Source organism: Marinomonas sp. 15G6-16 (assembly GCF_055809555.1).
Map to the genome: position 1 here is coordinate 2,361,777 of NZ_CM147916.1, position 115,343 is coordinate 2,477,119.

Sequence of the window (115,343 nt, forward strand, 5' to 3'; positions counted from 1 at the left end):
ACGGTTTATATTCAAGGTGATGCGAAATATCGCTCTTCTCCTGAAGACTTGCAGCATTGGTATATCCGAGGTGCTGACAATACCATGACACCTATGTCTGCTTTTGCGACAAGTGAATGGACTTACGGACCAAAAAGTTTAAGCCGATTCAATGGTTCAGCTTCCTATCAGATTGAAGGTGCTGGCGCGGATGGTGTGAGCTCGGGTGTTGCAATGGATGAAATCCAGCGTTTGTCAGATGCTATGCCTGCAGGATCGTCTGGTGCTTGGAGTGGTTTGTCTTACCAAGAGCGATTATCTAGTGGTCAAACACAGATTTTGTACACGATTTCCATTCTGGTTGTCTTCCTGTGTCTTGCTGCTTTATATGAAAGTTGGACGGTTCCGTTCTCTGTGATTTTGGTTATTCCGCTGGGTGTGATCGGTGCTGCGGCTGCAGCGCATCTTCGAGGATTGGAGAACGATATTTACTTTCAGGTAGCCTTATTGACGACGATCGGTTTGTCCTCGAAGAACGCCATTCTTATTGTTGAGTTTGCTGAAGCGGCTTACAGTAAAGGAGCGAGTGCGTGGGATGCGGCAGTGGAAGCAGCACGCTTGCGTTTGCGTCCAATCATTATGACTTCGATGGCGTTCATTGTAGGTACATTGCCTTTGGCTCTGTCTTCTGGCGCAGGTGCAAATAGCCGAATCTCAATTGGTTCTGGTATTGTGGGTGGTACTTTGACCGCTACTTTATTAGCAATCTTCTTTGTGCCTTTGTTCTTTGTCGCGGTTCGCCGTTTATTTCCTAAGCGTAAAGAGGTTGAGGGAGCAGAGGTAATAGAAACTAAACACGACTAAACCTGTTTAGTTAGATGTTAAAAAGGAGCCTAGACCTTGTCGGTCTGGCTCCTTTTTTTATGTAAGTGTCGTGGAATGGCTTGATTATACTTCGTTGATGTTTTGCTGAAGTAGCACAGCCAGTTGTTTCTTGTTAATGGGTTTACTGAAGTAAAACCCTTGGAATATTAATATACCAAGTGCTTTTAACTGTTCTAGTTGTTCTTTCTCTTCCACCCCTTCTGATACGACTTTGAGATTGAAGTTGCTGGCGAGTCCTATAATGGATTTCAGCATGATGTAAGCTTGCGGATCTGTGTTCATGTCTTGTATGAAAGATCTGTCAATTTTGATTTCATCGATAGGGAGAGATCTAAGGTAGCTTAAGGAAGAAAAGCCAGTGCCGAAGTCATCTAATGAAATGGATAGACCATATTCTTTAAGTTGATTTAGTTTCTCAGTTGCATCGTTGATATCGCGGATGAGGACGGACTCTGTCACTTCTAAAATCAATTTTGTTTGGTTGATGGCATGAGACTCTATAACCTGTATAAAGTCTTCTACGAAGGAGTCTTGCCAAATTTGTTTTGCACTTAAATTTACAGATATCTCTAGATGTTCTGTTTCTGGCGAAGACTGCCACTCTTTTAATTGCTGGCAGGCCTGCTCTAATACGAGCTTTCCAATAGGCAAAATCATATTGCTTTCTTCTGCCATTTCCATAAAAGCAGCGGGTGCGAGTATGCCTAATTCTGGGTGCTCCCAACGAACCAGAGCTTCTGCTCCGATGATTTTATGGTGAACCGAATACTTGGGTTGTAGATAGATACAGAAATCTTGATTAAGAACGGATTGGTGTAGGCTTTTTTGTAACTCGACAGTGTATTGGAGATCATCTGTCATATTATTGTCGAAAATGACTGCGGAGTTGCCACCATGAGCTTTTGCTCGATACAAGGCGATATCGGCTAGCTGCAATAACTTTTCAGTCGGTAGCTCATTAGACTTAAAGACAATTCCACCGATACTGGTTGTGATGGCGTATTTTATTTGAATGTCTTGCACATCGCTTTTTAATTCCATAGGTGCGGAAAGGTTTTGTATTAGCTGATTCGCGTAGTCTTTCGCTAGATTGGATGTCGTCGCTTGGTCTGTATTGAGGGCGGGGAAAAGAACGGCAAATTCATCGCCACCAAACCGTGATACAGTGGTGTTCGGCTGTTTGTTGACGGTTAGTCTATGTGCTATCTCCTCTAAAAGCTTATCGCCCATGTGATGGCCATAGCTGTCATTTAATAGCTTGAATCGATCTAAATCTAAAAAGAGAAGGGCACTATAATGATTGTTTTGTTGGATTGGTGTTGCTGTATTTGCTAAAGCGTTTTCAAAATAAATGCGGTTCGCAAGCCCAGTTAATTGATCATAGTAAGCAAGTTTAGAAACCATTTCTTGGTTTTGTTTCTTCGCTGTAATATCTAGGCTGAGGCCTACAATCCAAACTGGATTATTTTCTTCGTCATATTCGGTGATACTTGCTCTATCCCAAACCCAAATTATTTTTCCATCGGGATGTTTTAATCTGTATTCGAGGTTAAAGGGGATATTGTGTTGGAGGAGTTTTTCAATTTCCTTGTAAACTTTTTCTTTGTCTTCTGGGAAGACGCAGTTATCAAAGTCTTCGAATGTTTGTTGCTCTTTTCCTGTGCCACAAATAAGAGTCCATTGTTTATTGTGAAGTACCTCGTCTGTTTGAGGGTTCCACTTCCACAAACCTTCTTCAGAAATTTCTAAAGCATGCTCTAAGTTAGCGTTGTTTTTATCAGACTCTTCTTTTAATCGGGTTATTGTTGCGACTTGCGCAGTAATTTCTGAGTGCTTGTTAGACTGCTTTTTTATGATTGCGATTAAATAGCTAATGCCAATAATGGAGGTGAAAAGTGTGAGGAAGATATTCAGAAGTAAGTGGCTGTCTATTGGTAGTAGCAGATTAATAAAAATCAAAAAAGAAGAAGTTGTCGTCGCTAAAAAACATGTCGATAGAAATATTGTTTTCCAGCTTAGGCTGGTGGTATTCAGCATATAAAAAAACCTTGGTCCGTCGCGGTGTTTATAATTCCATCATAAAGGGATTTTTTTATATTGGTAGATGATTTTTGATCTTTTGTTTACTTTTTAGTGTTTGTTTGTATCTACATGGTTTGCTTAAAGTGTGTCTGTGTATGCTTTCTGGCCTGCATTGATTGTGTATAAGTGGAAAATCAGCGAAAATAGCGCCAATTATTTTAACCTCACTTTTACGTACCCTTTTTTAGGGTGCGTCTTATGCACAGTAGAAGACCATTTATCATGTCCCAAGAGTTTATCGATCAAGTCGAGCAGCGCCGCACCTTTGCGATTATTTCCCACCCTGATGCGGGTAAAACCACCATTACTGAGAAGCTTTTGTTGCTTGGTCAGTTGATTCAAACTGCAGGTTCGGTGAAAGGGCGCAAAGGCGACAAACATGCGACATCTGACTGGATGGCGATGGAGAAGCAGCGTGGTATCTCGATTACCTCTTCTGTGATGCAGTTTCCTTATAAAGACCGCATGGTGAACCTACTTGATACTCCTGGACACGAAGATTTCTCGGAAGATACGTATCGTACTTTAACCGCGGTTGACTCAGTGTTGATGGTGATTGACGGCGCAAAAGGTGTCGAGGATCGAACCATTAAGTTAATGGATGTTTGTCGTCTTCGTGATACGCCAATTCTTACCTTCATCAACAAAATGGACCGAGATATTCGTGATCCGATTGAACTGTTAGATGAAGTGGAAGATGTATTGAAAATTGCTGCCGCGCCGATTACTTGGCCGATTGGTATGAGTGATTTCTTTAAAGGGGTTTATAACCTTTACACAGATACGATTCATGTTTTTGTACGCGGTCGCGGTCACACCTTGATGGATGATATTCGTATTGAAGGCTTGGAGTCTGATGAAGCGAAAGAACTGCTTGGTGATGATTGGGAAGCTTACATGGAAGAAATCGAGCTTGTTCGTGGTGCGAGCCACGAGTTTGAACTCGATGCTTATCTAGCAGGAGAATTGACGCCTGTGTTCTTTGGTACGGCCTTGTCTAACTTTGGTGTTCGTGAAATGTTGGATGGATTTGTTGAGTGGGCGCCATCACCAGTTGCTCGTGAAACCAATTCACGTGAGGTTTCTGCATTAGAGGAAAAATTCTCAGGTTTTATCTTCAAAATTCAAGCCAATATGGATCCAAAGCACCGAGATCGTATTGCCTTTATGCGTGTGTGTTCTGGTACTTACAGTCGCGGAATGAAAATGCGCCATTGTCGCTTGGGCAAAGACATTAAGGTGACTGATGCGGTGTCTTTTACCGCTGGTGATCGAGACGGCGTTGAAGAGGCATTTTCGGGCGATATTATAGGTTTGCATAACCACGGTACAATTCAGATTGGTGACACCTTTACGGAAGGTGAAGATCTGAAATTTACGGGTATTCCTCACTTTGCTCCTGAACTTTTCCGTCGTGTACGACTGAAAGATCCGATGAAGATGAAAGCGCTTCAAAAAGGTTTACAGCAGCTTTCTGAAGAAGGTTCTACTCAATTGTTTATGCCACAACGTAACAATGAACTTATTGTTGGGGCGGTTGGTCAATTGCAATATGAAGTAGTTGCTTACCGCCTAAAAGATGAATATAAGGTGGAATGTATTTACGAAGCCGTGAATGTTAATACGGCTCGCTGGGTTGAATGTGATGATCCGAAGAAGTTCGAAGAGTTTAAGAATAAGTGTCGTGATAATTTAGCGATTGATGGTGGCGGTCATTTAACTTACTTGGCGCCAACACGAGTGAACTTAATGATGGCTGAAGAAAAATGGCCTGATGTTCGATTCCGCTCTACTCGTGAACATTGATTAATACTTGACTAAAATACTTGGTTAAGAAGATAATTCGGTCATTCAAAATAGTTATTATGGTGTCAAAATGAGTAGTGTTGAATCAGTAGATCCTATTGAGTTTACAGAGGCGGCGGCTGCGAAGTTGAAATCTTTGGTTGAGGAAGAAGAAAACGACCGTCTTAAGTTGCGTGTATATGTGACTGGTGGCGGGTGTTCTGGCTTTCAATATGGTTTTACTTTCGATGAAGAGTATCAAGAAGACGATACGGAAGTGAAACGCGATGGCGTTAGCTTGGTGGTTGATCCTCTGAGTTTTCAATACCTAGTTGGTTCGGAAGTGGACTATAAAGAAAATTTAGAAGGCTCTCGATTTACAGTGCAAAACCCAAATGCCACATCAACTTGCGGTTGTGGTGCGAGTTTCAGTATTTAGTATTTCTATCTGACTTTCTCTTGTTTAATGTGAAAAAGCCCTTTGCTTATGCAAAGGGCTTTTTCATTTTTTGGCTACCTCAATTGCTAATAAGTTAGGCCTTTGTGTAGATGTTACTGGCTTGGAGGTATCTTTCATCGCTGCTCATGGTACTGCTATCTAGTGGTTTGTAATGGGCAACAAAGAGTAGGCCGATCTCTTTGTCTCCTAATGCAACAGGCGTTAAGATGTTATTTTTTGCACGCCAAATTCTTAAACCCGAGGTGTTGGACGGGTCTTGGTTTGCAGAGATTTTGCTCTGGTTTATATGTGAATACAGAGGTGATAGTTGGTCAGGCTCGCCATCTTGATCGAGCAAAATATGATAATGAGTCAGTTGCTGCGATAAGAAATCAGGTGAATAAGGCGTGTTTAGTACTGGTAACCAACTCTCTTTTGGCATTGTATGGAATAAGCTGTGTGTTTCTGGTGAGCCATGGTGAGGAGACATTAATAATGTCATCTCAATTGGTACGCCATAAGCAGGCTTTACTGGAATATGGAAAATTAACTGTTTGGCTGGTGGCTGCTTATGTATTTCTGGTTCGATGTAGCCAGCGGTTCTTTGCGTATTTTCTGCTCTTACCGGTGGTACCTGTAAAAAAAGTTTCCAGTCTTTTGAATCTAAAGAAAGTTCTTCTGGTGAGTGTAGGTGTAGCTTTGTGCCCATTGTATGGCTCAAAACATGTTCGATAAGATTAGCAAACACACTTGCAGAGGCGGTTAGTTGAGTTTTTTCATGACTATCAAGATGTATTTCTTTAACTTGATTGCCTGCTGAACTCAAATCAACAGAGTCTTTATGGCTGATGGTAGGGCGTTTTCTTTCCCTACTGATCAGCTTTTTTCCACTCGATTGAGGGTTGGCTTTATTAATTGCCTCTATAAATAACATGGTCCGGCTCCTGTGATAGCTGTCAAAGGTATCGGCCGAAATCTAGAGGAGTTTAGAGATAGTCGTTTTTTTTGAGCAAAAAGACCATCTCTTATGCCGTAATTAACGTAGTAAGTTAGATAGCTTTGGATTTGGCTCTAGGGCTGCGCGATAAAAAAGTGCGACTTTGCCAATCGTTTGAACGGTTTCACATTTCATTATTTTGCTGATTTCAGCGATTAATGCAGTGCGTACGTCACGATCCGCAATGCTAATGCGTACTTTGATAAGCTCATGATCTTCAAGAGCGCGGTCTACTTCTGTTAATACTGTTTCAGTTAAGCCGTTGCCCGCTATCATGACGACTGGGTTAAGGGCGTGTCCGATTAGACGATATTGCTTTTTTTGGGCGTTTGTAATGCTCATAGTAAAATTTTCTCATATTAGTTGACCCTCTTTATTGGAGGCTTTAGAGGTTAAGCGATATTATAGCGGAATATAGACTGATTTAGGTATGATGAAAACGTGGCAAGATCAAAAAGTAGTAATAGTTGGATGAAGGAACATTTTGATGATCCTTATGTCAAAAAATCCCAGCAAGATGGTTATCGTTCTAGAGCAAGCTATAAGCTGATAGAAATTAACGATAAGGATAAGCTGTTTCGACCCGCAATGCGTGTGGTAGATTTAGGAGCAGCTCCAGGAGGTTGGTCTCAAATTGCAGCTAAGCTTGTGGGAGACAAGGGTACGATTATTGCGTCTGATATTTTGGAAATGGCGCCACTGCCTGGTGTGACGTTTGTTCAGGGGGATTTTACCGAGCAAGAAGTTTACGAAGCCATCTTGGCTGAAATGGGTGATGAAAAAGCAGATCTTGTAATTTCAGATATGGCCCCCAATATGAGTGGTAACAGTTCTTCAGATCAGCCGCAGGCTATGTATCTTGTAGAGCTTGCTTTGGATATGGCGGCTCAAGTGCTACGTCCAGGTGGAAACTTTTTGGTTAAAGTGTTTCAGGGTGAGGGGTTTGAAGAATACCTCAAAGCCATGCGGGCTCAATTTTCGTCTGTGGTAACACGGAAACCAGATGCATCGCGAGCGAGAAGTCGCGAAGTTTATTTATTAGGAAGACAATATAAAGGTTAATCGAACATGTTCTGATACTATTGTCAGATACATTAAAAATAACCGTTTAGAGGTGTGCTCTTGAACGACATGATGAAAAATATACTGTTGTGGTTAGTTATTGCAGCTGTACTGCTAACAGTTTTTAACAATTTTAATACTCCGGCTGAAACAAATCGAATTACTTACTCTGAATTCGTGAAAGAGGTTCAAGACGGCCGTATCGCAAAAGTAACTGTTGATGGCTATATCATCAGCGGTAACAGAACGAGCGGTGATTCGTTTGATACTGTTCGTCCTGCTGCTGCAGACCCTAAAATAATGGATGATTTGCTGAACAATAATGTTGTTGTTGAAGGGCGTTTGCCTGAGCAAACAAGCATTTGGACTCAGTTGCTTGTAGCGAGTTTTCCTATTCTGCTTATTCTTGCCATCTTTATGTTCTTTATGCGCCAAATGCAAGGCGGTGGCGGTGGTAAGGGCGGGCCAATGTCTTTTGGTAAGTCTAAAGCACGTTTATTACCAGAAGATCAGATTAAAACAACCTTTGCTGACGTTGCTGGTTGTGATGAAGCGAAAGAAGACACTGAAGAGTTGGTCGACTTTTTGAGAGAGCCAAGTAAGTTTCAGCGCTTAGGTGGTAAAATTCCACGCGGTATTTTGATGTGTGGTCCTCCAGGTACAGGTAAGACTTTGCTTGCAAAAGCGATTGCTGGTGAAGCGAAAGTGCCTTTCTTTACGATCTCTGGTTCTGATTTCGTTGAAATGTTTGTTGGTGTGGGTGCGTCTCGTGTACGTGATATGTTTGAACAAGCTAAGAAACATGCACCTTGCATTATCTTCATTGATGAGATCGATGCAGTAGGTCGTAACCGTGGTTCCGGTATGGGCGGCGGTAATGATGAGCGTGAGCAAACATTGAACCAGTTGTTGGTTGAAATGGATGGCTTTGAAGGTAACGAAGGTATTATTGTTATCGCGGCAACTAACCGCCCTGACGTATTAGATCCAGCGTTATTGCGTCCTGGCCGTTTTGATCGTCAGGTACAGGTAGGTTTGCCAGATATTCGTGGTCGTGAACAAATTCTTAAAGTGCATTTGCGTAAAGTACCTTGCGATGACGATGTTGAACCAAAAAACATTGCTCGTGGTACACCAGGTTTCTCTGGTGCTGATCTTGCTAACCTAGTAAATGAAGCTGCATTGTTTGCTGCTCGCTCTAATCGCCGTTTGGTGAATATGGAGCAACTTGAATTAGCTAAAGATAAAATCCTCATGGGCGCTGAGCGTAAAACCATGGTGATGAGCGATAAAGAAAAATTAAACACGGCATATCATGAAGCGGGTCATACTATTATTGGTTACTTGGTTCCTGAACATGATCCTGTGTATAAAGTATCTATTATTCCTCGTGGTCGTGCTCTAGGTGTTACCATGTATTTGCCTGAAGAAGATAAATACAGTGTCAGTAAGATCGGTCTGGAAAGCCAAGTGTGTAGCTTATATGGTGGACGTATTGCCGAAGAAATGATTCATGGATTTGACGGTGTTTCTACTGGTGCGTCTAATGATATTGAGCGTGCAACTAGCATTGCTCGTAACATGGTTACTAAGTGGGGCTTGTCTGAAAAGCTTGGTCCATACGCATACGAAGAAGATGAAAACAGTGGTAGCTACATTTCAGGTCCTACTGGAAGTAAAGCGAACTATTTCTCACCAGAGACTGGCAAAGTAATAGATGCTGAAGTTCAAGATATCATTACTCGTTGTTATGCTAAAGCGACTGAAATATTGCATGAAAACCGCTCTAAACTAGATGTTATGGCTGAAGCCTTAATGCAGTATGAAACAATTGATGCGAAGCAAATTAAAGAAATTATGGATGGCAAAAAGCCATCTGCGCCAGAAGGTTGGACGGATCCAGGTTCTACACCGCCAAAGGGTGATGCGTCTGCTGAACCTACAAGTGAGACGGAATCGTCTTCTGTAGATGTTTCATCGGATGATTTAGATGCAAATCCAAATCAAGCATCTAAACCTTTGGGTGAATAATTTGTATTTATTGTCTGATATGGTTATTTCATGTCGTTGATATCTTTTGGGGACAAGTCGTTAGACTTGTCCCTTCCTCATGTTATGGGGATATTAAATGTTACGCCGGACTCTTTTTCTGACGGCGGAGCGTTTAATTCCTTAGATTCCGCCTTGCGTCAAACAGAACGAATGATTCAAGACGGTGCTAGCATTATTGATGTTGGTGGTGAATCGACCCGTCCTGGTGCTGCTCCTGTTTCGGTTCAACAAGAACTTGACCGTGTTTTGCCTGTCATTGAAGCAATCAAAAAACGTTTTGATATTGTTGTGTCTGTTGATACAAGTACTGCAGACGTAATGAAAGGTGCGGCTTTGCTTAATGCTGGGCTGATTAATGATGTTAGGGCGCTTGAGCGTGAAGGTGCCTTGGAAGTGGCTGCAAGTACCAATTTGCCCGTTTGCTTGATGCACATGAAAGGTTCGCCTCAAACAATGCAGGATCAGCCAGATTATCATTCTGTTGTTTCAGACGTTACAGAGTATTTGTTGGCTAGAGTGGATGCTTGTGAGAAAGCGGGTATTGAGCGAGATCGTCTAATATTGGATGTCGGTATTGGGTTCGGTAAAACATTAGCTCATAATTTATTGCTAGTTAAACATACCGAGCATTTTAGAAAACTAGGTTTTGAAGTGCTGGTTGGTCTGTCTCGGAAAACCATGATCGGTGACGTGTTAGGTTTGCCTGTTGAAGAGCGTTTGTATGGCACTATGGGGGCAAATGCTTCCGCTTATATGAAGGGTGCCCGTATTTTTAGAGTTCATGATGTTAGGCCGCATGTAGAAATGCTGGCGCTGATGTCTCGTATTGAGAGAGAAGTTTGATGCGTAAATATTTTGGTACAGATGGAATTCGTGGAAAGGTTGGCACAACGCCCATTACGCCTGAGTTTATGCTTAAGCTTGGGTGGGCGGCTGGTCAAGTTTTTAAGGAAAATGACAAAAAAATATTGATAGGCAAAGACACTCGTATCTCAGGTTACATGTTTGAATCTGCACTTGAGTCTGGCATTGTTGCTGCTGGTGCGGATGTTCGTTTGGTTGGTCCTATGCCAACGCCTGCTATTGCTTATTTGACTCGTACTTTTCGTGCCAGTGCCGGCATTGTTATCAGCGCTTCTCATAACCCTTATTCAGATAATGGTATTAAGTTTTTCTCTGCGGAAGGTGGGAAAATCTCCGATGAGATTGAAGAGCGTATAGAGTATTTTCTAGAGCAGCCTATGGAAGTGGTGGAATCTAGCTTGATTGGTCGTGCTAGACGAATTGAGGATGCGGCTGGGCGTTATATTGAGTATTGCAAAGGTACCTTTCCAATTGGTCTGCAGTTGAGTGGATTAAAGATAATTGTCGATTGTGCTGATGGCGCTACTTATCATGTCGCACCTCGCGTTTTCTCTGAATTAGGTGCAGATGTTATTTCTATTGGTGTGAACCCTGATGGGTTGAATATCAACGAGTTTAGCGGTGCAACTAAGCCAGAGTTGTTGCGTAAGAATGTATTGGCTGAAGGTGCTGATATCGGTATTGCTCTTGATGGCGATGGAGATCGATTGATCTTGGTTGATCGTCATGGTGTGGTTCGTGATGGTGACGATATTCTTTATATTATTGCCAATCATTTGATGCAAACGGGTCGTTTTAGCGGTGGTGTTGTTGGGACCTTAATGAGTAACTTCGGTCTTGAACTGGCATTTTCTGAAACGGGTATTGGTTTTAGCCGTGCTGCGGTTGGTGATCGATACGTTAATGAAAAACTAATGCAACATGGTTGGGTGCTTGGTGGCGAACCATCGGGTCATATCGTGTGTCGTTCAATTACCACTACGGGTGATGGCATTATTGCTGCTCTTCAAGTGTTGAGAGCTATGGTTGAAGAAGGTAAGTCATTAGACGAACTTTTGACTGGCTTGGTAAAATTTCCTCAGAAATTAAAAAATATTCGTGTCGCGAAACGTTTTGTGCCTAATGAAGAGCCTGCGCTACAAAAAGCGATTGCGATTGCTAATGAACGTTTGAATGGTTTAGGGCGAGTTTTACTTCGAGCGTCAGGCACGGAACCTTTGATTCGAGTGATGGTTGAGGGTCGTGATGATGAGACAGTTAACGAGCTAGTGGATTATCTAGTGGAAGAAGTGAAGCTGGTTGTTGAATCCAAAACATCTGCATAAAGTGAATATCTTTAGTCGCTTAAATAAATACTTGAAACCAAACGGGGCTTTCCATAGAATGGGCGCCTCGAATTTAGGGGTTAGAATATGATTCGTCAGAAAATAGTAGCTGGAAACTGGAAAATGAATGGCTCAAAAGAGTCTATTAATGCTCTGGTTGATGGTTTGCTTGAGATGAAGGGTTCTAATTCTGAAGTGGTGATTGCCCCTTCTTTTCCTTATCTATCACTTGTTAACGATCTTGTTAAAACGAGCAATTTTAGTTTGGCTGCTCAGAACGTTAGTGATGAAGTAAAAGGTGCTTATACAGGGGAAGTCTCGGCTTCTATGTTAGGTGATTTCGATGTTAAGTATGTTTTGCTTGGTCATTCGGAACGCCGCACACTTTATAATGAAACAGATGATGTTGTTGCAGCTAAAGTGGCGACTGCTTTGAATGCTGAGTTGACGCCAATTTTGTGTATTGGCGAAACCTTGGAAGAGCGCGAAGCAAATCAAACATTTTCTGTGTGCGAACGTCAGATTCAAGCTGTCATTTCAAAAGTCGGAATCGAAGCTTTCGCAAAAATAGTTATTGCTTATGAGCCAATTTGGGCGATAGGCACAGGATTATCAGCAAGTGCTGAGCAAGCCCAAGAAGTGCATCAGTCAATTAGAGCCTTCTTGGCAAAGTCTTCAGAAGTTGTGTCTCAAAAGGTACAAATTCTGTATGGCGGAAGTGTTAAAGCATCAACCAGTAAGGCTTTATTTGAAATGCCTGATGTCGATGGTGCTCTTGTTGGTGGTGCATCACTTGATGCAAAAGAATTTATAGCAATAGTAAAAGCGGCAGGTTAATTAATGGAAGCACTTATTTTAGTTTTGCATGTACTGGCGGCAGTAGCGATTATTGCGTTGGTTTTACTGCAGCAAGGTAAAGGTGCAGATGCTGGCGCCTCTTTTGGTGGCGGTGCATCTCAAACAGTATTTGGTAGTCAAGGAGGCGGTAGTTTCTTCGGGAAAATGACAGCTGTATTTGCGTTGGTTTTCTTTTTGACGAGTTTTGGTTTGGCTTTTTTTGCAAGCGAACAAGCGAAAAGTGTTTCTGGTGCGCTTGATTTTGTTCCTTCTGCTCCTCAAGTGGAAGATTCAATTAGTTTGCCTGAATTGGGTGAGACACAAGCGACTTCAGATCTACCTGTAACTGAGTAATTTCAGTTTATAGGTTGCAATAAAATATCTAAATTGGATGTTTTATTGTTTATAAGTGTTTTGCGGATGTGGCGGAATTGGTAGACGCGCCACCTTGAGGGGGTGGTGAGCTATGCTCGTGGGGGTTCGAGTCCCCCCATCCGCACCAATCTTGAATTGATGTTGTATCTTGTGTATGATGTCGCGATATTGATGCAGAGTAATTTGGTTGGTTGAAGATAAACGCGATTTGTCTTCATGGTTTCCTTTATTAGGTGTCCACGCCATTTTGTTCTTGGTATTAAGTGTCAGGATTGACGACCTTCTTTGAAGGATGCTCTTTCAGTGTTACTGAATAGAGTACTAAGAACCCCTATATGGGGTTTTTTGTTATCTGTACTCTTATTGCTGTTTTATAAATGGAAATGGGCCTTGAGCCCGTTTTTTGTTTCTGCGTTTTACAAAATTGGTTTTCGGAGAAAACGATTGTCAGCAAAATATACGATTTTAGAAGAACTTATTCGACCTGTCGTTGAAGGGCTAGGGTTTGAGTTCTGGGGGATGGAATATTTATCTTTAGGTAAAGATTCTGTGCTTCGCATTTTTATTGAGACGGATGCGGAGAAGGGTATCGATGTAGAAGATTGTGCCCGTGTTAGCCGTCAAGTTAGTTCAATTCTAGATGTTGAAGACCCAATTACTGGGGAATACAACCTAGAAGTTTCATCACCAGGTTTAGATCGACCTTTATTTAGTTTGGTTCAGTACCAAGCCTATATTGGTTCTGTTGTTTCTTTGCGTTTGCGAGTGCCATTTGATGGGCGTCGTAAGTTTAAAGGCCAACTTATGGGGATCGAAAACGAAGACGTCGTCATTCGTGTAGATCAAGAAGAATATTTACTGCCTATCGATTTAATCGATAAAGCGAATGTTGTTCCACAATTTTAAAAATTAACCTTGAAGAGAGGCTAAAAGGATGAGCAAAGAAATTCTTTTGGTAGTGGAAGCCGTTTCCAACGAGAAAGATGTTCCGAAACAAGTTATTTTCGAAGCCGTTGAAATTGCTTTAGCTAGTGCTGCCAAACGCCGTTTTGAAGAAGAGGCATTAATTCGTGTCTCTATCGATCAGCGTACAGGTGATTATAAAACATATCGCCAATGGAACATTGTTGCAGATGAAGACTATTCCGCACCTGCGTATGAATTAACAATCGATGATTCTGAAGAACAAAACCTTGGCGTTGATATTGGCGGCGTTTACGAAGAAGAAGTTGAGTCTGAAACCTTTGGTCGTATCGCAGCGCAAACTGCAAAACAAGTCATCGTACAGAAAGTTCGTGAAGCTGAACGCGCTAAAATGGTTGCGTTGTATGCCGAGAAAGTTGGCAAGCTTGTACACGGTCAAGTGAAAAAAGTGACTCGTGATAGCTTGATCATCGACCTTGGTGAAAACGCAGAAGCGTCTTTACCGAAAGATCAATTGATCGCGCGTGAAAGTTTCAGAATGAACGATCGTATTCGTGCATTGTTGTTAGAAATTCGTGACGACAGTCGCGGTGCTCAGTTGGTTCTATCTCGTAACGCACCAGAATTTATGGTTGAGTTGTTCCGTCTGGAAGTGCCAGAAATCGCTGAAGAAGTGATTGAAATTCGTAGCGCTTCAAGGGATCCAGGTTTACGTGCAAAAATTGCAGTAAAAACCAATGACCGTCGTATTGATCCGATTGGTGCATGTGTTGGTATGCGTGGTGCTCGAGTTCAAGCTGTATCGAATGAAATGAACGGCGAGCGTGTTGATATCGTACTTTGGGACGATAACCCAGCACAGCTTGTTATCAACGCTATGGCGCCTGCTGAAGTGGATTCCATCGTTATTGATGAAGATGCTCATTCTATGGATGTGGCGGTTAAAAGCGATAATTTAGCGCAAGCGATTGGTCGTAACGGTCAGAATGTACGTTTGGCTTCTACCTTAACTGGTTGGGCACTGAATGTAATGACCAGTGAAGATGCAGAAGCGAAGCAGCAAGAAGAGTCACAGAAGCTGATTGATGTTTTTGTTACTGGTCTAGATATAGACGACGATTTGGCGATCCAAATGGTTGATGAGGGATTCACTTCTTTAGAAGAAGTGGCTTATGTCCCAATGGAAGAAATGTTAGACATCGACGGATTTGATGAAGATTTAGTAAACGAGCTGCGTTCACGAGCAAAAGAAGCTTTGTTGAATCAAGCGCTTCAAGCTGAAGAGCAATTAGATGGTGCTAAACCTGCTGCTGATTTGTTGGCAATGGAAGGAATGGACAATCATCTTGCTTTAGTACTTGCGTCTATCGGCGTGATTACTATGGAAGATTTAGCTGAGCAATCAGTTGATGAGTTGCTTGAAGTTGAAGGTATGACTGAAGAGCGTGCTGCGAGTCTTATTTTGACTGCCCGCGCACCTTGGTTTGCTGAATCTGAATAAAATCTGAGTACATAAGGGGGAACTTAATGACAGTTCAAACCGTAAAGATACTATCCGAGTTGGTGAATACACCAGTCGATAAGCTACTAACTCAGATGAAAGACGCTGGTCTGCCTCAAACGAGTGCAAATCAAGAAGTCTCTGAAGTTGAAAAACAAACCTTGTTGAATTTTTTAAAGCGTCAACACGGTGAAGAAGGCGATAGCAGCCAACGAATTACTCTACAGCGTAAGACAACAAGTACTTTATCTCGTGGTGACGGCGGTAAAGCAGTCAATGTTGCTGTAAAGAAAAAGCGTACTTACGTGAAGCGCGATGATTTAGATGACGAAGCTCAAAAGCAAGAAGAGCTGGCTAAGCGTCTTGCAGAAGAGCAAGCGGCAGAAGAAGCTCGTTTACGTTTAGAAGCTGAGAAAAAGTTAGAAGCAGAAAAAGCCGCAAAAGCAAAAGCTGAGGCTGAAGCTGCAGAAAAAGCGCGTCAGGCTGCTGAAGCCAGCGCGGTAAATGATGCGGAGCAAAATGCTTCCGACAAAGGAGCAGAGCCCGTGGAAACGGTTAAGCGAGAGAAAGCGCCTAAGAAAGCGTCTCAACCTGCAGCGGACAATAAAAAGTCTACTGTTGCGCCAAAAGGTAAAAAAGGTGCTACAAGACATGATAACGACAAAGAGAAAGATAAGCCTCGTGGTCGTAGTCCAGAGAACAAACGTTCTTCACGCGTTAATGTAAACGGTGACGAAGAGTTTGCTCGTCGCGGTAAATTAGGTCGTAAGAATAAGAAGCCTGTTAAACAAGAGCATGGTTTCCAAAAGCCGACTGCTAAAATTGTCCATGAAGTTGCTCTGCCTGAAAGCATCACAGTTGCTGAGCTTGCAGAGAAAATGACAGTGAAAGGCGCGGAAGTTATTAAGGTCATGTTTAAAATGGGTGCAATGGCAACCATTAACCAGACGATTGACCGTGATACAGCAACACTTGTTGTCGAAGAAATGGGTCACACAGTGACTTATATCGATGAAAACGCTGTTGAAAATGACATGATGGAAGCGATCGATTACGAAGGTGAAGCGATTAAACGCGCACCTGTTGTTACTGTAATGGGTCACGTTGACCACGGTAAAACATCCTTACTTGATTACATTCGTACAACACGCGTTGCTGCGGGTGAGTCTGGCGGTATTACCCAGCATATCGGTGCATACCATGTTGAGACACCACATGGCATGGTCAGCTTCCTAGATACACCTGGACACGCGGCGTTTACTTCTATGCGTGCTCGTGGTGCGAAAGCAACCGATATCGTTATCCTAGTTTGTGCTGCGGATGATGGTGTTATGCCTCAGACAATTGAAGCGATTCAGCATGCTCGTGCTGCTGAAGTACCTATGGTTGTGGCAATCACTAAGATCGATAAAGAAGGCGCTGACCTTGATCGCGTTAAGAATGAATTGGTTGCTCAAGAAGTTGTACCTGAAGAATGGGGCGGTGACGTTCAGTTTGTTGGTGTATCTGCTAAGTCTGGTGAAGGTATTGAAGAACTGCTAGAAGCGGTACTTCTACAGTCTGAAGTACTTGAGCTAACAGCGGTTCCTAGTGCGCCAGCGAAAGGTGTGGTTGTTGAAGCACGTCTTGATCGCGGACGCGGTTCTGTCGCAACTTTGCTTATCCAGAACGGTACCTTGAAAAAAGGCGACATCGTCTTGGCTGGTTTGCAAATGGGCCGTGTACGTGCCTTGTTGGACGAGAACGGTAAGTCAATTACTTCTGCAGGACCTTCTATTCCTGTTGAGATTCTTGGTCTTGATGGTACGCCGGATGCAGGTGAAGAATTCATCGTTGTTGCGGACGAGCGTAAAGCACGTGAAGTCGCTAACTTCCGTCAAGGTAAGTACCGCGAAGTACGCTTTGCACGCCAACATTCTGCTAAATTGGAGAACTTGTTCTCTGAAATGGGTAAAGACGAAGTTCGTACTTTGAACGTTGTTCTTAAAGCCGATGTTCGTGGTTCTCTTGAAGCATTGATCAAGTCATTAACTGATTTGAATACAGATGAAGTGCGAGTGAACATTGTTTCTAGCGGTGTGGGTGGCATTACGGAAACTGATGCAACGTTAGCCTTGGCTTCTGAAGCGGTTATCTTTGGTTTCAACGTTCGTGCCGATACATCAGCTAAGCAATTTATCGAGCGTGAAAGCATTGATCTTCGTTACTACAGCGTTATCTACAACATCATCGACGATGTTAAACAAGCGCTTTCAGGTATGTTGTCTCCTGATTTACGTGAAGATATTCAAGGTACAGCGGAAGTTCGTGACGTATTTAATTCTCCTAAGTTTGGCTTAATTGCTGGCTGTATGGTGATTGAAGGTACGGTATACCGTAACAAGCAAATCCGTGTACTACGTGATGACGTTGTTATTTACGAAGGTGAGCTAGAATCACTTCGTCGCTTTAAAGATGCGGTTAACGAAGTCGGTCGAGGCATGGAATGTGGTATCGGTGTGAAAAACTACAACGATGTCAAAGTAGGCGATAAGATCGAGGTTTTTGAAACCGTCGAAGTTGCGCGTACGCTTTAATAGGGCAAAATCATGGCAGGCGAATTTAGTCGTACTAGTCGGATTGGTGACCAGCTCCAAAAGGAGCTGGCGTCTTTAATCCAGTTTGAAGTAAAAGATCCTCGTTTGGGGTTGGTTACTGTCAACGAAGTACGTGTTGCAAAAGATTTAGGGTATGCGGATATTTATTACACCGTACTCGGTAAAGACGATCAGCCAGAAGTGTTGGCAGAAAACCAAGCCGCATTAGACAGTGCGAAAGGTTTTTTACGTCGTCGTTTGTCACAAGAAGTGAAACTTCGTGTGATGCCGCATTTGCGTTTTCATTATGATCAAAGTGTTCTTAATGGCTCGCGAATGTCGTCTCTTATTGATGAAGCGATTCGTGTTGATGAGACGAAAAGCGGTAACGGTAACGAAAGCGAGTAATAATTTCGTATGTCTAAAACAAAATGGCGTTCAGTGGACGGTATTGTCTTACTGAACAAGCCAATAGGTTTAAGCTCAAACCAAGCACTACAGCGTGTTCGACGTCTTTATCGAGCTGCTAAAGCAGGCCACACTGGAGCGCTTGATCCCTTGGCAACTGGTATGTTGCCTTTGTGTTTGGGGGAAGCTACTAAGTTTTCACAATTCCTGTTGGATGCAGATAAGCGTTATATCACCTGTATTCAATTGGGAAAAAGAACCACAACGGGTGACCGTGAAGGTGACGTTTTAACCGATGAAGCTGTTCCTGTATTAACAGAGGATGAGCTTGAATCCATATTAAATCGTTTTCGAGGTGAAATAGAGCAGATACCTCCTATGTATTCTGCTTTAAAGCATGAAGGTAAGCCTTTGTATGAATATGCTCGACAGGGCATTGTTATAGAAAGAAAGCGCCGTCGTGTCACTATTACTAATTTGACGCTTGTTTCTCGAACAGAAGATACACTGACGTTAGACATTCAATGTACTAAAGGAACTTATATTCGCACCATTGGTGAGGATATTGGCGAAGCGCTTGGTTGTGGAGCGCATTTGCATTCTTTGCATCGTGTTTCTACTGCTGGTTATTCTCCTGAAGGTATGCTCACTCTAGAAGAGTTTGAGCACATTGCTGAACAAGGTGAAGCGGAATTAGATGCCTATTTAATGACGATGGATACTGCCGTTGAGCATTTGAATAGGGTAGAATTGCAGCCTGAAGAAACAAAAGAAATGCTGTTTGGTCGAAGTGTCGAGAATCTCACATCGTTTGATGATGGGAGCTTGGTGAGACTGTACGACAAAAATACACAGCGTTTTTTAGGATTAGGCATTTTAAAGGATACAATTATTAGGCCTCATCGACTCGTAAATACCAGTGAGTTAACTAATATTTAATGTTAGACTAGCTCACTTAGGATAACTGAAAATATGCTCGGCTATCCTTTATTCTTAATAGCATATTAATTTGGAGATATAGATTATGGCATTGTCTGCAGAATCAAAAGCAGCGTTGGTTAAAGAGTTTCAAGTAGCGGAAGGTGACACTGGTTCTCCTGAAGTTCAAGTAGCATTGTTGACTAAGAACATCGAAGGTCTACAAGGTCACTTTAAAGCTCATATCCATGACCACCATTCTCGCCGCGGTCTAATTCGCATGGTAAACCAACGTCGTAAGTTGTTGGATTACCTTAAGCGTAAAGATGCAGCACGTTACACTAGTTTGATCAAAAAACTAGGTCTGCGTCGCTAAGACTGAAGAAGGGCCATAAATTATTATGGCCCTTTTTTTATTGGTCTCCCAAGGGACAGCCTGTACTTCATATGTGCTTTTCTTTGCATGCATAGCAGAGATCAAAAGAGTTCATCTGAGTACTGGCTTAAAAAGATGGTCTTTGGGAGAAAGCAATTTTTTTAATGAAAAGGAATACGTGTGAGTATTACAACTAAAACTTTCCAGTTTGGTAACGACACAGTTACCCTAGAAACAGGCCGCATTGCTCGTCAAGCAACGGGTGCTGTTCTATGTACTATTGGTGATGCACAAGTACTAGCAACTGTTGTTGGTGCTAAATCAGCAAAACCAGGTCAAGACTTTTTCCCATTGTCTGTACATTACCAAGAGCGTGCTTACGCTGTAGGTAAAATTCCAGGTGGTTTCTTGAAGCGTGAAGGTCGTCCTTCTGAAAAAGAAACGCTAACTTCTCGTCTTATCGACCGCCCAATTCGCCCATTGTTTCCAAAAGGTTTCATGAACGAAGTTCAGGTTGTTTGTACAGTAATGTCGACAAATACTGATCTAGATGCAGATATCGCGGCTATGTTGGCAACGTCTGCTGCTCTAACCATTTCTGGCATTCCATTCAATGGTCCAATTGGTGCAGCACGTGTTGGTTTTAACGATGAGTCTGGTTATATCTTAAACCCTTCTTACTCTGCATTAGACAGCTCTTTGTTAGACATGGTTGTTGCTGGTACGAAAGATGCGGTTCTTATGGTTGAATCCGAAGCACAAGAATTGACAGAAGACGAAATGTTAGGTGCTGTTCTTTTTGCACATAAAGAAATGCAAACAGCTATCTCTGCTATTGCTGAATTCGCTACAGAAGCTGGTAAGCCTCGCTGGGAATGGGAAGCTGAGCCTGCAAATGCAACTTTGGCTGAAGCATTAGAGTCTGGCTATGCAGCACAAATTGAAGAAGCTTACGGCATCAGTGAAAAAATGGCGCGTTACGCTAAATTAGGCGAAGTGCGTGATGCAGCGGTTGCTGCGTTAGTGACTGAAGAAGGTGAGTTCTCTGAAGCAGATGTAACTGGTGCTTTCTCTAAACTTGAAAAGCGCACCGTTCGTCGTCGTGTTATCGATGGTCAGCCACGTATTGATGGTCGTGACAACAAAACAGTTCGCCCAATCAATGTAGAAGTAGGCTTGCTTAGCAAAACTCACGGTTCTGCTTTGTTTACGCGTGGTGAGACTCAAGCAATCGCTACTTGTACTCTAGGTACAAGCCGTGATGCTCAAATGTCTGACGGCTTAGCTGGCGAAAGCAAAGACAGCTTCATGTTGCATTACAACTTCCCTCCTTATTCTGTAGGTGAGTGTGGTCGTATGGGTGGTGTTGGCCGTCGTGAAATTGGTCACGGTCGTCTAGCTCGTCGTGGTGTTCAAGCGGTATTGCCTTCTGAAGATGAATTCCCATACACAATTCGTGTTGTGTCTGAAATCACTGAGTCTAACGGTTCAAGCTCTATGGCTTCTGTTTGTGGCGCGTCTTTGTCTATGATGGATGCAGGCGTTCCTCTTAAAGCGCCAGTTGCAGGTATTGCAATGGGTCTTATTAAAGAAGACGACGGCTTTGCTGTATTGACTGATATCTTGGGTGACGAAGATCATCTAGGCGATATGGACTTTAAAGTGGCTGGTACTGAAGAAGGTATCACGGCGCTTCAAATGGACATTAAAATCGAAGGTATCAATGAAGAAATCATGGATATCGCTCTAAGCCAAGCAATGGATGCGCGTAAGCACATCTTGCGTGAAATGGCGGAAGTTATCGGTTACGCACGTCCTGAAGTTTCTCCAAATGCGCCTTCTATGGCGACGATCAAAATTGATCCTGAGAAAATCCGTGACGTTATCGGTAAAGGCGGCGCAACGATTCGTTCTATCACAGAACAAACAGGCGCTTCTATCGATCTTGACGACGACGGTACAGTACGCATTTATGCAGCTGATAAAGCGTCTTCAGATGCTGCCTTGTTGAAAATCCATGAAATCACAGCTGAAGCAGAAGTAGATAAGCTTTACAAAGGTAAAGTGGTTCGTCTTGCTGAGTTTGGAGCTTTCGTTAATATCTTGCCTGGTAAAGATGGTTTGGTTCACATTTCTCAGATCGCTGAAGAGCGTATCCGTGCTGTGACAGACTTCCTTTCTGAAGGCCAAGAAGTCATCGTTAAAGTTCTAGATGTTGATGCTCGTGGTCGTATCAAGCTTTCTATGAAAGACGTTACAGAAGAAGAAAAAGCATCTTACACTGAGTAATTAATAGCGTAAGTTGATGTAAAAGGGTGCTATTTATAGCACCCTTTTTTTGTGCTTCAGGAAATAAATAACTAAGATAGAGTTATCTTGTAAAAATATCTTTGATGTTGCATCACTGAATTATTGTTATTGAAGGGAAATAAAATGAAATTGAAACTTGCCAGTTTATTAGTATCAAGTATTGTGTTGGTTGCCTGCAGTAAAGATGTTGTGAATACACCTGTGGCAGTAATCCCTGATTGTGTTTTTGCGGATGGTTCGAACCAAGCTGCGCCTGATTGGGTTTGTGGCGCGCCTGTTGAAGGTGTGACCTTGTCTGCCGTTGGTTACAGCGAGAAGTCAGCTGCAGGCCCTAATTATATGAAGCAGATGGCAGCGACAGCGGCAAGAGTTGAATTGGCTCAAGTGTTGAGTGTTGATTTGCAAAATATGGTTAAGCAGTACGTGGAAACAACGGGTGCTGGCGATGCAGAAACTGTGGATCGAGTGAACAGTGTTGTGACCAAGCAAGTGACTGAGCAACAGTTGATCGGTTCTAAAGTGGTTCGCCAAATGCCAACACCATCTGGTGGTTTAGTTGTTTTAGTTGGTTTGGATCCTTCTCAGGCAGAAGGTGTAGCTGAAAGTATTTTGCGTACTTCTATGAGAAGTGAAGCGGCTTTATTTCAGAAATTAGAAGCTGAAAAGAGTTTTGATGAGTTAGCGGAAGAAATTGCGAAGCGCTATTCTAATTAATCTATTGGTTATTTAATGGATGGGGATGTACAAGCTTTGGTTTGTTCACCCCCAGATGTTTATTTAAAGCGAGCCTTCTTCATCAAAAATAGGGGTTGGCTTTTTGTTCTCATCAACGGCGACAAAGTTAAAGTGGCCTGTTACTGCTTTTGTACGCTTGTCGCTGTCTAGTTGCTCAAGGAAAATAGACACTTCTACCTTTAGGGATGTTCGTCCTACATGCACAACTCGGGCGATCAGTTCGACTAGGATCCCAGACGGAATGGGCTGTTTGAAGTCAACTTGCTCTGTTGAAATTGTCACCATAGATTTTCTAGAAAAGCGTGTTGCTGCTATATAAGCTACTTCGTCCATCCATTGTAATGCAATGCCGCCAAATAATGTGTCGTAGTGATTTGTTGTACCTGGAAAAACCATTTTGGCAACGCGAGTTTCGGAAATTTCTTCACGCTTTTGAATGAGTAGTTTGTTCATGTTAGTAAAACCTTTTCTTTCTATGATTCTGTTAGGTGGCATTATACTCATTGGAGTGAGCGGATGTGACACGCGTTTTAAAGCAGAGACTACTTTGTCTGATTATGTACAGGATTTAAACCGTTCTCAGTTTTTTTCCACAGAAATTCCAGCAATTGTAATGCCAAGTCGTTTACCACCTAAAAGATTACGTCAGCAGGACTTATCTACTTTTGATATTGGCCTGTTAGATTTCCTATCTCTTCAGCAATGTGATGTTGGTGCTGTGGCGGGGAAAAAGAACAGTATTTTAGGGAAAGTAATGCCGGATAGTCAGCGCTTCTTGTACGAGTTGGATATTATACGTGCTATTGAATCTTGTGATGTAACGGATATGGAGCTTGCTGAATCTCTCCAACAGGTAGCACAGGAAAAGCGGCTTGAATTACCTATTGCTTTTGGGAATGCCATTTTTCAAGGTGAAGAGAGTGATGCTTTTTTCAGCCTCTCCAATGGCTTTTTACCTTTAAATTACTCAACGGAACATCAGCAAGAACTATTGAATGCTTTGAATCACCTTATTGCCATAGGTGAGAATCTGGAGAGCCTTCCAGTGGTTGATGGTGACAGGTTTGAAAATGATCTAAAGGCTTTGCTGAATAGTGAATACGCAGGGCGGCTTTTGTATTCTTTATCCCGAATCACGAGTTATTTGAATCAAGTGTCTCATGAGGTAAGTGCTTTGGATCAGAAGGTTTGCGGAGCACCTATTGCATATTTGTCGCAACAATTTGAGCGCCATTATGTGGAGGTGCTACAGCCATACATGGGAAGAATAAACAGCAGCGCTTATGAGGTTTTGCCTCTACTGAATCGATTGGCTGAATTAGGGAAGGTCAATAATGAAACGCAGGGTTTTATGCGCCAGTTTTCGTTACAAGGAGCAAGCGAAAGTGTTTGGCTTGATTATCAGGAAGCGTCCCAGAAGCATGCAAAACAATGGAGTCGAGTGCTTGGTCTCTGTTCTGTTTCACTCTCATCTTAGTTTTTTATAATTAAATTTGGGTGTGGATTTGTTGCTCTAAGCTTTCTACTAGGTCGTATTGGAAAGCTTCACCTGAGGCCAATGGTTCTTGGCTTAAAGCTTTGAGTAAGGCGAGATTGGCAACTGGGTTTGAGCCAATTCGATGAGAAAATTGAATCGGTCGAGTCAAAGCGTGAGGCTGATGGGCATTTAAGGTATCAGCGGTATTCAATAATGAAGGGCCTGGCTGACTAAATAAGCTCATCATTAGTGCAAAATGAGCATTGCCTGACACCGGACTGCCCGCTTTACTATTCTGGGTGACCTGTGTTTCAACAATTTCTCTTATATTCATTTGTTAGCCTAATTGGTTTAGTTGCAATAAAGCTATCGGCATGAAGTGTTTTTTCTTGATGGGATGAGTGGATTAATTAAGAGGTGGTTTTTTGCTTATTTAATGGTAGAAACATTAAATTGTTATTTTTTTATGGAGCTTTCTATCAAATAGCTATCAGGTATGGCTCAAATTGTTCAAGCATCGTACTATAATGCATTATATATCAATTAGATTTCGAACATTTTGACTTTATTAATATGGAAAAGTAAGCCGCTTTATTTTTTGCGGTAGGGCATATAGATGCATGACATCAACGAACTGATAGAGAATGTAAGGCATAACGAAGGGATTGCGCGTAAATTCTTCGAGATAGAGCGCTGTATTCTTTCTATCGGCCGTTGTGATCAGTTTGTTTCAACCCTCACCCGTGAAGTGCAAAAGCAATTTAATGTGCCTTATGTGTGGGTAAATCTAATCAATGAAGCCCCTTTGTCTCATCTCATAGAGAGCTTGGAAAAAATGCCAGATTTACGTGATCGGGTATTGTTCACAAGACGACGCTCTATGATAGATATCATCAAGTCGAGTAATAAAACTGTTCTTGTTAATACGAATTTAAGCCAATGTCGAGACATCATCCCTAGTGTGTATCGTGACATTATTTCTTCTGTGGCTATTTCTCCTTTGACCATAGATGGTGAGTTGGTGGGGTTATTTTGCCAAGCCGACTCAGACAGTTCCCGTTACGATGCCACGACAAAAGATACATTTTTATTAGATCAGCTAGCCATTAAGATTTCTATTTGTCTGAGTAACGTAACAGCGCGAGAGAAACTTGAATATCTAGCAACTCGTGATCCTCTCACTGGGTTGTTAAATCGTCGTCAATTGGAATTGATGCTAGATCGCGAATTTACTCGTACTAAGCAACAGAAGCGTGATTTGACCGTTGTGTTTATTGATTGTGATGCTTTTAAATCCATTAATGACACATTAGGACACAACTGTGGTGATGAAGTTTTAGAATACATTGCTAAGCGATTATTGAAGTATGTTCATAAACAGGGTTTGGCTTTCCGATTTGCTGGTGATGAGTTTGTGTTTGTTATGCCGGGAAAAAGCTATGAACAGGCGATGTTGGTGGCTGAATCTATTCAAGAATATCTTCAAGCTAATCCTTTAAGGTATAAATCTAATCTGGTTCCTATTACGATCAGTTATGGCGGTGCAAGTGTTCTATCTGATGCACCAAATAACTATAAACATTTGCTGAAAGTGGCTGATGAACGCCTTTACGACTATAAAAACAATCGTAAGCGATTAGTGCCAACGAAAGTGTTTAAATTTCTGAATAAACTGCGCTGATTTTGTAATTTTATTACATTTTTAGGCGCCTGCTTTCGTATGTATGGTATTTTTCAGGTTAATTTTGTTGTAAAATTTCAAAAAAATAATTAGGGTTCGTTTATGTCCCATGCGTTAATTGCTGATTTAGGTGGAACCAATGCGCGTTTTGCTATTGTTCCCATTCACGAATATGAACCACTAGAAGTTAGAGTGCTACCTTGTAAGGATTACGATAACTTTTTTGATGCAGCGTCTGAGTATATTAATCATTGTAGTGTTGAACTAGCAGACATCGACGCCGTTGTTTTAGCCATTGCCGGCCCTGTAAATAAGCCAGTAATTCGCTTCTCTAACAATCCTTGGTATTTTACTCGATCAGAGGTTGAGTCTTATTTTGGCAAAGATAAAGCGGTAGCCTTGTTAAATGATTTCGATGCAGTTGGACATTGTTTAAAAGTTCTCTCATCTGATGATGTGGTTGAAATTGGCGAAGCGAAACCAGTTGATGCAAAAGAGCCTTGTTGGGTTGTTGGCCCTGGAACCGGGTTGGGTGTGTCATGTGTGGTGCCACAAGAAAACGGACCAAGTATTATTTTACCAGGAGAAGGCGGACATATAGATTTGTCTTCTTGTAATGAGATTGAAGACTATATTCTTACCTTTCTTCGATCTCGCCATGAGCGTGTTTCAGCTGAGCGAGTGCTATCTGGAATGGGGCTTGAAAATATTTATGAAGCGCTTGCTATGCGTGATGGAGTGGCGAAACGTTTAACCGCTCCAGAAATTGGCGAAGCCTTGGCTCAGGGAGATGACCCTATTGCCGTTGCCGCTCTTGAGCAGTTTTTTGTGTTTTTAGGGCGAGTGATTGGGAACTTTGTTCTGTCTGTAGAAGCTCGAGGTGGTGTTTATATCGCGGGTGGTATTGTTCCTCGATATGTAAATGAAATTCTAAAAAGTGGCTTCCGTAGAGCCATGCAAGATAAGGGGCGTATGAAAGAGTTTGTTTCGCCTGTTCCTACTTTTGTTGTTATGTCTGAATATCCAGGGCTGATGGGATGTGCTTGTTACGCTTCCTATCTCGTCTCGAAAGCCTAGTCTAGTTGGAGAATGAAAAATGAAGGCAAGTTTAAAAGCCTGTGACGTTGTAATTTTTGGTGGTGGTGGCGATCTTGCGATGCGCAAGTTGCTTCCTGCTTTGTTCCATTTGGATATGGATGGTTTGCTTGCTCCAACGACCCGTATTATTGGTGCGTCGAGACGAGAAGTAAGCACAGCTGAATACCAAGAGAAAGTTCGTGCTGCATTGGATGAATTTGTTCCATCGAGTGTTGGAGACGAAAAAACATGGCCTCGCTTCAAAGAGCGTTTAAGCTATGTTTCTGTTGATGCGCAGCAAGAATCTGACTTCTCTCGTCTTAATGATCACCAAGTCGGCGGTGATGATCGCGATGTCGTATTTTATTTGGCGACTTCTCCAGATCTGTTTGGTTCTATTTGTTCTTCCTTGGCGACTCATGGCTTAAATGAAGAGCGTATGCGAGTTGTATTGGAGAAGCCTCTCGGTCGCGACTTGGTTTCCTCTCGTGCAATTAACGACGAAGTTATGAAGAACTTCAACGAGCAGCAGGCTTTTCGTATTGACCATTACTTAGGCAAAGAAACAGTACAAAACCTATTGGCTATTCGCTTTGGTAATACTTTGTTTGAACCTTTGTGGGACAGTGCACACATTGATAATGTGCAAATTACAGTCTCTGAAACGGTCGGTGTTGAAGGTCGTTGGGGTTATTACGATAAAGCCGGTGCTATGCGAGACATGGTGCAAAACCACTTGATTCAGTTGTTGTGTCTTGTAGCTATGGAGCCTCCAGGTCGAATGGATGCTGACTCTGTACGTGATGAAAAAATCAAAGTGCTAAAAGCATTGCGACCAATCACAGGCGCAAATGCGTACACGAAAACAGTTCGTGGCCAATATGCAAAAGGCATGATTAAAGCGAAAGATGTAAAAGGTTATTTTGATGAAGAGGGGAGTAACCCAGATTCAAGAACCGAAACTTTTGTAGCTTTACGAGCTGATATTGATAACTGGCGTTGGGCTGGTGTTCCGTTTTATCTAAGAACGGGGAAACGTTTAGGTCAGCGTTATTCTGAAATTGTTATTCAATATAAAGCGGTTCCTCACAGTATTTTTAGTGATGAAAGTAATCGTCAGCTACAGCGTAACCAGTTGGTTATCCGTCTTCAGCCAGAAGAGAAAATTTCCTTAACAGTAATGAATAAAGTACCTGGCGCAAGCGAAGGTATGAATTTGCAACCAGTAGACTTGAATTTGAGTTTAACGGAAGCATTTAATGATAAACGTAGTCCAGAAGCGTATGAACGTCTGTTATTAGATGTTATGCGTAATGATGCAACCTTGTTTATGCGGTATGATGAGGTAGAAGCGGCTTGGAAATGGGTAGATGGTATAATGTCTGCTTGGAGCCAAACAAGTGAACGCCCGAAAGAATACGCATCTGGTTCTTGGGGACCTGCGGCATCAATGGCGTTACCAATTAAAGATGGTCGTAACTGGCACGATTATTAATTATAAAAAAGGAAAATATAATGAGTACTTCTTATACTGCAGCACAGGTAATGACTGCAACTTCTGTAGTTCCTGTAATTGTTGTTGACGATGTTGAACAAGCTGTTGCTTTGGGTAAAGCGCTTGTTGCTGGTGGTGTTCCTGTTTTAGAAGTGACACTACGTACTCCTGTAGCATTAGAAGCAATCACAGCACTTCGTAAAGAAGTGCCTGAAGCGATTGTTGGCGCTGGTACGGTTTGTTCTCGTGCTCAATATATAGAAGCGATTGAAGCTGGCTCTCAGTTCATCATTAGCCCAGGAATGACTGCAGATCTTTTGAAAGTAGGTAAAGAGTACGATGTACCTTACTTGCCTGCTGTTGCAACGATTTCTGACATTTTGTTGGGTATGGAGCATGGTTATGACCACTTCAAATTTTTCCCAGCTGAAGTGAATGGCGGCGTTAAAGCGCTGAAAGCATTTGGTGGTCCGTTGTCACAAATTAAATTCTGCCCAACAGGCGGCATTGGCGAGAACAACTTCCGTGAATACCTAGCTCTACCAAATGTGCTTTGTGTTGGCGGTTCTTGGATTGTTCCAACAGACCTAGTGCGTGCTGGTAAATGGGATGAAATTACAGCATTGGCAAAATCTGTTTCTCAATAAGATTTTAGTGCTGCTCAAAAAAAGGGAAAGGCGATCGCCTTTCCCTTTTTTATTGCCCGAAAAGCACTAGAGGTTTTCTTCTGCAAACTCTGCTAATCGGCTACGTTCTATGCCATTTACATGCATGATGCTCGCGTATTTAAAGGATTTAGATTTCTCCACGAGATAAGTGAGGCCTGAAGTAAGTGGCGTAATGTATTTGTTGTCTATTTGTGCCAAGTTACCTAAAACAATGATTTTTGAATTGCTGCCGATTCGAGTAACAATGGATTTTAATTGGAATTGAGTCAGGCCTTGAGCTTCATCGACAATGATTAAGGCGTTGTTAAAAGAGCGGCCACGCATGAAGTTTAGGGATTTGAATTGGATGTTTGCTTTTTGTTTGACGTAATCGATGCTGCTAAAAGAATGCTCGTCTGCACCATGAAGTATTTCTAAGTTGTCATCAAAAGCTGCTAACCACGGCGCCATTTTCTCTTCTTCTGTGCCAGGTAGAAAGCCAATATCTTCTGCCATTGGAGGTGTAGAGCGGGCCACAATGATTTTGTTGAAGCGTTTTTCTTCCATCGTTACTTGCAGTCCATAGGCAAGTGCTAGCAAGGTTTTCCCTGAGCCAGCAGGTCCTGTCATTACCATTAAGTCTGAATTGTCATGACGGAGAAGATAAAACGCCATTGCTTGCTCTAGGTTGCGTGGATGAATTCCCCAGAAGTTTTGGTTCATAAGGTGTTGTCTATTAATGTCGAGAAGGTAGACAAACTCTTGGTCTATATTCACCACAAAACCGATGAAATCTTCATCGTCTATAACAAACATGTTTAGGTAAATATTAGGTAGAGAGGTTTTGCTAATCACATGCACTGTATGGCGTCCATGAGCCTCTGTTTTCACACTGTTGATCGTTGACCAAAAACTGTCATCAAAATGAATGTAGCCTTTACTCATTAAGTCTAAGTCATCTAATACACGATCTTTTCGATAATCTTCTACGCGCTCTAATCCAGACCCTTTGGCTTTGATTCGCATATTGATGTCTTTTGTGACTAAGCACACGGAAGATCTAGGATGCGTCGCTTGCAGGCTTAATCCCACATTTATGATGCGATTATCGTTGGCGTGGTCATGGTTGCCATTCAAGAAGGGGATGTTGTCAGTGAGTGTGATTTGTTGGTCAGGGAAAATAGCTAAGGTTCCCTCGCTGCCTTTTCCTTGGTTTGTGTCTTGGCTGTCTAATACTCGAATAGGAACACCTGCTTGAAGTGCTTTTGGGGAGGCATCGCCCACTATTTTGTCTATGGTATTAATGGCAACACGAGCTTCACGGCTAACGTCTTTGTCTCTCCTATCTTTGATGACGTCTAACTCTTCTAAAACTGTCATAGGAATGACGACCTTGTGTTCCGCAAATGCATAAATTGCTAAAGGGTCATGTAACAATACATTGGTATCAAGAACGTATATTTTTTCCATAGAGCATTACTCCTGAAGTGAGTGCAAGATGTTTGAAAATAAATAAGCGAATGAAACAAATAGTACTGGTTGAGGGTGATCGTGAGAGAGAATAAAGAGTAAAAGATAGATTCTTTAGTGTGAGCTTTGCTCCCCATATAAAAGGGTGCGGGTGAGAAATGTGTTTTTTGAAATTATGGTTTTTTAGCAAGCTTAGCCTCACTGTCTTTATCCATACTCTAATTAGAGTGTATGACAGTTTTGTTGCTTATACTTGTTTTAATTAGTTTTTTAGGCATAAAAAAACCGCTGGTTATAGCAGCGGTTTTTTTGAAGTGCTTAGATCTTACTCATCAAGGAAGCTTCGTAGGTGTTCTGAGCGGCTTGGGTGACGTAATTTACGTAACGCTTTTGCCTCAATTTGACGAATACGCTCACGTGTTACATCAAACTGCTTACCCACTTCTTCAAGAGTGTGGTCAGTATTCATATCGATACCAAAACGCATGCGCAATACTTTGGCTTCACGGGCTGTTAGGCCAGAAAGAACCATAGTTGTTGACTCACGCAAACCTTCAATAGTGGCGATGTCGATAGGAGACTCCGCGCCGTCGTCTTCGATGAAGTCGCCAAGATGTGAATCTTCATCATCACCAATCGGCGTTTCCATAGAAATCGGCTCTTTCGCGATTTTCAATACCTTACGGATTTTATCTTCTGGCATATCCATTCGAGCAGCTAGCTCTTCAGGTGTTGCCTCGCGACCCATTTCTTGTAGCATTTGACGAGAAATACGATTTAGCTTATTGATTGTCTCAATCATATGTACCGGAATACGGATAGTACGAGCTTGATCGGCGATAGAGCGAGTAATCGCCTGACGAATCCACCAAGTAGCATAAGTCGAGAATTTATAGCCGCGACGATATTCAAACTTATCGACCGCTTTCATCAAGCCAATGTTACCTTCTTGAATAAGATCCAAGAACTGTAGGCCACGGTTTGTATATTTTTTAGCAATCGAGATAACCAAACGTAAGTTCGCTTCTACCATTTCTTTCTTCGCACGACGTGCGCGAGTTTCACCGATCGAAATACGACGGTTAATCTCTTTCAGTTCAGCAATGGTTAAGCCTGTTTCTTTGGTTACTGCGCGAAGTTTACGCTGGCTACGCATAAATTCCGCTTCGTTTTCTTCTAGAGCGGCAGCATAGTCTGCACCAGAAGAGATTTGCTCTTTTAGCCAATCAGGATTCGTTTCGTTGCTTGGGAAACGCTTCAAAAACTCAGTTCTAGGCATGCCTGACTTGCGCACACAAACTTGCATGATTAAACGTTCTTGGTCACGTATTTTAGTCATACGAGAACGAACGCGATCAATTAAGTCGTCAAATATTTTTGGAACTAATTTGATTGGAGCAAAGCTAATGCTTAGTTCTTCTTGCTTACTTTTTACTTCAGGATCTTGGCGATCTTTGGTTTCTAGTAAAACTTTTAGTTCATCGTAGATCCGCGAGATTTCATTGAAACGTAAAGCCGTTTCTTCAGGATCAGGACCGTTATCAGTCTCTTCTTCCTCGTCATCTGAATCGTCATCTTCGTCAGTATCGACAGCGTCTTCTTCAACAGGGACTTCTTCTGTCATTAACTCTTCAAAGACAGGTTCTTCTCCGTCACCATCGATAAATCCACTAAAGATGTCGCTTAGACGACCTTCTTCTTCTTGAACTTTTGCGTACGTATCAAGTAAAACGTCAACTGCGCCTGGGAAGTAGGAAATAGCGGCCATCACTTCACGCGTACCTTCTTCGATACGTTTTGCAATGGCAATTTCACCAGCACGAGTTAATAGTTCAACTGTTCCCATTTCGCGCATGTACATGCGAACTGGATCGGTTGTTCTGGTGATGTCGCCTTCTACAGCGGCTAAGGCTGCAGCGGCTTCTTCTGCGGCTGCTTCGTCCGTGGCATCGCCTTCTTCCATTAGAAGGCTATCTTTATCCGGTGCAATTTCAGAAACTGTGATGCCCATGTCATTGATCATGGCAATAATTTCTTCAACTTGCTCCGGGTCAGAAAGGTCATCAGGGAGGTGGTCATTAACTTCAGCAAAAGTTAGGTAACCTTGTTCTTTACCCTTGGCGATCAACTCTTTGAGGCGTGACTGTTGAGTGTCTGGCATTCGACAACCTATCGTTAGAAATTCATTTAGATGTTTAGCAAGCCGCGGATTATACTAAAAACGATTACTTTTTTCCAGAAAATCCTGCTTTTTTTGACTGTAATTTAGGCAGGGATTATGACTTTTTTTGTCTTATCTGTTCAATGCGTTTGAGTATATCTTGCTTGCTTTCCTTTGTATCTATGGATGCGGGGCCCTTGTTTTTCAAGTACTCTTCGCCAAGTTTATTTTCATAAAACAAAATTGTGTCAATCACTTCTTTTTCTGGATTTGGGATCTTCGTTTTTATTGCTGCGTCTGGATGATTTAGTAACGCATAAACCTCAGCAATAAAAATATTATCCGTTATTTCACCTATTAAGTGACCGACGTTATTGTCAGGTTTTTTGTGAAAGTAACGCCAAATCTTACAGAGGATTTGCAGTTCTTCATTTGCCTTGTTTATCAGAGGGTCAGGGATTTCGACCTCTTTTGCTATGTGTGGATGAAGTAGCAAACAAATAGAGGCTTGTCTTATGCGGCTTAAGCTAGAAGGTGCAGGAGGGAAGTGAACCTCTTTCTCTTTAAATTTGCCGCCCTTTTTGAAGGGGGATTTCTTATGACTTTCATATTGATTGGGTGTATTGCCATAGTCATGGTTTGAATGATTTTCATATTCATCGTATGCAGGGGCATAATGGTCTTCGTCATAGCCAATGTGTGGAATTTGCTCATGTGATTCTGTGTATTGGCTTGTGTTTTGATTGCTTGGTTCGTGCCTTTGTTTGGGAATAGACGTATTGCCAAGTGTGTCGCTGTCAATGCCAGATTGTTCGCTTAACTGTCTAATCAGCACCGAGCGGAAGGTCAATTCTTTCGGTATTTGTTGAATCATGCTCATGGCATTGCGCGTAAACTGAGCTTCGCCTTCTTCGTCGCCGAGGGTGACTTGGTTTCTAGCATGTTCAAACAAAACATGAGAAAGAGAAGAGGCATCTTCTAATCTGCTATTAAAGGCGTCTTTGCCTTCCTGTCTTACTAATGAATCAGGGTCTTCGCCTTCCGGCAAAAACAAAAAGCGAATTTGTTTTTCATCTTGCATGACGGGAAGGGCGGCTTCTAGTCCGCGAATAGCCGCTGAGCGGCCTGCTTTATCGCCATCAAAACAAAGAACGACTTTACTGACTAACTTAAAGAGTTTGCGAATATGTTGGCTGTTGACCGAGGTTCCAAGCGTGGCAACAGCGTTTGTGATGCCATGTTGAGCCAGCACAATAACGTCCATGTAGCCTTCGACGACAATGATTTGGTCTAAGATAGGTGTGTTTTGTTTGGCTTCGAATAATCCATAAAGCTCTTGGCTTTTTTGAAAAACAGGTGTTTCAGGTGAGTTTAGGTATTTGGGTTTTTCATCCCCAAAAGCTCGTCCACCGAATGCAATGACTCGGCCACGAGAGTCTCGAATAGGGAAAATAATACGATCACGGAAGCGGTCATAATAATGGCCTGGTTGATCTTTCTTTTCGATCAGCATTCCGCCCAAGAGTAATTGCTCTTGGCTTTCGGCTCTCGTTCCTATGCGTTTTAGAAGATTGTCCCAACCTGGCGGCGCATAGCCTAAACCAAACACCTTGGCTATTTGACCTGATAAGCCTCGATCTTTTGAAAGGTAATCAGTGGCTTTTTTCTTATCTGGGTGTTTTATCAATTGCTCTTGATAAAATTGCGAACTTTCAGATAAGCGTTTCAGGAGTTCTGCGTTTTGTTCGTAACGATCTGGTGTGCCTTGTTCTCTTGGTACTTCCATACCGGCGTCTTTAGCTAGAACCTCAATCGCGTCCACGAAGTCTAAATGATCGTGTTCCATAACGAAGGAAATAGCGTTGCCGCCAGCACCACAACCAAAGCAGTAGTAAAACTGCTTATTTGGATTAAGGCTAAAAGAAGGGCTTTTTTCGTTATGAAAGGGGCAGAGGGCGCTGTAGTTTTGGCCTGTTTTTTTTAAGCTAATACGAGACGCAACCACGTCGGTTAGGTCTGTTCGAGCTAAAAGCTCGTCAATAAACTGATCAGGAATGCGTCCCGCCATCGAATTAGCCTAGTTGTGCTTTTACTTGTTTGCTGATTTGCGCCATATCGGCACGACCTTGTACTTGAGGTTTTACAATAGCCATTACCGCGCCCATTTGCTGCATTGAGCTAGCGCCTGTTTCTGCTATTGCGGCTTTGACAATCTCACCAACTTCTTCATCAGTCAATGGTGTTGGTAAAAATTCGCTGATGATTGCCATTTCTTCTTGCTCAACTTGAGCAAGGTCGTCACGACCGCCATCAAGAAACTGTTGGTTAGAGTCTTTACGTTGCTTGTTCATTTTATCTAGAACAGCCAATACTCGAGCATCGTCTAATTCAATACGTTCATCTACTTCAATTTTTTTGCATTCAGCTAAAATTGTGCGAATAACGGTAACGCGTTGCTTTTCTTTCGCGCGCATTGCTGTTTTTAGCGTATCTGAAATGTGCTTTTTTAATTCTGACATGGGGTCCTCTTTATTTTCTAGTAGGCGAGTATATAAACAAAAAAAACGGCTAGTTAATTAACTAGCCGTTTTTATAAGCCTAAATACAAGATGCGTCTAGGCAAACATTTGTTTTTTAGCAAATTGCCAAACGGCAGATTGGCCTAGTACAAACGTTGGAATTTTTTCTGCTCACGAGAAACTTTCTTAGCGTGACGCTTAACAGCAGCAGCTGCTGCACGTTTGCGAAGAGTAGTTGGTTTTTCGTAGCATTCACGACGACGAACTTCAGCCAAAACGCCTGCTTTTTCACAAGAGCGTTTGAAGCGACGTAGAGCGATGTCAAATGGTTCGTTATCTTTTACTTTTACTGCTGGCATGTTTTTACCTTTCAATATGTTTTTTTAAAGTTTAAGTATTCACAAAAACGGCGTGAATCATACCCGTGTTTAGTGGGTTTTCAAAGCGCGCTTTTGTTGAACAGAGTGAGATCTAAAATAGATCGATTTTTCTTACTCTGGACAGACTGTGGTCGCGTCTGTAACTGTATATATTTTTTCAAGAGTGGTGTTTGGGTCGCCATATTGCTTACTTCAGAAGCTATGTGCCAAACTAGAAAAATCACCTGCCTTTTAATTTAAACATTGAAAACGCGCGCATTATAAAGCTTCTCGCTTGCATTGTCTAACTTCATTCACGATTACTCACTTTAAAGTGACGTTCGGCTCTGCAACCAAGGCAACAGATAAGGTACAATGCGCATCAAATGACTGATGAGATTGCTTCAATGAAAGTGTTGGGATTAGAAACCTCTTGTGATGAGACTGGAATCGCGATTTACGATACCGAAAAGGGTTTATTGGCTCATAAAATATACTCTCAAATTGCTCAGCATGCTGAATATGGCGGTGTGGTGCCTGAATTGGCATCTCGAGATCATGTGCGTAAAACTCTACCATTGATTGATGAAGTACTGGATGAAGCTGGTTTGAAAAAATCTGAGCTTGATGCTGTTGCTTATACCAGTGGTCCAGGATTAGTGGGTGCTTTGATGGCGGGTGCCACGATTGGTCGCTCATTGGCGTATTCTCTGGGAATTCCCGCTTTAGGCGTTCATCACATGGAAGGCCATTTATTGGCTCCAATGCTTGAAGAAACTCAACCAGCAATGCCTTTTATCGCCTTACTTGTTTCTGGTGGACACACGCAATTGGTTCGTGTTGATGGCATTGGCGAATATAAATTGTTAGGTCAATCATTAGATGACGCTGCAGGTGAAGCTTTTGATAAAGCCGCTAAAATGATCGGTTTGCCTTATCCTGGTGGTCCGCAAATTGCGGCGCTGGCAAAGCAAGGGAATCCTGATTCTGGGTTGAAGTTTCCTCGCCCAATGACGGATCGCCCAGGTTTGGATTTTAGTTTCAGTGGTTTGAAAACGGCCTTTTTGACGGCTGTTCATACTGCGTTAGATGAAGAACGCTGCGATGAGCAGTTTAAAGCGGATGCCGCTTTAGCGTTTGAAACAGCCGTAGTAGAAACTTTGGTGATTAAGTGTCGCCGCGCGCTAGAAATAGAAGGATTAAAACAGCTGATTATTGCTGGCGGTGTGAGTGCCAACCAACGTTTGCGTGAGCAGCTTGAAAGTCAGCTGAAAAAAATGAAGGGAAATGTATTCTATGCACGACCTGAATTTTGTACTGATAATGGCGCTATGATTGCTTATGCTGGCGCTCAACGATTATTGAATGGACAGTCTTCGGAGTTGAATTTGTCGATTCGTGCTCGCTGGCCTTTATCCGAATTACCACCGTTAAAGGCGTCATAAAATGAAAGATTTAGTATTTATCGAAGGTTTACAGGCTCAGGCGGTTATCGGAGTTTATGATTGGGAAAAGGAAATCCAACAAACTTTGGTATTTGATTTGGAAATGGAGCACGACAACCGTGTTCCTGCGGCAACAGACGATCTTTCAAAAACCTTGGACTATGAAGCCATTTCGAATTTCATTTTGGCATTTTGTGCTAATCGTCAGTTTGAGTTAATAGAAACCTTAGCTGAGCGTTTGGTGGAAGAGTTAATCGCCCAGTTTAAGTTGAATAGTGTGTTACTGACTTTACGAAAACCGGGAGCGGTTCCGGCAGCATCAGCGGTTGGCGTGAAAATTTACAGACAGGCAAATATAGCAAGCCAAGAGTAAATCGCTTTAGGGTTTTACTCGTTGTGTATTTTGAGCGTAAGAGGTGAAGGTTTACTTTTGAGCGCTTCTATTCTGGATTGCTTTAATGCTTTTCCTAGCTCTGCACCACTGTAGCCTTGTTTCATAAGAGAAGATGCATTGATCGCGGCGATGGTTTCTCTAAGTGTATTCCAGTCTTCTATTTTAGACTCTGTTAAATGACTTAAAACCTCAATCAATATCATAAATGGTTGAGGTTTTTTTATGGCATTCACTGACATTAGCCAGTTTTCCCAATTTTCAGCATCCATTGAAATCTGTTGTGCCTCAAGAAAAGATCGAACCTGCTCGGCTAAAGTCTTAAATTGATTTGGGCATCGAATACGCTGATGTAACTCTGTTAGTGATTCAATGGGGGTGTTTTTTGAGAGAATCGCCCAGCGTTGAGTTGGCGTCCATTTTACCTGATTAAGTGTGTTTTTTTGCTCTGAATTACTTTTCCAAATTAGCTCAGGAAAAAGCTTGTCTAGCGCGTTTGCCTCTTCTAAAACGCTAAAAAAAACATCAGCATATTGCGTGTTTAATGCTTTTTCTAGCTCTTTCCAGATGCGTTCAGCACTTAACGTAGCAAGCTCGCCAGAAGCGCTGATTGTCTGCATCAGCGCCATGGTCTCGGGTGCAATCTTGAAGCCTAGATGATGAAAGCGTGCGGCAAATCGAGCGACACGTAATACACGCAAAGGGTCTTCTACAAAAGCTTCAGATACATGACGGAAAATGCGATTTTCTAAATCCTGCTGGCCATTGAATGGGTCAATCAGAGAGCCGTCTTTATCCTGCGCAATGGCATTGATGGTGAGATCTCGTCGCTCTAAATCTTCTTCTAAGCTAATGTCTGGGGAAAAGTCACATATAAATCCTGTGTAGCCAGCGCCTTGCTTTTTTTCCCTTCGAGCGAGAGCGTATTCTTCTTTATTAGTGGGGTTTAAGAAAACAGGAAATTGTTTGCCAACTTGTTGATAACCTTGTTGTTCAAGCTGCTCTGGTGTGGCACCGGTAACAACCCAGTCTCGGTCAATAACTGGGATGTTGAGTAATTGATCTCTTACGGCACCGCCAACGAGATAGACTTGATAAGAGGGCATTGTTTACGATTGGCCCATTTCACATTGCTCTGGAAAAGTTGCACTCCACTGGCTAAAGCCACCGTTTAAGGAATACACTTCTTGGAAGCCTTCTGCAGCAAGGTACTCTGCGGCGCCTTTACTGCTGTTGCCATGGTAGCAGCAGACAATGACAGGTTTTGACTTGTCTGTGTTATCAATGAAGTTTTGAACGTTGTCGTTTGTTAGGCTAATGGCATCGGTTACGTGACTTGTTTGAAAGCTTGCTAAGTCACGAATGTCGACGATGATAGCGTTGTTTTCAATGATAGGAAGAGCGTCTGCGATATCGATACAAGTATAGGTCATGAAATATTCCGGTTAATAGAGCACGATGTGCTAAAGCGTTGTCTGTCTTCTAGGCGTAAGGCGGTTAAACTTCCGCCCCAAACACAGCCAGTGTCTAACGCATGAATGTTATCTTGATGAGTGATTCCTTCAATGGCAGCCCAATGCCCAAAAACAATATGGCAGTTTTCAGGGAGTTGGGTTGGGTAGTTAAACCAAGGCGCGTAACCTTTTACTGCGGTGTTAATACCCTCTTTTGACTTTAGATCGAGCTTGCTGTTTTCGTCACAAAAACGCATACGAGTTAAGTAGTTAGTTATGGCTCGTAATCGATCCATCCCTGTTAAATCATCACTCCACTTTCTAGGAGTATTACCATACATGGCTGCAAAAAAATCATCAACTGTGTCGGATTTAAGCTTTTCTTCGACCTCTGACGCTAACGACAGTGTTTTATCCAAGTCCCAGCAAGGTGGTATGCCTGCGTGAGTCATAATGGTATTTAGTTGAGGGTCGTAATGGCAAAGAGGCTGATTACGGAGCCAATTCATTAATTCATCACGGTCGCTGGCCATTAAAATTTCGGCTAAGGTGTCTTTGCGTTTTAGCTCTCCGTGACCATGAGCCACTGCGAGCAGATGTAAATCATGGTTGCCTAATACCACTTTTGCACTGTCACCGAGAGACTTGATAAAGCGCAGCGTTTCAAGCGACGCTGGCCCTCGGTTAACTAAATCACCAGCGAACCAAAGACGGTCTTCTTCTGCTTGGTAATTTATTTGCTCTAACAGCTGTACGAGTTGTGGCAAACAGCCTTGAATATCTCCTATCGCATAAGTTGCCATAATCGCCTAATGAACCTGATTTGGAACGGAAAGAGTGAATGGAAGAATGACGGCATCGAACTCCGTACCGTCGTCAGCGACAAACTGATAACTGCCTTGCATGCTGCCAACTACTGTGTCCATCACAGTGCCACTAGTGTAGTGAAATGATTCACCCGATTGAAGATATGGATATTCTCCAATCACGCCGCTGCCTTTGATTTCTTGCACTTGTTCATTGCCATTGGTGATTATCCAGTGGCGAGTAGTCAGTTTGGCTGGTTCCGTCCCGCAATTTGTCATCGATATATGATAAGCAAAAATATATCGAGACTCGGATGGTGTTGACTGGCTTGCAAGATACTCGGTGCGTACTGACACCACGACATCGTACTTTTCCATTTACCCTTCCTTTTGCAGTACGTGATTGGTGATTCGTACAAAGTCTTCTATGTCCAATCTTTCTGGACGTAGGCTTGGGTCAATGTTGAGTGATGCAAAGTCGTCATTGTCTAGCACGCCTTTGTAGTTGTTGCGTAGGGTTTTGCGACGTTGCTGAAAGCCAATGCGAACCATGTCTTCTAGCTTTTTAATATCGCTAACAGAGTAGGGCAATGTCTTGTGAGGCGTCATTCTAACAATGGCTGAATCTACTTTTGGTGCAGGGTCGAATGACTCTGGCCCAACAATGAAAAGCGACTCTACTGCGCAATAATACTGCGCCATGACGCTCAGACGACCATAAAGGCTGTCACCTGGGCGCGCTGCTAAGCGGTCAACCACTTCTTTTTGAAGCATGAAATGCATGTCTTCAATCACTTCTGCTTGACTCAACAAATGGAAGATAAGAGGTGTTGATATGTTGTACGGCAAGTTACCAACAACACGAATGGATTGCTCATCTGTCTTCAAGGATGTGAAGTCGAATTTCATCGCATCGGCTTCATGAACAGTTAGTTCAGGAAACTTAAACAGATTTACTTTTAGGATTGGGATCAAATCACGGTCAAGCTCAACAACATCCATTCGCTCTGTAACACTGATGATACCTTCGGTTAAGGCACCTTTACCTGGGCCAATCTCAACGATTCGTTGTCCTTTCTTTGGGCCAATGCAAGCCACAATACGACGGATCACACCGTGGTCATGAAGGAAGTTTTGGCCGAATCTTTTTCTCGCTTTATGGGGTTGCTGTTTGCTCATTTAGAAAACTTTTTTGCGTTATTTGCCATGTTAATAGCATGTTGAATGGCCACTTTTAGGCTGCCGTTATTTGCTTTGCCTGTGCCAGCTAAGTCAATTGCTGTGCCGTGGTCGACGGATGTTCTTATGATGGGTAAGCCTAATGTAATGTTTACAGCGTTACCAAAGCCTGAGTATTTTAACACAGGTAAACCTTGATCGTGATACATGGCCAAAGCGCAGTCTGCATTGTCTAAGTATTTGGGCGTGAATAAGGTATCTGCAGGTAAGGGGCCAATTAAATCTAAGCCTTCTTGGCGTAGCTTGTTTAAGGTTGGAATGATTATATCAATCTCTTCCATTCCTAAGTGTCCGTCTTCACCTGCATGAGGGTTTAAACCACAGACCAGAATTTTAGGCTGCTTGATAGCAAACTTCTCTTGCAAGTCTTTATTTAAAGCTCTCACAACCAAGCTGATACTTTGCTCAGTGATAGCGGCTGAAATATCTTTAAGCGGCAAGTGAGTAGTTACCAGCGCCACTTTCATTGCTTCTGTGGCAAGCATCATCACCACATGGGGTGACTGACACTGAGCTTGAAAAAACTCTGTATGGCCAGAAAAATGCACGCCAGTTTCACATAGAATGCCTTTATGAACGGGCGGTGTGACAATGGCATCAAATTCGCCACGAATACAGCCTTCTCCTGCGGCTTTGAGTGTTTCTAATACATAGGGAGAATTTGCTATATCAAGAACGCCTGCTGTGCTTTGTTTTGCCTGCTGTATTGGCAGCACAGAAATGTCACCTTGCTTGTGAGGGGCTGCCTCATTGGCGTTTTTAAGCGAAATGATTTTAGGCGTTAAGCCAAGCGCTTTGGCTCGATTGCTTAATAATTCGGGATCGGCAAGAACAATTAAGCGAGCAGGGAAGGTTTGCTCGCTTAATGCACTAATAATAATGTCAGGGCCAATACCTGCTGGTTCCCCAGAGGTAATGGCGATAATGGGAAGAGAATGTGTTGTATCACTTACCATTTTTTTGTCTCTCAATTCGATTTTCTATCGATGAAGGCATCAGCGCGTAACTCATCCAACCAGCTGCTTAATACAACGTCTTGCTTTTGAGCGGTAAGCGCTTGTTGTGCGTTTTGGCGTTTTACTTTATCGCTAATGTCGGCTTCTCTTCGACCTTCAACTTGCAGAATGTGCCAACCAAATTGAGTTCTAAACGGTTTGCTAATATCGCCAACATTGGTTTGGTTCATCATGGTCTCGAATTCTGGAACCATGGTTCCCGGTGTTACCCAACCTAGATCACCGCCTTGCAATGTCGAACCTTGGTCTTCGCTGTATTCTTTCGCAAGTTCGTTAAAATCTGCGCCAGCTTTTAATTTGTTATACAGCTCATCCGCAAAAACTTGTGTCTGAGACATGTCTCGAATTTCATTTGGACGTACAAGAATATGTCGAGTTTTTGTTTGCTCTTGCAAGGTCACGGATGGTGAGCGTTTTTCAATTAGCCACAATAGATGGAAACCAGCGTTACTTTCTATAGGGCCAATTAGCGGACCTGCCTCTGAATCTAATGCACGAACAAAAAGAGGTGGCAATTGATTTAGTGGGCGCCAGCCTAAATCACCGCCTTCAATAGCGAACTGACCGTCGGATTTTTCAACGGCTTGTTGAATGAAGTCGGCTTCAGTGCGTGTATTTTCTGCAATGGCTTGAATTTCTGCCTTGGCTTTATCTGGATCTGTCGCTCGAATAATAATGTGGCGAAGGTGAACCTGATCTTTTTCTTTGGTGATACTTGTGTTGGAGCTCAAGTAATCATCAATTTCTTGGTCTGTAATCGAAATACGCTTTCTAATGATTTCGCGTTTAACGTTGTTGATTAAGATTTCTTGCTCAATTTGATCTCGGTAGCGAGCAAAGTTAATGCCTTTGCTGGCAAGTACATTTTTTAAACCTTGAAGGTCTAGATTCATATTTTGTGCAACGCCCAGAATTGCTTGGTCAACATCTGAGCTTGAAGCGCGCATACCAATTTTGCGAGCGTAATTAACTTGCAAGACTTCATCAATCATTTGGTTGAGGATTTGACGATGAATATTGTCTGTCATCACACCGCCTGGCACACGATCTTTTACAATTTGAAAACGGTTTGAAATATCGCTTTCTAAAATAGGCGCTGAATCAATAATCGCAGCAATGCCGTCAACTTTGGTTTGGGCCGCATTAAGTGTTTGAAGCGGTGTCACTGCTAGGGCTGTAAAAAATAAAAAAGAAAACAACTTCATGGTTAATATCCAACTTTTCCTTGGTTCCAGTAGGTATCTGCAATGCTGCTTGCGTCGCTGTTTGCGCTGCCAGCGGAGCTTAGACCGCGTAAAGTAAATTGTAAGAAAACGCCTCGATCAGATTCATCATCGTCATCAATCCAATCCTGATAACTCAATGAAACTTTTACACAACAGTTCTCATAACCTAATCCAAAGATTTGTCTTGAGAAATCTTCATCTAAGAAGTCATATGTGTATTGTGTATACATTGACCAATTTTGGTTGACAGGGAGAATGGTGCCAATAGCTGCTTGATGTGTATCGTCATCTGAATCGCTGTTATCGAGGGAGTATAAATAACTTAAGTTGATCTTTATATCATCGATAGGTTCTAAAGCGGCAATAAACTGCACTAAGCTGACGTCGTTTTCATCTAAATCGTAGTTTAAATTGTTCGTTAAGCTATAACGGTCACCACTGTAGCTGACAGATGTGAGTAAATCACTCTGTTCTGCGTCATCAATGGCTGTATCTTCATCTGTGTCGCCGTCAATATCAACATAACGGTCTTTTAAATAAAAGATCTGGCCTGCTTTGAGTACCCACTTTTCATTATTATTTTCATCATATATACGGCTTTCTAAACCAAAAGTGATTTGTTCCGTATCGCCGATACGGTCATCACCGCTAAATCGCTCGTGACTGAAAGCTTGTGAGTAAGTCAGCGTTGGGTCACTGCCATCAAAGTCTTCAATCTCATCTTGATCTTGGTAAGGTGAGTTTAGGTAATTAAGTCGAGGTGTTAGCGTTTGACGACCTACAGAATCACCTATAGCAAGCTTGCGCTCGAAAGTTATCGAAGAATCAAGATAGCTAGTCAGGTGACCAATAGAGGAAGAACTGTCCGTTCCTGTTGTGTAGTCATGCACATTGTAGTCTCGATACTGAGCTAAAATACCCGGAGAAATGCTGCCCCAAGCATTGCTAAAATCAAGGCTGATGTTTTGATTTAATACAAGACGCTCGCCATCGAAGTCATCTTCATCTGGGTCATAAAAGTCGGTGTATTGTGTGGTCAACGCGTAGTTAAAATAAGACGAACTGGCGGCATAAGAACTGCTTATTCTTGGGCGCCATTCAAAGGGTTTGTCTTCTGAGTCATCAGGCGTTTGATAGGTTAGGTAAGTGATCTTATTTAAGAAATTACCATTGTTGAAACTGATGTAGGCGCTACGCTCGTAGTTGTCTTTTTCACCAATCGATGTGGTGTTCGCTTCTGGGTATAAGTCTTCCGTTGGGTTGTCTTCTAATGTGACGCCCGTGGTGATGTATGAATTGAACTTTTGCTTGGTTGTGAATTTGATCAGGGTTTGCTCGCCTTCATCATCGCTCTCAAAAGTCGATTGCTCATACGTGGTTGTGCCATACGAGCTTAGATGTCTAATCTCTAAATCAATGCCTTCCCCTTCCTGTTGAATGTAGTTAGGAGTAATAGTCGCATCAAGATTTGAATCTATGTTCCAGTAGAAAGGCGTTGATAAGCTCAAGCCATCTGAGCCGGAATAACCAAAGCTAGGGAATAAAAAACCTGTTTGGCGGCGGTCATCGATAGGGAAGCGTAACCAAGGGAAATAGAAAACAGGGATATCAGCAATACGAATGTGAACATGTTTTGCCGTACCAAAGCCACTGTTTGGGTCCAGTTCGATTGAGCTGCCGTAAAGCTTCCAGCTTTCATCAGTGGGTTCGCATGTGGTGAAGAAGCCTTCTTCTATAAAGACCACACCGTTTTTATCGTACAGTAAAGAGTCTGCTTCGAGTCGAGCACCAGTATCATGATCGAGAAAACGTGCGTCAGTAAATTCGGTTGCTGTTTGGCCATTATTGGAAATGTAGCTGTTAGAACTTCTAATTAGCTGGTTTTTGCTACGCAGCACAACATTGCCACTGGCTTGGTAATACTCATCTGGAACCCCTTCAATCTGATCGGCAGATAAAGTGGATTCTGGCTGTGTAATTTCAGCCGCACCTTCAAGGTGTATTACGCCACTCCTGTCCCGAACGATTAGGTCGGCCATAAGATGGGTGTTTGGAGAGCTTGTCGATTGCCAAGTGTTAACATAAGCCCCTTTGCAGTATTGACTGAGTTGAGCTTGCTGTTCAGCTGTCAAAGATTCTCTAGGCGCCCAGTCCCATTGATTATCTTGCGCCTGAGCAAGTGGCAATATGAAAAGACTTTGCAAAAATAAGGCGTAGGTTCGTAAATGCTTAACCATGCGAGGTATACTTGTTACCAATAATTATTGTCCGAAATCGGATGCTGCCCATAAGCGGGTCCATGTTGTGAGACAAATGATAATCTAAGCAGGCCCATAGGGGCTACCGATTCTGGAGAAATATCTTTATGTGGAAAATTGTTTGTGCCGTTTTAGGCTTTATTTTGGGCGGTTTTTTTCTCGCTCTTATTGGTTTTTTTATCGGTAGTGCTATTGATAGAAGTCAGGCAGGTGGAGCGTTTAACGGTTTTGGTGGGCGCGCAAATGTGCGTTTACAACAGGAAACTTTCTTCCGCACTTTATTTCTTTTGATGGGGCGTCTAGCCAAATCCGATGGACAGGTATCAGAAGCGGAAATCCAATTAGCGCAAGCGGTTATGCAGCGTCTTAGATTATCTCCTGCAGCACAAGAGCAAGCCAAACAGCTTTTTAATGAAGGTAAATCGGCCAATTTTGACTTAAATGCTGTTTTGAATAATTTTAAAGAAGTGGTTGGCCCTGGCGATCTTACTCGAACTTTGTTGGAAGTCTTGCTGGTCTCTTCTTATGCAGACGGTCATTTTAGTGTTGAAGAAAAATCTTTTGTCTCTCAAGTGTGCGCTTACCTTGGTGTGTCTGTGGCGGAATTCGAAGCGCTACATATTCAAGTTAAACAACAAGCACATTTTAGACAGGGTTATCAGTCTTCTTCAGATGGTGCGAGCTCAAAAGACTTATTGAAGTCAGCTTATGAAGTATTGGGTGTAACAGAAGATATGACAGATGCTGATATTAAAAAGGCTTATCGCAGGCTAATGAGCAAGAATCATCCGGATAAATTAAGCTCACAAGGTTTACCTAAGGAAATGATTGAGCTGGCGAAGGAAAAAACGCAGGAAATTCAATCTGCTTATGAGTTGATTAAAAAAGCTCGTAAGTAAACGAGCTTGAGTAAGTTTTTTATAAAATACTTTGTTATTTAGAATTAAGGGCTTTCATAGAAAAGCCCTTTTTTTACGCTTGGTAATGTCTTTCTTTGGTCTATTTGACTGGTGTTTTGTTTCAAAAAACCACGAACTCGCTGTACTAAGAGTTGTTTGCTTTTCTTTCCTGTCACTCTGTCTGGTACAGCATCCAATTGAATAAAATCACCGACTGCTTCTTCCCTTTGGTTGGCCGCTTGCTTGCGCCAAATGGCGAATTGATTACTTCCTGCGTGGTTGTTTACATAATAATCAAGGATTGGCTGAGGTATTCCACGAATCTGCTGGGCAAGATTGTAATGGCTTGTTGTCGCAGGTGTTTCAATATCGATGAGCATTAATGCGCTGGCCGTGTCTGGGTTATTTGCTAAGAAATTCAACGCGTACGCCGCGCCGGTTTTGTAGCCCAAAAGGGTGAATTCTTCTATTTCATTACTTTGTGCTTTGGTGATCGTGGCAAGAATTCTTGTAGATACCACATCTTGATTTGGCAATTCCACTACTTGGGCGTTGTCTTCTTGAGCATTAATTTGTGTGTTTATCGCTTCCGCCCGTTTGATAATGTCTGGGACTTCGATGGAGATGGTACACCAGCTGTGTTCTGGTAAGGCATTACGCAGAGGAGCAACCGCATCTGGCCAGTCTGGGTGTTCATTGTCACTGTGTAGAATGATGACGCAGCCTTGAGTTGAGCTGGTTAACGAAGGTTGATAAAGCGTTAGAAACGGTTCTCCGTTCGCTTCCAATGTATCGATCTGATGAGTGAGGTGGCGAATTCTTAATGAGGTTTCCAGCGCGCTTATGCGTGATGCTTGAGGCGTTGGGATAATATAGCTTCTGTCTTCTTTGTTATCATCTGCTGTTTCATTGGCTGGAGCGGAAGTTTCAGCAAGCGATAGACTGCAAGCACTCAGAAGTAGAAACGATAATAAAATATTAAACAGCGCTGTATTTTTCTTCATTGTTTTCAATACTTCTTTTGTGTGCCTTGTTAAAATAATGACATACTTTCAAACTATCTTTTATTGTGTCACCGCTGGAGTCAGATATGAATGATTTTTTCATCGCACCTTCGATCCTTGCTGCCGATTTTGCTCGATTAGGCGAAGAGGTCGATCAGGTTTTAGAAGCGGGAGCAGACATCATACACTTTGATGTGATGGATAATCATTATGTTCCCAATTTAACGATTGGTCCTATGGTCTGTAAGGCGCTGCGTAAACATGGTGTGACGGCCGATATTGATGTTCATCTTATGGTGAAGCCTGTTGATCGCATGATTGGCGACTTTATTGAGGCGGGCGCTTCTTTTATTACTTTTCACCCAGAAGCCAGTGAACATATAGACCGATCTTTGCAGATGATTCGTGACGGAGGCTGTAAAGCAGGACTAGTTTTCAACCCTGCAACACCTTTGCATTATCTTAAGCATGTCATGGATAAAGTGGATATGGTGCTGTTAATGTCGGTTAACCCTGGTTTCGGCGGGCAGTCATTTATCCCTGGAACATTAGATAAGTTGCGTGAAGCGAGAGCTTTGATTGATGCGAGCGGCTACGATATTCGACTTGAAGTTGACGGCGGCGTCAGTGAAAAGAACATCGCAGAAATTGCCAAAGCCGGTGCGGATACTTTTGTTGCGGGCTCTGCCATATTCGGTAAAGGCGATTACAAAGCTGTGATTGATTCCATGCGAGCTGAATTGGCGAGTGTGCGCTAATGAAAACACCGAAACTTTTTTCAAAATGGTTTGAAGGTTGGCCTGAGTTAGTGTGTCTCGATTTAGATGGCACCTTGGTTGACAGTGTTCCTGATATTGCGGGTGCAGTAGATGCGTTTTTAGCCGAGCTTGGTGCGCCTTTGGCAGGTGAAGACTTGGTGCGTACTTGGGTGGGCTTTGGTTCTGCTAAATTGATCGAACAAGCCTTGGAATGGGCAAACCTTGATGCTGAAAAGCATGAAGAAGCTTATCGAATTTTTCTGATGCATTATCACGCTCATTTAACGGACAGAACGACCTTATACCCTAACGTGGCGGCCTTATTAAAAGCACTAAAACATAATGGTGTGCCTGTGGCATTGATCACGAATAAGCCAAGCGTTTTTGTTAAGCCTATGTTGGATCATTTTGAACTGACTGAGCAATTTGGTTGGTTACTGGGTGGCGATACATTAGAAGAGAAGAAGCCTTCCGCTTTGCCTTTGTTGCATTGCAGTGAGTCCATCGAAGCCTTGCCTGAAAAGTGCTTGATGATAGGAGACTCGATTACCGATTTTAACGCAGCGAAAAATGCTGGATTCAAGTGTGCTTTGGTGACTTATGGTTATCATCAAGGTGTTGATCTTGCTGGTTTAGGGGCTGATGCGGTGATGGATGATTTAGCCGAATTACTAATGTGATTCTAATCAAATAGATTCGTAAGAATTGATTTAAAAGCGCCAAGTGGCATATCCACTTGGCGTTTTTTTATGGCTTAAATGTTTTTCTTTGAAGTCGTTTCGACTTCAGCTGGTGGCAGCATATTGCCATTGTCGGCCATATGAACTGTATGTGTAGGGAAGGCCACTTCGGCGCCGTGAGATTCAATGATGCTCATTGCTTTGAAGAGAACATCTTCTTTCACATTATGAAAGGTTCGCCAATCTACTGTTTTGGTGTAGGCGTAGATAAAGAAGTCCAGAGAAGAAGGGCCAAATTGGTTGAAGTTCACCATGTAGACTTGCTCTGTATCGAGGTCTTCGTGATTGGCAACCATGCTCTTAATTTCACCCAAAATAGTAGGCAAAAGACTAAAGTCGTCATAACGTACACCAATGGTTTCATTGATACGACGATGTGTCATGCGAGATGGGTTTTCGACAGATATAAGAGAAAATGTTGCGTTTGGAACGTACAGCGGTCGTTTATCAAAGGTACGAATACGAGTCTGGCGCCAACCAATATGTTCTACAGTGCCCTCAATATTTTGGTCTGGTGAACGAACCCAATCGCCAATGGCAAAAGGTCGATCCAAGTAAACCATTAATCCGCCAAAGAAGTTTGCTAATAAGTCCTTTGCAGCAAAGCCAACAGCAATACCGCCAATACCCCCAAAGGCCAATACACCTGAAATGCTGTAGCCAAGCGTTTGTAATATCACCAAAGCAGACGTAATGATGACAGAAGCGCGCAATAACTTACTAATAGCGCTTGCGGTTGTGTAATCGACATTGGTTTTTACCTTGTCTGAATTAACAATGGCTTTTTCGCTTTCAGCAATACAGCGCAAAATAAACCAAGTTAATAGAGCGATGACGCCGACTTCTCGAACAGCTGAAATTAAGGACGATAAATCTGGGTCGATTTCTGTTCCTGAAATTTCTGCCGCAACGCTTAGGCCGACCAGCCAAATAAAGGCGCCAGCAGGCTTTTGTGCTGCGGTAATGAGTACGTTGTCCCAAGGTGTTTTAGTGCGTTCTAGCTGTTTATCGAGGCGCATTAAAATACGATGGACAATAAAATTGACAACTAAGGTGACTGAGACAACCAAAAATACACGGACAACCCAATGCATGTCTGTATCGCCTAGACCTAAGTATGTTTGTGCCGTTTCCCAATTCATTATGAGTTCTCTATTTCTATTGTGCGGTTCATATATGGTTTTTTATTTCTCTAAGATCTCTTCTTAAAGTAATAGCAAGGTGCCCAAGCCTAAGAAAGCAACGAAGCCAGCAATGTCTGTTACCGTGGTTAAAATAACGGAGCCGGATAAGGCTGGGTCGATTTTCAATTTATCGAGCAATACAGGAATCAATACGCCAGACAGGGCGGCCATCAAAATATTCACAATGATGGCCAAGCCGATTACCGCGCCAAGCATTGGGCTTTCAAACCACCAAAGGGTGATGCAGCCAATGACAATGGACCATAAAATGCCATTTAAACCACCAACCTGAAGCTCCTTGCTCAGTAAGGATTTCAAGTTACTTCGGGTGATTTGCCCGAGCGCCAAGCCGCGAACAATCAAGGTTAATGTCTGACTGCCTGCGATGCCTCCCATGGACGCAACGACAGGCATTAATACTGCCAAGGCGACGACTTCTTGCAAGGTCGCTTCGAAGATTCCAATAAAAGCCGATGCTAAAAAAGCCGTCAGCAAGTTAATGCCTAGCCAGATGCCACGGGTTGCCGCGCTGCGTTTTACTGGCGCGAATAGATCCGACTCTTCATTTAAACCTGCTGTCGCCATTTGTTGTGCTTCATGTTCTAAACGCCAAGTTTCCATGGCAAGGCCTGCATGGAAGCGACCTAATAAGACTAGGTTCTCGTCCACCACAGGCAGTGCGGAAAACGCAGAGCGCTCTAATTGTTCTGCCGCCTTGGTTAATTCTGTATCAGATCGAATAAAAGAGCATTCTTCATCGATCAGGCTGGAAATAGGTTCATGACCTTGGGCTTTGAAAAGTTTGTCGAACTTTACGCAGCCAACCCAGCGACCAGTGCGGTTTACCAAATACACCATGTCTGTATAACTTGGCGTTTCTTTTTTCAATAATCTAAGCGCTTCTGACGTTCGAATAGACTGTGAAGCAATCAGCAAATCGTGATCAATCCAACGACCGACAACGTCATCATCGTAAACAATACCTTGTTGGTAGTATTCACGTTGTTTGTTGTCCATCTGGTTTAGAGCGATATCAACTAAGCGATCCGGCAAAGAATCGGCTATCTCTAAAAGGTCTTCCGCGTCTACGTCAGTAAACAGGGTTTCTATTTCGGTGTCGTCTAGCTCTCTTAAAAGCAATTGACGGGATTCGCCGCGCATTTCCACTAAGATATCAAGGCGGTTTGCTTGCTTGATATTCGCCCAAGCCTGCTGTCTTTGGGCAAGCGGGATAGATTCTAATGCCAGTGCTACATCATCAGGAGTAAGCTCTGAAATAGCTTTGTTGACGGACTCTGTTGAGTGTTCGTCATTGATAAGAGTTTCGATGAGGTCAGCGACTTGGCTATGCACAGGAGATCCTTAAAAACACTGAAAAATTGACTGTAAAGATAGCATGCGGGCTAGTGTCTTATACAACAGTTTGTTTATCAAACAAGGCTTTGTTTTTGCACGGAATTATTGAAATGTTTCCAGAGTATTGAGAAACCACGTTAATCAAGAAAGTAATGAAAGGTGCAGAACAATAGTTTTCAGCGTGTAAATCCTTTAAAATCACGGGCTATTTTTTGCGATTCTTCTTTATCCAATGTTTTGAGTAGGCAAATAGAGCCTCAGAAAAGCAGTTTCATGAGTTAACCCGACATGCTGTTAATGATCGATAATTACGACTCTTTTACTTATAACCTTGTGCAGTATTTTCGCGAATTAGGCGCGGATGTGCAGGTGTATCGTAATGATGAACTATCGATAGACGATATTGAGCAGCTCGCACCTACTCATTTGGTGATTTCTCCTGGGCCTTGTACGCCTAATGAAGCGGGAATCTCAATGGCTGCTATTGCGGCGTTTGCTGGAAAAATTCCAATATTGGGTATTTGCTTAGGTCATCAAAGTATTGCGCAGGTCTTTGGTGGAGAAGTGATTCGTGCTAAAAATGTTATGCACGGTAAAACCTCACAGATACATCACAAAAATACCTCGGTATTTTCAGGTTTACCTAACCCGCATGTGGCGACACGTTATCATTCCTTGATTGTGTCTGCTGATTCCTTGCCCGACTGCTTTGAAGTAACGGCTTGGTGTCAAAATGAAGCGGGTGAACAAGAAGAGATTATGGGAATTCGACATAAAGAGTTGGCGATTGAAGGGGTGCAATTTCATCCTGAGTCGATTCTTACTGAGGCAGGGCATGCCTTATTAGCAAACTTTTTAACACGATAGGAGAGGCTGGTGGATATTCAAAAAGCGATTGCTGCCGTTGTTGAGCGCCAAGATTTGAGTGGCGACGAAATGCGCACGGTGATGAGCGACATCATGACTGGAAAAACCACACCAGCACAAATTGGTGGTTTTCTAATTGGTTTAAGAATGAAGGGTGAGACAGTCGAAGAAATTAGCGCCGCTGCCCAAGTTATGCGTGATTTATCAAGCAAGGTTGATTTGGATTTTGACCATATTGTAGACACCTGTGGAACAGGTGGCGACGGCGGAAACTTATTTAATGTTTCGACGGCGTCGGCTTTTGTTGTTGCGGCAGCAGGTGGCAAAGTGGCGAAACATGGCAATCGCTCTGTTTCCTCTAAGTCGGGTAGTGCAGATGTGCTGGAACAGGCTGGTATTTACCTTGGTTTGGATGCTGAACAAGTTTCTCGATGTGTGGCAGAAATCGGCTTAGGCTTTATGTTTGCACCTAACCATCATTCAGCAATGAAACATGCTATTGGCCCTCGTAAAGAAATGGCGACACGTACGATTTTCAATTTGCTTGGGCCGCTAACCAACCCTGCAGATGCGAAGCGCCAAGTCATGGGCGTGTTTGATCGTAAGTGGGTTCGCCCAATTGCTGAAGTGTTAAAAGCACTTGGCAGTGAGCATGTTTTGGTGGTTCATTCACAAGATGGCTTGGATGAAATGAGTATTGCCGCACCTACTTTTGTGGCAGAACTAAAAGATGGCGTTGTTTCTGAGTATATGGTTTCACCAGAAGACTTTGGGATTCCATTGCAATCAATTGAAACGATTCAAGCCCTAGACGCAAGCGAGAGTTTGGCGCTGATTAAAACAGCGCTAGAAGGTAAAGGTAAAGTTAACCCTGCACGAGATATCGTGGCGTTAAATGCGGGCGCAGCGATTTATGTTTCAGGTATTGCCGATACTTTGGCAGAAGGCGTGAACATTGCTGAAGATGTCATTGGTGGTGGTACCGCTAGGGTTAAAATGTCTGAGTTGGCGAGTTTTACACGCTGTTTTATGAATCCTGACTCACAGTAATAAAAATAAATAGGAGCGGCAGCCTAATGCAAATAGAAACACCAACCATTTTAAAGAAAATTGTTGCTCGTAAATACGAAGAAATTAACGAACGTAAAGCTCATACACCTTATAGCAATTTAGAAGTGGCCGCGTCTGTTGCGAATGTTCACAACGCGCCTCGTGGTTTTGCTAATGCTTTGAGACATCAAATTGCGATTGGCAAAGCGGGAGTGATTGCAGAGATTAAAAAAGCCTCTCCAAGTAAAGGTGTTCTGCGTGAAAACTTTGTGCCTGAAGATATTGCTCAATCCTATGAAAAAGGCGGAGCGGCATGTTTGTCTGTTTTAACAGACCGTGACTTCTTTTTAGGTCATGAGGACTTTTTAGTTGAAGCTCGTAGCGCATGTGGGTTACCTGTTATTCGTAAGGACTTTATTGTCGATGAATATCAAGTATTAGAAGCCAGAGCCATTGGTGCCGATTGTATTTTGTTGATAGCGGCGTGCTTGAGCGGTGACAAACTACGTCAGCTAGATAATATGGCGCGTGATCTTGGTATGGATGTCTTGGTTGAAGTGCATAATCGTCCAGAACTTGAGTTGGCGTTGGAATACACAGAAACCGAGTTGTTTGGTATTAACAACCGAGATTTACACACGTTTGAGTTGAGTTTAGATCATACATTTGAGTTGATGGACAGCGTTCCGTCTAACCGTCTTATTGTGACGGAGAGTGGCATTCACACTCAAGATGATGTGGCGCTAATGCGTGAAAAGAATATTAATGCCTTTTTGGTTGGCGAAGCCTTTATGCGCGCTGACAATCCGGGTGAAAAATTAGCTGAGTTGTTTCAGTCTTAATCAACGACATTACGACTGATTAAAGATAACTTCGGACACAATGAATAATGTAGGTTAAATGATGAAAACGAATGTAAGCTGGCAAGAAGATGTGCATTTTACGGCCGAGACAGGTTCTGGTTTTAAAGTGGAAATTGATGGTAATCAGGTTGCAGGGCCAAGACCTATGGAATTGCTGCTTGCTGGATTAGGCGGTTGTACTTCTTATGATGTGGTTGGGATTTTGAAAAAATCTCGCCAAGACGTTGTGTCTTGTGTCGCTCAAATTGATGCAGACCGTGCGGATGCGGTACCTGCTGTTTTTACAGAGATTCGAGTTCACTTCGTGGTCACTGGTCGTAAGTTGAAAGAAAGTGTGGTTGCTCGTGCGGTGAGACTATCGGCAGAAGAATACTGTTCTGCATCTTTGATGTTGGAAAAAGGTGGCGTGAAAATCGTTCATAGCTTTGAATTGGTTGAAGCTGAGTAAGTTCATAGTCTTCTCGCGATTTAAGTATAAAAAAAGCGCCTCAGGCGCTTTTTTTATACTTAAAATTTATTGTGCGTTATTTTACGCGCTTTCCTTGCTCGTCAATGATCATTTCACCATCTTCCTTATGGAAAGGTGCAGCAGGCCAGTTATCCAGCAGATCTAAAACAGCCTCGCTTGGTCGGCATAAACGAACCCCTTTGGGAGTGCAAACTAAAGGGCGATTGACAAGTATTGGGTGCTTTATCATGGCATCTAATAGCGCTTCATCAGAAACCTCAGGGGATAAAAGTCCCAATTCCTCAGCGGGTGATTTTGTCGTACGCAATGCTTCTCTCGGTGTTAGGTTTGCTGCGGCAAAAAAGCCTTGCAGTTGTGCTTTCGTCCAACCTTCCTGTTGATAATCAATGATAGTTGGCGTGTAGCCTGCAGCTTGAATGACATTTAAAACGTTTCGAGATGTGCCGCAGTCAGGGTTATGGTAGATCACGATCATGTTATAACTCCTTGATAATAAATACTTTACTTAAACCAGTGCTGAGTTCGGTTGGCAAACCAAACCAAAGACAGCATGACTGGGACTTCCACAAGAACGCCCACCACAGTAGCAAGCGCTGCTCCTGAATGAAGGCCAAACAGAGAAATAGCAACCGCGACAGCCAATTCAAAGAAGTTTGAAGTGCCGATCATGCAAGCTGGCGCTGCGATGTTGTGTGGCAATTTCATGGATTTGGCGAGCCAGTAGGAGATGGCAAAAATCCCGTAAGTCTGAATCAGTAAAGGGATGGCAATCAGCACAATCGCTTCAGGTTTAGAGAGAATCGTGTTGGACTGGAAACCAAATAAAAGTGTTACTGTTGCAAGCAAACCAATGATTGACCAAGGCTTCATTTTTCCAAGGAAATTATCGAGCTTAGAGTGATCATTGTTTTTATCGAGCTTTTTGCGAGTCAAAGCGCCAGCAACGAGAGGAATAAGAACATACAGCACAACGGACAATAATAGTGTGTCCCAAGGCACGGTTACATCGGTTACACCCAGTAAAAAGCCTGCAATAGGCGCAAAGGCAAATATCATAATGATATCGTTGATGGAGACCTGTACGAGAGTGTAGTTTGCATCGCCTTTGGTCATTTGGCTCCAAACAAATACCATGGCAGTACAAGGGGCAACGCCAAGTAGAATCATACCTGCGATGTATTCTGTTGCAGTGCTTGGATCAACCCAATCAACGAAGAGGATTTTGAAAAACAACCAACCTAAAAAGGCCATGGAAAAGGGTTTGATTAACCAATTAATGATAAGAGTTAATACTAATCCCTTTGGTTTCTTACCTACATCTTTGATGGACGAGAAATCGATTTGTACCATCATTGGGTAAATCATCAACCAAATTAATATGGCGATGGCAATGTTCACATGCGCGTATTCGAATGTCGCAATTACGCCGAATACGTCAGGCACTAAATGGCCAAGCCCAATTCCAGCTAAAATCGCTAGGCCGACCCACACGGATAAATAACGCTCAAAAAGCCCCATGAAAAACTCCTTATAATGATTTTTGATTAACGCGTTCGCTAAGTTGTTCTGCGCTTTCCACTCGCTCTGAGTAACGATCGACAAAGTAGTCTTTTTTGTCTCGCATTAATAAAGTGAATTTCATAAGTTCTTCCATTACATCGACGATACGATTGTAATAAGGAGAGGGCTTCATGCGACCATCTTCTTCAAACTCCAAAAAGGCTTTTGCGACAGAGGATTGGTTAGGAATGGTCACCATGCGCATCCATCGCCCTAAAATTCTCATTTGATTGACTGTGTTGAATGACTGAGAGCCGCCACATACCTGCATAACTGCCAATGTTTTTCCTTGAGTTGGGCGAACGCCGCCAATACTCAGTGGAACCCAATCAATTTGGCTTTTGAAGATACTGGTCATTGAACCGTGGCGCTCTGGTGAGCACCAAACTTGGCCTTCTGACCAAATCATTAATTCTCTCAGTTCTTTAACTTTAGGGTGAGATTCATCTTCTGTATCTGGCTGAGGTAAACCTTGAGGGTCAAAAATACGTGTTTCGGCACCGTAAGCGTTAAGTAACTCTGCGCATTCTTCAACGACTAAACGGCTGAAAGATCGTTCTCTTAATGAGCCGTATAAAAGTAATATGCGAGGTTTGTGTGGAAGAGAAGAGGTTTTCATTTTATCCACATCAGGAAGGTGGAAAGAGTCTTTGTCGATGTTAGGCAGATTCATGTTAGGTACTTCCGTTGGGTGTAACCGTTCAAATAATCAGTAATTTGAATTTGGTTTATATATGAAAAATAATATATATGAAATTTCGCATATATTGTTTGTTTGGTCAATGCTTTTTCATTAGGTGGATTAAATGAACCCGATAGACTGATAACTATAAACCTTAGATGTGTCAGTTTTTTTGCTTTGATGAGTTTAAAAGGTGAGTAAATGAAATATCTGAAAAGTTTTTTGATAACGCAGAGCGAGGTATTTTGTTTGGAAGAGGATGGTGTCCCTGGCAGGAATCGAACCTGCAACTAACCCTTAGGAGGGGTCTATTATATCCATTTAACTACAGAGACACTTCGCGAGTGACTATACCACTTTTCGTTTTTAGGTTAAACCTAGCGATTGCTAATCAATTGTTTATAAAGAGGATTTTGTGTTGTAAAAGGAGTAGTGAAAAAAAGGCATCGTTAGATTTAACTAAGTTGATTTAAGCTCTGCCCAGTGTTTGCTTACTGCTAATTGGGCGAGTTGAACCACGAGCCGTGTACACTTTGTTTTTTCCGCTATGGCCTTGTAGAAGCTCAAATAAATGTTTATTGCGTTTTTGCAGTGTATTTAGAATGCGGGAATTGGTGTTGTTTTTTGTCTTGCAGGTTCTAAGTAGGCTTTCACATTCCCTCATGAGTAGACGAACGTCATCCATAGAGCTGTCTTGTTGGTCTAGCCAGTTCTTAAACTCTTCTTCGGTTGGTTTTTTTCTATCTAGTATGTCGAACTTAATGAGCATGTTTACTCTTTTCTCATTAAGTTGGTTCATTTCATCAAGCAAGGCTTGCTTTTGTTCGGATAGGTCTATGATTACTTGGCTGTCTGAGGCGCTATAAGCAATGCGCTCTTCATCAAGAAGCACAGAGAGCTTTTCGAGAGTCTCTTTGCTTCTGATGAATATGGATGCAATTGGAATCATAAGTTAAACCGTTTAAAACCTAAGTGATTAACAGTTTAGAAAAGAGAATCCATAGAAGCCATATTATTCGCTAGCTGCTGGCTATTTATCTTGTATTCGCCTGCAGAAATGGCTTTTTTGATTTGTTCTACTTTATCCATGTCGATATCTGGTAAGTTACCGATCTTAGACTGCTGGCTTTGTAGTGTTTGTGCTGTACCACTTAATTTGACTGTGTCATCAGCTAACGTTCCGCCACTTTTTACTGCGCTCTGTCTTTCAGTCGCGCTACCAGTCACATCATCCTTCTGCGAACGTTCGCTTTTAGTGATGGTGCCTTGGTTTGATAGACCTGTTAAATGTATTGCCATTGGGTTTTTCCGCCCTTTTATAATTTGCCTGTCTATATTGTCGGCTATGCCTCTAAAAACTTTAGTGGCAATCAACAATAAAAGAGAATTAATTGTATGCCAACGAGTCTATGTTCAATAGTTTACAAGAACCTCACTGCTAGTTACAACTTTGGCGTATACAATTCGTTCAGAACTGGTGTTTTTTACGCGTATTTGTTGTCCTTTTATACCGTTTTCTAAAGCAACTCCGTTCATCCTGACTATAATGTTTCCATTGCTTGCTGTAATAAGCACTAGGTCGCCTTTTTTTACTAAGGTCGGTTGGTTGATCAAGTTGTCTGTTATATAGGTGTTGATACGTAAGTTGCGTGAAGCAATCAGGCCGTAAGGTGGATTCTTTGCTGTAAAAACTTGGCCTCTTAACGTTGATATATCAACATCGCCAACACCCGTGTTAGCTCTGTTTATTTCTTGTCCTCGATTGATGGGGGAAATTGTTTTGATTGCTGGGATCGTAATGGATTGAGTGACTGGTACATAAGACTTCCATACAGGCGAATCGCAGCTAACTTCATAAGTCGTGCGCTTGTTGGCCTCAGGTCTTTGATTTGTAACTGTAATGGTGCCAGCTTCACAGTCAGGTAAATAGTTTAATGCTGCTAGGTTATTTAAAGAAATCGTAACGTCGGCTTCTGGGTATATTTCTAGTAATCGAGGTATCTCTACTTGGTTTATGTAGTGATTAATTTGGTTTTCTATAGATTCAGCAAATATTAAACTTGCTTGGAAACAAAAGAAGGCTATTGTTAGCCTTATGATTCGCATGATTAGCTCTCTTTGTTTATTATTGCGTTAGAAATAAGATAGTTAGTAAAATCTGATAAATCACTTTATCATTGGATGATGTAACTTAACAATTATGAGGTGATACCTCAGTATGATGTTTGCACATTTTGGAGGCGTTTATGGCTGGAGTTTTGGATACTGTTAATCAACGTACGCAGTTGGTAGGTGAAAACCGACTAGAGCTGTTGTTATTCCGCTTAAACGGTAAGCACCTTTACGGTATCAATGTTTTTAAGGTGAAGGAAATTCTTCAATGCCCTAAACTTACCTCTATGCCTCATAGCTCACCTGTTGTTCGAGGTGTTGCTCATATTCGTGGCGGCACAATTCCTATTTTAGATTTGGGATTAGCGACAGGTGCAAGCCCGATTGAAAATATTGATCAATGTTTTGTTATCATCACTGAATACAACCGTCGTATACAGGGGTTCTTGGTACGTGGCGTTGAAAGAATTGTGAACATGAACTGGAGTGATATTCAGCCACCACCAAAAGGTTTGTCTAATGACAATTACCTGACAGCTGTGTGTCAGGTAGAAAAAGAGATGGTTGAAATCCTCGATGTTGAGCAAATTCTTTCTGAAGTAGCACCGACTCGTCAGGATATATCTGCTGGTATTGTGGATGATAACGTTCAAGAAAACGCCAAAAAACACCATATTCTTATTGTTGATGACTCATCTGTTGCTCGTAAGCAGATTAAGCGTTGTATGGAGCAAGTAGGTTTTGAGACGACTGTCTTGCATGATGGTCGTGAAGCGCTTGATCATCTTGAAGGCCTTGTAGCTGAAGGCAAAGATATTACCGAGGTATTTTCTATGGTGATTTCAGATATTGAAATGCCTGAAATGGATGGTTATACCTTAACGACAGCGATTCGAAACGATAGCCGCTTACAAGATTTATTCATCCTGCTTCATACATCATTAAGTGGTGTTTTCAACGAAGCGATGGTGAAGAAAGTTGGGGCAGATGGCTTTTTGGCAAAATTCCAGCCGGATGAGTTAGCTCGATTAGCAATAGAAACAGTACAGGTTCAAACGGAATAGTCGGTAGGCTCCTTTTCGATTGGCTTTATTTAATGGGCGTCTGCCACATATGGAGTTTTAATGCTCAGTAGTACAAATGCAATCACACCTAACGGATATATTAGGTTTAGGGAATATCTTCAAAAGGTATGTGGCATATCCCTTAGCGATAATAAGCAATATTTGGTGGCTAGCCGTTTAGGGCGAATTTTAGAGCGAGAAAACTTCACTAAAATTGAGCAATTGGTTGATGCGCTTGAAAGGTTTGGTAATGCCAAACTTAAAGAAGAAGTCATCAATGCAATGACAACCAATGAAACACTTTGGTTTCGTGATACTCATCCTTTTACTATTTTAAAAGAGAAGATATTGCCTGAAATGTCTTCTGCTCCTTTGCGAATTTGGTCTGCTGCCTCTTCTACTGGTCAAGAGCCTTACTCTATCAGTATGGTAATTGAAGACTTCAAGGCTTCTCGTCCAGGTGTTATGAAAGCTGGTGAGAAGATTATTGCGACAGATATCTGTACCAATATACTTCAGCACGCAAAACAGGGTGAGTATGACAGCTTAGCGATCGCTCGTGGCTTGGGTGCAGACTTTCAGAGACGTTATTTTGACAAGATCAATGAACAAACTTGGAAGATAAAGCCTCACTTGAGTTCTAGAGTGGAGTTTCGTTATTTGAATCTAATTGATTCATTCGCTGGTTTGGGTAAGTTCGACGTTATTTTTTGTCGTAATGTTCTGATTTATTTCACTGGTGATTTGAAGATGGATATTCTTAAAAGAATGCATGCCGCTTTAAAGCCTGGAGGATATTTGTTCTTGGGCGGATCTGAAGCGTTAAGCGGCCTTTCAGCCTACTTTGAGATTGTCCAGTGTCATCCTGGTATTGTTTACAAAGCTAAAGCCTTATAGCCTTTGTAAAAGCCTTATTAAAAAGCCCGCCTTAGTTTTTCTAGGGCGGACTTTTTTGTCTTTGTTTTCCTTGTTTATTGTTTGCCGCTTTTTGCCGTTCCTCTAGATAAAAATCATAACCCATTGAATTATATAGTTATTTTATTTTGGCATCATAATTGCTTTATCTTGTTTAGTTTATGATGTTTTTAGTTTGAGGGTTTAATGGCTATATCTTTTGCGAGTGCATTTGCAGGACACGATAAGACGCTAGAGTTTAGAAGCGCTAGAGCGGCAGTGCTTGCTAATAATATCGCCAATGCTGATACGCCTAACTTCAAATCGCGAGACATCAGCTTTGATTCTATGCTTAACGATGCTAGCAGCAAACTGAAATTAGCGGGTACAAATTCTAAGCATATTTCAGGAGAAGGTTTTTCGTCAGGTTCGGATGCGCTTTTGTATCGAAACGCTAATCAACCTTCTTTGGATGGAAATAATGTCGATATGCAAAGAGAGCAAGCAGAATATGCACAAAACTCCTTGCAGTTCGATACAAGCTTTATGTTTTTGGATAGAAAAATTAGTGGCATGAAAAAAGCGCTTACTGGGAACTAATAACGATGTCTTTAAGTAATATTTTTACAATTTCTGGATCGGCAATGAGTGCTCAAACAGTACGTTTGAACACAGTGGCCAGCAACATGGCAAACGTAGACAGTGTTGCTAGTTCAGCAGATCAGACCTACCGCGCTCGTAAACCTGTATTTTCGCAGATGATGAATGACAGTATGCGTGAATTTGGTTGGAGCAATGCCAGCATGGATGACAGCGGTGCTGGTGTGGGTGTAAAAGTAGATGGCATCGTTGAATCTGATGCGCCGTTGCAGCCTAGATATGAACCAGATCATCCAATGGCAAATGAAGAAGGGTATGTGTTCTATCCGAACGTGAATCCAATAGAAGAGATGGCAGATATGATGTCAGCTTCTCGATCTTTTCAAACGAATGTGGAAATTATGAACTCGGCAAAAAGTATGATGCAGAAAATGCTCACACTTGGACAGTCGTAGGAGCTAACAGATGGCAAATATATCTGACACTAAAGGCCTAGGTAATCTGATCTCCCAATATGGGACAGATTCGGCTAAAGCGAAAGCTGGTATTGAAAAGCCCGCGGCCTCGACAGAAGAAACAGGCGCCTTAGCGGATCAAAATGTGTTTTTGAAGCTCTATATTGAGCAGCTTAAAGGGCAGGATCCAACTTCGCCTCAAGATGCGAATGATATGGTGGCTCAGATGTCACAGTTTAGTTCTTTGGAGCGTTTAACTGGCATATCAGATCAGCTTGAAACTATGGCAACGTCTTTGACTTCTAACCAAGCACTTAGTGCTTCCACTTTAGTGGGGCGATCTATTTTGATGGAAGGAAGTACGGCAAAAATCTCTGAAGGCTCTGATGATGTTCAGCTGAAGACAACGATTCCAGAAGACTCTAAAACGGCCACACTGAAAATATACGATGAAAATAATGTTCTTGTTCGTACGTCTACGCTGAACTCAGGTGACTACAAATGGGACAAGTTAGATGATGAAGGAAATATTTTGCCGCCTGGTGAATATCGCTTCGCAGCATCATCAACAAATGATAAAGGCGAAATCTCAGCCATGACAACACGTCTACCGACACGTATCCAAGGCGTTACGATTAATGGCGAAGATGGAACCGTTTTGAATGTGGAAAACCACGGCAAAATCAAACTCACAAACGAATTAGAAATTTTAGGGTAATTGGGAGAGTATTATGGGATTCAATACTGCACTATCTGGCATTAAAGCTTCTGCCGATTATTTAAGTGTAACAGGTAATAACATTGCCAATGCCGACACAACGGGTTTCAAGAAATCTCGTATAGAGTTTGATGACCTTTACAATACAAGTGTTTTGGGTGCTGGTAGTGGTAACAGTATTGGTTCTGGTGTGAGCGTGAGTAATGTCTCTCAAGAGTTTTCATCGGGTAACTTGTCTTATACTGATAATAACCTCGATATTGCTGTGGATGGTGCTGGCTTTTTTGTATTAGATGCTGGTGTTGCTCAATCTTATACCCGAGCAGGTAACTTTAAATTAGATGAAAATGGTTTCTTGGTAACGAACGATGGCAGTCATGTGCAGGGTTACAACGCCGTTGACGGGATCATTGGTGGTAACTTGGAAGATATGACAATACCAAATGACCGTATTCCTCCAGAGCCAACGACAGAAATGTCTTTAAAGGTTAACTTGAACTCTAAAAATGAAGATGTCCCTCCATACATAAAAGCTGAGTTTGATCCGCTTGATCCTGATACTTATAACTTCACTCAGACTCAAGGTGTTGTTGATGCCAATGGCAGAACAAACATAGTGACTTATTACTATTCTAAGAGTGAGTTGCCAAACACTTACAAGGTTCACGCCACAGTGAATGGTGCAATGTTAGATGATACTGGCGCTGCGTTTATGGGTGAAACCTTTGCGACTTTTAATTCGGCTCAAGGTGGCACGGATTACAATGGTGATGGAAATAATGAATCACCATTTGAGCTTTTATATATCGGAGGCGCAGAGCCAACCTCTGCCGATATTGAAGCGGGAACCAAAACACCTTTGGCGGTAGCAGGTACATTGGGTGGCGTCGCGATTGCTTCTACATTAGCGCCTGAAGAAGTTCGAGATTCAAGTTCTGTAGGTCGTGAAGTATTTGATCCGCTTAAGCCTGAAACTTACAACTACAGTAATACACGAACTGTCTATGATGCTTTGGGTGAGTCTCACACCATAGGTTATTACTTTATCAAGCAAGGTGAAGATAATACTTATGAACTGCGTGTGACTATGGATGGCGAAGAGACTTTTGAAGATCCTATTACAGGTGCAGAGACTCGCTTTTTGGAAAGCAATACTTCTGTGTCTTTTGATGCGGCAGGTAACTTGCTTGGTGCTTATCGAGGTTTGCCTCCATTTGAAGTTGCTGAACCTATTGCATTAGAAGTGCTTGGGTTGGATCCAACAAACCGAGGTCGTATCACACCGTTGGATCTAAATGGTTCTACGCAGTATGCATTGGAAAATACAGATACGTTTGATCAAGATGGTTTTTCTGCTGGTGAGCTGCAAGGTATTTCTTTTGATGGCGACGGCTTCTTAGTGGCGAACTACACAAATCAACAAACGGCAACTCTTGGCCAGCTTGCCCTGGCAACCTTTGATAGTACTGACGGTCTTATGCCTAATGGCCATACGTCTTGGTTGGCCAGTAAGAGTTCTGGTCCTGCTGATATCGGTCGTCCAAATAGCGGCACATTAGGAAAAATTCAAGGTGGAGCGTTAGAAGAGTCTAACGTTGACTTAACGTCTGAATTGGTTGCATTGATTGAGGCACAGCGTAATTATCAAGCAAACAGTAAAACATTAGAAACAGAAAATACTGTCACACAGACGATAATAAACCTTCGTTAATTTTCTGGAGAGAGAAGATTTAGGCCGAAGCAACTATGTTGTTTCGGCTTTTTTTTGTTTATTTTTTAAGTTGGTACGATTCTTGATATGTATTAATTAAATGAAACAAATTCTTCTAGGAGAGCGGCAGTGGATAAGGCCTTATATTTAGCAATGAGTGGTGGTGTGCAAACCATGAATGCTCAAACGATACACGCTAACAATCTGGCAAATGTCAGTACAACAGGCTTTCGTTCTGACTTTGAACAAGCCCGCTCTATGCAGGTTTACGGGGATTATCACCCAAGCCGTGTGTACGCTATGACAGAAAACCCAGCGACACGTTATACCCAAGGCGACATGATTCAAACTGGCCGAGATATGGATGTGGCTGTTGCCGGAGAAGGCTTTATTGCGGTTTATGATGAGCGTGGTCAAGAGGCTTACACTCGTGCCGGGGACTTGCAAATTAATGCCGCAGGGCAACTTGTGACAGGACGAGGTTTGCCAGTTGCCGGTGTCGATGGGCCTATATTTTTACCACCTTTGGATAGTATCAATATCACATCAGATGGGTCGATTTCTATTGTTCCTCAAGGTGGCGCAGGCAATGAAGTGGCGGTATTGAATCAAATTAAATTAGTGAACCCAGATATTCAGAATTTACGAAAAGAAGAAGATGGTCTGATTCATTCTCGTGATGGTCAAGCGTTTGAGTTGGATCCGAATGTAAAGTTGGTATCTGGTTTTGTTGAAGGTAGTAATGTGAATGCGGTGGAAGAAATGACGCACATTATGAACCTTTCGAGACGATTTGAAATGAATGTCAAAATGATGGACGCCATTCGAGAGAATGCCAATTCATCAGCTCGAATATTACAACGTACTTCTTAAGTTTCATTGATAGGCAGTACCAATAAATAATTGTTATCAGAGATAGAATAACAGAGGCTATTATGAATTCAGCATTGTGGGTAAGTAAGACTGGTTTAAGTGGAATGGATAAGCAGTTGAACGTGGTGGCCAACAACTTGGCTAACGTTTCGACAACGGCTTTCAAAAAAGACCGCGCTGTATTTGAAGATCTTATGTATAAAACAGTGCGAGCGCCTGGTGGCTTGAGTGCTCAGAATGCTGAATTACCTTCAGGTTTGCAATTGGGTACAGGTGTTAAGGTTGGAGCGACGCAGAAAGACTTTTCTAACGGCGATTACAACATGACAGATAGACAGCTGGATGTTGCTATCCAAGGAAAAGGTTTTTTACAGGTTTTGATGCCAGATGGAACAATCGGCTATACCCGAGATGGCAGTCTTCAGTTGAACAGTGAAGGGCAAATAGCAACTTCTGGTGGATTGGTGGTAGAGCCAGGTATTCAAATAGACCCTAATGCCATTGAAATCATGATTGCCGAAGATGGCATCGTTTCTGTTCGAATGTCTGGTGAAGCAGATGCACAAGAAGTCGGTGCAATTAACATTGCAGGTTTTATTAACCCTACAGGGTTAAGTGCATCTGGTCAGAATATTTTCACTGAGACAAATGCGAGTGGGCCGCCATTAGTAGGTGTTCCTGGAACAGACTCTTTGGGTACTCTCGCTCAAGGTATGTTGGAAGCCTCCAATGTAAACTCTATTGAAGAGTTGGTTAATATGATTACCACCCAGCGCGCTTATGAAATGAATTCGAAAGTGATTTCTGCAGCGGATGGTATGATGAGCTTTGCGATACAGCAGTTATAATAGCGTGTGGAATATGATGAAGATTAAATTTCTCCTTTTGATTTTATGCAGCTTGACCTTGTCGGGATGTTTGACATGGGACATAGATCAACAAGCGGTGGCGAATGCGGCAGCAGCTGGTGCGGCAGATGCTGTTGCAGATGCGGTGATTGACGCAGTAACGGATGAGGAGGAAGCGGAAGAGGCTGAACCAGAGGAGGATGCTCGAAAAGGATATGTTCCTGATGGAGATGATCCTTTAAACGGACCTTCTATCACTCAAAATATTCAATCCGATGACCCTTATTATACGCCTGTTTACCCAAATGGAATGAGTCCTTCACAAGCGCCAACAGGCGGAATATATCAGGTGGGGATGGGGGATGTGTTTTTTGGTGATCAAAAGGCCAGTAAAGTTGGTGACATCCTAACGATCAACCTGAATGAAACGACGACTTCAACCAAAGCGAATGCTGCGACTGTGTCAAAATCATCTTCTGCAACGATTGAAAATCCAACTGTGTTAGGTGAAGAGTTGAGAGTGGATACAACCTTGCCACAGCAAGGCACGGACTTTACTGGAAATGCCTCAGCTAACCAGAATAACAGCTTAAGTGGCACTATCTCGGTAACAGTATTTAGAGAGTACCCTAATGGTTTGTTAGCTGTGCGTGGTGAGAAGTGGTTGCGCTTAAATCAAGGTGATGAATATATTCGCTTCTCTGGCATTGTTCGTAAGCAAGATATTGCACCTGATAACACAGTTGAGTCTGAGCGTGTTGCGGATGCTCGTATTACCTACTCTGGTACTGGCGATGTGGCGGCAGGCAGTGAGCAAGGTTGGGTAAGTCGTTTGCTGAATTCCAGTAATATGCCTTACTAATTTGAATTTGATGATATAAATAAACGGAAGACACTTTCTTTCAATAGGTGATGTAATGAAATACGTAACGCTAATTGTCTTATATCTTTTGTCCTTTTCAGCGCAAGCGGAACGACTGAAAGACATCACCAGTGTTCAAGGTGTGCGTGAAAACCAATTATTTGGTTATGGTTTGGTGATTGGTTTAAATGGCACAGGCGATAGCACGCCTTTTACTAACCAAAGTTTTGCCAGTATGTTGTCTCGATTCGGCGTTACCTTGCCAGAGGGTGTAAGTGCAACCTCTAAAAATGTGGCGGCCGTCTCCTTAACAGCGACTTTGCCTGCTTTCTCAAAGCCGGGCCAAAAAATCGATGTCACAGCGTCTTCTATCGGTAATGCCAGCGCATTACGTGGCGGTACCTTGCTTCTGTCAACTTTGAAAGGGGCGGACGGGGCTGTTTATGCGATCGCTCAAGGTAATCTAGTTGTTGGTGGATTAGGAGCGAATGGTGCGGATGGCTCACGAACATCTGTGAATATCCCGACGGTTGGTCGTATCCCTAATGGCGCAAGCGTTGAGCGAGTGGTTCCGAGTAGCTTTAACTCTGGCGATACCTTGACGTTCAATCTAAATCGTCCCGATTTCACAACCGCTAAACAGGTTTCAGATAAAATTAACAATTTATTGGGTGATGGCGTGGCAACCACGCTTGATGCGACATCCATTCGCGTAACAGCACCAAGAGATCCAAGTCAGCGTGTGACTTTCCTATCCATTCTGGAAAACCTTGAGGTTGATGTGGCAGAAGAGCGTGCTCGAATCGTGATTAATTCACGCACAGGTACGATCATTATTGGTCAGCATGTAAAAGTGTCGCCTGCGGCAATTACGCATGGCAGCCTGACTGTGACGATTCAAGAAGTGCCTCCGACTGTTGGTCAGGATGGAACTGTGACAGGTGGGGAAACGATTGTGTCGCCTCGTGAAGGAATTGAGATAGGCAATAACAGTGGTCATATGTTTGTTTTTGACCCAGGTGCGTCATTGAATGATATTGTAAGAGCGGTTAACCAAGTAGGTGCTGCGCCTGGTGACGTGATGGCGATCCTTGAAGGCTTAAAACAGGCTGGCGCCATTAATGCAGACTTAGTCGTTATATAGGTCGTTTTATGAACTCTGTTCCATCGAATCAAGATTTTTTTGCTGACTTTTCGAACCTTACGGCGTTAAAAACAAAAGCTCAAAAAGACCCTGATGCTGCGTTAAAAGAAGTAGCTCAGCAGTTTGAGTCTATCTTTATTAACATGCTGCTGAAGAATATGCGTAGTACGAATGAGGCGATTGGAAGTGGCCTTTTTTCTAGTACGCAGACCAAGCAATACCAGGACATGATGGACTCCCAAATGTCACAGAGCCTTTCCTCCAGTGGAGGAATTGGTTTGTCTGAGGCGTTAATTCGTCAATATCAGACTCAACAAGGTCAAGCCAGTTCACTTGCTGCAAAAGAGCGAGGAGACACAGATTTCCTTAACCAAGTGGCAAAACAAGATTTATTGAGAATTCAAGCGCTTGCCCAGCGAGCATCTACAGAGTTTGTTCAAGCAGTTCAAAAAGAAGCGAGCAATCACGCCAGTTCAACAGTTTCTGGTGGTGATTCTGTTACGCCGCCTTCTGCCTTATCTGTGGTATTTAATTCTCCAGATGAATTTGTTGAGAGCTTATGGCCTCATGCCCAACAAGCAGCAGAGAAACTTGGTGTTAATCCTAAAGCAATACTGGCTCAGGCGGCTCTTGAAACAGGTTGGGGGAAGTATCCCATTGCTAAAGAAGATGGTGCAGCCAGCTTTAACTTATTCGGTATTAAGGCGGATAGTCGTTGGTCAGGAGACCGGGCGGTTGTTAATACTTTAGAGTTTCGAGACGGTGTTGCTAAGCGTGAAAAAGCCGCGTTTCGAGCCTACGATTCCTTTAGTCAAAGCTTCGATGATTACGCTAATTTCCTAAGTTCCAGTGAACGGTATAAAGATGCCCTTCAGTCTGGAGACGACGCGTCAATGTTTGCCGCTTCCCTACAGAGAGGGGGTTACGCAACGGATCCTAAGTACTCTGAAAAAATAAATAGCATCCTTGAAAGCGAGTGGTTTCAAGGGTTGTAGAAATAAAAAACTCATAAAATTACTTTTGGTAAGGTTTTTGCAGTAACTGTCTTAAAGCGACAAATTAAGATGTGAGTTATTTCTTGAACAACGTACTAGAGGTGAGCAAATGAGCTCAGGTTTATATTCAATTGGTTTGACTGGACTTCAGTCTAGTAATGCTCGTATTAATACGACAGGGCAGAACACAGCCAATGTGGATACTGAAGGCTATAGCCGTCAGCGAACCGATACGACCAGCTCTCCTGTTGGTGGCGTTGTTATTCATGATACTTCCCGTCTTGTTGATAATTTTGTCAGCGCTCAGATGCGATCTGATCAATCCGATTATGCTTATTATGATACTTATCATTCAATGATGACGGTGGCAGATAACCTGCTAGCTGAAGACAGTATTGCGCTTACTGGCTATTTGAATAAAGCTTTTAATGCCTTGCAGACTGCCAATAACGATCCGACATCTTCTTCTTTGAGAGAGCTTGCCTACTCCAGCTTAAATAATCTTGTTGAGCAATATCAAACCTTGTCGAGTATTGTTTCTCGTCAAGAGCAGCTGGTTGATGAGCAGTTGTCTGTGTCCTTAACAAAGCTCAATACTATTACGACGAAAATATCCGACCTTAATGGCAAGATTTTAAGAGAAGAGGGGCTTTCTATTTCCCCTGCTAATGAATTGCGAGATCAGCAAGAATTGTTAGCAAAAGAGTTATCTCAATATTTGGATATCAAAGTTCAGTTTAGCGACAAAGGTTTAATGACGGTTCAGTTGAAGAATGGTCAGCCTGTGGTCATGAATCAGGATCCGACAGAACTTAAAGTACTACCTGATCCTTTAGATCCTCAAAAGATACGTTTAGTTGTGGATTTTGGTGATTACAATGTGGCGCTGAAGACCAATGAGCTTGGTGGTAGCATTGGTGGTTTGGTCGACTTTAGATCTGAGTTCAGTGAATATGCTGATCGTACTTTAGGACAGCATGCTATTTCGATTGCTGATGCAATGAATGTACAGAATGCCAAAGGGCTTGATGCGAATGGTAACTTTGGTCGAGATCTCTTTGCGTTAGGCGATATTGAAATCTATTCAACTCAGGACAATTTAAACAAATTGTCGGATATATCTGTTCGCGTCTCTGCGGGTGAATCTGCCAAAATTACGAAAGATACCTATGAATTAACCAGAACGGATGATGATCGATTCGCTATTACGAAATACGATGCAAATGGCAGGGCAAATGGACCGTCTGTGATATTCGATCCATCAGTGCTTACACCGGACAGTCATGGTTATTATAAAATTGATGAGCTGGGTTTAGATATCCGAGTTAAAGATTTCGATAAAATTGATGACAACGATGAATTCCGCTTTATTCCAACAGAAGATGCCGCAAAGAACTTGGCACTTTATGCGAAGAATGGTGATGCTTTAGCGTTAAGTGCACCAATTGGTGTGGATACAGATTCAAGTAACTTGTCTGACGCAAAGATTTCGCTCGAATCCATCACAAACACAGATCCAAACACTTCAGCTTTTGCATTTGATGCGACGCTTTATCCAAATGCACCGCATAAAATTTATTTCACATCGCCGACTTCATACGTCGTGCATGATGCGTCGGGTACTGAATTGGCTGAAGTGAAAAATGTAACGCATTACAGTAATTTGTTAGAGCAAGCCGGATTGGCGAGTGAGGCAGGCTTTGATGTGTCTGTGTCTTCTCGCCCTCAAGTTGGTGATGAGTTTTCTATTGGTACAGATAACGTAGGTCCTGCCGATAACTTCAATGGTGTGGCATTGGTAAACTTGCAAAATAAATTGCTTGTTGAAGGTGAAGCGAGCTTAGCAAAAGCCTTCGCAGGCTTTGTTTCGTATGTGGGCAGTAAAACAGCGGAACTTGCAGGGCATGCCGAGTCGAGTGAAATTATCATGAATGACAGCATGGCTCGTCGAGATAGGTTGTCCGCAGTGAGCTTAGATGAAGAAGCAGTCAACCTGCTTAAATATCAGCAGTCTTACTCTGCTTCTGCGCAAGTCGTGACGGCAGCTCGTACCACGTTTGAAACACTGCTCGGGATAATGAGGTAAGTTTATGCGAGTGACAAATAATTTAATTTATGGTCAATCGAGTCGAGCTATTGGTCAGGCAAATGAAAAAATATTAAATGTTCAGGAAAAAATAGCTGCGCAAACTGATATTGTGAAGCCGAGCGATAATCCTGTTGGTGCTAGCCAAGTGCTAATGTATCAAGCTGATACGCATAAGCTTAAGTTGTTCGATGATGCGATGAAGATGGCGACCAGTAATCTTGAGTATCAAGAAGTGGCGTTAGATAGCTTGAATGACTCGCTTGATGAAGTGCGTACGCTTTTCATTCAGGCACAGAATGACATTAATACTCAAGAAGACCTTGATGCCATCTCACAAGAGATTTCGATGATAACGGAATCTATGGCAGAACTGATGAACGCAAGAAGTGCAGACGGAAGTTATATCTTTGCGGGTACTGATTCGTTAGGGCCTCCTTTCGTATTAAACAGCAATGGACGTTACGAGTGGACTGGAAATGAAGGGCAAAAATTTGCTCAAATTTCAGAAAGTATGAAAATCCCAGTAACAGATTCAGGCAAAAAGCTGTTTCAAGATATCTGGACTAACCGGTCCTTTTCTTCTGATTTGATTACTGGGGATGTTTCTTTATCTGCAAAAGTGCAAAACCAAGGTGATTTTGATCAATTCATGGAAGATCATTACGATCCAGAAAATCCTGATTCTAATCGATATTTTCTGACCACTTCGCCTGTACTTGAAGAAGGTGAAAGCGTTGATTTAAACGATTACCTTTATATAGGCTCTAATGATCGAGAAGATCAGCAAAGACGTAGAACATTTGATGGTACTCCAGGTACTTACAGTATCGTGAACAGCGATGGTGAAACTGTTTCGTCTGGTTCTTATACTGCCGGTAAGCCGATTACATTTGGTGGTATGTTATTCCTTCTTCGAGGGCAGCCAGGGGCTGCGGTTGATATTTCTTTAGATCAGCCAAGACGTGATAACGTTTTAAACGAAATTAATGATACCCTTGATGTTCTAAAGAATGAGTTCTCTACACCAGAAGAGCGTGAACAAGCATTTTTTGATGCTACAACCAGTATTAATAATGCTCAGCGTATGGTGGGTGAGGGCCGATCTAATGTCGGTGCAAGATTAAATATTCTTCAAGATAGAGAAGATTTTAGTTCAGCTAATCAGTTATCAAACGCAACTGCTCAAGATAGAATTGGTGGCTTAGATATTTCTGAAGCCGCAACAGAGTTATCTATGAAAGAGTCAGCGTTGACTGCCTCTCAAAAAGTATTTTCGCGTATCAGTAATTTGTCGCTGTTTAATCAAATGTAAGTTTTGGATATAGGGTAAGCAATGCCGGCGTTTAATGTAGAGTCATGCTTTGGAGCTGATATTAATGTTGGGTATTTTGATATTAATGAAATACTCGACATTATGGAGATCAAGCCAAAAGTATTAAACAGTAAGCGCGTGAAAACCTTGATTGGACTGCATGGCCGAAAAGAACGAGTGGTCAGCATTGCCATGAGACAGGTGGCATTTGATGTCTTAAGCTCTACTCTAGATGCTCCTTTTCTTCCTTATGACCCTTACTATGCTAATGATCATAAATTATTAAATAGCCGCCGCGAGCGTTTATATGATGCTCAGGAACGGTTCCTTTTCTTGTGCATGTCTATTGCAACAGGTCGCTCTGTTAAAAGCTTAAAAAAACTTCAGCCGGACTTTAATACCAAAGAATTGCGCGCGAAGCACACCAGAAAGCAGAGTCTATTCCGTTACTTTCGACAAGAGTTAAATGAGCATACCAGAGACTATATTCTCAGCTATAAAACTCGTATGAATGATGAAGGCGAAGGAAAAAGTCCTGCTGAAGCGCCAGCAGCAGAAACGCCTAAACCGACGCCTGAAGTTGCCCAAAGCGAGGCAAAAGTATCGGCTGCTCGACAAAAACATGTTGAAAGTAAATACATTCCTACCTCCTTTGATGATGAAACGGTAACCGCGTTTAAGCTGTTCAAAGACGGACACATTTTATTATCAGCGCAAGTAGAACTTTTCAAACGAGGTGAGCAATTAGAGATACTTGAGCTGATGAAGTTCTGTCGTCGTCTTATTGAGTCACATACTCGCAATAACTTTTCCTTAATGGCCATTCGCCATATCAAAGATGCTTCTACTTATTTAGAGCAGCATGCTATGGGGATGGCGGTTCTTGGAATTCACTTTGCAAAGGCTTTAAAGCTTTCCAATGCTTATATGGAAGTGATTTGCCTTGGTGCCTTATTGTTTGATTTAGGACGTTTCCGTTTGCCTAGCGCAATGATGTCTAAAACGACAAAGATGACCTCTGGGGAGTTTGATTTGTTTCGCAAACACATACAGTTTGGTGAGCAAATCTTGCAAAAGTGTGAAGGTATTCCAAAAGCGGTTTACCAAATGTTGTATGACCACCATGAGAAAGTGGATGGTTCTGGCTACCCTGAAGGTAAGCAGGATAAAGAAATCTCCGTCTATGGAAAGATTGCCGCCATTGTTGATGCTTATGATGCCATGACTTCTGAGCAACCTCATAAACCGTCTATGGGGCCGATTAAGGCTTGGAGGAAAATGCGCGATGAATCAGGCTTGGCATTTGATAAAGAGTTGTTAAGTGTGTTTCTGAAGCATATAGGCAATGTGCCAGTGGGTTCTTGTGTTGCCTTATCAAATGGACGAGTTGGTTTTGTTCTGACATTAAATAAAGCTTTTCAGCCTTCTTTAGTACGTCAAGTTTATAGTCTGACGAATAAGTCCTTTATTGAGCCTTCAGATATTGAATTGAATAAGTCTGCTAACTTGAGAACGGAGGTGGTGATAGAGAAAGAAGTTGACCCTCAGTCTCTGAAGTTGCAATTTATCGATCATATCTCATAATTCACCGTTCACCGTTCACCGTTCACCGTTCACCGTTCACCGTTCACCGTTCACCGTTCACCGTTCACCGTTCACCGTTCACCGTTCACCGTTCACCGTTCACCGTTCACCGTTCACCGTTCACCGTTCACCGTTCACCGTTCACCGTTCACCGTTCACCGTTCATTTCTTATTTTTTGTGTAAAACCTGTTTTTTGCGTTTTTCTTTTCTGTAATTTCTATTCTATAGGGTCTCATTTTTGATCAGTTTGCCTGCTTTTTGTGCTGATTATTGAGGCCGTTTTTCTGAAAACTTTAGTGTTCTATGTGTTTTTTCTTAGCTTTTTTCACATTTTGATTTTTTTCGTCTATTTACGCTTTTTTTTGCCTTTATTTTTAAAGTTATTGACCCCTTGCACGATAACTTTGAGTGACGCTTTTTTATGTTTTAGAAAGTTTTAAAACATGAAAAAAATCAAAAAAATATTAAAGGTCAACGCTAAGGTGTCGATAACTTTAATAAGAGACAAAAACCAAATATATAATTAAATCAAAAGGTTGTCTCGATAATAAAATATTTTTAGGAGAGAAAAAATGGCTTTATACGTAAATACTAATGTGTCCTCGCTGAACGCTCAGCGTATGTTGGATAACTCCAGTCGAGACCTTGATACATCCTTTCAACGTCTGTCTTCTGGTCGTCGAATTAACAGTGCAGCAGATGATGCTGCGGGTCTTCAAATTTCCGATCGTTTGACCTCACAGATTAATGGTTTGAACCAATCTGTACGAAATGCAAACGATGGTATCTCTCTAGCGCAAACTGCAGAGGGAGCCTTGGACGAAACAACTAACATGCTACAACGTATGCGTACCTTGTCTATTCAGGCGGCAAACGGGTCTAACTCAGACAAAGACCGTGTGGCACTACAGCAAGAGATGGCACAGCTATCGAAAGAGATTAACCGAATCGCTGATACAACAACATTCGGTGGCGCTAACTTACTTGACGGTACTTACCAAGGGATATTCCAAGTAGGTGCGGATGCAAACCAAACAATCAGTTTCACAATGGAGTTTGGTGGGCCGAATAACTCGATTGATTACCAAGCGAATAATGGTTTCACCATGTCCGGGTTATCAAATCAGGCATCGTCTCAAGTTAGTGAAACGACAGCTTCTGTATCAACGATAGTAAACGCGCAGAGTATGATTTCGATTATCGACTCTATGATTGCAGCGGTGGACTATAAGCGAGCTGAGCTGGGTGCGATACAAAACCGTTTCAGTTCGACCATTACCAACTTGAGTAACATCTCTGAGAACGTTTCTGCCGCTCGTGCACGAGTGCGAGATGCTGACTTTGCAGCGGAGACTGCAAATCTAACAAGTACGCAAATTTTGCAACAGGCGAGTAGTACCGTTCTGTCTCAGGCAAATCAGCGTCCACAGACAGCATTATCTCTTTTAGGGAATTAATTGATAAATAATTAAATAAAACTGGATGATGTAAAGCAGCACTAGACTGCTGCTTATTCAAAATATTCGAGTATTGTCTCGGGAATCAGGCTACTTCTCTCTCCTAGAGGTGCCTCTTAAGCCGGGTGGATTTTTTCACCCGGCATTTTTTTACCTAAATATTGGCTTTTTCACTGTTTGGGGAATGTTTTAAGAGGTTTTGAAGGGGATGAAGAGAAGGGTGAGGCTTATATCAAAGAGAGCTATGGCGTGAAGTTGATCAAGAAAGGTAACCGCTTTTTGTCCTTGGCTGACTTTGATATGGGCTTCTTATGCAAAACAACGGTAAGAAGAATCTTAGAGGTTTTTATTGAAGTGATATTTTTCAGCTCATCACTTGTTTGTTTCAAGTAAGAGGTGGTGAGTTGATCAGTAAAGGCGGTTTTAAGAGGGCGGTATTTGAGCGAGTGGCATGTTTCATTTTGGGAGATGTTGCGCGTTCTTAGCTATTTGAGCCTATAAAAATTTGTTAGCAACGCTGACTCACAACAGAGTGTTGTGCTGTTGGCTAATGCGAAAAAAAATTGGAGTACAGATTATTCATAAGACAAAGATGGTTAAGAAAAACCATAGAAGCGTAAGCGCATGTTTAGTCGTGAGCTAAAGAGCTGTTTACATCTAATGGTTTGGGTGTGTTTTAAAAAGCACATTCAGATGAACGAATCCGCTTGCCTTGATGTAAGTGATGTTTGCAAAGCGCAGTCTTTTGTAGAGCAAATACTTGTACGCGATAGAACTAGGTCTTTTTTGTGAGGCTTGTAGATGACCGTGAAATGTATGCGTTTGCCTGCGGCTCTGTGTTTGAAAACATTGTTAGTGGGTTCGATTCACATTTCTTACGGGTTAAGCCAAAGGCTTAATTGAGTGCTTTGTTGTGCATTTTTATAACGGCTTTTTGATGGCTTTTTATTAAGCAGAAAAAGATTGGAGTACAGGTTATTAGAAAAATATTGATGACGAAAGAAAAACACAGAGGACAGACATATGTTTGCCTCAGGCTTAAGAGCATTTAGGTATGACGGCTTGGGTGTGTCTAAAAAGACGTGTTCAGGTGAATGGATTCGTACGCTTTGAAAGTAGTGATAGGTACTTTCTTGCTTGGCTCGATTTCTGGAAGCGGCGGACTTAGATGTTTTGGATGGAGCGCTCGATGCTTATGAAGCTTGAATGCTTGTTGGCCACTTGTGCCTGGAATAGTGCCAATGATTTTAAGCTCGATTTACTGGTTGATCCGTTAAAGGGGCTCGATGAGAGCCGTGCGTGATCTATGGCTAGATTATTTGGCGCGTATTTTTTGTGTGGCTGGAAAGCTGGAGCGCAGAGTGTTCGCAGGATTATGTTTGTTAAAGAACATGATCGAGAAATAAGTGCATGTTTGGCTTAAAGCTGAAGGCTGGTTTATGTGTGAGTGAATGGCTGTATTTAAAAGAGCCTGTCCAGATGAGCGAGTCACTGAATTGTCTTGATATTAGCTGTGCTTGTGAAAAGCCTGCTTTTGCTGAGTGAACATTTGTGCAGAGCGAACATTGATGCTTTTTTTTGCGAGGTTTTGTGTGGCTGTAAATCGTCAATGCTTATGGCTGCTCTGTACCTGAAATATGTGAGCAGGTTTGGACGGTTTAGTTGGGCGATTTTTGTGGTTTGAATGAAGGCTTTGTTGTGACTTGTGTTTGTGACAGAGCATTTGCCGCCTACTTTTATCGATCCAAAAAAGGCTCGGATGGTTTGCTGGAAAAGTTGTTAGCGGAGCAGTGTTGGCTAAAAGGCAGGTAAAGCTACAAGTCGTTTTTGGGGCTTATAGCTAAAAAGCTTCTTTGTGTGCTTTGGAAAGTAGGTTTAGACGGATAAATCCGTGTATTGAAAATGGCTACTCAAAAAGAAACACATTTACGCGAGGGCAAATGTTTACTCAATGAGAGTTTTAGCTCTTGAGTATTGCTGATGCTCGCGGGGAAAAATACAAAATTTCGACAGCTAGCTGTTGTTAATTCTAGGTGCGCTTTTGAGTTCTGGAAGGCTTTAGCCACCATGAAATTGAGGTGTCGAAGAAAGGATTATCTTTGTGGCAAAAAGCGGATGCTTTTTGTCTTAATTAGGTGTCTTCTTGCCTTTTTTTGAATTTGAAAGAAAGGAAAGGTGACAGATTGTTTCGGTGGCGGTTTTGTTTAGTCAGTTTTTTGTTTGTTTAAAGTACTGGTTAGACGAAATAACCCGGATAAATGCTCTTTTTTGTGTAAGAAATGTCGATTTCGATGAGAAAAATACATTTTTTATGAAAAAAAGAGAAAAAGATTTAATTGCTTTAAATTCATTTAAAACAATTAGTTAGGCAGATTATTGCCGAATATTGGGAAGGTTTTTTCCGGCTTTAGGAAAATATTTTCCGAAATTGACTAAAGGTTTTCAAACTCTTGTCGAAAACCTTAATACGATCTGCTTCTTTGCAGGACTTAATGAAAATTTAGGAGGCTATGATGGCTCTTTACGTAAATACAAATACTTCATCTTTAAACGCGCAGCGTGCGTTGATGAACTCTAGTAATGAATTGGATGTCTCTTACCAGCGTTTGTCTTCTGGTCAGCGTATCAACAGCGCTGCAGATGATGCCGCAGGCCTTCAAATCTCGGATCGATTGACTTCTCAGGTTAATGGTCTTAACCAGTCAGTACGTAACGCGAATGATGGTATTTCTGTAGCGCAAACGGCTGAAGGTGCTTTGGACGAAACAACAAGTATGTTGCAACGTATGCGTACTTTGGCGATTCAGTCTGCTAACGGATCTAACTCTGATGATGACCGTGTTGCTATCCAACAAGAAATCAAACAGCTGTCTACGGAAATCAACCGTATTGCTGATATCACAACATTCGGTGGTGATAAAATCTTGTCTGGTGAGTACGAAGGTATTTTCCAAGTAGGTGCTGATTCAAACCAAACAATCAGCTTCAGTATGACAGTTGGTGGTGCAGCTAACTCAATTGATTACGCTGGTAATGGTGGTTTCACTATGTCTGGTCTATCAAGCAACGCAACGACTGCACAAATCAGTGTAACAAGTGCATCTGTATCTTCTGTTGCTAACGCTCAAAGTATGATCGACATTATTGACACTATGATCGGTGCGGTTGACTCTAAACGTGCAGATTTGGGTGCGATTCAAAACCGTTTTAGTTCTTCTATCAGTAACTTAAGTAACATTGCAGAAAACGTATCTGCTGCACGATCTCGTGTACGTGATGCTGACTTTGCGGAAGAAACTGCGAAACTAACAAGTACGCAAATCCTTCAGCAAGCAAGTTCTTCTGTATTGTCTCAAGCAAACCAACGTCCACAAACAGCTTTGTCTCTTTTAGGCTAAGCTAGGTAAGATGGTCACGGAAGTAAAGCTGGGACTTACTTATTAAGTAGTCTCAGCTTTTGTTTATTTGGAGGAGATCTTGGATGTCTATTAATACCAGTGATTTTTCTAAACAAAGCATAGGCTATTCTGTTAACCCTGAGCAAAGGGCGGCAGAAGATTTCGCAACGATCCGTCAGGCAAAAGCTAAAGTCGTTCAGGATATGGCCGATACAGCAAAAACCGATCAAGAAGGCAAAGATGCCCGCTCTTCTAGTTCTCCTGCTAAAGTTGAACCACGTGATATTGAGATGATGAATGAACAAATGTCTCAATTGAATGTGCAGTTAACCTTTGAAATGACGGAAGAACGAGAGCAAAATATAGTTAAAGTTTTAGATCAGTCGACAGGAGATGTCGTCCGCCAGATTCCGACGGAAGAGTTTCTCAAAATGTCTGAAAGAATTGATGCTATTATGAGTCAGCTTAGCGATATCAGGGGAACCTTGGTAAATAGTGAGGCATGATTAGGTAGCAAATAATGTAGATACGTTAGGAGATAAAGTTATGTCTATAGGCTCATTGGGTGCCGGGTCTGGTTTAGATCTGGAATCCCTCGTAAAAGAAATGGTGAGCGCTCAAAAAGACGCAAAAGTTCGACTTTATCAAACCCAAATCAATGGATATGAAGCGGAACTATCTGCATTGGGGCAGGTTGGTTCTGCTATTGATACATTTAAAAGTACAGTTCAAACCTTAAATGACGAAGACCTTTTTACTGGGCGTGATGCAAAAATAGCTCAAAAAGAAGGCGAAGAAGTCATGTCTATTACCACAGACAATACTGCCTCAAATGGATCTTATTCAATTGACATCAATCAAGTGGCTAAAGGCAGTCGTGTTATGTCGGCTCCTGGCGTGTTCACTTCCGCTGACGATGTCATCACAAAGAAAGACGATACTCTTACCCTAAAAGCAGGCGACAATGAGTTTTCAATTAATGTTGCTGCCGGAACAACCCTTTCTGAACTTCGTAACTTAATTAATACATCGGAAGATAACTTTGGTGTATCTGCTAATTTAGTGGACGATGGCAACGGAAACCTCTTCTTTACCGCAACATCGACAATTCAAGGTGCCGGAAATACGCTACGCATCTTCAACTCTTCACCTATTGAACAAGAAGCGATTCCTGAAGAAGACGAGGTAGAAGAACCTGTCGTAGACGAAACTCCTGTTGAAGAAGAACCAGAAGAAATAGAAGAACCTGATGAGTTGGATTTAGCCGGCGATGATGTAGATTTCGCAAATGATGGCCCAATTCCTGAAGATGATGTTAAAGAAATAGAAGAAGTCGCCGTTAAACAAACTGTAGACGAGGAAGAAGATACTTCTGAGCCTGAAGAAGACGATGATGAAGTCGCAATAACAAGCGGTTCATTCAGTGGTCTAAGCAGTGTTTCTACAGAAGGTATGTTTGCGGGATTGTATACGCCACTGGGAGAACAAGCCCGTGACGCTGTTATTACAGTCGATGGCATTCAGATTAGAAGCGAGACAAATACCTTTGATAATGCTGTTGCTGGTTTGTCTATCGAAGCATTGGCCGTCACTGATGAAACGACAAAAGTAGACGTCAGCTTTGACCAAAAAACAGTTCAAGAAACCATTGAAGAGTTTATTCAGTCATACAATGAAATGGTTAACTTGTTTAAGCAAAGTACAGGAAAAAATGCAGCCTTAGATGGCAACAGTATGCTCCGTAATTTGCAGTCGTCTTTGTCAACTCAGTTAATGACAGGACGAAGTGACAGTGGTGTTTTTACATCGATTTTTGACCTTGGTGTCAAAATGGATAATAAAGGCGTGTTGAGTTTTGATAGCGCCAAATTTGATGATGCAGTCAAAAGAGGGTACAGCGATATTGTATCTCTAATGACAGGTGAAAATGGATTAGCCCAGTCTCTAGAAAATCTTTTAGATAATTATACTGGCACGACAGGAATGACGAACTCATTAAAAGAATCTGTTCGAGGGTCGATTGATAACACAGAGACGAGATTAGAAGATTACGAAGACCGTATGGTTCGATATGAAGAATCTCTTCGAGACAAGTTCACAGGTTTAGATTCTCGTTTGGCGAATATGAATGCTCAAGGGAACTATTTAAATACTGTTTTAGCTCAGATGTAATTTATAAAAAATTGAAATACAGACGTAATGGGGTTATTTATGTACAAGAGTAAAGGGATCCAAGCTTATAGAAAAGACTCATTAAAGTCTGACTTAGCTTCCGCTGATCCTCATCGTATCATTCAACTGCTAATGCAAGGTGCACTTGAAAAGCTTGCTTTAGGTAAAGGTTGTATTGAGCGCTCTGATTGGGAAGGCAAATCAGCCTCGTTAACCCGCGCTGTTGAAATTATTAATGCACTGAGAGATGCGTTAGATAGAGATGTGAACCCAGAATTAGTGGATAATCTTGAATCCTTGTATGAATATATGACTGTGCGCATCACGGAAGCGAGTGCCACTAAAGATATCTCAATCATTGATCAGGTTATGGGACTACTCTTACAAATCAAAGGGGCTTGGGATCAGATTTCCCCTGCGGATAAACAAGCTGCGTATGACGAAAGAAACGAAGCTCGAGTTGAGGCGGTTTAATGCTTGATGTGTCTCACTTAACGGAGTTAAGTGCTGAGTTAGAGCAATGTGTGATAGACAAAGACATTGAAAGAATACAGCTGTTATGCGAAGAAAATGACAGCTTCATTCGCACTATCAAACCGTTTCCGAACGACCAAGAAAGTAACAACAAAATAAAGCAATTCATCACTATTCATCAATCTGCTACACAACTTATTCGTGATGTGCATAAAGAAATGCAGCGACAACTCTATATAACGAATAAAACCCGCAAAGGGGTCCGGAAATATAAAGGCGTAAAAAATGCGTAATGAGGAATCAACACCTTCTCTTGAGTATGCGGAAGCATTTGTTTCCTTATTTGAAAAAGGTGTAGAACGCCTCAAAGAGCATGATCAAGAATTGACCGACCGATACATCCGTAATATGACGGTATTTTCTCGGATCATGCCGCATATCTCAGAATCTTTTCAAGGTTACCAACCTCAAAAACGTCATATTTATATGGAAGAGAGTGGCGATTTAAACCTCTTTCGTGACGATACTCGAACTCCACTTTTTACCGAGAACCCTAGAAAAGAAGCTGCTGAGAAAGTTGCTCAAGCTTTTAAAGCACCAAATAAAACGGTATTGAATTTAGAGCGGACTGAGAATCATCCGAGCCGTCATGTTCATTACAGCAATAAAATGCTCGACCAGGTTAAAATCCAGTTACAGGGCCTTGAAGAATCAGAAGGCTGGCCTGAATTTGTTGGCTCGACAATCCTATTTGGTCTTGAATTTGGCTACCAGCTAGAAGCGATTCTTGCGCAACGCTCTATCAAACATTTGTACATATATGAGCGTGATCTGGACCTTTTCTATTATTCATTGTTTGCCATTGAATGGGAGAATGTCTTAGAAACCTTCAATAATGATGGCCGTACAATACATTTCTTTTTAGGAACAAACGCTGAAGACTTTACTGACAAATACCTTCATCAGCTAGAAGAAAATGGCTACTTCATGGCGCCAGAAACCTACCTGTATGTGTCTTATTCCAGCTTAGAAAATAATGCTGCTATTGATTACTTTAAAAAGCATTACGCACGCCAAGTAATGGGGTGGGGCTTTTTTGATGATGCTTTGATCGGTATTGCACAAGGATTAACGTCACTGCCTAAAACGAAAATTGCTCATTTTCCTGGGCAAGATGCTTTACCTAAATGGGTAAAAGATATTCCAGTGTTCATTTTAGGAAATGGCCCATCATTGGACCAAGGTATTGAGTTAGTTAAAGAAGTTCGAGACCAAGTATTGCTGATTTGCTGTGGTTCGACGATCAATACACTGAAGAAGCTAGGTGTAACACCAGATATTCATGTGGATATTGAACGATTGAAGCAGACGGTCGATAAGTTCCTATTTTTGGACCAAGATTATCTAGATAAAATTTGGGGCTTGTCTGTCAATGTGATGCATCCAGGTCTTTTCGATTGCTTCAAACGTTCTGGCATGGCGATGAAGCCGGGTGAAGCGATTACCTCTTTAATGCTAAGCCAAGCTCGCTCCCATGGTGACACAACAGAATACGTGCAGTTGAATTATTGTAACCCTGTCGTGGCGAACTTAGCTTTATCCTATGTTCATTTCTTTGGTTTTAATAACGTTTATTATCTTGGCGTTGATAATGGCTTTAAAGACAAGACGAGCCATCATTCTGTGCACAGTGGTTATTACAAAGATGGTAAAGAATCTGGCTTCCAAACTTTCCAAGAGGCAAAACTGGTCGAGCGCGAAGGCAATTTCGGCGGTACTATTTTTGCCACAGGAATGATGGATACTTCACGAGTGCAGCTTGAATCATTAACGCGGCAGCTCAATAAACGTCGAAATTTTGCCAGCTTCAACCTGTCTGATGGTGCTAAAATAGAAGGCGTAACGCCGCTGCACCTTGAAGATGTTTTGATCATGGACCCAAAAATCAACCATCAAGAAGTGATTGATATTTTGGAGCGTACCTTTTTCACTGAGCCGCCAGAAATGTTGTTAAACCAATCTGCCGAAGCGCTTATTTCAGTGGATGACTTCCGTAAAATCAGTCGCACCTTGCAACAAGGGTGGGATGAAAACATCACAACGCGAGAGCAAGTGTGTGATTTACTTTGGTCGCATCATCGTCATATTTACTTTTTAAAAGGCAGTATTCATCGTCATATTTATGACCTGTTGATTGGCTCCTTTACTTATTCCTCCTTCTTGATCATTCAATTTATATTTAAATATCAGAATGAAAAGGAAACCGTGATGCGTGCTCGTCACCTGTTCGAACAGTGGAGTGAGTTTTTAGAGGAAATGCCAAGCATGCTTCAACAAGCCTCTGAATACGTTGATGAAGGTAACGATCACCTCATCACATATTATAATGGCTAATAGGAAGTGAAAGCCTTTATCCGAGCGGATGCCTCTGTCGAAATTGGCATGGGGCACAGAGTTCGTTGCCAAGCATTGATTCACGCATTTCAAGCTTTGGGTTGGCGTTGTGAGTTTGTCGTTCATCGTCATTATGCTGAGCTTTCAGACGCGAGCGACCGAATCATTGATTCAGAAGCAGATTTCCTGCCATTAGCGAAACAGGCTGACTTGGTGATCTTAGATCATTACGGTTATCAAGCTTCAGACATTAACCGTTTATACCAGCATCAAAAGAATTTACTGGTGCTGGATGATATGAATGATAGAGGCGATTTTTCGGCTACTTGGGTGCTAAATCCATTGAATGAAATGTACGCTTCCTCTGTTCAGTATCCTCTCACTGGCAGTCAATATGCTTTATTAAGACCCTATTTCTCCCAAGCTTTAAAAACACAGGCAATGGAAAAACATTGTCCTAATAAGCTGCTGATTACTTTAGGAGGAACTGACCCTCTTGCCCTCACTTTACCTATTTTGCAGTCTCTTTTGTCTTCGGGTTTCCCCAAAGAAAATATCTTGGTGATGCTTGGGAAGAACGCAGTGAATGCCGAATCTGTCATGACCTTCTGTCAAAAGGAAAGTATAGAAATTGAAAGGGGCGTGACAGACGTAACGCCTTTGATGAGCCGCGCCAAAATGGCCATTTCTGCCGCTGGTGGAACCTTGTTTGAGTTAGCTTGTTTGGGGGTTCCTACTGTCTTTGCACAAGTGGCGGACAATCAAACACGATCATTGGAGCAGCATCTTCCATTAGATTGGTGTCGCACAGTCCGTTTTGATGGTGTCACTCCGGATATCCAGAAAGAGCGAGTAACACTTCTTGTTAAACAACTGCACAGCTTATGGCTAGATGAAAGATGGCAAGAAAAAGCTCGTAAAACAGCGCAGAGTTTAGTGGATGATCAAGGTGCGAACCGAGTAGCAAAAACGATTCATACACATCTTGAAAAGGTACAAAGCAGAGGTTCCGACTAAGCTACATAAGGTTTTTCTCTGGCGATACAATCCTGTAAGTGGTCATTTACCATACCAGTCGCTTGCATAAACGCATAACAGGTCGTTGCGCCAAGAAATTTAAAGCCTCTTTTCTTCAGGTCTTTTGCAAACTTCGTTGATATTTCAGTTACCGCTGGTACATCTTCGTGTGTATTTATTATGTTGCTTATGACTTTTCTGTCGCTGAATGCCCAATAGTAATCACTGAAAGAACCGAACTCCTCTACAATCTTTAAAAAAGCGTTGGCGTTATTAATGGTGGCTTCTATTTTAGCACGATGTCGAACAATGCTTTCATCTACTACTAATCTGTCCACATCCTCTTTCGTCATGTTGGCTACTTTGATTGGATCAAAATTATAAAATGCCGCTCGATAACCTTCACGTTTTCGTAAAATGGTAATCCAGCTTAGACCTGCTTGAGCGCTTTCTAGTACAATGCATTCAAATAGCTTTTGGTCGTCGTAAACAGGCACACCCCATTCGGTATCATGATAATGAATGTATTCGGGCGATCCTAAACACCAAGAGCAACGTACTTTTTCCATGAATGACACTCCGCGATTTATGGCTTTTATAATGAGATGAATAGACTTTAGATCAAGTTAGAGCTGAAGGTCAAAACCTCATGAAATCAACCATGATAAATGAATCATATTGAACCACTAAAAAAATAGTGGTTTGTATAAGGCAAGATAATATGACGTTTAAACCAACATACAGCAAAAAAGATGTCGATGTTTTAAAAGACGAATGCCTTTACAAAGGCTTTTTTGAAATGCGTAAACTGACATTGAAACACAAGAAGTTTAATGGTCAATGGAGTAATCCAATGACTCGCGAGATGATGGTGCGAAACGATGCGGTTTGTGTGCTTCTGTTTGACCCTGTAGCGGATAAAGTATTGCTGATCGAGCAGTTCCGTCCAACCATGCTAAGAAGTGAATCACCATGGCTGCTTGAACTGGTTGCTGGCATGGTCGAAGAAGGCGAGACAGATGAAGAAGTCGCTCGTCGAGAATCTTTAGAAGAAGCGGGTGTTGTCGTAAAGCGTCTTGAATACATGTTTAAATTTGTGCCGTCACCGGGTGGTTTAGTCGAATATCTACGCATGTATGCTGGTGAGTTTGATTCTAGTTCAGCGGATTTGACAAAAATTCATGGTTTAGACAATGAAAATGAAGACATTAAATTGCACTTAATGACGTCTGATGAGGCGATTGCTTTACTAGAGCAAGATGTAGAAAACGCCAGTACTATCATGGGGTTGCAGTGGTTTGCTCTAAATAAAACGAAGTTAGTTAAGCGTTGGTGTGTTTAGCGTTATGAATCAAGAAGCCGTATTCGCCTCTAAAAAAAGGTCTTTCTTACAGCCCATTGTTGGTGTGACATCTTTCATCTTTATGAGCATGAACGCCTTTTTTTGGACATTATTGGTTCATCTTGTTTCACCTCTACTTTTGTTAAAACAATCAAAGTACGAAGTATTTGCAGAGCAAAGCTTTGATTGGCTTTATAACGGCTGGGTCGCATCAAATGAATGGTGGTTTCATCATGTACTTGGGGTGGAGTGGGAGCTTGATGACAACATGCAGACCGATTTTCAGCATTGGCATTTGATTATCGCCAATCATAGGTCTTGGGTTGATGTTTTTGTTATTTTCGCTCAACTGCGTGGTCGTCGTCCTTTACCTCGAGTGTTTATGAAACAAGCACTTATATGGCTGCCATTGGTGGGAACAGCCACTTATATAATGGGATTCCCGTTCATGAAGCGTTATACAAAAACGCAAATAGAAAAGAATCCTAGTTTGGCTGGTAAAGATTTAGCCACAACAAAGCGTTCTTGTCGCCGTTTGTTGAAACGTCCAAATTCAATCATGAGCTTTGTTGAAGGCACGCGTTTTTCTGATATTAAGCATCAGCAGCAAGAGTCTCCTTATACTTGCTTATTAAAACCCAAAGCGGGTGGCGTAGGCTTTATATTGCAAACTATGCCCCAAACTATTAAACAAATTACTGACATCACCGTATTGTACGAGCAACCCAAAATCACGGGTTGGGACTTGCTCTGTGGTCGCATTGGTCGAGTGAAAGTGATGGTTCGAGAAGTGGCGCTTCCAAATACGCTTTTGGCGCCAGATTATCGAGCGTCCGATAAGGATAGAGAACACTTTTTTGCTTGGTTTAATCTATACTGGCAAGATAAAGATATGCGGATGAATCATCAATTAAATGCCTTACGGAATGATTCAAAAGTAGCAGGAAAGGCTTTTACAGAAGGAAAAACCTCAGCAGAATGACAGATGTAACAAAGGCTCACATGACAAAGAAGAAGGCGAACAACTACGTACCAGACTTGGTCAGCTTGCAGATGCTCGGCGAATTGAATTACCGTCGCTTGGGCAAACTGATGCGTGGCCAAGAAACTCTGGATGCGTGGCATTTTGCGATTCACAGTGTGGGTGATCAAGAAAGCCGTTTAAGGCTAACTTTAGGCCAAGAAAGCCGTTTTACATCTGAAATTACCTTAGAGTTTGGCCCAGAAATTGAGAAAGAGTTGCTTTTCAAAACCACACTTTCTATGACTATCCGGCTTTATCATGATGTTAGTCTTGCTGAAATTACCGACGGACACCGACAGTATCAAGGTGCTTATCCGTATCCTAACGACGCTATGTTGCATCGAGATGAGAAGTTTCGCTTAAACCAGCAGTTGGCGGATTTATTGGAGCTATGCCTAAAGCACGGACACAGATTAAACAACACGCTGTCTTTCCAATTTGCCTAATACAAAGAGAATCACTGTGAGCAGCTTACTTTACATTCATGGCTTTAACAGCTCAGAAATGTCCCATAAAGCAACACTATTAAGTAATGCCGCAAAGGCTTTAGGTCAACCATGCGCTGTTATTTCTCCGCGATTATCTTGGCAGCCCGCACAAGCAATTAGGCAGCTTGAAGCAATTATTGAAGAGAACAAAGTAACAGGAATGACGCTAATAGGCAGTTCGTTGGGTGGCTTTTATGCGGCTTATCTTGCGGAAAAGTACCAACTAAAAACCATATTGGTGAACCCAGCAGTGCAAGCTCCTGAGCTACTGCAAGAACATTTAGGGCCTCAATATAACCCTTATACTCAAGAAGAGTATGAACTGACTCAAGCTCACATGACGGAGCTGAAGCAGCTTGTGGTGACGAACCCTACGCCGGAATTATATTGGCTAATGGTGCAAGAAGGAGATGAAGTGTTGGACTACCAAGCGGCACTTGATGCCTTCCCTAAAACCGCACGATTAACCCATGAGCAAAAAGGCGATCATAGCTTCACAGAGTTTGACCGTTTCACAAAAGAGATATTTCGCTTCGCTGAAATAATTACAGAGTAAGCTACTGCTTTTATTGGACTATTTCACACGGTGTAAACCAGTGATAGACTCTAGTGATCTAATTTACGTTTTGATGCCATACACAATAAATCTTGTATCGCATTATCAATTTGGAAGAAAAAACACGCATGTCTGCAAAAGAATATAATGCCGGATCGATAGAGGTTCTAAGCGGTTTAGAACCTGTTCAAAAACGTCCAGGAATGTATACGGACACCACACGCCCTAACCACCTTGGGCAAGAGGTCATAGATAACTCAGTAGATGAGGCTTTAGCAAAACATGCTGATCGTATAGAAGTCATACTTTATAAAGACGGCTCGCTTAGCGTAGAAGATAATGGTCGTGGTATGCCAGTTGATATTCACCCAGAAGAAGGTGTATCTGGCGTCGAACTGATTCTGACCAAGCTACATGCTGGTGGTAAATTTTCAGGCGATAACTACCAGTTCTCTGGTGGTTTGCACGGTGTGGGTGTTTCCGTGGTTAACGCCTTATCGACGTCTCTAGAAGTTTGGGTGAAGCGTGACGGCGTTCAATATCATATTGGTTTTGAAAATGGCTTTAAAACCTCAGAGCTGAAAGAAATCGGTACAGTTGGTAAAAAGAACACAGGTACAAAAGTAAAATTCACTGCCGACCCTAAGTATTTCGACAGCCCGAAATTCTCCCTTTCTCGTTTAAAGCATTTATTGAAAGCGAAAGCAGTGCTGTGCTCTGGCTTGCATGTGGTTTTTATTGACCAGAGCGGCAGCGAAGAAGTTCGTGATGAATGGTTTTACCAAGATGGTTTGAAAGATTACCTCGCCTTGGCAAATGAAGGCTTTGTACTTTTACCAGAAGCGCCGTTTATTGGTGGTTTAACCGAAAAGACACAGGGCGTAGACTGGGCAGTACAATGGCTACCGGAAGGTGGTGAGCTTGTTACAGAAAGTTATGTGAACTTGATTCCAACCGCGCAAGGTGGAACACACGTAAATGGTTTGCGAACAGGTTTGCTTGAAGCGATTAGAGAGTTCTGTGACTTCCATAATCTTTTGCCGCGCGGCATTAAACTAACCGCAGAAGATGTTTGGGATCGTTGTAGCTATGTACTGTCAGCGAAAATCCAAGAACCGCAATTCTCAGGGCAAACCAAAGAGCGTTTGTCTTCTCGTCAAATCGTGGCTTTTATTTCAGCGACAGTGAAAGATGCCTTTAGCCTTTGGTTAAACAAGCACGTTGAAGATGGTAAGAAAATTGCTGATCTTGTTATCAACAGCGCGCAAAAGCGTCTGAGAGCCAGCAAAAAAGTGGTTCGTAAAAAAGTCACGCAAGGCCCAGCATTACCAGGTAAATTAGCGGATTGCTCCGGACAAGACTCTTCACGAAGTGAATTATTTCTAGTGGAAGGGGATTCGGCTGGTGGTTCAGCAAAACAAGCCCGTGAAAAAGACTTCCAAGCTATCTTGCCGCTACGAGGCAAAATTCTTAACTCTTGGGAAGTGGATTCTGGGCAAGTGTTAGCATCGCAAGAAATTCATGATATTTCCGTCGCCTTGGGTGTTGACCCAGGTGATGAAGATTTAAGTGGTCTTCGTTATGGAAAAATTTGTATTTTGGCCGATGCCGACTCAGATGGACTTCACATCGCTACGCTAATTTGTGCTTTGTTTGTTCGTCATTTCCCAGCTTTGGTGAACAATGGTCATGTGTTTGTTGCCATGCCGCCTTTGTACCGAATCGACCTTGGTAAAGAAGTGTATTACGCATTGGATGATGAAGAAAAAGATATCACCCTGCACAAAATTGCCGCTGAAAATAAACGTGGTACACCAAACGTTCAGCGATTCAAAGGTTTGGGTGAGATGAACCCTTCTCAACTACGTGAAACCACTATGGCGCCAGATACTCGCCGTTTGATACAGCTAACAATGGAAGACAAACCTGATACCAATGAGCTGCTTGACAAATTACTGTCTAAAAAGCGCGCCGGTGACCGTAAAAATTGGCTAGAAACCTACGGCAACTTAGCGATAGTAGACTAGAATAAATAGAGTCGAGCCATACATAAACGATGTAGCTTAACTGTGTTCAGCGTAACAGAAGTGGAAAGAAAAATGTCCGAGACAAAAAGCGATGATGTCATAAGTGAAGAAGTGCTTTATGAGAAAATTGATCACTACTTAATGATGTTTGGTGGTGACCGATCGCTGCTTTGTGTATCTGAGTTAGACGGATTTTTAACTGCGCTAGGTTGCTCATTAAAAGAACTAGAGCCAGACCTTTGGCTAAACGCCATCTGGGGCGCGGACGAAGATCAACCTATTTGGGAAAGTACAGAGCAAGAAGATGAGTTCTTAAGCCTTGTTTTGATCATGTATATGGAAACCATGAACAGCTTATTGTTTGGCGACTTTTACCCAGTTTATTTAGAACAAGAAGTGGATGGTCAGCAGAAAATCATAGTCGATGAATGGTGTGTTGGCTTTATTCGCGGAGCAAAATTGATCGGCGTTGGTCTAGACGGTGACCGAGAATTCTTTGACGAAGTGCTTGCTCCTGCTCGTTTATTTGGTACAGAAGCCGGTTGGGAAAGACAGAAAAGCATGGTGGAAGAAGAAATCGACTTTTGGCGAGAAAATCTAGAGCCTTCTGTTCTTCGTTTGGTGCAGCATTTTCATCCAGAAATGCAAACTGTGCCACGCTTGTCCGATACCCGAGTGCTTCACTAAATACTCTCTTACAATGAGATAAAAAAGGCCGAGATGATTTTGATCACCTCGGCCTTTTTTGCTGGTGTTGCTAATGATCTAATGGAACTAGCCAACCACTTTAGCAATGCTCTCGCAAAGGTAATCGATGTTGTCATCGCTGACGCCAGCAATGCTCATACGGCCAGTATCGGCAATATAAATCGCGTATTCGCTACGCAAAGTGCGAACTTGTTCTAGCGTTAAACCTGAGTAAGAGAACATACCGCGCTGGTCTTGAATGAAAGAAAAGTCTTTGCTTACACCAGAAGCGGCCAATTTGGCTACCAATTTTGCACGCAAGCCATTAATGCGATCACGCATTTGAGCCACTTCTTGCTCCCATTCTGCTTTTAACTCAGGGTTCGACATAATGGTATAAACCACCGCTGCGCCATGAGAAGGTGGCATAGAGTAGTTCGCACGAATCGCCTGACCAACAATAGAGAAGGCCGCGTTTGCTTCGTCAGCGCTTTCAGCCATGATGCTCAAACCACCACAACGCTCACGGTAAATACCAAAGTTCTTGGAGAAAGAGTTAGCGATCAACATGTTGTCTACATTTTCAGCCATGTGGCGTAGCCCAGCCATGTCTTCTTCTAAACCATCGCCAAAGCCTTGATAAGCGGCATCGACTAACGGTAAAAGACCTTTCGCTTTGACGAATTCAGTCAACACTTTCCAGTGCTCAAGCTGCAAATCGATCCCTGTTGGGTTGTGGCAACAAGCGTGAACAAGTAGTACATCGCCTTCTTTCACTTCTGCTTCCAACTTCGCCATCATATCGTCAAAACGTAGGCCGTTTGTCGCAGGGTCGTAATAAGGGTAATCCAGAATTTCCACACCAGCGGAATCAAAAATCGACTTATGGTTTCCCCAAGTTGGGTCACTTACCCAAAGGCGAGCACCTTTCAAATTCGCACTAATGAAATCCGCAGCCACTTTTAAAGCGCCAGTGCCGCCCGGTGTTTGTGTTGAACGAATACGACCAGAAGACAACAAAGCATGACCTTCACCAAACAATAAATCTTGAATGATTGGCTCAAACTCCGCCGCACCATAAATGCCTAAATAGCTTTTAGACGCTTCTTGTTCTAGCAAAATCGCCTCGGCTTTTTTCACCGTATTTAAAATAGGCGTATGACCGCTATCGTCTTTATAAACACCGACACCCAAATCAATCTTGTTTGGATTAGGGTCTTTTTGATGAGCAATAATGAGAGCTAAAAGTGGGTCACCAGAAACGGCATTAAGATGCTTAAACATGATGTGTCATGCGTCCTTATCAGATTGTTGAGAGGAAAGTGAAAGCGTATTTTGCCGTAAATACAGCAAAATACAATCTAAGTGGCAAGGAAATGAACCTTGAGTTGTAAAGAAAGTAAGACACTTCGAAGCTAGACCGATTAAATTTGATGATCTTAGCTTCAAAGGTGTTTAGTTATTTGATTTTATCCTTTGCGGACTTCATTGCCTTCCGTTGGATGGTTGGGAATGTACATGGCGAGGATGAGTGATACGGCGGCCATGGCGGCGCCTGCAAAGAAGACGCTGGCTGGGGAGATGAGCCAGAGTAGGCCAAATGACACGGGAATGACGACGGCGGCAATGTGGCTGATGGTGAAGGAAACACCCGCGGTTGAGGCCATGTCGGCTGGGTCGGCAATTTTCTGGAAGTAGGTTTTGATTGCCAAGGCGAGGGCGAAGAATAGGTGGTCGACTACGTATAGTCCTGCCGCGAGAATTTCATTTTCTACTAAACCGTAACTGATAAATACCAGTATCAAACCTATGTATTCAAAGGTGAGGGCTTTGCGTTCGCCAATCACGCCAATGAGGCGGCCAATGCGTTTGGCGAAGAGCCAGTTGAAAGCGTAGTTGATTAAGAATAATAAGGTGATGTCGGCGGCGGAGTAGCCGAATTTTTCGACCATGAGGAAACCTGCGAAAACGACGAAGATTTGGCGTCTCGCACCGCTCATGAAGACGAGGGCGTAATACAGCCAGTAGCGCTTTCTGAGGATGAGTTTTTTGTTTTGTATGGTTTTGCTTTCAAAGGTCGGAAAGGCAATCCACATGAAGATCACGATGCAAAGGGAGGCGCTGCCAGCGATGAGATACACCCAACGAAAATCGAGCTGAAATTGTTCCAATAATACCCACAGCACACCGTAAGTGATCAGGGCTGACAAGGCGCCAACGGAGATGAGTTTGCCGAGCACTTCGGGCGCTTCTTCTTTTGTTAGCCATTGCAGAGATAAGGATTGTTTCAAGGTTTCTAGGTAATGGAAACCAATCGACATTAGCAGTGTGGTGCACAGCAAGCCGGCTAAAGAAGGAAAAAAGCCTGTGATGGCAACGCCAACGGTGAGCATGACTAACGACAGCATCATGAACTTTTGTTCGCGTATGAACAGCAAAACGAATACGGCGGTAAAGGCGAGAAAACCTGGGATTTCACGAACACTTTGTAATAAGCCAATTTCTGCGCCAGTAAAAGCGGCCTTTTCAATGGCGAAGTTGTTGAGCAAGGCTTGCCAGCTAGCGAAGGCGATTGGCAATGCTATTGCAATAAGTGTGAGGAGTGTTTTCGGGTTTTGCCAAGAATGAGCGGTATCCTTGCTGGCGGCATCTATATTGTTATTCATGACTGTCCTTGAAAATACCGTGAAAAAACTGGTACTGGAGAAGTTAATTGAGTTTGGATTATCGTTTTTTTTCGCTTAAATAGAAATAGACTAAAAAATCGAGTAGGGATTTCAATCGTATATATTATTTAAGTGGTTTTCCTACTGAAACAGAACAGACAAAAATTGGTATTTTTGAGAAGGGTTATCGTTTATATTAATGGCGTTTTTTGATGACCTTTAGATGGCTTGAGGATGTATGACATCGATTTTACAAAATGAACGGGAAGAAGTTCAGCTGAAGCAGCGAGTAATAACGGTTGTTGAGGTGAAAGATATATCGAAAACTCTGCGTAGGGTGACGTTTCATGGAGAAGATTTAGAAGGTTTTAAGTTTCACCTTTTGTCTCCTGAAGCCCATGTGAAATTGTTTTTCCCCGATATGGAAACTGGCGAATTGAGGATGCCAACGGTTCCAGCTGACGGTTGGGGCGCTGATTGGGAAGGGGTAAACGAAGGGCGTTTCTCGCCGTTTCGTGATTATACGATTCGTTCTTTTGATGCAGACGCTTTAATCGTGGAGATCGATTTTGCTTTGCATCATGTTGGTGTCGGTGGGCCTTGGGCGATACAAGCAAAAGCTGGACAGAAGCTTGGCATATTTGGTCCTAGATTTATTAAAACTCCGCCATTAAATGCTAAGCGTTATGTTTTCTTAGCCGATGAAACCAGTCTTCCCGCTTTGGCGCGTTGGTTAGAAATATTGCCTGAAGAAGCGATTGTGGATGCTTGGATTGAAGTGGAGTCGGCGGAAAGCGAAATCATCTTGCCGTCTCATGCCGGAGCGAATGTTCATTGGCTTTATTCTAAGCCAGATGAAACCATCGGAAGTAAGTTGATAGAGGCGGTTGAATTAATCTCGGATGAGTTTTTTAGCTCTGAAACTTGGGTTTGGGCGGCTACGGAAGCTCATACTATTGCTAAGTTGAAACGTACTCTTGTAAAAGACGAGCGATTAAATTCAGCGCATTTAGATCTTACTTCTTACTGGAAGCAGGTCTAAAACAGCTGCTGGGTTCGAGAAATGGCCGACAAACTCAAAAAATTGATCTAATAATAGGTAAATTATTAGCATTCTAGAAAATGAGTTTTATAATGGTGCTCGACAATAGGTACTTCTTATTCACTTTTCATATTTACCATCACATGGGATAAAAAAGGAAACCTCAAATGAAAAATAAACGTCCAGTTAATCTGGATTTGCACACTATTAAGTTGCCCATTACTGGGGTTGCTTCTATTTTGCATAGAATCAGCGCGGTAATCTTATGGGTAGCGATGGCTTTTTTCTTGTCTGTTTTATGTGTTTCATTAGGCTCTCCAGAAGGGTTTGATAATATCGAGAAACTGGTAACAGAGAATTTTCTAGTTCAGTTCATTATTTGGGGTTTCATGACCGCAGCGGGTTACTACACGATGGCTGGTTTGAAGCACATCACTCAGGAGCTGGGTTACTTTGAAGAATTAGAAAGTGGGAAGCTGATTTCAAAAGTGGCGATCGGTTTGGGACTTGTCATTAGTTTTCTATTTGGTGTGTTGATATGGGCTTAGGTTTAAAGCGGGAGAACCGCAGCGGTACAAAAGAGTGGATTTTTCAACGAGTAAGCAACATTGCGATCATTGTTTGGTTGTTTGTTTATTTAGGTTTAGTTCTTTCACAAACAGAATTAACTTATGAAACGTGGAGTGCAATTCATAGTGCTCTATGGTTTAAAGTGTACTCTTCTGTGACGTTAGTGTTGGCTATGATCAACTCGATTTTAGCAGGCTGGCAAATTGGTACAGATTACACTCAGAAGGTGTCTGTTCCTGGTTTTGAAAAAGGTTTTCATGCCTTCTATTTTGTTGTCAGCATTGTTTACTTGCTTGTTGGTTTAGGGATTCTTTGGGGTTAATTCCAAGGTCGTTCTAGCCAATCACGTAAGGCGCACAAAATATAAAAACTCTGATCAAAATAACCTTGGTCAGAGTTTTTTGCTTTTAGGGAACTATAAAAAAAAGCGTGCGTTTTACTTTCTGGCTTTCTCATTGTTTTGCTTTGTTTGTGAGGTGAGTGGTGCTTTCTCTTTCTTTGGCTGTGCTACCAGTTTTTTTGTTGTTAATTGCTGGCGCGATTTGTCAGCGCTTCCGTTTTCCCATGGAAGGCTTTTGGCCGGGTGTTGATAAGCTGTCTTATTGGGTACTTTTTCCTGCTTTGTTGTTCCATAAAACATCGCAGATTGATTTCACCAACCCTATGTTGACGAAGTACGCTTTCATTCTTTTATTCGCTTTGTGTATTGCTGCCGCTTTTGTCTTTATCAGTGCATGGTTCTTAAAAGTGCAGGCGCCCACAGCCTCTTCTATGCTGCAAGCTGGTGTACGTTTTAATACTTTCATCGTCTTGGCTCTAGCAGGCAGCTTATACGGTAATGAAGGTTTGGTGTTTGCAGCGTTAGGTGCCTCTGTATTGATCCCTTCAATTAATGTGTTTCTCGTTGTGTCTATGGTGCTGATGCACCGACCACCGGCTAAAAATGGTGTTGTATTAACCTTGCCGCGCTTGTTGAGTGGGGCTTTGATTCGTAACCCTTTGATTGTTTCTATTGTGTTAGGAAGTGGCCTGAACTTATTGGGCTTAACGCCGATTATCTTAATTTCAGACGTGGTGGGAATGTTGTCTCAATCGGCTCTGCCACTGGTCTTGCTAGCCGTGGGAGCCAGCGTTCGATTAGAAACGGTTCGGTCTGTTGGTATGACATTTTTGATGTCTTCGATAGCGCGTTTTGCGATATTTCCTCTTGTGATTGGCATTATGTGCTGGTGGTTGGATGTGAGAGGTTTGCCAGCGTTGGTGGCTGTGTTATTTGGTGTGGTGCCAACGGCAACATCGGCTTACGCTCTAGCGCGTCAATTAGGAGGCGATGCAGATAGAATGTCTGCTTATATCACTATGCAGACGTTGCTTTCTGTATTCACTGTGCCTGTTAGTGTTTGGCTGAGTCAGTATTTTTTATCTTAAGAAGTAAAAATTTGAATACAAAAAAGCCACGTAACTTTTGGTTTACGTGGCTTTATGATGTTTCTTTCTAATTAGCTTTGCTTATAAATGTTCTCGTAGCAAAAGTTAGTCGCTTCAACAAAACCATCTACACTACCGCAGTCAAAACGTTTGCCTTTGAATTTGTAGGCTAATACACAGCCTTCTTTAGCTTGTTGTAAAATGGCATCGGTAATTTGAACTTCTCCGTTACGGCCAGCTGGCGTGTTACGAATTTTGTCAAAGATGTCTGGCGTTAAAATGTAGCGGCCAATGATGGCTAGGTTTGATGGTGCTTCTTCTTTACTTGGCTTTTCTACCATATCCGTGACGCGGTATAAACCATCCATCATGGACTCGCCTTTAATCACACCATATTTGTGCACTTCGTCTTCCGGAACTTCTTCGATGGCCACAATGGTGCATCGGAATTGGTTGTAGAGTTTAACCATTTGCGCCATAACGCCATCTTCTTCACCAAAGCAAAGGTCATCAGCAAGCACAACACCAAAGGCTTCATCACCGATTAGAGGTTCGCCAGTCAGAATAGCGTGACCCAAACCAAGCATGTTGTTTTGGCGTGTGAAAGAGAAATTCACGTTGTCGATTAGGTGACGGATACCGTCCAGATATTGCTCTTTATTGGTGCCAGAGATTTGATGTTCTAGCTCGTAGCTGATGTCGAAGTGGTCTGCAATTGCGCGTTTACCACGGCCTGTTACGAAAGTGACGTTGTTGAGTCCTGCAGCTTCCGCTTCTTCTACACCATACTGAACCAAAGGTTTATTTACGACAGGAAGCATCTCTTTTGGCATAGATTTAGTTGCTGGTAAAAATCGAGTACCGTAGCCAGCAACAGGGAATAGACATTTGCGAATCATAATTTTTCCTTAAAATGGTATTAGTAAAATGGCTGTAAAAAAATAAAGTGGTAGCCAGCCTGTTCCGATTAATCCTTAGTATAAAGCATCTTTTGTGACATTTTTTATCACTTTAGTTAACCGATCCAATACAGGGGAGTTAAGTTTGTACCAATGCCAATAAAGTGGCAAGGCTAATTGTTTGTCTGGAAACAGGGAAATCAGCTGTTTATTTTTTAGTTTTTCTTGCACTTGTACACTAGGAACTAAAGCACAGACTGTGCCACCCATTACTAGCTCGACAAAGCCATGGGAGGAAGGATAAGCATGACTGTTTCGTATATCAGCCTTTAATTGTAAGCACTCATCGAGATATCGTCCCCAAAGTTCATCGTGTTCATCGTAAATAAGAGAAGGAGACTGCAAGACTGACTCTGGACTCAAGTCGCCTTTTAAGTAGGTTTCAATGAAGCTTGGTGTGGCGACCAGCTCGTAATGCATATTGCCAAGAAAAGTGGAATCACCACCTGCGACTGGGGTGCCTGTTTGACTAAGGCAGGCAACCACTTCTCCTGTTTGTAATAGGGATCGAGTGTTGGCTTGGTCTGCCGCTTTAATGTGTAATTTGGTGTTATTGGTTGCCGAAAAGTCCCTGATGACAGGAATAAACCAAGTGGCGAGAGTGTCGTTGTTAACGGCAATATTGATTGGATAATTAGATGTCTTGCCTTGTATGGCTTCCTGTAAACCTTCTTCAAGCATAGAAACTTTATTGAAGTGAGCGAGCATTTGTTCACCTAGCGGTGTAGCAACCACAGGGCGAGCGCGAATTAACAAAGGGCGGCCGCAATCTTGTTCAAGGCGTTTGACGTTTTGTGATACAGCCGATTGAGTGAGGTTTAAATAGTTTGCTGCTTTATCAAAGCTTTGAAATCGTAGAACCGCTTGTAAGCTGGCAAGTGCTTTATAATCCAACATAATTTTTTCTAATGTAGTTTTAGTTTAATTAATTTTAATTTAGGTTCTGCTTTCCGTAATATCAAGCGAAATTAAAGGAGAGCAGTAAATATGTTGGCGTTGATCAGTGGTGCAATTACAGGTGGTGGCTTAATCATAGCGGTAGGGGCACAAAATAGCTTTTTACTGGAGCAGGCGTTAAAACGGCATTATGCGTTCCCGATTGCCTTGTTGTTTATTTTGAGTGATGTCTTATCTATGACGTTAGGGGCATTCGGTCTAGGTTTGATTTTACAAAGTCACGATTGGTTATTAACAGCTTCACGTTGGGGCGGAGTTGCTTTTTTAGTGTGGTTTGCGTGGGGTAAATGGCGATCGTCTTTTCAAGATGAGCAGTTGATTCTAGAGCAATATACTAAGCGGCTCGCGCTTTGGCCTTTGTTTATGATGGGCTTTGCGGTGACTTGGCTGAATCCGCATTTCTATTTGGATACCATGATTCTAATTGGCAGCTTAGCAAACCAATGGCAAGACGATAAATGGGAGTTCGTCTTAGGTGGTGCATTGGCTTCGTTGATTTGGTTTTTGTCTTTGGCTTTTATTGGTCGATTGTGTGCAAAGTGGCTAGAAAGTGCGAAATTTTGGCGTTGGTTTAACCGTGTTAATGCTATTTTGATCTGGTTTATTGCCTTCAAAATTGCCACACAGCCTTTATCTTAATCTGATAAAAACTGTGCGGCTGCATTAGGGAAAAGTGAATTAAAGTTTGATTTCTACTTCGTGGCTTTCTTCTACTGGAGCAATAGAGGAATCTGCTTCCACAAGCATTTCTGCTGTTGCAACAGAAGAAACGGTTAAAGCCACAGGAATTTGATCCCCCTGATCTTCGATAATCATCGCTGGCTGGTAATGGATTCTATATATCGCAACCAAAGCCACAAGCATGTTTAGAGCGGCAACAAACCAGAATAAGGCATTTATTTGGATGAGATCCATCAAGGCCGCAGCAGCAAGAGGACCAATCATTCCGCCCACGCCATTTAGCAGAATCATACCGCTGCTGGCAGAGAGGATTTGCTCTGGACGCAACTGGTCATTCATGTGAGAAGATGCCAAAGAGTACATAGGAAACACAAACGCGCCGACCGCAAACATGCCTGCCATCATGATGATTTGGCTATCCAGATTGTAGCCAAGCGGGATGATTAACGCCGATAGCGCTCCGACAATGCTGACCCAAAGAATGGTGACACGACGATCTTGTCGATCCGATAACTTTCCTATTGGCCACTGCAATAACATGCCGCCCACATAGCTGGCACCGATGAAGAGTGAAATTTCAGCGATATTCATCCCAATGCTTTTCGCATACAAAGCGCCCAAGCCCAGCAAAGCGCCGGATGTGACACCTGCAATCGTTACGCCAGTGAAACCCAAAGGCGCGGTTTTCATTAGAGAAATGATGTTGATTTTTTCTGGGACGTTGATCGTTGGCGATGGTGTACGAACGAGCAATAACGGCACCAAGGCGAGAGAAATCAAGACAGACGTTAAGATGAAAAGGTCATAGCCATCAGGTGGAGAAAGGTTCAACAAGAATTGACCTAGAGTTTGGCTAGCCCATATTTCAATAATATAAATCGAAAACAAACGGCCACGGGTTTTATTTGTGGCGATATCGTTTAACCAACTTTCGGTAACAATAAATAAGCCCGCATAACACAAACCTGTGCCCATACGCATTAGCATCCAGAACCAAGGATTAATAATGGCTGACTGCATCAAAATGGTAATAGAAGCCAAGGACGCGACGGCGGCAAACACTCGAATATGGCCTACGTTTTTGACCCAGTTCGGAACCAATAAAGAACCGATAATAAAGCCAAGATAGTAGGCCGACATGATCAAACCAGTCGCTGTCGTATTGAAGGATTCGATGGAGGCACGAATACCAATCAAAGAGCTTTGTAGCGCACTTGCCATGGTTAAAATGGCGATGCCAAAGAGCAAGCCCCAGATGGGAAATAAGGTTTGTTTTAACATGCAATATCCTTTGAGCTAGCTGCGTATTAAAAAGCGAGTTTGAACTGGTCAATATTTCGGCAGACTATACCGATAGAATTTTCGAATGCAATCACTAATCAATGAGTTTGGCACGAGGAATATCAATTAATTTATTTGTCGTTATAAAAAGCAGGTTTGATGATGTTTTCTCATAAAACCTGCTTTTTTATTCCGAATAATCAAGCGTTATAGATATAAAGCAAATTAGGCCGCTTCGACATTTCGCTCAAAATGCTTACCCAGTAATGCATGGTAGAAGTTGTGGTCAGTCAAAACGCCTACACACTTTTCGTTTTCTTCTAACACCATGAAATGTTTGGAGTGATATCGAATGTCGACCGCATCACGCATTGATATATTACTCGGAACAATGAAAATGGCATTGTCTGGAATGTTGTCGAGCAGCATGCCTTTTGTCCAAGAAATGGTTGGTACTTGACCTTCTTGATCTTGAATGGAAATGAGTTTGTCATCACTTACATTAAGCCACATGCCGTTTTCTAAAATTACCTTATCGTTTTGCATGGCAAGTTCAGAGAGTGGTGTCATCAAGGAATGACCACATAAGACATTTAATGGATTAGTGTGGGCGACAAAGTTTTCAACGTATTCCGTTGCTGGATTCAAGACAATTTCTTCTGGTGTGTCTTCTTGAATGATTTTTGCGGATTCCATGATCGCAATTTTAGTGCCGATCTTCAGCGCTTCGTCTAAATCATGGCTAACAAAAATAATGGTCTTGTTGAGGCGTTTTTGCAGCTCAATCAGTTCATCTTGTAGCTGTGTACGAATCAATGGGTCAAGTGCTGAAAAAGGCTCATCCATTAAGAGCAGGTCAGTGTCCATGGCGAAGGCCCGAGCCAAACCAACACGTTGGCGCATACCACCTGACAGTTCGTCTGGTTTTTTGTCCGCCCATTGGTCTAAGCTAACCATTTTAAGTTGTTCGCGTGCTTTGATGAGGCGTTCAGTTTTTGGCATGCCTTGCATTTCTAAGCCGAAGGCAACATTCTCTAAAACGGTCAACCAAGGCATTAATGCAAAGCTTTGAAAAACCATAGAAACACGGTGTGTACGCATGTGACGTAAGGTTGCTTCGTTGCATTCGGCCATATCAACCATATTCTCACCGTCTTTAACAAGGCAGCGGCCACGAGCAATCTTGTTTAAGCCATTGATGGCTCGCAGTAGGGTGGACTTGCCAGATCCAGATAATCCCATCAATACACAAATTTCACCTTCATTTACTTCTATGTTGGCATTTTGCACGCCAACAACATCCCCTGTTTTTTCAATGATTTCGTTTCGAGTATGCCCCTTATCCATGAGCGAAAGCGTTTGGGCTTTATTGTCGCCAAAGACAATATCGACGTTTTCAATTTTTACAACGGCCATAAATTATCCTTCACTCTTAGTGGATGGAGACTTACAAATACGATCGAGCATAATAGCCACTAATACAATGGCGATACCGGCTTCAAAACCTTGTGAAATGTTGACTGTGTTTAGGGCACGCACGACCGGCTTTCCTAGTCCATCAGCACCAACCAGTGCCGCGATCACTACCATAGATAAAGACAACATAATGCATTGTGTTACCCCTGCCATAATATTTTGCATTGCGGCAGGCAGTTCCACTTTGTAGAGTAATTTAGATTTGGTACAACCAAATGCTAAGCCTGCTTCTAATAATTCATTTGGTACTTTGCTCACACCTAAATAGGTTAAGCGGATTGGGGCAGCAATAGCGAAGATGATGGTTGATATCAAGCCAGGGACATAACCTAAACCAAATAGAATCAGCGTTGGAATAAGGTAAACAAAGGTTGGTATGGTCTGCATCAAATCTAGAATTGGGCGCAATATGGTATACAACCAAGGGCGATGTGCTGCTGCTATGCCAATAGGCACACCAATCAGCACGCTAATAGACGTCGCAGAAACTACCAGTACTAAGGTTTGGATGGTTTCAATCCAATACCCCATATTAATAATAAAAAGTAGAGCGGCGGTTATAAAGACTAATAAGCCAATACTGCGATGGAGAAACCAAACGCCGACTAAAACAATGCCAATGACAATGAGTGGATGAATAGATTCAATGGTATCAACCATGGAGAAAATCATGGTTTCTAAAATAATAGAGATTAGATCAAAAAAGCCGGAAGCCGCAGAGACTAGCCAATCGACAAAGTTTTCCATCCAGGTGCCAAGAGGGATTTTATTATCCGTCAGCCAATTCATATATATTCTCCGATGTAACAAATAGTGCGCCTTAAGTGCTTGTGTTTCACTTAAGGCGCGTTCTGGAATTAAAGGCCTAGGTGTGATTTAACTGCGCTTAAGCCGTTTCCACCAGATTGAGTTGTTACGCCACTTAGCCATGCGTCGAGTACTTCCGGATTGGCTTTTAACCAATCTTTTGCGGCAAGATCTGGATTTTTACCGTCATCAAGGATTGCACCCATGATTTCATTTTCCATTGGAAGGGAGAATGTTAGGTTTGTTAGTAGTTTGCCTACGTTAGGGCATTCTTGAACGTAACCTTTACGGATGTTGGTATGTACATTTGCACCACCAAAATCAGGGCCGAAGTAGTCATCGCCGCCAGCTAAATATTCCATTTCAAAGTTTGCGTTCATAGGGTGTGGTGCCCAACCAAGGAAAACAATCCAATTATCACGGCGAGTGTTACGGCTTACTTGAGAAAGCATACCTGCTTCGCTTGATTCAACAATTCGGAATGAACTTAAGCCAAAAGCATCTGAGTCAATCATGTCTTGGATAATACGATTGCCGTCATTGCCTGGCTCGATACCGTAGATGCGTCCGGAAAATTCTTTGCGGTGTTTGGCGATATCAGAAAAATCTGTCACGCCTGCGTCATAGGCGTTTTTGCTTACTGCTAGGGTGTATTTCGCCCCGACTAAATTTGGCCCTAGATCTTCTACTGTGCCAGCGGCAAGGTAAGGTTCGATATCTGCTTGCATGGTTGGCATCCAGTTACCTAGGAAAACATCAATATCTCCATTGGCAAGAGATGTGTAGGTAACAGGTACGGATAATAATTGTGTTTTTGTTTCGTAGCCTAAGCCTTCTATAACTGCACTTGTGACAGCGGTTGTTGCTGTGATGTCAGTCCAGCCGACATCTGAAAATCTAACCGTTGAGCAGTTTGCTGCAGCTAAGCCAGAAGCTGCTGCGATGCTGATGGTTAGTGCTGTTTTTTTCGTCTTATTGAACATATCTTATCCTCTTTTTTGATAAAACCAGGTTTATAAGTAAATACAGCGCCAATACCAGACACCGCAATTCGTGAAATTACGAAATTTGAACGAATTTGCTGCTTTAATTAATCGGATCTATTTAGCTCTGAAATGCCAGATCCAGATAATTTTCAATGAGCTGGGCAGATACTTCTTTGTTTATGCCGCCCGCTAAAGATCCTCGAAGCCACATACCATCGATCAATGCCGCTATCATTAAGGCGATTTCTCGTGCTTGTTTCACTTCAAACTCTTCTTTTAATACACACACTAATGCGGTTTTTAAGCGCTTAGAGTAAACGTTCTGTAATCGGTACAAAGACGGTGTGTGCATTGCCGAAGCCCAAAATCCCATCCAAGTTTTCACCACTTGGGGCTGAGTTTGAGATTGGCTAAAGCTGGCTCTGACTATTGCCATTACTTTTGCTTTCACCGATTTGTTTTTCGTTTTTGCAATTTCTTCAGACAAAATCTGGAAGAATTCGCGAATTAAACTTTTCATTGTTTCTTCGTAAAGGCCGTCTTTGCCACCGAAGTAGTGGTTGATAATGGCTGGCGACACACCTGCTTTTTTCCCTATTAAGCTGACGGTTGCGCCAGAAAAACCATATTTATCTATGGCTTTAATTGCTGCCTCGATGAGTTGAGGTTTACGTATTTCAGGCATTCCAACTTTAGGCATTTCTTATCCTTTTTTATTAAACGGCCGTTTAATTAAAACTATACTAGGCTGAATGTGTAAATCAGGTCAACCCTTGATAATTCTAAATATTAGCGCTCTAATTAATTTAACTTAATGATTTATAAAGATATTTATTTAATTTAAAGATTTTTTTGTCTTTTTCTTAAGCTATTATGTCGGTTTGAGATAAATAAATGAGATTTTTTATGTATAAATCGCCTCCAATATTTTGTGTGGTGGTCAGGATCGTGTTACTTATCTAGTTAAATAAACAATCGGAGCTTTGGTGAATGAGTACTTCTGTGTTTGATGCATTAATAGATCGTTCTAAGATGTGTAGTGATAAATGGTCTAAATACCCAGAGAATGTCATCCCAATGTGGGTGGCGGATATGGATTTTGACTCTCCAAATTGTATTAAAAAAGCATTGAATCAGCGAGTTGAAGAAGGTGTTTATGGTTATACACATACACCTAAGGCGTTAGTTGAAGCCATCCAGTCACACCTTGTTAAGCGCTATGGTTGGAACGTATCTGGAGCGCATTTAGTGCACTTGCCAGGTCTTGTTTGTGCACTGCATTTAAGCGTTCGAGTATTTTCTAAAGAAGGTGACGGCATTGTTGTACCAGGACCTGTTTATTACCACTTAACAAAAGCGCCTTTGTTGGCCGATCGAGAGTTAACCAGTGTCGGTATGCTTGTTGAGAAGGGTCGTTGGGTTCCCAATATGGCTGAGCTCGAAACGGCCTGTGCGAAATCAAACAGCAAGATGCTTTTACTGTGTAACCCTCACAATCCAGGCGGCACGGTTTATACAAAAGCAGAGTTGTTGGCGATTCATAAGTTGGCAGAAAAATACGACTTAATTGTTGTGAGTGATGAAATTCACTGCGACTTAATTTTAGACGATTTACAGCATATTCCCTTTGCAAGTTTGAACGATGACGCTGCCAACCGAACCATTACTCTAATGGCGCCGAGCAAGACTTTTAACATTGCGGGTCTTGGTTATGCCTTTGCTGTGATCGAAAATAGCCAGCTGCGCCAAGCCTTCAATAAAGAAAGAGCAGGATTGATTGCTTCTCCAAATATGTTGGGCTTAACGGCTGCTCTAGCGGCTTACGAAGAAGGGCAGGAATGGCATCAAGCGTTATTGCAGTATTTGGCAGAGAATCGAGATCTGTTGGCTGAGAGGCTATCTGCTACACCGATAAAAATGCTGCATTTAGAAGCAACGTATCTTGCGTGGTTGGATGTATCTGCTTTAGGTTTGGACAACCCTTATCAATTCTTTGTTGATGCGGGTGTTGGCATGTCCGATGGTAAAGATTTTGGCGATGCTAACTTTCTTCGCTTGAATTTTGGCTGTCCTAAGTCAGTACTTGAAGAGGCGATACAGCGCATAGAAAGTGCGTTGAAAACACATCAAGCAAACTGATGTAGCAAGTTTCAGCAACACTCTAGGGTGGAACTTGTCGGGAAAATAGGAGTCCATTGCTGTCGTCATTAACAGCAAGTGGGCTTACACCCGTTTAGGCAGAGCGCAATATGATTGATTTTAACTTACGTATAAGTGTGTTTCTTTTGGTGTTTGGTGCATTGCTGATTTGGCAGTGGCAGCGTCCAAGAAGCGCTCTTTTACAATGGCGTCAGCGTTGGCAACATAATATTGTGCTGTTTATGTTTGGTGCTCTGTGTGTTCGTATTGCGCAACCTTTGCTTTTATCTTTGGTGGCAGTGTTTGGTCAGAATTTCGGCCTATTTAATACGTTTGACTTGCCTTTTTGGGGTGTAGTTTTACTCAGTGTCTTAGCGCTGGATTGCCTTATCTATTGGCAGCATAGGCTGTTTCATGAGATTCCCTTATTATGGCGGCTCCATCGAGTTCATCACTCTGACCCTGAGTTAGATGTCAGCTCGGCAATACGTTTCCATCCAATCGAAATCCTTTTGTCTCTCGTGATCAAAGCCTCGGCGGTTCTTGTATTAGGCATTCCGGTTGAGGCGGTATTGATTTTTGATATGTTGTTAAACGCATCCGCTATGTTTAACCATACAAACGCTAGGCTTCCTAAATGGCTTGAGTCATTGGTTCAACTTGTCATCATTACGCCAGATTTGCATCGTATCCATCACTCTAGAGTGTCTGAAGAAACCAACAGCAATTACGGCTTTTTTCTGAGTATTTGGGATGCGGCGTTTCGCAGCAAAAGAAAGCTGGCGCTTAACGGCGATGAAAATTTGAACATAGGTTTTCCAGGAACAAAAACCTACCAGCCGGACTCTTTGAAGGCGTTATTAGTTATGCCTTTTAAAACTTTTCAAAAAAGTGACTTCAAGAAGCGCTTACATTAAATTCTCTATCTTGTAATCTCCAAAAGCTAGCTGGCATAGATCAATTTTCTTTTCAGTAAGAAAGATAAAAAAATGCCAGTGGACTATCATTCTAATTGACGTCAAACTGTGGGCGTTTTTAGGCACTGAACCTTTTTGCTAGTGTCTGTCTGTTGATTATGTCTGTGGGGAAAATCCTATGAAGAAGATACGCTGGGGTATTATTGGTACCGGTCAGGTGGCCCATTCATTCGCAAGTGACTTTCGTTACGTGAAGTCGGGCGAACTCCGTGCAGTTGCTTCTCGTGATAAGGCGTCTGCGGATAAATTTTCAACGGAGTTTGATATTGAATTAGCTTTTGTGGATTATTTTTCGCTGATTAACAGTCATGAAGTGGATGTTATCTACATCGCTGTTCCTCATATTTATCATTATGATTTGACCAAAGCCTGTATTTTAGCGGGCAAAGCGGTGCTTTGTGAGAAGCCATTTACGCTTAATGAAAGTCAATCCAAAGAACTTTACGACCTCGCTTTGGCAAACAATGTCTTTGTCATGGAAGCGATGTGGACACGCTTTAATCCTGTTATTGAACAAGTTCTTGAATGGGTTGAAGAAGGGGATATTGGCACTTTGAGTAGTATTCAAGCCAACTTTAACTTCCTTGCTCCGACCGATCCTGAGCATCGCTTGATGAAGCTTGAAATGGGCGGCGGTGCTTTATTAGATATTGGGATTTACCCTGTCTTCTTAGCGCAACTTTTCTTCGGTAAACCGGATTTTATACAAAACCAAGCGGTGATCGGAGACACAGAAGTGGATGTCTTTGAGCAGATTCTATTAGGTTGGGAAAGCGGTCAGCTGGCTTCATTGGAGGCGTCTTTGATCTCTTATAATCCTAATCGTGCTGTGTTGTCTGGCTCGAAGGGCTATATTGAAATCGCTTCAGAATGGTTTAAAGCTAAGTCATGCCGCATTGTGATAGGGGAAGATCAAGAGCGCGCTGTGGAATTTGATTTCCCAGGTAATGGCTATCAATTCGAAGTTGATGAAGTAAACAGATGCCTTGAGGAGGGCTTACTTCAAAGTCCTAATCACAGTTGGCAAGACAGCCTAGAGCTTATGGCGACACTAGATGAAATTCGTCAGGATATTGGTTTATTTTACCCAGGTGAAGAGGTGAGCGATTCCCACGATGTGCATGAGCATCATCACGAGCACCATCATCATAAACACTGATGTTAATGAATTTTTAGCAGAGTAAAGCTTATTGCAGGCAATAAAAAAGGGCCTCTTTCGTAACAGGAAAGAGGCCCTTTTTATATGTTTTGGATATTACGCGCTAAGGTGTTTATTTAGCGTAGGCAATAATGCTTTAAATAGGCGCGGCGCTGCACATAGTACATTGCCTTTTTCTAAGCTTGGCGAACCATCAAAGCCTGCGAACAGACAGCCAGACTCTTTTGCGATAAACAAAGGTGCTTGCATTTCCCATTCGCGAAGATTAATACCCCAAGCGCCATCAAGACGACCTGCTGCAGCATTCGCCAACATTAAAGCTGGAGCATCTTGCATTACAACGCGTGCGCCTTTTTCGGCAACTTCAGTAAGCACAGCAAATTGACCAGATAAATAAGTTGATGTGCGATCTGTCGCAGGGAATTGAGCTGCCAATGTCGCATTATTCAATTCACGAGCTGTACTGCTGCGAATACGAGAGTTGTTTAGGTAAGCACCACGGCCTTTACTTGCGTAAAATTCGTCTTTTGTATGTGGGTTTAGTACAAGAGCGTGCTCCACTTTACCGGCAACTAAATAGCTCATAGTAATGACGTGACCAGTTAGGCCTCGTGAAAACAAATGTTGACCTTGAATCGCATCAATAACCCATTCGCCTTCTTCACCTTTTTGTACTGTACCTTGAAGGCGAGTAGTAATTGTGTCTTCTGGGTAGGCTTTTTCTAGGTGGTAAACAATGCTGCGTTCAGCACCAGAGCAAACAGTTTCATAAACGTGTTCAGCAGATTGACCTTGTTCTTTATCAAAAAGCAATTTCTCTTGAGAGTGAACTATATATTCTGCAGCAGAGCGAGCTGCCTTAAGTGCGACATTGATTCTAGGTTGCATAATTTACCGTCGATTATTCCGTCATTAAAAGCACATACCGTCAGTAGGACGATAAGTTGCCGAATTAAAGTGTTAAAGAGCGGGCGACCAGCTGATTTTTATTCTATTGGATAAAAAATGAGCGGATAGCCTAAATAAGAGCGCGAATTCTAGCTTAATACAGCTGCTTTTACTAGTTAAGTTTTGATGAAAAACTGATCAGTTTAAGGCTTTGCAATAAATATCTGATAAGATACGCGAATTTATTAAATCGCTATTATTGGTACTCATAGAATGCAAAATAAAGTCAGAATTGTCCTTGTTAATACTTCTCATCCCGGCAATATTGGGGCGGCTGCCCGAGCTATGAAAAACATGGGGTTAGCAGATCTTTATCTTGTTGCGCCTAAGCAGTACCCAAGCGATGAAGCGGTGAGCCGAGCTTCTGGTGCAACGGACATATTGGAAAATGCCGTAGTCGTGGAAACATTGGAAGAAGCTTTAGCGGATTGCCAGTTAGTCATCGGAACCAGTGCTCGTGAGCGTAATATTCCTTGGCCTTTAGTTGATCCAAGACAAGCGGCTGATTTGGTGTTTAATGAAGCTTTAGAAACAGCATTTGTTTTTGGTCGAGAAGATCGAGGCTTAACAAATGAAGAGTTACAGCGTTGTCATTATCATGTTCATATTCCGTCTGTTGAAACGTTCAGTTCACTGAATTTAGGGGCTGCGGTGCAAGTCATTGCTTATGAACTGCGTATGAAATCATTGTTAATGAAAGACACTCCAGCGGTGGAAAGCAAATGGGATGTGCCAGCTGCGACTGTGGAACAAACAGATTATCTACTTGAGCACCTTGAAAAAGTATTGATTCAAACAGAATTCTTAGATCCTAAAATGCCAATGCAGGTGATGACGCGCTTTCGCCGACTATTTCAGCGTTCTCGATTAGATCAGCAAGAGCTTGGTATGTTAAGAGGCATGCTAACCTCAATGGAAAAACAGATGAAGAAGTAATCGCCTAAATTTTAAGAGTGAAAGGCAAGATTGGAAGGCGAGGGCGACAGTTTAAGTCGAAAGATTAGAAAATTGAGTGCATAAAAAACCGCAAACGGATTTATTCAGTTTGCGGTTTTTTTTATAGCTATTTGGGACTTTTACAGATTACGCTTTGCGTTCTGGTCGGCCTTCTTCTTGCCAATAAGTATGGAACTTCTGGCCTGGCTCAGTATCGACTCGCTCGTACGTGTGAGCACCGAAGTAGTCGCGTTGTGCTTGCAATAGATTGGCTGGTAATACCTCAGAGCGGTAGCCATCAAAGTAGGCAAGAGCAGAGAAGATCGACGGAGCAGGAATGCCTGATTGAGCAGCTAGAACAACTGTTTTACGAAGACCTGCTTGTTTACTTGCCATAGCATCTGCGAAGTAATCGCTCAGAAGTAGGTTTTCAAGTTCTGGATTATCAATAAAGGCATCAGCGATCTTCTGTAAGAAAGAAGCTCGAATGATACAACCACCACGCCAGATTTTAGCAATGTCGGTAAAGTTCAGTTTCCAGTTGTATTCTTTCTGAGCGGCACGCATGAGTTGGAAGCCTTGTGCGTAAGCACAAATTTTCGCGCAGTAGAGCGCTTGTTCAATTGCATTCTCAACGTCTTTTGCTTCAATCTCACCGCTTTCTACATCAGCAACTAACTTTCCAGCTGCGTGTTCACGTTCTGCGGTTAATGTGCTGAGTGCGCGAGCGTAAACAGATTCGCTGATGATACCTGCTGGAACGCCCATTTGAGTTGCGCTGATAGAGGTCCAGCGACCTGTGCCTTTTTGGCCTGCGCTATCGAGAATCATATCGACTAATGGTGCGCCAGTTGCTTCATCATATTGCTGAAGAATATCTGCTGTGATTTCGACAAGGTAGCTGTTTAAAACGCCTTGGTTCCATTTTTCAAACAGTTTGCCAATCTCTTCCGGCTCATAGCCTAATAAGGAGCGAAGTAGGTGATAGGCTTCACAGATAAGTTGCATGTCAGCATATTCGATGCCGTTGTGAACCATTTTTACATAGTGACCTGCGCCATTTGGCCCCAAGTATGCTGTACATGGTTCGCCTTCTGTAACAGGTTTTCCAGGTGTGTTGCTAACAATAGGTTTGCCATCTTTATCTACTTTAGCTGCAACGGCTTCCCACATTGGTTGTAGGTATTTCCACGAATCTGCATCGCCACCAGGCATTAATGATGGGCCAAAGCGAGCGCCCACTTCGCCACCAGATACTGCGGTGCCAAAGAATTTGAATTTTTCTTTGTATTCAGATTCACGACGAATCGTGTCTGTCCATTGGCTGTTGCCGCAATCTACAACAATATCGTCGGCTTCTAGGCCAGCTTTAATAAGGTTGTTACATACGGCATCAACAGGGCTTCCTGCAGGAACCAGAACCACGATAACGCGAGGCTTAACTAGGTTCGAAAGCATTTCTTCCATGCTGGAACAACCGATGATTCTAGCGTCTGTTACTGTGTCAGGGCGTTCTTTTGCCTCGGTATCAAGGACGTCTTTTACTTTATGTGTATCAAGATCAAAACCAGCAACTCGGTAACCATGATCGGCTAAGTTTAAGGCTAAGTTTTTACCCATGACACCCAGGCCGACAAATCCAATATTGCAGTTCTGATTCGTTTTTAACATAAATATCGATCAACCTTTTGAACAATTGGGAGGGAATTTAAGAACTAATCTTATCACGAAGCGAGACAGTTCAGGACATATTGAATGCATGAAAAGTTTAAAAAATTATGTTTTTTTGATGTCATTTAATAGAAATCCCACACAATTAGTGTCTGTTTATTGAGCTAAGACAATAAATTTACTTTTTATTTCTATTAAATTGTTGGTTAAAAAGGCGCTTTTTGATTAGGTAGAAAGAGAAAAAGAAAGAAAATTACAAGATCATTAAGCGCGAAAATACTAAAAAGTATTGGTCTTCCTCAAATATAGCTAAAAAGCCCATTTTTTCTTATTTTGTCATACAAATCAAAAGCTTATATTTTTAGTTATTCTTTCAGAATGGTAATAAAATAACATAATGTTATAAGGATATGCTTTCTTAGAATGCTTTGTTAGTATCTGGCGGTGTCTAAAAAAGCACCGATAATAATTCAAATAATCAGATTAACTTTTATTGCTCAGAGGATTTAGCAAAATGAATGCCCCAACAAGTGTGACTCGAACACATAGAAACTTAACGACACCTCAGCTGGTTGAAAAAGCGCTGCTGAATAATGAAGGTGTTCTTGCGGATAATGGAGCACTTGTCGTTGAGACTGGCGCTCGTACAGGGCGTTCTCCGATGGATCGTTATATTGTAGAGGAAGCATCTAGTAAAAATAATATCCAATGGGGAGGGGTTAACCGACCTTTTCCAGAAGCAAAATTTGCTCCGTTATGGGATCGAGTGGCAAGTTATTTGGATGGACGTGAATCTTTTGAGTCGAGCCTTCATGTCGGCTCGGGTGACCAATATTATTTGCCAGTTCTCATGCGTACTGAAACGGCGTGGCATCACCTTTTTGGACGTAATTTGTTTATACGTCCAGACATTTATAATCCTTCATCAAAAAGTGAGTGGCAGATTTTAAATGCTCCAAACTTTGTCTGTGAGCCGGAAAGAGATGGTACAAATTCAGATGGCTGTGTCATCTTAAACTTTGCTGAGCGTAAAGTGTTAATTGCTGGTATGCGTTATGCCGGTGAAATGAAGAAAGCGATGTTTTCTGTGCAAAACTACTTATTGCCAGAGCACGATGTTTTGCCTATGCATTGTGCAGCTAACGTAGGGTCTGATGACGATGTTACTTTGTTTTTTGGTCTGTCTGGTACAGGAAAAACGACCTTGTCTGCTGACCCAGAGCGTTTTTTAATCGGTGATGATGAGCATGGTTGGGGAAAAGGAACAGTCTTTAATATTGAAGGCGGTTGCTACGCAAAAACAATCGATTTATCGCAGAAGAATGAACCTATTATTTGGGATGCGATTAAATTTGGCACTATTGTTGAGAACGTTGTGTTAGATGCGAAGACGCGAGTGGCGGATTATGCTGATACATCTTTAAGCCAAAATGGTCGTGCTGGTTACCCTCGTGAGCATATTGAGAAACGAGCATTGGATAACCATGCGGGCGAGCCTAATGCGATTATCTTTTTAACGTGTGACTTAACGGGTGTTTTGCCTCCTGTCTCAGTTCTTTCTAAGGAAGCGGCGGCATATCATTTTTTGAGTGGCTATACTGCCTTGGTTGGTTCTACGGAAGTTGGAGCAGGAACGGGGATAAAGTCTACTTTTTCTACTTGCTTTGGTGCGCCTTTCTTTCCTCGTGCAGCGGATGTTTATGCCGATCTGCTGATCAAACGTATCGAAGAGTTTGGTAGTCAGGTGTATTTAGTCAATACAGGTTGGACTGGCGGTGCTCATGGCAAAGGTGGTAAGCGTTTTAGTATCCCAACGACTCGTGCTGTTATTGCGGCTATTCAATCAGGTGCACTGATTGGCGCGACGACGGAGCATTTAGAGGATGTAAATTTAGATGTGCCATTACAGGTTCCAGGTGTGGATAGTCTATTACTTAATCCTCGAAAAACTTGGTCTGATCAAGCTGCATATGAAGAACAGGCTCAAAACTTGATTGCTCAATTTGTAGAGAACTTCAAGAAGTTTGATACTGTCTCTGAGTCGATTAAAAAAGCAGGGCCATCGCTTTAAAGTATTTTTGTGTCCTTCTTTTGCAAAGCCGTACTTTTATAGTGCGGCTTTTTTATTTTTGTCTACGTCATAGCTAGTGCTTTATATAGTAAATCATGTAATCTTTTAAGCATGATAATTGATAGTCACTGCCATTTAGATTTCAGTGTATTTGATGATCAGCGTGATCAATTGATGATAGATTGCTGTAATAGTGGTGTGTCAGGTTTTCTTGTGCCTGCAACTCAATATTCAAGCTGGTCAAACCTTGAATCTCTAGTAAAGCGTTACCCTCAATGGCGTGCCGCTTATGGTTTGCATCCTTATTTTTTAAAAGACGCATCGCTTGAGCAAATAGAGCGACTCGCTGATCAATGTGAGACTGAGCGAGTGGTGGCGGTTGGCGAAATTGGTTTGGATTTGTGGCCGGGGTCAGTTGATATGGCGATTCAAATGGCTTTCTTTTCTCGGCAGCTGTCAGTGGCTAAAGCACTTGATTTACCCGTAATTCTGCACGCTCGAAAAAGCTACGATCTTATCTTTAAATGTTTACGTGAAGCTGGATTTAAGCGTGGCGGCATTGTGCATGCTTTTAATGGTAGCTTTGAGCAAGCAAAGCGGTTTTTAGATATGGGGTTTGTGCTTGGGATTGGCGGTACCATTACTTATCCTAGAGCCAAAAAAGCGCACAGAGTATTAAACGCCTTAGAAAACAGTGCATTTGTGCTTGAAACGGATTCGCCAGATATGCCTTTACATGGTTCTCAAGGGCAAGTGAATACACCGCTTTCTGTTCTCGATGTGGCACAACATGCAGCGATGATACGAGATGAAAGTGTAGAGCAGATAACCGCACAGACCTGTGCTAATCTACTGAGAATTTTCCCTATGTGGTATGAGGATTTACATTGAATACAGTACAAAATATTAACGCGCCAATCCGCATCCTTCTTTTAGGGAGCAATACCGAAGTAGGCTCTTCTTTACTGCAATTATCGAAAGAAAAAAGCGAGTTTGAATGGTTGTGTCCTGAAGAGACTATCTTGTTGGGAGAAAATGCAGAGTCAGAGCTGGCTGCAATGCAATTTGATGTGGTCATTGACGCTCTAAGTTTGCGTTATGCCTTGCAAGATGATCACTCTGCTTTTCAATCAGTTTTGAATTATTTGAGTGATAAAGTCGAAGCGCCGCTGCTTATGATCAGTAGCTCAAGAGTATTTTCTGGCCACAAAGATGCTCCGTATGCAGAAACCGATGAGCCAGATAGTACAGAGCCTTATGCTCAAGCGTTAGTAAAAGCAGAATCGATTGTATTGAGCAACCCTAAAAATATTGTGCTCAGAACAGGGTGGTTATTCAGTGGGCAAGGGGATGATTTTGTTTGCAGAACGCTTGGTTTAATACAAGATGGTGTGAACCTTGCTTATAAAGATGATCTGATTGGTAGTCCAACACCTATTTCGGATTTGGCTCGAGTTATTTTTTCTATGGTGAATCAAGGGCATTACGGTTCGATGAATACGGGTATTTATCATTATTGTTGTGCAGAAGAGATAAGTTGGATTGGTCTGGTTGAAGCCATTGTGGCGACGTCAGGTCAGTTTGATCCTAAAGCCCAAGTAGAGGTTGAGGCCATTGGCGATGCGTTTCCTGATGTGCAAGATCATGTAATGCGTAGGCAGTCGTTATCTTGTCGAAGAGTGTTTAATCACTTTGGTATTAAACAAAG

Annotated in this window: 110 protein-coding genes and 2 tRNA genes (2 of these 112 cut by a window edge); 72 read left to right on the top strand and 40 right to left on the bottom strand. The window is 42.3% G+C overall.

The window, feature by feature from the left end; all coding sequences use genetic code 11:
• A protein-coding gene (locus AC0L46_RS11295) for an efflux RND transporter permease subunit (protein WP_473503681.1) crosses the window boundary here: on the top strand, positions 1-843 show its end. Its footprint begins 2,295 nt before the window's first position; the window shows 843 of its 3,138 coding nt (coding positions 2,296-3,138); the start codon falls outside the window, past its left edge; it ends in the stop codon at positions 841-843.
• Positions 844-927: 84 nt separating this feature from the next.
• Here AC0L46_RS11295 and AC0L46_RS11300 read toward each other — a convergent pair whose 3' ends face one another.
• Positions 928-2,901 carry a bifunctional diguanylate cyclase/phosphodiesterase gene (locus tag AC0L46_RS11300; RefSeq protein ID WP_473503683.1) on the bottom strand — a complete coding sequence of 658 codons (1,974 nt, stop codon included), beginning with the start codon at positions 2,899-2,901 and terminating at the stop codon, positions 928-930.
• Positions 2,902-3,144: 243 nt separating this feature from the next.
• Here AC0L46_RS11300 and AC0L46_RS11305 point away from each other — a divergent pair, with 243 nt between their 5' ends.
• A complete protein-coding gene (locus tag AC0L46_RS11305) occupies positions 3,145-4,752 on the top strand; it encodes a peptide chain release factor 3 (RefSeq protein ID WP_473503685.1) in 1,608 nt (535 codons plus the stop codon).
• 70 nt (positions 4,753-4,822) lie between these two features.
• Positions 4,823-5,170, top strand: a complete 348-nt coding sequence (gene erpA / locus AC0L46_RS11310) for an iron-sulfur cluster insertion protein ErpA (protein WP_317002814.1) — start codon at positions 4,823-4,825, stop codon at positions 5,168-5,170.
• A 94-nt stretch (positions 5,171-5,264) separates the two neighbouring features.
• Here the strand turns inward: erpA and AC0L46_RS11315 are convergent, their stop codons facing one another.
• Both AC0L46_RS11315 and AC0L46_RS11320 read right to left on the bottom strand, forming a co-directional pair.
• Positions 5,265-6,104, bottom strand: coding sequence for a hypothetical protein (locus tag AC0L46_RS11315; RefSeq protein WP_473503687.1), 840 nt, complete (start codon positions 6,102-6,104; stop codon positions 5,265-5,267).
• A 102-nt stretch (positions 6,105-6,206) separates the two neighbouring features.
• A complete protein-coding gene (locus AC0L46_RS11320) occupies positions 6,207-6,509 on the bottom strand; it encodes a YhbY family RNA-binding protein (RefSeq protein ID WP_317002816.1) in 303 nt (100 codons plus the stop codon).
• Between the two features lie 129 nt (positions 6,510-6,638).
• Between AC0L46_RS11320 and rlmE the strand changes: the two genes are divergently transcribed.
• From rlmE to AC0L46_RS11395, 15 genes are all read left to right on the top strand, one after another.
• Positions 6,639-7,229 carry a 23S rRNA (uridine(2552)-2'-O)-methyltransferase RlmE gene (gene rlmE / locus AC0L46_RS11325; protein WP_473507134.1) on the top strand — a complete coding sequence of 197 codons (591 nt, stop codon included), beginning with the start codon at positions 6,639-6,641 and terminating at the stop codon, positions 7,227-7,229.
• A gap of 69 nt (positions 7,230-7,298) precedes the next feature.
• Complete coding sequence (gene ftsH, locus AC0L46_RS11330; protein ID WP_473503689.1) at positions 7,299-9,260, top strand: ATP-dependent zinc metalloprotease FtsH; 1,962 nt, start codon at positions 7,299-7,301, stop codon at positions 9,258-9,260.
• A 30-nt stretch (positions 9,261-9,290) separates the two neighbouring features.
• On the top strand, positions 9,291-10,124 hold the full coding sequence (folP, locus tag AC0L46_RS11335; RefSeq protein ID WP_473503691.1) for a dihydropteroate synthase: 834 nt from the start codon (positions 9,291-9,293) through the stop codon (positions 10,122-10,124).
• Positions 10,124-11,470 carry a phosphoglucosamine mutase gene (gene glmM, locus AC0L46_RS11340; protein WP_473503693.1) on the top strand — a complete coding sequence of 449 codons (1,347 nt, stop codon included), beginning with the start codon at positions 10,124-10,126 and terminating at the stop codon, positions 11,468-11,470. The genes folP and glmM overlap by 1 nt, the downstream gene beginning before the upstream one ends.
• Positions 11,471-11,557: 87 nt before the next feature.
• Positions 11,558-12,307, top strand: coding sequence for a triose-phosphate isomerase (tpiA, locus tag AC0L46_RS11345; RefSeq protein ID WP_473503695.1), 750 nt, complete (start codon positions 11,558-11,560; stop codon positions 12,305-12,307).
• A 3-nt stretch (positions 12,308-12,310) separates the two neighbouring features.
• The gene (gene secG, locus AC0L46_RS11350; RefSeq protein ID WP_414680609.1) at positions 12,311-12,661 is read left to right on the top strand and encodes a preprotein translocase subunit SecG; all 351 of its coding nucleotides are present in this window, start codon (positions 12,311-12,313) and stop codon (positions 12,659-12,661) included.
• Between the two features lie 62 nt (positions 12,662-12,723).
• Positions 12,724-12,809 (top strand) — tRNA-Leu (locus AC0L46_RS11355).
• A 317-nt stretch (positions 12,810-13,126) separates the two neighbouring features.
• Entirely contained in the window at positions 13,127-13,588 is a 462-nt protein-coding gene (gene rimP, locus AC0L46_RS11360; protein WP_317002822.1) for a ribosome maturation factor RimP, read from the top strand.
• Positions 13,589-13,616: 28 nt separating this feature from the next.
• On the top strand, positions 13,617-15,107 hold the full coding sequence (gene nusA, locus AC0L46_RS11365) for a transcription termination factor NusA (protein WP_473503697.1): 1,491 nt from the start codon (positions 13,617-13,619) through the stop codon (positions 15,105-15,107).
• Positions 15,108-15,133: 26 nt separating this feature from the next.
• On the top strand, positions 15,134-17,683 hold the full coding sequence (gene infB / locus AC0L46_RS11370; RefSeq protein ID WP_414680607.1) for a translation initiation factor IF-2: 2,550 nt from the start codon (positions 15,134-15,136) through the stop codon (positions 17,681-17,683).
• A 12-nt stretch (positions 17,684-17,695) separates the two neighbouring features.
• A complete protein-coding gene (rbfA, locus tag AC0L46_RS11375) occupies positions 17,696-18,091 on the top strand; it encodes a 30S ribosome-binding factor RbfA (RefSeq protein ID WP_317002823.1) in 396 nt (131 codons plus the stop codon).
• A gap of 9 nt (positions 18,092-18,100) precedes the next feature.
• The gene (gene truB, locus AC0L46_RS11380) at positions 18,101-19,030 is read left to right on the top strand and encodes a tRNA pseudouridine(55) synthase TruB (RefSeq protein ID WP_473503698.1); all 930 of its coding nucleotides are present in this window, start codon (positions 18,101-18,103) and stop codon (positions 19,028-19,030) included.
• Between the two features lie 85 nt (positions 19,031-19,115).
• On the top strand, positions 19,116-19,385 hold the full coding sequence (gene rpsO / locus AC0L46_RS11385; RefSeq protein ID WP_012068748.1) for a 30S ribosomal protein S15: 270 nt from the start codon (positions 19,116-19,118) through the stop codon (positions 19,383-19,385).
• 180 nt (positions 19,386-19,565) lie between these two features.
• Positions 19,566-21,674, top strand: coding sequence for a polyribonucleotide nucleotidyltransferase (gene pnp / locus AC0L46_RS11390; protein ID WP_473503700.1), 2,109 nt, complete (start codon positions 19,566-19,568; stop codon positions 21,672-21,674).
• A 144-nt stretch (positions 21,675-21,818) separates the two neighbouring features.
• Positions 21,819-22,409 (top strand): LPP20 family lipoprotein, encoded by a 591-nt coding sequence (locus AC0L46_RS11395; protein ID WP_473503702.1) that lies wholly within the window; start codon positions 21,819-21,821, stop codon positions 22,407-22,409.
• A gap of 63 nt (positions 22,410-22,472) precedes the next feature.
• On the opposite strand, the gene AC0L46_RS11400 is transcribed toward AC0L46_RS11395, so the two are convergent.
• A complete protein-coding gene (locus AC0L46_RS11400; protein ID WP_317002826.1) occupies positions 22,473-22,883 on the bottom strand; it encodes an acyl-CoA thioesterase in 411 nt (136 codons plus the stop codon).
• Here AC0L46_RS11400 and AC0L46_RS11405 point away from each other — a divergent pair.
• Positions 22,882-23,907, top strand: a complete 1,026-nt coding sequence (locus AC0L46_RS11405) for a DUF3080 family protein (RefSeq protein ID WP_473503704.1) — start codon at positions 22,882-22,884, stop codon at positions 23,905-23,907. The genes AC0L46_RS11400 and AC0L46_RS11405 overlap by 2 nt on opposite strands.
• Before the next feature lie 10 nt (positions 23,908-23,917).
• Here AC0L46_RS11405 and AC0L46_RS11410 read toward each other — a convergent pair whose 3' ends face one another.
• The gene (locus AC0L46_RS11410; RefSeq protein ID WP_473503706.1) at positions 23,918-24,241 is read right to left on the bottom strand and encodes a hypothetical protein; all 324 of its coding nucleotides are present in this window, start codon (positions 24,239-24,241) and stop codon (positions 23,918-23,920) included.
• Positions 24,242-24,523: 282 nt separating this feature from the next.
• On the opposite strand from AC0L46_RS11410, the gene AC0L46_RS11415 reads away from it, so the two are divergent.
• The 4 genes from AC0L46_RS11415 (at position 24,524) to AC0L46_RS11430 (ending at position 28,807) form a co-directional block, all read left to right on the top strand.
• Positions 24,524-25,588: a diguanylate cyclase gene (locus AC0L46_RS11415; RefSeq protein ID WP_317002829.1), complete on the top strand. Its 1,065-nt coding sequence runs from the start codon at positions 24,524-24,526 to the stop codon at positions 25,586-25,588.
• A gap of 102 nt (positions 25,589-25,690) precedes the next feature.
• Positions 25,691-26,665, top strand: a complete 975-nt coding sequence (gene glk / locus AC0L46_RS11420; protein WP_473503708.1) for a glucokinase — start codon at positions 25,691-25,693, stop codon at positions 26,663-26,665.
• 19 nt (positions 26,666-26,684) lie between these two features.
• Positions 26,685-28,160, top strand: a complete 1,476-nt coding sequence (gene zwf / locus AC0L46_RS11425) for a glucose-6-phosphate dehydrogenase (protein WP_473503710.1) — start codon at positions 26,685-26,687, stop codon at positions 28,158-28,160.
• Positions 28,161-28,180: 20 nt separating this feature from the next.
• Complete coding sequence (locus AC0L46_RS11430; RefSeq protein ID WP_414680600.1) at positions 28,181-28,807, top strand: bifunctional 4-hydroxy-2-oxoglutarate aldolase/2-dehydro-3-deoxy-phosphogluconate aldolase; 627 nt, start codon at positions 28,181-28,183, stop codon at positions 28,805-28,807.
• A gap of 66 nt (positions 28,808-28,873) precedes the next feature.
• On the opposite strand, the gene AC0L46_RS11435 is transcribed toward AC0L46_RS11430, so the two are convergent.
• From AC0L46_RS11435 to rpsU, 5 genes are all read right to left on the bottom strand, one after another.
• Positions 28,874-30,277: a PhoH family protein gene (locus AC0L46_RS11435; protein WP_414680599.1), complete on the bottom strand. Its 1,404-nt coding sequence runs from the start codon at positions 30,275-30,277 to the stop codon at positions 28,874-28,876.
• A 325-nt stretch (positions 30,278-30,602) separates the two neighbouring features.
• Positions 30,603-32,438 carry an RNA polymerase sigma factor RpoD gene (rpoD, locus tag AC0L46_RS11440; RefSeq protein ID WP_473503712.1) on the bottom strand — a complete coding sequence of 612 codons (1,836 nt, stop codon included), beginning with the start codon at positions 32,436-32,438 and terminating at the stop codon, positions 30,603-30,605.
• Positions 32,439-32,553: 115 nt separating this feature from the next.
• On the bottom strand, positions 32,554-34,506 hold the full coding sequence (gene dnaG / locus AC0L46_RS11445; RefSeq protein WP_473503714.1) for a DNA primase: 1,953 nt from the start codon (positions 34,504-34,506) through the stop codon (positions 32,554-32,556).
• A gap of 4 nt (positions 34,507-34,510) precedes the next feature.
• On the bottom strand, positions 34,511-34,957 hold the full coding sequence (locus AC0L46_RS11450; protein WP_414680596.1) for a GatB/YqeY domain-containing protein: 447 nt from the start codon (positions 34,955-34,957) through the stop codon (positions 34,511-34,513).
• A gap of 143 nt (positions 34,958-35,100) precedes the next feature.
• Positions 35,101-35,316, bottom strand: coding sequence for a 30S ribosomal protein S21 (gene rpsU / locus AC0L46_RS11455; RefSeq protein WP_009835737.1), 216 nt, complete (start codon positions 35,314-35,316; stop codon positions 35,101-35,103).
• Between the two features lie 407 nt (positions 35,317-35,723).
• Between rpsU and tsaD the strand changes: the two genes are divergently transcribed.
• Together tsaD and folB are read left to right on the top strand one after the other, a co-directional pair.
• Positions 35,724-36,761, top strand: coding sequence for a tRNA (adenosine(37)-N6)-threonylcarbamoyltransferase complex transferase subunit TsaD (gene tsaD / locus AC0L46_RS11460; protein WP_473507136.1), 1,038 nt, complete (start codon positions 35,724-35,726; stop codon positions 36,759-36,761).
• A 1-nt stretch (position 36,762) separates the two neighbouring features.
• The gene (folB, locus tag AC0L46_RS11465; protein WP_473503716.1) at positions 36,763-37,134 is read left to right on the top strand and encodes a dihydroneopterin aldolase; all 372 of its coding nucleotides are present in this window, start codon (positions 36,763-36,765) and stop codon (positions 37,132-37,134) included.
• Between the two features lie 14 nt (positions 37,135-37,148).
• Here the strand turns inward: folB and AC0L46_RS11470 are convergent, their stop codons facing one another.
• The 8 genes from AC0L46_RS11470 to AC0L46_RS11505 are packed head-to-tail and all read right to left on the bottom strand — an operon-like array spanning position 37,149 to position 45,130.
• Positions 37,149-38,258: a tRNA nucleotidyltransferase/poly(A) polymerase-related protein gene (locus tag AC0L46_RS11470; protein WP_473503718.1), complete on the bottom strand. Its 1,110-nt coding sequence runs from the start codon at positions 38,256-38,258 to the stop codon at positions 37,149-37,151.
• Between the two features lie 3 nt (positions 38,259-38,261).
• Positions 38,262-38,585, bottom strand: a complete 324-nt coding sequence (gene glpE / locus AC0L46_RS11475) for a thiosulfate sulfurtransferase GlpE (protein WP_317002843.1) — start codon at positions 38,583-38,585, stop codon at positions 38,262-38,264.
• A complete protein-coding gene (locus AC0L46_RS11480) occupies positions 38,582-39,409 on the bottom strand; it encodes a symmetrical bis(5'-nucleosyl)-tetraphosphatase (RefSeq protein ID WP_473503720.1) in 828 nt (275 codons plus the stop codon). Before AC0L46_RS11480 ends, glpE begins: the two co-directional genes overlap by 4 nt.
• Before the next feature lie 6 nt (positions 39,410-39,415).
• Entirely contained in the window at positions 39,416-39,790 is a 375-nt protein-coding gene (gene apaG / locus AC0L46_RS11485; RefSeq protein WP_317002845.1) for a Co2+/Mg2+ efflux protein ApaG, read from the bottom strand.
• Positions 39,791-40,591, bottom strand: a complete 801-nt coding sequence (gene rsmA / locus AC0L46_RS11490; RefSeq protein ID WP_473503722.1) for a 16S rRNA (adenine(1518)-N(6)/adenine(1519)-N(6))-dimethyltransferase RsmA — start codon at positions 40,589-40,591, stop codon at positions 39,791-39,793.
• Positions 40,588-41,607 carry a 4-hydroxythreonine-4-phosphate dehydrogenase PdxA gene (gene pdxA, locus AC0L46_RS11495; RefSeq protein WP_473503724.1) on the bottom strand — a complete coding sequence of 340 codons (1,020 nt, stop codon included), beginning with the start codon at positions 41,605-41,607 and terminating at the stop codon, positions 40,588-40,590. Before pdxA ends, rsmA begins: the two co-directional genes overlap by 4 nt.
• Before the next feature lie 11 nt (positions 41,608-41,618).
• Positions 41,619-42,872, bottom strand: coding sequence for a peptidylprolyl isomerase (locus AC0L46_RS11500; protein WP_473503726.1), 1,254 nt, complete (start codon positions 42,870-42,872; stop codon positions 41,619-41,621).
• Positions 42,873-42,874: 2 nt separating this feature from the next.
• A complete protein-coding gene (locus AC0L46_RS11505) occupies positions 42,875-45,130 on the bottom strand; it encodes an LPS-assembly protein LptD (protein ID WP_473503728.1) in 2,256 nt (751 codons plus the stop codon).
• A gap of 128 nt (positions 45,131-45,258) precedes the next feature.
• Between AC0L46_RS11505 and djlA the strand changes: the two genes are divergently transcribed.
• A complete protein-coding gene (djlA, locus tag AC0L46_RS11510; RefSeq protein ID WP_414680588.1) occupies positions 45,259-46,050 on the top strand; it encodes a co-chaperone DjlA in 792 nt (263 codons plus the stop codon).
• 44 nt (positions 46,051-46,094) lie between these two features.
• Here djlA and AC0L46_RS11515 read toward each other — a convergent pair whose 3' ends face one another.
• On the bottom strand, positions 46,095-47,054 hold the full coding sequence (locus AC0L46_RS11515) for a DUF3530 family protein (RefSeq protein WP_473503730.1): 960 nt from the start codon (positions 47,052-47,054) through the stop codon (positions 46,095-46,097).
• A gap of 86 nt (positions 47,055-47,140) precedes the next feature.
• Between AC0L46_RS11515 and rpe the strand changes: the two genes are divergently transcribed.
• Together rpe and AC0L46_RS11525 are read left to right on the top strand one after the other, a co-directional pair.
• A complete protein-coding gene (gene rpe / locus AC0L46_RS11520; RefSeq protein WP_473503732.1) occupies positions 47,141-47,812 on the top strand; it encodes a ribulose-phosphate 3-epimerase in 672 nt (223 codons plus the stop codon).
• A complete protein-coding gene (locus tag AC0L46_RS11525) occupies positions 47,812-48,492 on the top strand; it encodes a phosphoglycolate phosphatase (protein WP_473503734.1) in 681 nt (226 codons plus the stop codon). The genes rpe and AC0L46_RS11525 overlap by 1 nt, the downstream gene beginning before the upstream one ends.
• 74 nt (positions 48,493-48,566) lie before the next feature.
• Here the strand turns inward: AC0L46_RS11525 and AC0L46_RS11530 are convergent, their stop codons facing one another.
• Both AC0L46_RS11530 and AC0L46_RS11535 read right to left on the bottom strand, forming a co-directional pair.
• A complete protein-coding gene (locus AC0L46_RS11530) occupies positions 48,567-49,694 on the bottom strand; it encodes a mechanosensitive ion channel family protein (RefSeq protein WP_473503736.1) in 1,128 nt (375 codons plus the stop codon).
• A 63-nt stretch (positions 49,695-49,757) separates the two neighbouring features.
• Positions 49,758-51,089: a magnesium transporter gene (locus AC0L46_RS11535; protein ID WP_414680583.1), complete on the bottom strand. Its 1,332-nt coding sequence runs from the start codon at positions 51,087-51,089 to the stop codon at positions 49,758-49,760.
• A 291-nt stretch (positions 51,090-51,380) separates the two neighbouring features.
• Here AC0L46_RS11535 and AC0L46_RS11540 point away from each other — a divergent pair, with 291 nt between their 5' ends.
• The 4 genes from AC0L46_RS11540 to AC0L46_RS11555 all read left to right on the top strand — a co-directional run bounded on the left by AC0L46_RS11540 (position 51,381) and on the right by AC0L46_RS11555 (position 54,320).
• The gene (locus AC0L46_RS11540; RefSeq protein ID WP_473503738.1) at positions 51,381-51,959 is read left to right on the top strand and encodes an anthranilate synthase component II; all 579 of its coding nucleotides are present in this window, start codon (positions 51,381-51,383) and stop codon (positions 51,957-51,959) included.
• A gap of 9 nt (positions 51,960-51,968) precedes the next feature.
• Positions 51,969-53,009: an anthranilate phosphoribosyltransferase gene (trpD, locus tag AC0L46_RS11545; RefSeq protein WP_473503740.1), complete on the top strand. Its 1,041-nt coding sequence runs from the start codon at positions 51,969-51,971 to the stop codon at positions 53,007-53,009.
• Positions 53,010-53,035: 26 nt separating this feature from the next.
• Positions 53,036-53,851: an indole-3-glycerol phosphate synthase TrpC gene (gene trpC, locus AC0L46_RS11550; RefSeq protein ID WP_473503742.1), complete on the top strand. Its 816-nt coding sequence runs from the start codon at positions 53,036-53,038 to the stop codon at positions 53,849-53,851.
• Between the two features lie 61 nt (positions 53,852-53,912).
• On the top strand, positions 53,913-54,320 hold the full coding sequence (locus AC0L46_RS11555; protein ID WP_473507138.1) for an OsmC family protein: 408 nt from the start codon (positions 53,913-53,915) through the stop codon (positions 54,318-54,320).
• 76 nt (positions 54,321-54,396) lie between these two features.
• Here the strand turns inward: AC0L46_RS11555 and arsC are convergent, their stop codons facing one another.
• From arsC to flgA, 7 genes are all read right to left on the bottom strand, one after another.
• Complete coding sequence (gene arsC, locus AC0L46_RS11560; protein WP_414680579.1) at positions 54,397-54,816, bottom strand: arsenate reductase (glutaredoxin); 420 nt, start codon at positions 54,814-54,816, stop codon at positions 54,397-54,399.
• 26 nt (positions 54,817-54,842) lie between these two features.
• A complete protein-coding gene (gene arsB, locus AC0L46_RS11565; protein WP_414680578.1) occupies positions 54,843-55,859 on the bottom strand; it encodes an ACR3 family arsenite efflux transporter in 1,017 nt (338 codons plus the stop codon).
• Between the two features lie 10 nt (positions 55,860-55,869).
• Positions 55,870-56,574 carry an arsenical resistance protein ArsH gene (gene arsH / locus AC0L46_RS11570; protein WP_473503745.1) on the bottom strand — a complete coding sequence of 235 codons (705 nt, stop codon included), beginning with the start codon at positions 56,572-56,574 and terminating at the stop codon, positions 55,870-55,872.
• 269 nt (positions 56,575-56,843) lie between these two features.
• Positions 56,844-56,918, bottom strand: a tRNA-Arg gene (locus AC0L46_RS11575).
• Positions 56,919-57,052: 134 nt separating this feature from the next.
• A complete protein-coding gene (locus AC0L46_RS11580; protein WP_473503747.1) occupies positions 57,053-57,532 on the bottom strand; it encodes a flagella synthesis protein FlgN in 480 nt (159 codons plus the stop codon).
• Positions 57,533-57,567: 35 nt separating this feature from the next.
• Positions 57,568-57,882, bottom strand: coding sequence for a flagellar biosynthesis anti-sigma factor FlgM (gene flgM, locus AC0L46_RS11585; protein WP_317002865.1), 315 nt, complete (start codon positions 57,880-57,882; stop codon positions 57,568-57,570).
• Between the two features lie 114 nt (positions 57,883-57,996).
• The gene (gene flgA, locus AC0L46_RS11590; RefSeq protein ID WP_473503749.1) at positions 57,997-58,689 is read right to left on the bottom strand and encodes a flagellar basal body P-ring formation chaperone FlgA; all 693 of its coding nucleotides are present in this window, start codon (positions 58,687-58,689) and stop codon (positions 57,997-57,999) included.
• A 140-nt stretch (positions 58,690-58,829) separates the two neighbouring features.
• Between flgA and AC0L46_RS11595 the strand changes: the two genes are divergently transcribed.
• The 22 genes from AC0L46_RS11595 (at position 58,830) to pseG (ending at position 84,757) form a co-directional block, all read left to right on the top strand.
• Entirely contained in the window at positions 58,830-59,759 is a 930-nt protein-coding gene (locus AC0L46_RS11595; protein ID WP_414680575.1) for a chemotaxis protein CheV, read from the top strand.
• 60 nt (positions 59,760-59,819) lie between these two features.
• Complete coding sequence (locus AC0L46_RS11600) at positions 59,820-60,656, top strand: CheR family methyltransferase (RefSeq protein ID WP_414680574.1); 837 nt, start codon at positions 59,820-59,822, stop codon at positions 60,654-60,656.
• A 204-nt stretch (positions 60,657-60,860) separates the two neighbouring features.
• A complete protein-coding gene (flgB, locus tag AC0L46_RS11605; RefSeq protein ID WP_414680573.1) occupies positions 60,861-61,253 on the top strand; it encodes a flagellar basal body rod protein FlgB in 393 nt (130 codons plus the stop codon).
• 5 nt (positions 61,254-61,258) lie between these two features.
• A complete protein-coding gene (gene flgC, locus AC0L46_RS11610; RefSeq protein WP_317004866.1) occupies positions 61,259-61,708 on the top strand; it encodes a flagellar basal body rod protein FlgC in 450 nt (149 codons plus the stop codon).
• A 10-nt stretch (positions 61,709-61,718) separates the two neighbouring features.
• Positions 61,719-62,426 carry a flagellar hook assembly protein FlgD gene (locus AC0L46_RS11615; protein ID WP_473503751.1) on the top strand — a complete coding sequence of 236 codons (708 nt, stop codon included), beginning with the start codon at positions 61,719-61,721 and terminating at the stop codon, positions 62,424-62,426.
• A 13-nt stretch (positions 62,427-62,439) separates the two neighbouring features.
• Positions 62,440-64,137, top strand: coding sequence for a flagellar hook protein FlgE (locus AC0L46_RS11620; protein ID WP_473503753.1), 1,698 nt, complete (start codon positions 62,440-62,442; stop codon positions 64,135-64,137).
• A gap of 129 nt (positions 64,138-64,266) precedes the next feature.
• On the top strand, positions 64,267-65,010 hold the full coding sequence (gene flgF, locus AC0L46_RS11625) for a flagellar basal-body rod protein FlgF (protein ID WP_317004862.1): 744 nt from the start codon (positions 64,267-64,269) through the stop codon (positions 65,008-65,010).
• Positions 65,011-65,072: 62 nt separating this feature from the next.
• Positions 65,073-65,858 (top strand): flagellar basal-body rod protein FlgG, encoded by a 786-nt coding sequence (gene flgG, locus AC0L46_RS11630; RefSeq protein WP_347982666.1) that lies wholly within the window; start codon positions 65,073-65,075, stop codon positions 65,856-65,858.
• Positions 65,859-65,871: 13 nt separating this feature from the next.
• Positions 65,872-66,720 (top strand): flagellar basal body L-ring protein FlgH, encoded by an 849-nt coding sequence (locus AC0L46_RS11635; RefSeq protein WP_473503755.1) that lies wholly within the window; start codon positions 65,872-65,874, stop codon positions 66,718-66,720.
• Positions 66,721-66,775: 55 nt separating this feature from the next.
• Positions 66,776-67,864, top strand: a complete 1,089-nt coding sequence (locus AC0L46_RS11640) for a flagellar basal body P-ring protein FlgI (protein WP_473503757.1) — start codon at positions 66,776-66,778, stop codon at positions 67,862-67,864.
• Between the two features lie 8 nt (positions 67,865-67,872).
• Positions 67,873-68,859: a flagellar assembly peptidoglycan hydrolase FlgJ gene (flgJ, locus tag AC0L46_RS11645; RefSeq protein WP_473503759.1), complete on the top strand. Its 987-nt coding sequence runs from the start codon at positions 67,873-67,875 to the stop codon at positions 68,857-68,859.
• 109 nt (positions 68,860-68,968) lie between these two features.
• The gene (gene flgK, locus AC0L46_RS11650) at positions 68,969-70,945 is read left to right on the top strand and encodes a flagellar hook-associated protein FlgK (RefSeq protein WP_414680567.1); all 1,977 of its coding nucleotides are present in this window, start codon (positions 68,969-68,971) and stop codon (positions 70,943-70,945) included.
• A 4-nt stretch (positions 70,946-70,949) separates the two neighbouring features.
• Positions 70,950-72,260 (top strand): flagellar hook-associated protein FlgL, encoded by a 1,311-nt coding sequence (gene flgL / locus AC0L46_RS11655; protein ID WP_473503762.1) that lies wholly within the window; start codon positions 70,950-70,952, stop codon positions 72,258-72,260.
• A gap of 21 nt (positions 72,261-72,281) precedes the next feature.
• A complete protein-coding gene (locus tag AC0L46_RS11660; protein WP_473503764.1) occupies positions 72,282-73,844 on the top strand; it encodes an HD-GYP domain-containing protein in 1,563 nt (520 codons plus the stop codon).
• Between the two features lie 573 nt (positions 73,845-74,417).
• The gene (locus tag AC0L46_RS11665) at positions 74,418-75,302 is read left to right on the top strand and encodes a flagellin N-terminal helical domain-containing protein (protein WP_473503766.1); all 885 of its coding nucleotides are present in this window, start codon (positions 74,418-74,420) and stop codon (positions 75,300-75,302) included.
• Positions 75,303-77,815: 2,513 nt separating this feature from the next.
• Positions 77,816-78,700, top strand: a complete 885-nt coding sequence (locus AC0L46_RS11670; protein ID WP_414680783.1) for a flagellin N-terminal helical domain-containing protein — start codon at positions 77,816-77,818, stop codon at positions 78,698-78,700.
• An 83-nt stretch (positions 78,701-78,783) separates the two neighbouring features.
• On the top strand, positions 78,784-79,206 hold the full coding sequence (locus AC0L46_RS11675; RefSeq protein ID WP_414680561.1) for a flagellar protein FlaG: 423 nt from the start codon (positions 78,784-78,786) through the stop codon (positions 79,204-79,206).
• A 40-nt stretch (positions 79,207-79,246) separates the two neighbouring features.
• Positions 79,247-80,872 carry a flagellar filament capping protein FliD gene (gene fliD, locus AC0L46_RS11680; RefSeq protein WP_473503768.1) on the top strand — a complete coding sequence of 542 codons (1,626 nt, stop codon included), beginning with the start codon at positions 79,247-79,249 and terminating at the stop codon, positions 80,870-80,872.
• 39 nt (positions 80,873-80,911) lie between these two features.
• Positions 80,912-81,346, top strand: coding sequence for a flagellar export chaperone FliS (fliS, locus tag AC0L46_RS11685; RefSeq protein WP_414680559.1), 435 nt, complete (start codon positions 80,912-80,914; stop codon positions 81,344-81,346).
• Complete coding sequence (locus tag AC0L46_RS11690; RefSeq protein WP_473503770.1) at positions 81,346-81,639, top strand: hypothetical protein; 294 nt, start codon at positions 81,346-81,348, stop codon at positions 81,637-81,639. Before fliS ends, AC0L46_RS11690 begins: the two co-directional genes overlap by 1 nt.
• Positions 81,632-83,740: a motility associated factor glycosyltransferase family protein gene (locus AC0L46_RS11695; RefSeq protein ID WP_473503772.1), complete on the top strand. Its 2,109-nt coding sequence runs from the start codon at positions 81,632-81,634 to the stop codon at positions 83,738-83,740. Before AC0L46_RS11690 ends, AC0L46_RS11695 begins: the two co-directional genes overlap by 8 nt.
• A 6-nt stretch (positions 83,741-83,746) precedes the next feature.
• Positions 83,747-84,757 carry a UDP-2,4-diacetamido-2,4,6-trideoxy-beta-L-altropyranose hydrolase gene (gene pseG, locus AC0L46_RS11700; protein ID WP_473503774.1) on the top strand — a complete coding sequence of 337 codons (1,011 nt, stop codon included), beginning with the start codon at positions 83,747-83,749 and terminating at the stop codon, positions 84,755-84,757.
• On the opposite strand, the gene AC0L46_RS11705 is transcribed toward pseG, so the two are convergent.
• The gene (locus AC0L46_RS11705; protein WP_473503776.1) at positions 84,754-85,326 is read right to left on the bottom strand and encodes a DNA-3-methyladenine glycosylase I; all 573 of its coding nucleotides are present in this window, start codon (positions 85,324-85,326) and stop codon (positions 84,754-84,756) included. The two genes, pseG and AC0L46_RS11705, sit on opposite strands and share 4 nt — an antisense overlap.
• 152 nt (positions 85,327-85,478) lie before the next feature.
• Between AC0L46_RS11705 and AC0L46_RS11710 the strand changes: the two genes are divergently transcribed.
• The 6 genes from AC0L46_RS11710 to AC0L46_RS11735 all read left to right on the top strand — a co-directional run bounded on the left by AC0L46_RS11710 (position 85,479) and on the right by AC0L46_RS11735 (position 90,881).
• Positions 85,479-86,099, top strand: coding sequence for an NUDIX domain-containing protein (locus AC0L46_RS11710; protein WP_473503778.1), 621 nt, complete (start codon positions 85,479-85,481; stop codon positions 86,097-86,099).
• A gap of 4 nt (positions 86,100-86,103) precedes the next feature.
• A complete protein-coding gene (locus AC0L46_RS11715; protein WP_473503780.1) occupies positions 86,104-87,081 on the top strand; it encodes an acetyltransferase in 978 nt (325 codons plus the stop codon).
• Positions 87,078-87,569 carry a DUF1249 domain-containing protein gene (locus tag AC0L46_RS11720; protein WP_473498520.1) on the top strand — a complete coding sequence of 164 codons (492 nt, stop codon included), beginning with the start codon at positions 87,078-87,080 and terminating at the stop codon, positions 87,567-87,569. The genes AC0L46_RS11715 and AC0L46_RS11720 overlap by 4 nt, the downstream gene beginning before the upstream one ends.
• Positions 87,570-87,585: 16 nt before the next feature.
• Positions 87,586-88,167 carry a YqiA/YcfP family alpha/beta fold hydrolase gene (locus AC0L46_RS11725; RefSeq protein ID WP_473503782.1) on the top strand — a complete coding sequence of 194 codons (582 nt, stop codon included), beginning with the start codon at positions 87,586-87,588 and terminating at the stop codon, positions 88,165-88,167.
• 128 nt (positions 88,168-88,295) lie between these two features.
• Complete coding sequence (gene parE / locus AC0L46_RS11730) at positions 88,296-90,194, top strand: DNA topoisomerase IV subunit B (protein WP_473503784.1); 1,899 nt, start codon at positions 88,296-88,298, stop codon at positions 90,192-90,194.
• A 72-nt stretch (positions 90,195-90,266) separates the two neighbouring features.
• Complete coding sequence (locus AC0L46_RS11735) at positions 90,267-90,881, top strand: UPF0149 family protein (protein ID WP_414680549.1); 615 nt, start codon at positions 90,267-90,269, stop codon at positions 90,879-90,881.
• 87 nt (positions 90,882-90,968) lie between these two features.
• On the opposite strand, the gene AC0L46_RS11740 is transcribed toward AC0L46_RS11735, so the two are convergent.
• Complete coding sequence (locus tag AC0L46_RS11740) at positions 90,969-92,165, bottom strand: amino acid aminotransferase (protein ID WP_473503786.1); 1,197 nt, start codon at positions 92,163-92,165, stop codon at positions 90,969-90,971.
• Between the two features lie 185 nt (positions 92,166-92,350).
• The gene (locus AC0L46_RS11745) at positions 92,351-93,547 is read right to left on the bottom strand and encodes an MFS transporter (RefSeq protein WP_473503788.1); all 1,197 of its coding nucleotides are present in this window, start codon (positions 93,545-93,547) and stop codon (positions 92,351-92,353) included.
• Positions 93,548-93,785: 238 nt separating this feature from the next.
• Here AC0L46_RS11745 and AC0L46_RS11750 point away from each other — a divergent pair, with 238 nt between their 5' ends.
• From AC0L46_RS11750 to AC0L46_RS11765, 4 genes are all read left to right on the top strand, one after another.
• Positions 93,786-94,589 carry a siderophore-interacting protein gene (locus AC0L46_RS11750; protein WP_473503790.1) on the top strand — a complete coding sequence of 268 codons (804 nt, stop codon included), beginning with the start codon at positions 93,786-93,788 and terminating at the stop codon, positions 94,587-94,589.
• A 167-nt stretch (positions 94,590-94,756) separates the two neighbouring features.
• On the top strand, positions 94,757-95,137 hold the full coding sequence (sdhC, locus tag AC0L46_RS11755; protein ID WP_317004831.1) for a succinate dehydrogenase, cytochrome b556 subunit: 381 nt from the start codon (positions 94,757-94,759) through the stop codon (positions 95,135-95,137).
• A complete protein-coding gene (gene sdhD / locus AC0L46_RS11760) occupies positions 95,128-95,481 on the top strand; it encodes a succinate dehydrogenase, hydrophobic membrane anchor protein (protein WP_414680544.1) in 354 nt (117 codons plus the stop codon). The genes sdhC and sdhD overlap by 10 nt, the downstream gene beginning before the upstream one ends.
• A 161-nt stretch (positions 95,482-95,642) precedes the next feature.
• Positions 95,643-96,587 (top strand): AEC family transporter, encoded by a 945-nt coding sequence (locus tag AC0L46_RS11765; protein WP_473503792.1) that lies wholly within the window; start codon positions 95,643-95,645, stop codon positions 96,585-96,587.
• 71 nt (positions 96,588-96,658) lie between these two features.
• Here the strand turns inward: AC0L46_RS11765 and galU are convergent, their stop codons facing one another.
• Together galU and AC0L46_RS11775 are read right to left on the bottom strand one after the other, a co-directional pair.
• On the bottom strand, positions 96,659-97,486 hold the full coding sequence (galU, locus tag AC0L46_RS11770) for a UTP--glucose-1-phosphate uridylyltransferase GalU (protein ID WP_473503794.1): 828 nt from the start codon (positions 97,484-97,486) through the stop codon (positions 96,659-96,661).
• 75 nt (positions 97,487-97,561) lie between these two features.
• Complete coding sequence (locus AC0L46_RS11775; protein WP_473503796.1) at positions 97,562-98,443, bottom strand: ArgP/LysG family DNA-binding transcriptional regulator; 882 nt, start codon at positions 98,441-98,443, stop codon at positions 97,562-97,564.
• Between the two features lie 90 nt (positions 98,444-98,533).
• On the opposite strand from AC0L46_RS11775, the gene AC0L46_RS11780 reads away from it, so the two are divergent.
• A complete protein-coding gene (locus tag AC0L46_RS11780) occupies positions 98,534-99,142 on the top strand; it encodes a LysE/ArgO family amino acid transporter (protein ID WP_414680540.1) in 609 nt (202 codons plus the stop codon).
• A 39-nt stretch (positions 99,143-99,181) separates the two neighbouring features.
• Here the strand turns inward: AC0L46_RS11780 and AC0L46_RS11785 are convergent, their stop codons facing one another.
• The 5 genes from AC0L46_RS11785 to betI form a co-directional block, all read right to left on the bottom strand.
• On the bottom strand, positions 99,182-100,465 hold the full coding sequence (locus tag AC0L46_RS11785; protein ID WP_473503799.1) for an MFS transporter: 1,284 nt from the start codon (positions 100,463-100,465) through the stop codon (positions 99,182-99,184).
• 225 nt (positions 100,466-100,690) lie between these two features.
• Positions 100,691-101,881: a choline ABC transporter ATP-binding protein gene (gene choV / locus AC0L46_RS11790; protein WP_473503801.1), complete on the bottom strand. Its 1,191-nt coding sequence runs from the start codon at positions 101,879-101,881 to the stop codon at positions 100,691-100,693.
• Between the two features lie 3 nt (positions 101,882-101,884).
• Entirely contained in the window at positions 101,885-102,730 is an 846-nt protein-coding gene (gene choW, locus AC0L46_RS11795) for a choline ABC transporter permease subunit (protein ID WP_473503803.1), read from the bottom strand.
• Positions 102,731-102,798: 68 nt separating this feature from the next.
• A complete protein-coding gene (locus AC0L46_RS11800) occupies positions 102,799-103,731 on the bottom strand; it encodes a choline ABC transporter substrate-binding protein (RefSeq protein ID WP_414680536.1) in 933 nt (310 codons plus the stop codon).
• Between the two features lie 121 nt (positions 103,732-103,852).
• Positions 103,853-104,434 carry a transcriptional regulator BetI gene (gene betI, locus AC0L46_RS11805; protein ID WP_473503806.1) on the bottom strand — a complete coding sequence of 194 codons (582 nt, stop codon included), beginning with the start codon at positions 104,432-104,434 and terminating at the stop codon, positions 103,853-103,855.
• 290 nt (positions 104,435-104,724) lie between these two features.
• On the opposite strand from betI, the gene AC0L46_RS11810 reads away from it, so the two are divergent.
• From AC0L46_RS11810 to AC0L46_RS11820, 3 genes are all read left to right on the top strand, one after another.
• Positions 104,725-105,873 carry a MalY/PatB family protein gene (locus AC0L46_RS11810; RefSeq protein ID WP_473503808.1) on the top strand — a complete coding sequence of 383 codons (1,149 nt, stop codon included), beginning with the start codon at positions 104,725-104,727 and terminating at the stop codon, positions 105,871-105,873.
• Between the two features lie 110 nt (positions 105,874-105,983).
• Positions 105,984-106,790 (top strand): sterol desaturase family protein, encoded by an 807-nt coding sequence (locus tag AC0L46_RS11815; protein WP_473503810.1) that lies wholly within the window; start codon positions 105,984-105,986, stop codon positions 106,788-106,790.
• A 178-nt stretch (positions 106,791-106,968) separates the two neighbouring features.
• A complete protein-coding gene (locus tag AC0L46_RS11820; protein WP_473503812.1) occupies positions 106,969-108,009 on the top strand; it encodes a Gfo/Idh/MocA family protein in 1,041 nt (346 codons plus the stop codon).
• A gap of 96 nt (positions 108,010-108,105) precedes the next feature.
• Here the strand turns inward: AC0L46_RS11820 and AC0L46_RS11825 are convergent, their stop codons facing one another.
• On the bottom strand, positions 108,106-108,897 hold the full coding sequence (locus tag AC0L46_RS11825) for an inositol monophosphatase family protein (RefSeq protein WP_473503814.1): 792 nt from the start codon (positions 108,895-108,897) through the stop codon (positions 108,106-108,108).
• Between the two features lie 273 nt (positions 108,898-109,170).
• On the opposite strand from AC0L46_RS11825, the gene trmJ reads away from it, so the two are divergent.
• Positions 109,171-109,893, top strand: coding sequence for a tRNA (cytosine(32)/uridine(32)-2'-O)-methyltransferase TrmJ (trmJ, locus tag AC0L46_RS11830; RefSeq protein WP_473503816.1), 723 nt, complete (start codon positions 109,171-109,173; stop codon positions 109,891-109,893).
• Between the two features lie 147 nt (positions 109,894-110,040).
• Here the strand turns inward: trmJ and gndA are convergent, their stop codons facing one another.
• Positions 110,041-111,564, bottom strand: a complete 1,524-nt coding sequence (gene gndA, locus AC0L46_RS11835; protein ID WP_473503818.1) for an NADP-dependent phosphogluconate dehydrogenase — start codon at positions 111,562-111,564, stop codon at positions 110,041-110,043.
• Positions 111,565-112,078: 514 nt separating this feature from the next.
• Between gndA and AC0L46_RS11840 the strand changes: the two genes are divergently transcribed.
• The 3 genes from AC0L46_RS11840 to AC0L46_RS11850 all read left to right on the top strand — a co-directional run.
• Positions 112,079-113,635, top strand: coding sequence for a phosphoenolpyruvate carboxykinase (locus AC0L46_RS11840; protein WP_473503820.1), 1,557 nt, complete (start codon positions 112,079-112,081; stop codon positions 113,633-113,635).
• Positions 113,636-113,746: 111 nt separating this feature from the next.
• A complete protein-coding gene (locus AC0L46_RS11845) occupies positions 113,747-114,526 on the top strand; it encodes a TatD family hydrolase (RefSeq protein ID WP_473503822.1) in 780 nt (259 codons plus the stop codon).
• A protein-coding gene (locus AC0L46_RS11850) for an SDR family oxidoreductase (protein WP_473503824.1) crosses the window boundary here: on the top strand, positions 114,523-115,343 show its 5' portion. It continues 55 nt past the right edge of the window; 821 of the gene's 876 nt are visible here — the first part of the coding sequence; the start codon lies at positions 114,523-114,525; its stop codon lies off the right edge, out of view. Before AC0L46_RS11845 ends, AC0L46_RS11850 begins: the two co-directional genes overlap by 4 nt.

What these genes read in the sequence shown, in the direction of transcription:
- AC0L46_RS11300 (WP_473503683.1), bottom strand. Translation starts at nt 2,901, where the DNA reads ATGCTGAATACCACCAGCCTAAGCTGGAAAACAATATTTCTATCGACA.
- AC0L46_RS11305 (WP_473503685.1), top strand. Translation starts at nt 3,145, where the DNA reads ATGCACAGTAGAAGACCATTTATCATGTCCCAAGAGTTTATCGATCAA.
- erpA (WP_317002814.1), top strand. Translation starts at nt 4,823, where the DNA reads ATGAGTAGTGTTGAATCAGTAGATCCTATTGAGTTTACAGAGGCGGCG.
- AC0L46_RS11315 (WP_473503687.1), bottom strand. Translation starts at nt 6,104, where the DNA reads ATGTTATTTATAGAGGCAATTAATAAAGCCAACCCTCAATCGAGTGGA.
- AC0L46_RS11320 (WP_317002816.1), bottom strand. Translation starts at nt 6,509, where the DNA reads ATGAGCATTACAAACGCCCAAAAAAAGCAATATCGTCTAATCGGACAC.
- rlmE (WP_473507134.1), top strand. Translation starts at nt 6,639, where the DNA reads ATGAAGGAACATTTTGATGATCCTTATGTCAAAAAATCCCAGCAAGAT.
- ftsH (WP_473503689.1), top strand. Translation starts at nt 7,299, where the DNA reads ATGATGAAAAATATACTGTTGTGGTTAGTTATTGCAGCTGTACTGCTA.
- folP (WP_473503691.1), top strand. Translation starts at nt 9,291, where the DNA reads ATGTCGTTGATATCTTTTGGGGACAAGTCGTTAGACTTGTCCCTTCCT.
- glmM (WP_473503693.1), top strand. Translation starts at nt 10,124, where the DNA reads ATGCGTAAATATTTTGGTACAGATGGAATTCGTGGAAAGGTTGGCACA.
- tpiA (WP_473503695.1), top strand. Translation starts at nt 11,558, where the DNA reads ATGATTCGTCAGAAAATAGTAGCTGGAAACTGGAAAATGAATGGCTCA.
- secG (WP_414680609.1), top strand. Translation starts at nt 12,311, where the DNA reads ATGGAAGCACTTATTTTAGTTTTGCATGTACTGGCGGCAGTAGCGATT.
- nusA (WP_473503697.1), top strand. Translation starts at nt 13,617, where the DNA reads ATGAGCAAAGAAATTCTTTTGGTAGTGGAAGCCGTTTCCAACGAGAAA.
- infB (WP_414680607.1), top strand. Translation starts at nt 15,134, where the DNA reads ATGACAGTTCAAACCGTAAAGATACTATCCGAGTTGGTGAATACACCA.
- rbfA (WP_317002823.1), top strand. Translation starts at nt 17,696, where the DNA reads ATGGCAGGCGAATTTAGTCGTACTAGTCGGATTGGTGACCAGCTCCAA.
- truB (WP_473503698.1), top strand. Translation starts at nt 18,101, where the DNA reads ATGTCTAAAACAAAATGGCGTTCAGTGGACGGTATTGTCTTACTGAAC.
- rpsO (WP_012068748.1), top strand. Translation starts at nt 19,116, where the DNA reads ATGGCATTGTCTGCAGAATCAAAAGCAGCGTTGGTTAAAGAGTTTCAA.
- AC0L46_RS11395 (WP_473503702.1), top strand. Translation starts at nt 21,819, where the DNA reads ATGAAATTGAAACTTGCCAGTTTATTAGTATCAAGTATTGTGTTGGTT.
- AC0L46_RS11405 (WP_473503704.1), top strand. Translation starts at nt 22,882, where the DNA reads ATGTTAGTAAAACCTTTTCTTTCTATGATTCTGTTAGGTGGCATTATA.
- AC0L46_RS11400 (WP_317002826.1), bottom strand. Translation starts at nt 22,883, where the DNA reads ATGAACAAACTACTCATTCAAAAGCGTGAAGAAATTTCCGAAACTCGC.
- AC0L46_RS11410 (WP_473503706.1), bottom strand. Translation starts at nt 24,241, where the DNA reads ATGAATATAAGAGAAATTGTTGAAACACAGGTCACCCAGAATAGTAAA.
- AC0L46_RS11415 (WP_317002829.1), top strand. Translation starts at nt 24,524, where the DNA reads ATGCATGACATCAACGAACTGATAGAGAATGTAAGGCATAACGAAGGG.
- glk (WP_473503708.1), top strand. Translation starts at nt 25,691, where the DNA reads ATGTCCCATGCGTTAATTGCTGATTTAGGTGGAACCAATGCGCGTTTT.
- zwf (WP_473503710.1), top strand. Translation starts at nt 26,685, where the DNA reads ATGAAGGCAAGTTTAAAAGCCTGTGACGTTGTAATTTTTGGTGGTGGT.
- AC0L46_RS11430 (WP_414680600.1), top strand. Translation starts at nt 28,181, where the DNA reads ATGAGTACTTCTTATACTGCAGCACAGGTAATGACTGCAACTTCTGTA.
- AC0L46_RS11435 (WP_414680599.1), bottom strand. Translation starts at nt 30,277, where the DNA reads ATGGAAAAAATATACGTTCTTGATACCAATGTATTGTTACATGACCCT.
- rpoD (WP_473503712.1), bottom strand. Translation starts at nt 32,438, where the DNA reads ATGCCAGACACTCAACAGTCACGCCTCAAAGAGTTGATCGCCAAGGGT.
- dnaG (WP_473503714.1), bottom strand. Translation starts at nt 34,506, where the DNA reads ATGGCGGGACGCATTCCTGATCAGTTTATTGACGAGCTTTTAGCTCGA.
- AC0L46_RS11450 (WP_414680596.1), bottom strand. Translation starts at nt 34,957, where the DNA reads ATGTCAGAATTAAAAAAGCACATTTCAGATACGCTAAAAACAGCAATG.
- rpsU (WP_009835737.1), bottom strand. Translation starts at nt 35,316, where the DNA reads ATGCCAGCAGTAAAAGTAAAAGATAACGAACCATTTGACATCGCTCTA.
- tsaD (WP_473507136.1), top strand. Translation starts at nt 35,724, where the DNA reads ATGAAAGTGTTGGGATTAGAAACCTCTTGTGATGAGACTGGAATCGCG.
- folB (WP_473503716.1), top strand. Translation starts at nt 36,763, where the DNA reads ATGAAAGATTTAGTATTTATCGAAGGTTTACAGGCTCAGGCGGTTATC.
- AC0L46_RS11470 (WP_473503718.1), bottom strand. Translation starts at nt 38,258, where the DNA reads ATGCCCTCTTATCAAGTCTATCTCGTTGGCGGTGCCGTAAGAGATCAA.
- glpE (WP_317002843.1), bottom strand. Translation starts at nt 38,585, where the DNA reads ATGACCTATACTTGTATCGATATCGCAGACGCTCTTCCTATCATTGAA.
- AC0L46_RS11480 (WP_473503720.1), bottom strand. Translation starts at nt 39,409, where the DNA reads ATGGCAACTTATGCGATAGGAGATATTCAAGGCTGTTTGCCACAACTC.
- apaG (WP_317002845.1), bottom strand. Translation starts at nt 39,790, where the DNA reads ATGGAAAAGTACGATGTCGTGGTGTCAGTACGCACCGAGTATCTTGCA.
- rsmA (WP_473503722.1), bottom strand. Translation starts at nt 40,591, where the DNA reads ATGAGCAAACAGCAACCCCATAAAGCGAGAAAAAGATTCGGCCAAAAC.
- pdxA (WP_473503724.1), bottom strand. Translation starts at nt 41,607, where the DNA reads ATGGTAAGTGATACAACACATTCTCTTCCCATTATCGCCATTACCTCT.
- AC0L46_RS11500 (WP_473503726.1), bottom strand. Translation starts at nt 42,872, where the DNA reads ATGAAGTTGTTTTCTTTTTTATTTTTTACAGCCCTAGCAGTGACACCG.
- AC0L46_RS11505 (WP_473503728.1), bottom strand. Translation starts at nt 45,130, where the DNA reads ATGGTTAAGCATTTACGAACCTACGCCTTATTTTTGCAAAGTCTTTTC.
- djlA (WP_414680588.1), top strand. Translation starts at nt 45,259, where the DNA reads ATGTGGAAAATTGTTTGTGCCGTTTTAGGCTTTATTTTGGGCGGTTTT.
- AC0L46_RS11515 (WP_473503730.1), bottom strand. Translation starts at nt 47,054, where the DNA reads ATGAAGAAAAATACAGCGCTGTTTAATATTTTATTATCGTTTCTACTT.
- rpe (WP_473503732.1), top strand. Translation starts at nt 47,141, where the DNA reads ATGAATGATTTTTTCATCGCACCTTCGATCCTTGCTGCCGATTTTGCT.
- AC0L46_RS11525 (WP_473503734.1), top strand. Translation starts at nt 47,812, where the DNA reads ATGAAAACACCGAAACTTTTTTCAAAATGGTTTGAAGGTTGGCCTGAG.
- AC0L46_RS11530 (WP_473503736.1), bottom strand. Translation starts at nt 49,694, where the DNA reads ATGAATTGGGAAACGGCACAAACATACTTAGGTCTAGGCGATACAGAC.
- AC0L46_RS11540 (WP_473503738.1), top strand. Translation starts at nt 51,381, where the DNA reads ATGCTGTTAATGATCGATAATTACGACTCTTTTACTTATAACCTTGTG.
- trpC (WP_473503742.1), top strand. Translation starts at nt 53,036, where the DNA reads ATGCAAATAGAAACACCAACCATTTTAAAGAAAATTGTTGCTCGTAAA.
- AC0L46_RS11555 (WP_473507138.1), top strand. Translation starts at nt 53,913, where the DNA reads ATGAAAACGAATGTAAGCTGGCAAGAAGATGTGCATTTTACGGCCGAG.
- arsC (WP_414680579.1), bottom strand. Translation starts at nt 54,816, where the DNA reads ATGATCGTGATCTACCATAACCCTGACTGCGGCACATCTCGAAACGTT.
- arsB (WP_414680578.1), bottom strand. Translation starts at nt 55,859, where the DNA reads ATGGGGCTTTTTGAGCGTTATTTATCCGTGTGGGTCGGCCTAGCGATT.
- arsH (WP_473503745.1), bottom strand. Translation starts at nt 56,574, where the DNA reads ATGAATCTGCCTAACATCGACAAAGACTCTTTCCACCTTCCTGATGTG.
- AC0L46_RS11580 (WP_473503747.1), bottom strand. Translation starts at nt 57,532, where the DNA reads ATGATTCCAATTGCATCCATATTCATCAGAAGCAAAGAGACTCTCGAA.
- flgM (WP_317002865.1), bottom strand. Translation starts at nt 57,882, where the DNA reads ATGGCAATACATTTAACAGGTCTATCAAACCAAGGCACCATCACTAAA.
- flgA (WP_473503749.1), bottom strand. Translation starts at nt 58,689, where the DNA reads ATGCGAATCATAAGGCTAACAATAGCCTTCTTTTGTTTCCAAGCAAGT.
- AC0L46_RS11595 (WP_414680575.1), top strand. Translation starts at nt 58,830, where the DNA reads ATGGCTGGAGTTTTGGATACTGTTAATCAACGTACGCAGTTGGTAGGT.
- AC0L46_RS11600 (WP_414680574.1), top strand. Translation starts at nt 59,820, where the DNA reads ATGCTCAGTAGTACAAATGCAATCACACCTAACGGATATATTAGGTTT.
- flgB (WP_414680573.1), top strand. Translation starts at nt 60,861, where the DNA reads ATGGCTATATCTTTTGCGAGTGCATTTGCAGGACACGATAAGACGCTA.
- flgC (WP_317004866.1), top strand. Translation starts at nt 61,259, where the DNA reads ATGTCTTTAAGTAATATTTTTACAATTTCTGGATCGGCAATGAGTGCT.
- AC0L46_RS11615 (WP_473503751.1), top strand. Translation starts at nt 61,719, where the DNA reads ATGGCAAATATATCTGACACTAAAGGCCTAGGTAATCTGATCTCCCAA.
- AC0L46_RS11620 (WP_473503753.1), top strand. Translation starts at nt 62,440, where the DNA reads ATGGGATTCAATACTGCACTATCTGGCATTAAAGCTTCTGCCGATTAT.
- flgG (WP_347982666.1), top strand. Translation starts at nt 65,073, where the DNA reads ATGAATTCAGCATTGTGGGTAAGTAAGACTGGTTTAAGTGGAATGGAT.
- AC0L46_RS11635 (WP_473503755.1), top strand. Translation starts at nt 65,872, where the DNA reads ATGATGAAGATTAAATTTCTCCTTTTGATTTTATGCAGCTTGACCTTG.
- AC0L46_RS11640 (WP_473503757.1), top strand. Translation starts at nt 66,776, where the DNA reads ATGAAATACGTAACGCTAATTGTCTTATATCTTTTGTCCTTTTCAGCG.
- flgJ (WP_473503759.1), top strand. Translation starts at nt 67,873, where the DNA reads ATGAACTCTGTTCCATCGAATCAAGATTTTTTTGCTGACTTTTCGAAC.
- flgK (WP_414680567.1), top strand. Translation starts at nt 68,969, where the DNA reads ATGAGCTCAGGTTTATATTCAATTGGTTTGACTGGACTTCAGTCTAGT.
- flgL (WP_473503762.1), top strand. Translation starts at nt 70,950, where the DNA reads ATGCGAGTGACAAATAATTTAATTTATGGTCAATCGAGTCGAGCTATT.
- AC0L46_RS11660 (WP_473503764.1), top strand. Translation starts at nt 72,282, where the DNA reads ATGCCGGCGTTTAATGTAGAGTCATGCTTTGGAGCTGATATTAATGTT.
- AC0L46_RS11665 (WP_473503766.1), top strand. Translation starts at nt 74,418, where the DNA reads ATGGCTTTATACGTAAATACTAATGTGTCCTCGCTGAACGCTCAGCGT.
- AC0L46_RS11670 (WP_414680783.1), top strand. Translation starts at nt 77,816, where the DNA reads ATGGCTCTTTACGTAAATACAAATACTTCATCTTTAAACGCGCAGCGT.
- AC0L46_RS11675 (WP_414680561.1), top strand. Translation starts at nt 78,784, where the DNA reads ATGTCTATTAATACCAGTGATTTTTCTAAACAAAGCATAGGCTATTCT.
- fliD (WP_473503768.1), top strand. Translation starts at nt 79,247, where the DNA reads ATGTCTATAGGCTCATTGGGTGCCGGGTCTGGTTTAGATCTGGAATCC.
- fliS (WP_414680559.1), top strand. Translation starts at nt 80,912, where the DNA reads ATGTACAAGAGTAAAGGGATCCAAGCTTATAGAAAAGACTCATTAAAG.
- AC0L46_RS11690 (WP_473503770.1), top strand. Translation starts at nt 81,346, where the DNA reads ATGCTTGATGTGTCTCACTTAACGGAGTTAAGTGCTGAGTTAGAGCAA.
- AC0L46_RS11695 (WP_473503772.1), top strand. Translation starts at nt 81,632, where the DNA reads ATGCGTAATGAGGAATCAACACCTTCTCTTGAGTATGCGGAAGCATTT.
- AC0L46_RS11705 (WP_473503776.1), bottom strand. Translation starts at nt 85,326, where the DNA reads ATGGAAAAAGTACGTTGCTCTTGGTGTTTAGGATCGCCCGAATACATT.
- AC0L46_RS11710 (WP_473503778.1), top strand. Translation starts at nt 85,479, where the DNA reads ATGACGTTTAAACCAACATACAGCAAAAAAGATGTCGATGTTTTAAAA.
- AC0L46_RS11715 (WP_473503780.1), top strand. Translation starts at nt 86,104, where the DNA reads ATGAATCAAGAAGCCGTATTCGCCTCTAAAAAAAGGTCTTTCTTACAG.
- AC0L46_RS11720 (WP_473498520.1), top strand. Translation starts at nt 87,078, where the DNA reads ATGACAGATGTAACAAAGGCTCACATGACAAAGAAGAAGGCGAACAAC.
- parE (WP_473503784.1), top strand. Translation starts at nt 88,296, where the DNA reads ATGTCTGCAAAAGAATATAATGCCGGATCGATAGAGGTTCTAAGCGGT.
- AC0L46_RS11735 (WP_414680549.1), top strand. Translation starts at nt 90,267, where the DNA reads ATGTCCGAGACAAAAAGCGATGATGTCATAAGTGAAGAAGTGCTTTAT.
- AC0L46_RS11740 (WP_473503786.1), bottom strand. Translation starts at nt 92,165, where the DNA reads ATGTTTAAGCATCTTAATGCCGTTTCTGGTGACCCACTTTTAGCTCTC.
- AC0L46_RS11745 (WP_473503788.1), bottom strand. Translation starts at nt 93,547, where the DNA reads ATGAATAACAATATAGATGCCGCCAGCAAGGATACCGCTCATTCTTGG.
- AC0L46_RS11750 (WP_473503790.1), top strand. Translation starts at nt 93,786, where the DNA reads ATGACATCGATTTTACAAAATGAACGGGAAGAAGTTCAGCTGAAGCAG.
- sdhC (WP_317004831.1), top strand. Translation starts at nt 94,757, where the DNA reads ATGAAAAATAAACGTCCAGTTAATCTGGATTTGCACACTATTAAGTTG.
- sdhD (WP_414680544.1), top strand. Translation starts at nt 95,128, where the DNA reads ATGGGCTTAGGTTTAAAGCGGGAGAACCGCAGCGGTACAAAAGAGTGG.
- galU (WP_473503794.1), bottom strand. Translation starts at nt 97,486, where the DNA reads ATGATTCGCAAATGTCTATTCCCTGTTGCTGGCTACGGTACTCGATTT.
- AC0L46_RS11775 (WP_473503796.1), bottom strand. Translation starts at nt 98,443, where the DNA reads ATGTTGGATTATAAAGCACTTGCCAGCTTACAAGCGGTTCTACGATTT.
- AC0L46_RS11780 (WP_414680540.1), top strand. Translation starts at nt 98,534, where the DNA reads ATGTTGGCGTTGATCAGTGGTGCAATTACAGGTGGTGGCTTAATCATA.
- AC0L46_RS11785 (WP_473503799.1), bottom strand. Translation starts at nt 100,465, where the DNA reads ATGTTAAAACAAACCTTATTTCCCATCTGGGGCTTGCTCTTTGGCATC.
- choV (WP_473503801.1), bottom strand. Translation starts at nt 101,881, where the DNA reads ATGGCCGTTGTAAAAATTGAAAACGTCGATATTGTCTTTGGCGACAAT.
- choW (WP_473503803.1), bottom strand. Translation starts at nt 102,730, where the DNA reads ATGAATTGGCTGACGGATAATAAAATCCCTCTTGGCACCTGGATGGAA.
- AC0L46_RS11800 (WP_414680536.1), bottom strand. Translation starts at nt 103,731, where the DNA reads ATGTTCAATAAGACGAAAAAAACAGCACTAACCATCAGCATCGCAGCA.
- betI (WP_473503806.1), bottom strand. Translation starts at nt 104,434, where the DNA reads ATGCCTAAAGTTGGAATGCCTGAAATACGTAAACCTCAACTCATCGAG.
- AC0L46_RS11810 (WP_473503808.1), top strand. Translation starts at nt 104,725, where the DNA reads ATGAGTACTTCTGTGTTTGATGCATTAATAGATCGTTCTAAGATGTGT.
- AC0L46_RS11815 (WP_473503810.1), top strand. Translation starts at nt 105,984, where the DNA reads ATGATTGATTTTAACTTACGTATAAGTGTGTTTCTTTTGGTGTTTGGT.
- AC0L46_RS11820 (WP_473503812.1), top strand. Translation starts at nt 106,969, where the DNA reads ATGAAGAAGATACGCTGGGGTATTATTGGTACCGGTCAGGTGGCCCAT.
- AC0L46_RS11825 (WP_473503814.1), bottom strand. Translation starts at nt 108,897, where the DNA reads ATGCAACCTAGAATCAATGTCGCACTTAAGGCAGCTCGCTCTGCTGCA.
- trmJ (WP_473503816.1), top strand. Translation starts at nt 109,171, where the DNA reads ATGCAAAATAAAGTCAGAATTGTCCTTGTTAATACTTCTCATCCCGGC.
- gndA (WP_473503818.1), bottom strand. Translation starts at nt 111,564, where the DNA reads ATGTTAAAAACGAATCAGAACTGCAATATTGGATTTGTCGGCCTGGGT.
- AC0L46_RS11840 (WP_473503820.1), top strand. Translation starts at nt 112,079, where the DNA reads ATGAATGCCCCAACAAGTGTGACTCGAACACATAGAAACTTAACGACA.
- AC0L46_RS11845 (WP_473503822.1), top strand. Translation starts at nt 113,747, where the DNA reads ATGATAATTGATAGTCACTGCCATTTAGATTTCAGTGTATTTGATGAT.